Source organism: Cellulomonas phragmiteti, from assembly GCF_016862775.1.
In the GTDB taxonomy this organism is placed as follows: Bacteria; Actinomycetota; Actinomycetes; order Actinomycetales; family Cellulomonadaceae; genus Cellulomonas; species Cellulomonas phragmiteti.
The window spans coordinates 1-115,343 of the sequence record NZ_BONP01000006.1; the positions used below are offsets into that span (position 1 = coordinate 1).

The 115,343-nt window shown below is 74.7% G+C and carries 92 protein-coding genes (1 of these 92 running past the window's edge); 41 read left to right on the plus strand and 51 right to left on the minus strand.

Annotated features, from left to right (window positions below; genetic code table 11):
* The 3 genes from Cph01nite_RS06605 to Cph01nite_RS06615 all read left to right on the plus strand — a co-directional run.
* The coding region (locus Cph01nite_RS06605) for an RHS repeat-associated core domain-containing protein (protein WP_203672514.1) at nt 1-461 on the plus strand (461 nt) is incomplete at its 5' end.
* A gap of 4 nt (nt 462-465) precedes the next feature.
* Nucleotides 466-705 carry a hypothetical protein gene (locus Cph01nite_RS06610; protein ID WP_203672516.1) on the plus strand — a complete coding sequence of 80 codons (240 nt, stop codon included), beginning with the start codon at nt 466-468 and terminating at the stop codon, nt 703-705.
* A 146-nt stretch (nt 706-851) separates the two neighbouring features.
* The gene (locus Cph01nite_RS06615) at nt 852-2,171 is read left to right on the plus strand and encodes an ISL3 family transposase (RefSeq protein WP_203672518.1); all 1,320 of its coding nucleotides are present in this window, start codon (nt 852-854) and stop codon (nt 2,169-2,171) included.
* 593 nt (nt 2,172-2,764) lie between these two features.
* Here the strand turns inward: Cph01nite_RS06615 and Cph01nite_RS06620 are convergent.
* The 5 genes from Cph01nite_RS06620 to Cph01nite_RS06640 all read right to left on the minus strand — a co-directional run bounded on the left by Cph01nite_RS06620 (nt 2,765) and on the right by Cph01nite_RS06640 (nt 13,311).
* The gene (locus Cph01nite_RS06620) at nt 2,765-3,292 is read right to left on the minus strand and encodes a hypothetical protein (RefSeq protein WP_203672519.1); all 528 of its coding nucleotides are present in this window, start codon (nt 3,290-3,292) and stop codon (nt 2,765-2,767) included.
* A 292-nt stretch (nt 3,293-3,584) separates the two neighbouring features.
* Nucleotides 3,585-5,462, minus strand: coding sequence for an exodeoxyribonuclease V subunit alpha (recD, locus tag Cph01nite_RS06625; protein ID WP_239069089.1), 1,878 nt, complete (start codon nt 5,460-5,462; stop codon nt 3,585-3,587).
* Nucleotides 5,463-5,524: 62 nt separating this feature from the next.
* Nucleotides 5,525-8,971, minus strand: a complete 3,447-nt coding sequence (locus Cph01nite_RS06630) for a UvrD-helicase domain-containing protein (RefSeq protein WP_203672520.1) — start codon at nt 8,969-8,971, stop codon at nt 5,525-5,527.
* Complete coding sequence (gene recC, locus Cph01nite_RS06635; protein ID WP_239069090.1) at nt 8,968-12,426, minus strand: exodeoxyribonuclease V subunit gamma; 3,459 nt, start codon at nt 12,424-12,426, stop codon at nt 8,968-8,970. The genes Cph01nite_RS06630 and recC overlap by 4 nt, the downstream gene beginning before the upstream one ends.
* A 69-nt stretch (nt 12,427-12,495) precedes the next feature.
* Nucleotides 12,496-13,311 carry a glycerophosphodiester phosphodiesterase family protein gene (locus Cph01nite_RS06640; RefSeq protein WP_239069091.1) on the minus strand — a complete coding sequence of 272 codons (816 nt, stop codon included), beginning with the start codon at nt 13,309-13,311 and terminating at the stop codon, nt 12,496-12,498.
* A 178-nt stretch (nt 13,312-13,489) separates the two neighbouring features.
* Here Cph01nite_RS06640 and Cph01nite_RS06645 point away from each other — a divergent pair, with 178 nt between their 5' ends.
* The 4 genes from Cph01nite_RS06645 to Cph01nite_RS06660 all read left to right on the plus strand — a co-directional run bounded on the left by Cph01nite_RS06645 (nt 13,490) and on the right by Cph01nite_RS06660 (nt 16,285).
* Entirely contained in the window at nt 13,490-14,977 is a 1,488-nt protein-coding gene (locus tag Cph01nite_RS06645; RefSeq protein ID WP_203672521.1) for a glutamate synthase subunit beta, read from the plus strand.
* Nucleotides 14,978-15,101: 124 nt separating this feature from the next.
* On the plus strand, nt 15,102-15,488 hold the full coding sequence (locus Cph01nite_RS06650; RefSeq protein WP_203672783.1) for a helix-turn-helix transcriptional regulator: 387 nt from the start codon (nt 15,102-15,104) through the stop codon (nt 15,486-15,488).
* A 10-nt stretch (nt 15,489-15,498) separates the two neighbouring features.
* Nucleotides 15,499-15,909, plus strand: a complete 411-nt coding sequence (locus tag Cph01nite_RS06655) for a VOC family protein (protein ID WP_203672522.1) — start codon at nt 15,499-15,501, stop codon at nt 15,907-15,909.
* A 76-nt stretch (nt 15,910-15,985) separates the two neighbouring features.
* Nucleotides 15,986-16,285 carry a hypothetical protein gene (locus Cph01nite_RS06660; RefSeq protein WP_203672523.1) on the plus strand — a complete coding sequence of 100 codons (300 nt, stop codon included), beginning with the start codon at nt 15,986-15,988 and terminating at the stop codon, nt 16,283-16,285.
* A 3-nt stretch (nt 16,286-16,288) separates the two neighbouring features.
* On the opposite strand, the gene Cph01nite_RS06665 is transcribed toward Cph01nite_RS06660, so the two are convergent.
* From Cph01nite_RS06665 to Cph01nite_RS06680, 4 genes are all read right to left on the minus strand, one after another.
* On the minus strand, nt 16,289-18,982 hold the full coding sequence (locus Cph01nite_RS06665) for a cation-translocating P-type ATPase (RefSeq protein ID WP_203672525.1): 2,694 nt from the start codon (nt 18,980-18,982) through the stop codon (nt 16,289-16,291).
* A gap of 154 nt (nt 18,983-19,136) precedes the next feature.
* The gene (locus tag Cph01nite_RS06670) at nt 19,137-21,047 is read right to left on the minus strand and encodes a DUF4914 family protein (protein ID WP_203672527.1); all 1,911 of its coding nucleotides are present in this window, start codon (nt 21,045-21,047) and stop codon (nt 19,137-19,139) included.
* 192 nt (nt 21,048-21,239) lie between these two features.
* Nucleotides 21,240-22,172: a DUF4349 domain-containing protein gene (locus Cph01nite_RS06675; RefSeq protein ID WP_203672529.1), complete on the minus strand. Its 933-nt coding sequence runs from the start codon at nt 22,170-22,172 to the stop codon at nt 21,240-21,242.
* Between the two features lie 109 nt (nt 22,173-22,281).
* A complete protein-coding gene (locus Cph01nite_RS06680; protein WP_203672531.1) occupies nt 22,282-23,142 on the minus strand; it encodes a DNA-3-methyladenine glycosylase family protein in 861 nt (286 codons plus the stop codon).
* A 413-nt stretch (nt 23,143-23,555) separates the two neighbouring features.
* Between Cph01nite_RS06680 and Cph01nite_RS06685 the strand changes: the two genes are divergently transcribed.
* From Cph01nite_RS06685 to Cph01nite_RS06705, 5 genes are all read left to right on the plus strand, one after another.
* Nucleotides 23,556-24,071 carry a methylated-DNA--[protein]-cysteine S-methyltransferase gene (locus tag Cph01nite_RS06685; RefSeq protein WP_308439422.1) on the plus strand — a complete coding sequence of 172 codons (516 nt, stop codon included), beginning with the start codon at nt 23,556-23,558 and terminating at the stop codon, nt 24,069-24,071.
* A 94-nt stretch (nt 24,072-24,165) separates the two neighbouring features.
* Nucleotides 24,166-25,362 (plus strand): alcohol dehydrogenase catalytic domain-containing protein, encoded by a 1,197-nt coding sequence (locus Cph01nite_RS06690; protein WP_203672533.1) that lies wholly within the window; start codon nt 24,166-24,168, stop codon nt 25,360-25,362.
* A gap of 28 nt (nt 25,363-25,390) precedes the next feature.
* Entirely contained in the window at nt 25,391-26,425 is a 1,035-nt protein-coding gene (locus Cph01nite_RS06695; RefSeq protein WP_203672535.1) for an NAD-dependent epimerase/dehydratase family protein, read from the plus strand.
* A 44-nt stretch (nt 26,426-26,469) separates the two neighbouring features.
* Entirely contained in the window at nt 26,470-26,994 is a 525-nt protein-coding gene (locus tag Cph01nite_RS06700) for a DsbA family protein (protein WP_203672537.1), read from the plus strand.
* A gap of 57 nt (nt 26,995-27,051) precedes the next feature.
* The gene (locus Cph01nite_RS06705; RefSeq protein ID WP_203672539.1) at nt 27,052-27,900 is read left to right on the plus strand and encodes an SDR family NAD(P)-dependent oxidoreductase; all 849 of its coding nucleotides are present in this window, start codon (nt 27,052-27,054) and stop codon (nt 27,898-27,900) included.
* Nucleotides 27,901-27,927: 27 nt separating this feature from the next.
* Here Cph01nite_RS06705 and nhaA read toward each other — a convergent pair whose 3' ends face one another.
* Entirely contained in the window at nt 27,928-29,286 is a 1,359-nt protein-coding gene (gene nhaA / locus Cph01nite_RS06710; protein WP_203672540.1) for a Na+/H+ antiporter NhaA, read from the minus strand.
* A 75-nt stretch (nt 29,287-29,361) separates the two neighbouring features.
* Nucleotides 29,362-29,808: an HIT family protein gene (locus Cph01nite_RS06715; protein WP_203672541.1), complete on the minus strand. Its 447-nt coding sequence runs from the start codon at nt 29,806-29,808 to the stop codon at nt 29,362-29,364.
* A 98-nt stretch (nt 29,809-29,906) separates the two neighbouring features.
* Between Cph01nite_RS06715 and Cph01nite_RS06720 the strand changes: the two genes are divergently transcribed.
* A complete protein-coding gene (locus Cph01nite_RS06720; protein ID WP_203672542.1) occupies nt 29,907-30,731 on the plus strand; it encodes an alpha/beta hydrolase in 825 nt (274 codons plus the stop codon).
* Nucleotides 30,732-30,795: 64 nt separating this feature from the next.
* On the opposite strand, the gene Cph01nite_RS06725 is transcribed toward Cph01nite_RS06720, so the two are convergent.
* On the minus strand, nt 30,796-31,359 hold the full coding sequence (locus tag Cph01nite_RS06725) for an NYN domain-containing protein (protein WP_203672543.1): 564 nt from the start codon (nt 31,357-31,359) through the stop codon (nt 30,796-30,798).
* A gap of 117 nt (nt 31,360-31,476) precedes the next feature.
* Between Cph01nite_RS06725 and Cph01nite_RS06730 the strand changes: the two genes are divergently transcribed.
* On the plus strand, nt 31,477-31,983 hold the full coding sequence (locus Cph01nite_RS06730; protein ID WP_239069094.1) for a MarR family winged helix-turn-helix transcriptional regulator: 507 nt from the start codon (nt 31,477-31,479) through the stop codon (nt 31,981-31,983).
* A 100-nt stretch (nt 31,984-32,083) separates the two neighbouring features.
* On the plus strand, nt 32,084-32,632 hold the full coding sequence (locus Cph01nite_RS06735; RefSeq protein ID WP_203672545.1) for a flavodoxin domain-containing protein: 549 nt from the start codon (nt 32,084-32,086) through the stop codon (nt 32,630-32,632).
* A 20-nt stretch (nt 32,633-32,652) separates the two neighbouring features.
* Here Cph01nite_RS06735 and Cph01nite_RS06740 read toward each other — a convergent pair whose 3' ends face one another.
* Entirely contained in the window at nt 32,653-33,534 is an 882-nt protein-coding gene (locus Cph01nite_RS06740; RefSeq protein ID WP_203672547.1) for a serine/threonine-protein kinase, read from the minus strand.
* Nucleotides 33,535-33,757: 223 nt separating this feature from the next.
* Here Cph01nite_RS06740 and Cph01nite_RS06745 point away from each other — a divergent pair, with 223 nt between their 5' ends.
* From Cph01nite_RS06745 to Cph01nite_RS06755, 3 genes are read left to right on the plus strand one after another with little or no spacing between them, the layout of a single operon-like run.
* Nucleotides 33,758-34,921, plus strand: coding sequence for a ferrochelatase (locus Cph01nite_RS06745; protein ID WP_239069095.1), 1,164 nt, complete (start codon nt 33,758-33,760; stop codon nt 34,919-34,921).
* A gap of 43 nt (nt 34,922-34,964) precedes the next feature.
* Entirely contained in the window at nt 34,965-35,675 is a 711-nt protein-coding gene (gene hemQ / locus Cph01nite_RS06750) for a hydrogen peroxide-dependent heme synthase (protein WP_373307549.1), read from the plus strand.
* Nucleotides 35,676-35,698: 23 nt separating this feature from the next.
* On the plus strand, nt 35,699-36,148 hold the full coding sequence (locus tag Cph01nite_RS06755; protein WP_203672549.1) for an META domain-containing protein: 450 nt from the start codon (nt 35,699-35,701) through the stop codon (nt 36,146-36,148).
* 27 nt (nt 36,149-36,175) lie between these two features.
* Here Cph01nite_RS06755 and Cph01nite_RS06760 read toward each other — a convergent pair whose 3' ends face one another.
* The 7 genes from Cph01nite_RS06760 to Cph01nite_RS06790 all read right to left on the minus strand — a co-directional run bounded on the left by Cph01nite_RS06760 (nt 36,176) and on the right by Cph01nite_RS06790 (nt 43,596).
* On the minus strand, nt 36,176-37,471 hold the full coding sequence (locus Cph01nite_RS06760; protein WP_203672550.1) for a Glu/Leu/Phe/Val family dehydrogenase: 1,296 nt from the start codon (nt 37,469-37,471) through the stop codon (nt 36,176-36,178).
* A gap of 35 nt (nt 37,472-37,506) precedes the next feature.
* Nucleotides 37,507-37,986 (minus strand): hypothetical protein, encoded by a 480-nt coding sequence (locus Cph01nite_RS06765; RefSeq protein WP_203672551.1) that lies wholly within the window; start codon nt 37,984-37,986, stop codon nt 37,507-37,509.
* Nucleotides 37,987-38,129: 143 nt separating this feature from the next.
* Nucleotides 38,130-39,170 carry a LacI family DNA-binding transcriptional regulator gene (locus tag Cph01nite_RS06770; protein WP_203672552.1) on the minus strand — a complete coding sequence of 347 codons (1,041 nt, stop codon included), beginning with the start codon at nt 39,168-39,170 and terminating at the stop codon, nt 38,130-38,132.
* 154 nt (nt 39,171-39,324) lie between these two features.
* Nucleotides 39,325-40,233 carry a carbohydrate ABC transporter permease gene (locus Cph01nite_RS06775; RefSeq protein WP_203672553.1) on the minus strand — a complete coding sequence of 303 codons (909 nt, stop codon included), beginning with the start codon at nt 40,231-40,233 and terminating at the stop codon, nt 39,325-39,327.
* On the minus strand, nt 40,230-41,240 hold the full coding sequence (locus Cph01nite_RS06780; protein ID WP_203672554.1) for a carbohydrate ABC transporter permease: 1,011 nt from the start codon (nt 41,238-41,240) through the stop codon (nt 40,230-40,232). Before Cph01nite_RS06780 ends, Cph01nite_RS06775 begins: the two co-directional genes overlap by 4 nt.
* 93 nt (nt 41,241-41,333) lie before the next feature.
* Nucleotides 41,334-42,635 carry an ABC transporter substrate-binding protein gene (locus Cph01nite_RS06785; RefSeq protein WP_203672556.1) on the minus strand — a complete coding sequence of 434 codons (1,302 nt, stop codon included), beginning with the start codon at nt 42,633-42,635 and terminating at the stop codon, nt 41,334-41,336.
* Nucleotides 42,636-43,065: 430 nt separating this feature from the next.
* Nucleotides 43,066-43,596 carry a DUF2505 domain-containing protein gene (locus tag Cph01nite_RS06790; RefSeq protein WP_203672558.1) on the minus strand — a complete coding sequence of 177 codons (531 nt, stop codon included), beginning with the start codon at nt 43,594-43,596 and terminating at the stop codon, nt 43,066-43,068.
* 120 nt (nt 43,597-43,716) lie between these two features.
* Here Cph01nite_RS06790 and Cph01nite_RS06795 point away from each other — a divergent pair, with 120 nt between their 5' ends.
* Complete coding sequence (locus Cph01nite_RS06795; RefSeq protein WP_203672560.1) at nt 43,717-45,198, plus strand: sensor histidine kinase; 1,482 nt, start codon at nt 43,717-43,719, stop codon at nt 45,196-45,198.
* 138 nt (nt 45,199-45,336) lie between these two features.
* Here the strand turns inward: Cph01nite_RS06795 and Cph01nite_RS06800 are convergent, their stop codons facing one another.
* On the minus strand, nt 45,337-45,585 hold the full coding sequence (locus Cph01nite_RS06800) for a WhiB family transcriptional regulator (RefSeq protein ID WP_013117620.1): 249 nt from the start codon (nt 45,583-45,585) through the stop codon (nt 45,337-45,339).
* 504 nt (nt 45,586-46,089) lie between these two features.
* Here Cph01nite_RS06800 and Cph01nite_RS06805 point away from each other — a divergent pair.
* Nucleotides 46,090-46,542: a hypothetical protein gene (locus Cph01nite_RS06805; protein ID WP_239069096.1), complete on the plus strand. Its 453-nt coding sequence runs from the start codon at nt 46,090-46,092 to the stop codon at nt 46,540-46,542.
* Between the two features lie 22 nt (nt 46,543-46,564).
* Here Cph01nite_RS06805 and Cph01nite_RS06810 read toward each other — a convergent pair whose 3' ends face one another.
* From Cph01nite_RS06810 to Cph01nite_RS06830, 5 genes are all read right to left on the minus strand, one after another.
* A complete protein-coding gene (locus Cph01nite_RS06810; RefSeq protein WP_203672562.1) occupies nt 46,565-50,329 on the minus strand; it encodes an FtsK/SpoIIIE domain-containing protein in 3,765 nt (1,254 codons plus the stop codon).
* 137 nt (nt 50,330-50,466) lie between these two features.
* Nucleotides 50,467-53,052, minus strand: coding sequence for an FtsX-like permease family protein (locus tag Cph01nite_RS06815; RefSeq protein ID WP_203672564.1), 2,586 nt, complete (start codon nt 53,050-53,052; stop codon nt 50,467-50,469).
* Nucleotides 53,052-53,894, minus strand: a complete 843-nt coding sequence (locus tag Cph01nite_RS06820) for an ABC transporter ATP-binding protein (RefSeq protein ID WP_203672566.1) — start codon at nt 53,892-53,894, stop codon at nt 53,052-53,054. The genes Cph01nite_RS06815 and Cph01nite_RS06820 overlap by 1 nt, the downstream gene beginning before the upstream one ends.
* A 141-nt stretch (nt 53,895-54,035) precedes the next feature.
* Entirely contained in the window at nt 54,036-54,773 is a 738-nt protein-coding gene (locus Cph01nite_RS06825) for a response regulator (RefSeq protein WP_203672568.1), read from the minus strand.
* A complete protein-coding gene (locus Cph01nite_RS06830; protein WP_203672570.1) occupies nt 54,770-56,107 on the minus strand; it encodes a sensor histidine kinase in 1,338 nt (445 codons plus the stop codon). Before Cph01nite_RS06830 ends, Cph01nite_RS06825 begins: the two co-directional genes overlap by 4 nt.
* Before the next feature lie 196 nt (nt 56,108-56,303).
* Here Cph01nite_RS06830 and Cph01nite_RS06835 point away from each other — a divergent pair, with 196 nt between their 5' ends.
* The 5 genes from Cph01nite_RS06835 (at nt 56,304) to purE (ending at nt 61,422) form a co-directional block, all read left to right on the plus strand.
* The gene (locus tag Cph01nite_RS06835; RefSeq protein ID WP_203672572.1) at nt 56,304-57,041 is read left to right on the plus strand and encodes a response regulator transcription factor; all 738 of its coding nucleotides are present in this window, start codon (nt 56,304-56,306) and stop codon (nt 57,039-57,041) included.
* Between the two features lie 3 nt (nt 57,042-57,044).
* The gene (locus tag Cph01nite_RS06840; protein WP_203672574.1) at nt 57,045-58,364 is read left to right on the plus strand and encodes a sensor histidine kinase; all 1,320 of its coding nucleotides are present in this window, start codon (nt 57,045-57,047) and stop codon (nt 58,362-58,364) included.
* An 82-nt stretch (nt 58,365-58,446) separates the two neighbouring features.
* Nucleotides 58,447-59,637 (plus strand): mannose-6-phosphate isomerase, class I, encoded by a 1,191-nt coding sequence (gene manA, locus Cph01nite_RS06845; RefSeq protein ID WP_203672575.1) that lies wholly within the window; start codon nt 58,447-58,449, stop codon nt 59,635-59,637.
* A gap of 49 nt (nt 59,638-59,686) precedes the next feature.
* Nucleotides 59,687-60,877 (plus strand): 5-(carboxyamino)imidazole ribonucleotide synthase, encoded by a 1,191-nt coding sequence (locus tag Cph01nite_RS06850; RefSeq protein ID WP_203672577.1) that lies wholly within the window; start codon nt 59,687-59,689, stop codon nt 60,875-60,877.
* A complete protein-coding gene (gene purE, locus Cph01nite_RS06855) occupies nt 60,874-61,422 on the plus strand; it encodes a 5-(carboxyamino)imidazole ribonucleotide mutase (RefSeq protein WP_203672579.1) in 549 nt (182 codons plus the stop codon). Before Cph01nite_RS06850 ends, purE begins: the two co-directional genes overlap by 4 nt.
* Nucleotides 61,423-61,435: 13 nt before the next feature.
* On the opposite strand, the gene Cph01nite_RS06860 is transcribed toward purE, so the two are convergent.
* The 5 genes from Cph01nite_RS06860 to Cph01nite_RS06880 all read right to left on the minus strand — a co-directional run bounded on the left by Cph01nite_RS06860 (nt 61,436) and on the right by Cph01nite_RS06880 (nt 67,544).
* Entirely contained in the window at nt 61,436-62,362 is a 927-nt protein-coding gene (locus tag Cph01nite_RS06860) for an LCP family protein (RefSeq protein ID WP_203672581.1), read from the minus strand.
* Between the two features lie 542 nt (nt 62,363-62,904).
* Nucleotides 62,905-64,161 carry an LCP family protein gene (locus tag Cph01nite_RS06865; protein WP_239069097.1) on the minus strand — a complete coding sequence of 419 codons (1,257 nt, stop codon included), beginning with the start codon at nt 64,159-64,161 and terminating at the stop codon, nt 62,905-62,907.
* Between the two features lie 113 nt (nt 64,162-64,274).
* Complete coding sequence (gene rfbB, locus Cph01nite_RS06870; RefSeq protein WP_203672583.1) at nt 64,275-65,270, minus strand: dTDP-glucose 4,6-dehydratase; 996 nt, start codon at nt 65,268-65,270, stop codon at nt 64,275-64,277.
* A gap of 106 nt (nt 65,271-65,376) precedes the next feature.
* Entirely contained in the window at nt 65,377-66,447 is a 1,071-nt protein-coding gene (locus tag Cph01nite_RS06875; RefSeq protein WP_203672584.1) for a glycosyltransferase family 2 protein, read from the minus strand.
* A complete protein-coding gene (locus Cph01nite_RS06880; protein ID WP_203672586.1) occupies nt 66,444-67,544 on the minus strand; it encodes a glycosyltransferase family 4 protein in 1,101 nt (366 codons plus the stop codon). Before Cph01nite_RS06880 ends, Cph01nite_RS06875 begins: the two co-directional genes overlap by 4 nt.
* 79 nt (nt 67,545-67,623) lie before the next feature.
* On the opposite strand from Cph01nite_RS06880, the gene Cph01nite_RS06885 reads away from it, so the two are divergent.
* The 4 genes from Cph01nite_RS06885 to Cph01nite_RS06900 all read left to right on the plus strand — a co-directional run bounded on the left by Cph01nite_RS06885 (nt 67,624) and on the right by Cph01nite_RS06900 (nt 73,208).
* On the plus strand, nt 67,624-68,556 hold the full coding sequence (locus Cph01nite_RS06885; RefSeq protein WP_203672588.1) for a class I SAM-dependent methyltransferase: 933 nt from the start codon (nt 67,624-67,626) through the stop codon (nt 68,554-68,556).
* Nucleotides 68,557-68,653: 97 nt separating this feature from the next.
* Nucleotides 68,654-69,496, plus strand: coding sequence for an ABC transporter permease (locus tag Cph01nite_RS06890; protein ID WP_239069098.1), 843 nt, complete (start codon nt 68,654-68,656; stop codon nt 69,494-69,496).
* Nucleotides 69,493-70,698, plus strand: coding sequence for an ABC transporter ATP-binding protein (locus Cph01nite_RS06895; protein WP_203672590.1), 1,206 nt, complete (start codon nt 69,493-69,495; stop codon nt 70,696-70,698). The genes Cph01nite_RS06890 and Cph01nite_RS06895 overlap by 4 nt, the downstream gene beginning before the upstream one ends.
* On the plus strand, nt 70,695-73,208 hold the full coding sequence (locus Cph01nite_RS06900) for a glycosyltransferase (RefSeq protein ID WP_239069099.1): 2,514 nt from the start codon (nt 70,695-70,697) through the stop codon (nt 73,206-73,208). Before Cph01nite_RS06895 ends, Cph01nite_RS06900 begins: the two co-directional genes overlap by 4 nt.
* A gap of 102 nt (nt 73,209-73,310) precedes the next feature.
* On the opposite strand, the gene Cph01nite_RS06905 is transcribed toward Cph01nite_RS06900, so the two are convergent.
* The 3 genes from Cph01nite_RS06905 to lhgD all read right to left on the minus strand — a co-directional run bounded on the left by Cph01nite_RS06905 (nt 73,311) and on the right by lhgD (nt 77,249).
* Nucleotides 73,311-75,368, minus strand: coding sequence for a LasA N-terminal domain-containing protein (locus Cph01nite_RS06905; protein WP_203672594.1), 2,058 nt, complete (start codon nt 75,366-75,368; stop codon nt 73,311-73,313).
* A complete protein-coding gene (locus Cph01nite_RS06910; RefSeq protein WP_203672596.1) occupies nt 75,365-75,970 on the minus strand; it encodes a hypothetical protein in 606 nt (201 codons plus the stop codon). Before Cph01nite_RS06910 ends, Cph01nite_RS06905 begins: the two co-directional genes overlap by 4 nt.
* A gap of 91 nt (nt 75,971-76,061) precedes the next feature.
* Entirely contained in the window at nt 76,062-77,249 is a 1,188-nt protein-coding gene (gene lhgD, locus Cph01nite_RS06915) for an L-2-hydroxyglutarate dehydrogenase (protein ID WP_239069100.1), read from the minus strand.
* Between the two features lie 202 nt (nt 77,250-77,451).
* Between lhgD and Cph01nite_RS06920 the strand changes: the two genes are divergently transcribed.
* From Cph01nite_RS06920 to Cph01nite_RS06940, 5 genes are read left to right on the plus strand one after another with little or no spacing between them, the layout of a single operon-like run.
* Nucleotides 77,452-79,512: a DUF7657 domain-containing protein gene (locus Cph01nite_RS06920; RefSeq protein WP_203672600.1), complete on the plus strand. Its 2,061-nt coding sequence runs from the start codon at nt 77,452-77,454 to the stop codon at nt 79,510-79,512.
* 38 nt (nt 79,513-79,550) lie between these two features.
* Nucleotides 79,551-80,690 (plus strand): DegT/DnrJ/EryC1/StrS family aminotransferase, encoded by a 1,140-nt coding sequence (locus Cph01nite_RS06925; protein WP_203672602.1) that lies wholly within the window; start codon nt 79,551-79,553, stop codon nt 80,688-80,690.
* A 23-nt stretch (nt 80,691-80,713) separates the two neighbouring features.
* Nucleotides 80,714-81,643: an NAD-dependent epimerase/dehydratase family protein gene (locus tag Cph01nite_RS06930; RefSeq protein ID WP_203672604.1), complete on the plus strand. Its 930-nt coding sequence runs from the start codon at nt 80,714-80,716 to the stop codon at nt 81,641-81,643.
* Entirely contained in the window at nt 81,643-82,098 is a 456-nt protein-coding gene (locus tag Cph01nite_RS06935) for an acyltransferase (protein ID WP_203672606.1), read from the plus strand. Before Cph01nite_RS06930 ends, Cph01nite_RS06935 begins: the two co-directional genes overlap by 1 nt.
* Nucleotides 82,095-83,285, plus strand: a complete 1,191-nt coding sequence (locus tag Cph01nite_RS06940; RefSeq protein WP_203672607.1) for a glycosyltransferase family 4 protein — start codon at nt 82,095-82,097, stop codon at nt 83,283-83,285. Before Cph01nite_RS06935 ends, Cph01nite_RS06940 begins: the two co-directional genes overlap by 4 nt.
* 96 nt (nt 83,286-83,381) lie before the next feature.
* On the opposite strand, the gene Cph01nite_RS06945 is transcribed toward Cph01nite_RS06940, so the two are convergent.
* Both Cph01nite_RS06945 and Cph01nite_RS06950 read right to left on the minus strand, forming a co-directional pair.
* Nucleotides 83,382-84,356 carry a Gfo/Idh/MocA family protein gene (locus Cph01nite_RS06945; protein WP_203672609.1) on the minus strand — a complete coding sequence of 325 codons (975 nt, stop codon included), beginning with the start codon at nt 84,354-84,356 and terminating at the stop codon, nt 83,382-83,384.
* Nucleotides 84,353-85,453 carry a DegT/DnrJ/EryC1/StrS family aminotransferase gene (locus Cph01nite_RS06950; protein WP_203672611.1) on the minus strand — a complete coding sequence of 367 codons (1,101 nt, stop codon included), beginning with the start codon at nt 85,451-85,453 and terminating at the stop codon, nt 84,353-84,355. Before Cph01nite_RS06950 ends, Cph01nite_RS06945 begins: the two co-directional genes overlap by 4 nt.
* Before the next feature lie 110 nt (nt 85,454-85,563).
* On the opposite strand from Cph01nite_RS06950, the gene Cph01nite_RS06955 reads away from it, so the two are divergent.
* Nucleotides 85,564-86,283: an LbetaH domain-containing protein gene (locus Cph01nite_RS06955; protein ID WP_203672613.1), complete on the plus strand. Its 720-nt coding sequence runs from the start codon at nt 85,564-85,566 to the stop codon at nt 86,281-86,283.
* Nucleotides 86,284-86,415: 132 nt separating this feature from the next.
* Entirely contained in the window at nt 86,416-87,462 is a 1,047-nt protein-coding gene (locus Cph01nite_RS06960; RefSeq protein ID WP_203672615.1) for a lysylphosphatidylglycerol synthase domain-containing protein, read from the plus strand.
* Between the two features lie 4 nt (nt 87,463-87,466).
* Here Cph01nite_RS06960 and Cph01nite_RS06965 read toward each other — a convergent pair whose 3' ends face one another.
* Nucleotides 87,467-88,612 (minus strand): glycosyltransferase family 4 protein, encoded by a 1,146-nt coding sequence (locus Cph01nite_RS06965; protein ID WP_239069101.1) that lies wholly within the window; start codon nt 88,610-88,612, stop codon nt 87,467-87,469.
* A gap of 140 nt (nt 88,613-88,752) precedes the next feature.
* On the opposite strand from Cph01nite_RS06965, the gene Cph01nite_RS06970 reads away from it, so the two are divergent.
* A complete protein-coding gene (locus Cph01nite_RS06970) occupies nt 88,753-89,862 on the plus strand; it encodes a glycosyltransferase family 4 protein (RefSeq protein WP_239069102.1) in 1,110 nt (369 codons plus the stop codon).
* A 7-nt stretch (nt 89,863-89,869) separates the two neighbouring features.
* Here Cph01nite_RS06970 and Cph01nite_RS06975 read toward each other — a convergent pair whose 3' ends face one another.
* Both Cph01nite_RS06975 and rfbC read right to left on the minus strand, forming a co-directional pair.
* The gene (locus Cph01nite_RS06975) at nt 89,870-92,656 is read right to left on the minus strand and encodes an N-acetylmuramoyl-L-alanine amidase (protein ID WP_203672618.1); all 2,787 of its coding nucleotides are present in this window, start codon (nt 92,654-92,656) and stop codon (nt 89,870-89,872) included.
* A gap of 127 nt (nt 92,657-92,783) precedes the next feature.
* Nucleotides 92,784-93,401 carry a dTDP-4-dehydrorhamnose 3,5-epimerase gene (gene rfbC / locus Cph01nite_RS06980; protein WP_203672620.1) on the minus strand — a complete coding sequence of 206 codons (618 nt, stop codon included), beginning with the start codon at nt 93,399-93,401 and terminating at the stop codon, nt 92,784-92,786.
* Nucleotides 93,402-93,508: 107 nt separating this feature from the next.
* Between rfbC and rfbD the strand changes: the two genes are divergently transcribed.
* Nucleotides 93,509-94,363: a dTDP-4-dehydrorhamnose reductase gene (rfbD, locus tag Cph01nite_RS06985; protein WP_203672622.1), complete on the plus strand. Its 855-nt coding sequence runs from the start codon at nt 93,509-93,511 to the stop codon at nt 94,361-94,363.
* Between the two features lie 79 nt (nt 94,364-94,442).
* Here rfbD and Cph01nite_RS06990 read toward each other — a convergent pair whose 3' ends face one another.
* From Cph01nite_RS06990 to Cph01nite_RS07020, 7 genes are all read right to left on the minus strand, one after another.
* On the minus strand, nt 94,443-95,486 hold the full coding sequence (locus Cph01nite_RS06990) for a hypothetical protein (RefSeq protein WP_203672624.1): 1,044 nt from the start codon (nt 95,484-95,486) through the stop codon (nt 94,443-94,445).
* A gap of 147 nt (nt 95,487-95,633) precedes the next feature.
* Nucleotides 95,634-100,280, minus strand: coding sequence for a rhamnan synthesis F family protein (locus tag Cph01nite_RS06995; RefSeq protein ID WP_203672625.1), 4,647 nt, complete (start codon nt 100,278-100,280; stop codon nt 95,634-95,636).
* Complete coding sequence (locus Cph01nite_RS07000; RefSeq protein ID WP_203672626.1) at nt 100,277-101,269, minus strand: NAD-dependent epimerase/dehydratase family protein; 993 nt, start codon at nt 101,267-101,269, stop codon at nt 100,277-100,279. Before Cph01nite_RS07000 ends, Cph01nite_RS06995 begins: the two co-directional genes overlap by 4 nt.
* A 40-nt stretch (nt 101,270-101,309) precedes the next feature.
* Complete coding sequence (locus Cph01nite_RS07005) at nt 101,310-104,099, minus strand: YfhO family protein (RefSeq protein ID WP_203672627.1); 2,790 nt, start codon at nt 104,097-104,099, stop codon at nt 101,310-101,312.
* Nucleotides 104,100-104,239: 140 nt separating this feature from the next.
* Nucleotides 104,240-105,241 carry a lysylphosphatidylglycerol synthase domain-containing protein gene (locus Cph01nite_RS07010; RefSeq protein ID WP_203672628.1) on the minus strand — a complete coding sequence of 334 codons (1,002 nt, stop codon included), beginning with the start codon at nt 105,239-105,241 and terminating at the stop codon, nt 104,240-104,242.
* Nucleotides 105,238-106,533, minus strand: coding sequence for a glycosyltransferase (locus Cph01nite_RS07015; protein WP_203672629.1), 1,296 nt, complete (start codon nt 106,531-106,533; stop codon nt 105,238-105,240). Before Cph01nite_RS07015 ends, Cph01nite_RS07010 begins: the two co-directional genes overlap by 4 nt.
* Nucleotides 106,520-107,557 (minus strand): hypothetical protein, encoded by a 1,038-nt coding sequence (locus Cph01nite_RS07020; protein ID WP_203672631.1) that lies wholly within the window; start codon nt 107,555-107,557, stop codon nt 106,520-106,522. The genes Cph01nite_RS07015 and Cph01nite_RS07020 overlap by 14 nt, the downstream gene beginning before the upstream one ends.
* A 187-nt stretch (nt 107,558-107,744) precedes the next feature.
* On the opposite strand from Cph01nite_RS07020, the gene Cph01nite_RS07025 reads away from it, so the two are divergent.
* The gene (locus Cph01nite_RS07025) at nt 107,745-108,764 is read left to right on the plus strand and encodes a glycosyltransferase family 2 protein (protein ID WP_203672633.1); all 1,020 of its coding nucleotides are present in this window, start codon (nt 107,745-107,747) and stop codon (nt 108,762-108,764) included.
* Between the two features lie 60 nt (nt 108,765-108,824).
* Here Cph01nite_RS07025 and rfbA read toward each other — a convergent pair whose 3' ends face one another.
* From rfbA to Cph01nite_RS07040, 3 genes are read right to left on the minus strand one after another with little or no spacing between them, the layout of a single operon-like run.
* Nucleotides 108,825-109,694 carry a glucose-1-phosphate thymidylyltransferase RfbA gene (rfbA, locus tag Cph01nite_RS07030; RefSeq protein WP_203672635.1) on the minus strand — a complete coding sequence of 290 codons (870 nt, stop codon included), beginning with the start codon at nt 109,692-109,694 and terminating at the stop codon, nt 108,825-108,827.
* Between the two features lie 6 nt (nt 109,695-109,700).
* A complete protein-coding gene (locus Cph01nite_RS07035) occupies nt 109,701-111,710 on the minus strand; it encodes a DUF7657 domain-containing protein (RefSeq protein WP_203672637.1) in 2,010 nt (669 codons plus the stop codon).
* Nucleotides 111,691-112,638 (minus strand): glycosyltransferase, encoded by a 948-nt coding sequence (locus Cph01nite_RS07040; RefSeq protein WP_203672639.1) that lies wholly within the window; start codon nt 112,636-112,638, stop codon nt 111,691-111,693. Before Cph01nite_RS07040 ends, Cph01nite_RS07035 begins: the two co-directional genes overlap by 20 nt.
* A 91-nt stretch (nt 112,639-112,729) precedes the next feature.
* Between Cph01nite_RS07040 and Cph01nite_RS07045 the strand changes: the two genes are divergently transcribed.
* Both Cph01nite_RS07045 and Cph01nite_RS07050 read left to right on the plus strand, forming a co-directional pair.
* Nucleotides 112,730-113,977 carry a hypothetical protein gene (locus Cph01nite_RS07045; RefSeq protein WP_203672641.1) on the plus strand — a complete coding sequence of 416 codons (1,248 nt, stop codon included), beginning with the start codon at nt 112,730-112,732 and terminating at the stop codon, nt 113,975-113,977.
* Nucleotides 113,974-114,747, plus strand: coding sequence for a glycosyltransferase (locus Cph01nite_RS07050; RefSeq protein WP_239069104.1), 774 nt, complete (start codon nt 113,974-113,976; stop codon nt 114,745-114,747). The genes Cph01nite_RS07045 and Cph01nite_RS07050 overlap by 4 nt, the downstream gene beginning before the upstream one ends.
* On the opposite strand, the gene Cph01nite_RS07055 is transcribed toward Cph01nite_RS07050, so the two are convergent.
* A complete protein-coding gene (locus Cph01nite_RS07055; protein ID WP_203672642.1) occupies nt 114,676-115,143 on the minus strand; it encodes a DUF2304 domain-containing protein in 468 nt (155 codons plus the stop codon). The genes Cph01nite_RS07050 and Cph01nite_RS07055 overlap by 72 nt on opposite strands.
* Nucleotides 115,140-115,343: the end of a glycosyltransferase family 2 protein gene (locus tag Cph01nite_RS07060; protein ID WP_203672644.1), read on the minus strand. Its footprint extends 552 nt past the window's final position; the window shows 204 of its 756 coding nt (coding positions 553-756); its start codon lies beyond the right edge, outside the window; it ends in the stop codon at nt 115,140-115,142. Before Cph01nite_RS07060 ends, Cph01nite_RS07055 begins: the two co-directional genes overlap by 4 nt.

The following is a 115,343-nucleotide window of genomic DNA, read 5'->3' on the forward strand; positions in this document are numbered from 1 at the left end:
AACACGCCGGAACCCTGGCCGCGATCGAGATGGGCGCACGCGTCTACCTCGCAGGCCTGGGCAGGTTCCTGTCCGTGGACCCGGTCGAGGGCGGGGTCGACAACGCGTACGTCTACCCCACCGACCCGATCAACAGCTACGACCTCGACGGAAATGCCGCGATCCCCGTACCGATCATCGTGGGCGGTGCGATCATCACCGCGATGTTGCTCGTGGCTTACATGCAACGGGCATGTCGGTACGTTGGTTGTGGCATTTCGATGCCGCGACTCCCGCGCATTCGTGAGCCTTTGGGGGCCGAAGGGTTGCGCCGCCTTTTTTCCAAGGAGGCCGAGAACGAGCATACAAAGAACGCCAGGCCGTCCACTACGGGCAAGCATGAGCGAGGGCAAGCTCGAAAAAATACTGACAAGAAAGGTGGAGAAAAGGGTGACGCGCGAAGGCCGTATCGGAGGAAGTGATAATATGGAGCGATCAGAGGCGCGAGTGCCGGTTGGCGAGGCCATGCCTGGACTCCAGATTCACCCTTTGGAGGACGGCGAGGCCTGGAAGTTCGCCTTTGTCCTCATAAAGGTCGACCTCGGCGATGGGGAAACGACATGGAGCTATCGGACATCCGCTCCCCCCAACCGCGAGGAGCTGCTTGGCGCACTCACGGTTCACACCGACCTTCTTCGGCGTGAACTCCTCGATGAGTGGGAGTGACAAACGCCAAATATCGGGACCGGAAGACCGGCTCTTCGCCGATCCGGTGGGGGTGAGGGGTCCGGCGTGGTGAGCGCCGGGTAGGGGTCGAGGTCCCCGAGGATCAGAAGCGACCAAGCTGTCTGATTGATCTCGAGGACCTCGACGTGTCTCACGCTACGGGGTGCGCCAACGCGCCCGCCATCACTGACCCCTGCTCGCGGTGCGACGTGCTGCTGGGCCTGGATGCGGTCCAGGTCGAGGCCGTCGAACGCGACGGACGGGTCATGCAGGTGACGGTCTCGACGCCCTGGCAGTTGATGGGCTGCCCCGACTGCGGGGTCGTGGCCCCCAGCCGCGGTCGGCGCCGTCGGGTGCTGCACGATGTCCCGCACGGGGACACTTCCGTGCAGATCGTGTGGCGTCAGCGCCGCTGGCGCTGCCCGGAGGCGGGCTGCGCGCGGGGCACGTTCGTCGAGCAGGTCCCGGCTCTGGTGCCCGCGCGCGGGTCGCTGACCTGCCGGGCGGTGACCTGGGCGCTCGGGCAGCTACGTACCCAGCACGCCACGATCGCCGGCCTGGCCCGCCAGCTCGGCGTCGGGTGGTGGACGCTGTGGCGGGCGGTCAAGCCCGAGCTTCAGCGACTGGCAGGCGACCCGGGCCGGTTCACCGGGGTGACCTGCCTGGGCGTCGATGAGCACATCTGGCACCACGCCGACACCCGCCAACGCGGCCCGAAGGAGCTGACCGGGATGGTCGACCTGACTCGCGACCGCGACGGACGGGTACGCGCCCGGCTGCTGGACCTGGTCGCGGGCCGCTCGAAGAAGGCCTACGCCGACTGGCTGGTCGAACGCGGCGCGGACTTCCGCGCCGGGGTCGAGGTCGCCGCGCTGGACCCTTACGGCGGCTACAAGTCCGCGATCGACGACGAGCTCGCCGAGGCCACCGCCGTGCTGGACGCGTTCCACGTCATCAAGCTCGGCACCCAGGTGGTCGACGAGGTCCGCCGACGCGTCCAGCAGGACACGACCGGGCACCGCGGTCGCAAGGGCGACCCGCTGTTCGGCATCCAGCGGCTCCTGCGCGCGGGGGCCGAGAACCTCACCGACCGTCAGCTCGAACGCCTGGCCACGGCGATCGAGGCCGACCAGGCCCACGAGGAGGTCTACGTCGCCTGGCGCTGCGCCCAGGACCTGCGTGCGGCCTACCGATCCAAGGACACCGCCCGCGGCCGGGACCGGGCCGAGAAGATCCTGGAGTCCTTCCACACCTGCCCGATCCCCGAGGTCGCGCGCCTGGGCCGGACGCTGCGCCGCTGGCGTCAGGCGTTCCTGGCCTACTTCACCACCGACCGAGCGAACAACGGCGGCACCGAGGCCATCAACGGCATCATCGAACTGCACCGGCGCCTGGCACGCGGCTACCACAACTTCGAGAACTACCGCCTACGCATGCTCCTGGCCGCCGGCGGCCTGACCCACTGATCCCCACCGGATCGGCGAAGAGCCGCTTTGCGGTGAGTTTCGTCCGTGCTGAGGTCCTCGGACCCGGACGTCAGGACTGGGTCGACGTCACGGGCCTGGCGCTAGCTTGGACCGCCGCGTTGGGCATCGCGACGTCGGTTTCACGCATGGCTGTGGAACGCACGCTTCGACGGCAGGTGAGTTTTCTGATGCGAACGCGGCTGGCCGAACCCCGGAACGGAGACATCGTGTGGCAGGCTGCCGTCGCGACGGCCGCGGCCGTGTGGTGGCACCTGCAGTAGTGTGACTTCTCGCAGATGAGGGTGATCCGCCGGTGGGCCTCTCCGGTGTCGCGGACGGTCGCCGGGTCGTCGATCAGCTATGACGCGGGTGGGAACACCACCGCCTTGGCGGGTGAGTCCTTCGCTGACGACCAGGCGAACCGGCACGTGTCCTCCCAGCACGGCGACTGGACGCGGGTGCTCTACGGGCGTGACGCCGCCGATCGGCGAGGCGGCTGATGACGCGGTGCCGGACAACCTGCCCGGCGCCCTTCCGCTCACGTCCGCCAGCTGTGTGCGGCAGGCGTCCGAACCTGTCGTGCGGTCGGCCGCTCAGTCGGTCGGGACGTTCCCCAGGCCGAGGATCGTCCGCAGCTCCTGCGCGGCTCCACTACCCGCCGGACGGGCGTCGAGCTCCGCCCACATCTGCTCGTCCGTCTCCGCCTCAGCGGCGTCGGTGAAGGTGATGACCTGCACCGCGAGGTCCGCCACGAGCCTGTCGACGGCTCCCTGGGCCTCCGGCGGCCACCGAGCAGCCTGGAGCCCGTCGGCGAGGGCGCGGTAGGCCGCGGCGGTCTCCCGCGACAGGTCCCGGACCCGTGCGGTGTCCTTCGCGTCCGCCGCGGCCCGGAAGGGCGCGCCGAGGGCGTTCGACGGTGCGACCAGGTCGAGGTAGTGGGCGCCCGCGTCCTGCGTCGACATCGCCGTCGCGGAGGGTTCCGGGAGCGGTGCGGGTGTCCGCACCGTCGCTGACGTCTCGACGGTCCCGGTCGTTGCCGCGGGCGCAGCTTCACCGCTACAGGCGGACAGCGCGACGGCGACCGTCGTGGCCAGCAGCAGGGCGGGCACGTGGCGGTTCATCGTGGCCTCCGGGCTCGTGCGTCGCTGCGACGGGATGCGCGCCTCGCTCGAAGTGGCGACCCCCAACGGGACTCGAACCTGCAACCTGGCGAACCGGCATGTGTCGAGCTCGGATCGTACCGGGGCGCAGGCTGTCGACGGGCGGGAGCTGTTGCGCGAGGCCGGTGAGGTCGCGCAGGACGGATGCGACCTCGGCGAGGTCGTCGGGGTCGGCAGCGGCTGCGCGAGCGTCGATCTCGGCCTGTCGTCGCCACTGCTCGCGGCGCAGAAGCGCGATGCCCGGACAGCGACCTCAGCGCGCGAACCGCAGCCCGCTCGCTCGGCGGACGGGCCGCTCGACCGCGGCTCGCACGGCGTCCGCGGAGCCCACGACCCGCACGTGCTCGCGTGCCCGGGTGATCGCCGTGTACAGCAGCTCGCGTGTCAGCAGCGGGGACGACGCGGGCGGGAGCACGACCGTCACCAGGGCGAACTGGCTGCCCTGGGCGCGGTGCACGGTCATCGCGTGGACGGTCTCGACTGCGGGCAGGCGGTGCGGGCGGACCAACCGGGGCGCGCGCGGGTCGCCGAACGCCGTGACCACGCCCCCGGCGCCGTCGGACACCACGACCCCGGTGTCGCCGTTCGACAGGCCCGTCGTACGGTCGTTGGTCGTGACGAGCAGCGGCCGGCCCACCGGCCAGGTGCCACCCGCACGGTCGCCCGTCGCGTCCTCGACCCACCGCTGCGCCAGCGCCGCCCACCGGGCCACACCCGCCGGCCCGCGACGGTGCGCGAGCAGCAACCGGTGCGCCCCCAGCGCCTCGAGCGCACCCGCGGCGTCGCCGGCACTCGCGGCCGCGACGATCCGCGTCCCCGTGGTGCCCACGTCCCGACGCAGGTCCGGGACCTCGTCGTCGGTCGGTACCGCGCCGGCCGGCTGCACGAGGGCCATGTGGTCGCCGCCCGCGAGCAGCAGCTCCAGGGCCGTCCCGGCGTCACCGCGCCGCACCGCGTCCGCCAGCGCACCGAGGTCGTGACCGAACCGGTGCGGCACGACGAGCCGCACGACCCCACCGTGCAGGGCGGCCGCATCCTGGGCCTCGTCCCCGCCGGCCCGCTGCGCACGCGGCACGTCGTCCGGCAGGACACCCGCCAGCCGCTCCGGCAGCGGCCCCGGCGGGACCGGGCGGGCGACGAGGTCACCCAGGACCGCGCCCACCTCCACCGACGCGAGCTGGTCCGGGTCGCCGACGAGCAGGAGGCGCGCGGCGGGCCGCAGCGCGTCGAGCACCCGTGCGAGCAGCGGCAGCGACACCATCGACGCCTCGTCGAGGACGACGACGTCGTGCGGGAGCCGGTGCGCGTGGTCGTGCGCGAACCGGGTGCTCGACGGCCGCCAGCCCAGCAGCCGGTGCACGGTCGACGCGGTCAACGGCGCAGCCACCTCGCCCGGCGCATCGGCCATCCGGCTCAGCTCGGCGTTGACCGCCTCCTGCAGGCGGGCGGCCGCCTTGCCCGTGGGCGCGGCCAGTGCGACCCGCAGCCCGGGACCGGCGACGTCCCGCAGCACCGCCACCAGCCGCGCGACCGTCGTCGTCTTGCCCGTGCCGGGGCCACCGGTGAGCACCGTCAGCCGCGACAGCGCTGCGGTCGCCGCCGCCAGCCGCTGTCGCGCGTCCTGCGGCTGAGCGAACCGTGCGTGCACCGCGGCACGCAGGGTGGCGTCGTCGACGCCCAGCAGCGAGGCGAGGCGCGCGTCGACGTCACGGCGGACCACCTGCTCGTCCCGCCAGTACCGGTCGAGGTACACGCGGCCGTCCACCCAGCGCACCGGCCGGTCGGCAGGCCCGTCGACGCCGTCCGCCACGAGCGCGCTGCGTCGCACCGCCGCCGTCCACGCGTCCGCGTCCGGCCAGGGCAGCGCGGCGTCCGGCGGGGCGGCGTCCGGGTCGTCGGGGGAGCCCTCGGCGGCGAGCGCCGGGGCGTCCGCCAGGTCCACGCACACCGAGCCCGACCGCACGGCGCGCACCGCCAGCGCGGCGGCCAGGTGCACCTCCGGGTCGTCCTCACCGGTCAGCTCGCCCAGCCGCTCGGCGACGCGCACGTCGGCCGACGTCAGGACGCCCGCGGCGGCGAACGTCGCGAGCAGCGGGCCCGCGCGCCACGGACGACGCGGGTCACCGGGCACGTCGTCAGCCCCGGACGGCACATCCGGTCCGGCCGTGCCCGGGGGAGTGCCGGTACCGGCGCTCACGGCCCCGACCCCCCGCCGTCGAGCAGCGCCGACAGCGCCACGACCAGCGCCGCGGGCGGCCGCCACGAGACGACCCCGCACGGCGACGGCGACCCGTCGACCACGGGCGTCGCCGGCCCGCACATGCCACGGACGAACAGGTACGCCCCGCCGCCCAGGTGCCGCTGCGGGTCGTACCCCGCCAGCCGCCACCGCAGGAAGCGGTGCAGCGCCACCGTGTACAGCAGCAGCTGCAGCGGGTAGTGCGCGTCCAGCATCGCCGCACGCATCGCCGCCGGCCGGTAGTGCCAGGCGGTCAGCGGCTCGTCGGGCGGGCCCAGCCGGTTGGTCTTGTAGTCCACGACGACGTACCGGGTGTCCCCGTCGACCTCGGCGCGCAGCACCGCGTCGATGCTGCCCGTGAGGTACCCGCGCAGGGCGGCAGGACGGGTCGCGGGGTCGGCGTGCAGGTGGTCGAGGCGGGCCGCGTACGCGGCGAACGGGTCGTCGGGCGGCAGGTGGGTGCGCAGCAGGTCCGCGACGTCACCGAGCGTCGCCGGCCGCCGGCCTGCCCCGTCGAGGTCCCCACCCGCGAGCGGCAGCTCCAGGTCGAGCTCGGCGAGCCGGTCGCGCGGCGGGACCTGCGCGAGCGTGCGGCCGCCCAGCAGCGGGCCGGCGGGCGTGTGCAGGGACGGCAGCAGCGCCGCGGCCAGCACGTCCGGGTCGACGCCGAGCCCCGCCCCAGCGGCCTGCGCGCAGCGCGCCCGCAGCTCCGCGGCGAGGTCCTGCGCGGAGGTGTCCACGTGCTCGAGCACCTCGTGCACGAGTGTGCCGAACGCGGTGCCCCCGGGCAGGTCCGCGAGCGGGGACGCCACGGCCCGCAGCGCGGCGGTGAGACCGGCGTCGAGACGCTCGGCCCCCGGGGGGGTGTCCCCGCCGGTGGACGAGGCCGGTCCCGCGACGGGGCCGTCGGCCTCGTCCTGGATCCCGGGTTCCTCCGGCTCGTCGGCGACACCCGCGCGGTCCGGCGACCCCGGCCCCACGGGTCCTGCGTCGTGCGCCGCCGCGGTGAGCCCCGAGTACGAGGTCCGGCGCCACGTCGTGTCGACCGCTCGGCGCAGGTGCGCCACCTCCAGCGGCACGGTGTCGCCGCGCACCGGCTCCCATCGCTCCACCGGCGGCGGGGCGTCCACGGTCTCGTGGACCACCGTCCCGCCGGACCGCGCGGCCAGCGCGTCGAACCCGGCCGCGGCCTGGTCGTCGCGAGGTACCGGCACGGTGTCCGGCGGCAGGCCCTGCGCGTCGCGCGCACCCAGCGCGAGCCGCCCCACGGCCCCCGACGCCGACACCGTGCTCGGTGCCCACCACACCACGACCTGGCTGCTCGCACGCGTGAGGGCCACGTACGCCAGGCGCAGGTCCTCCCCGGCCTCCTCCGCGTGGTGCCGGGCGCGCGCGTCGTCGTACCCGGGGCTGCCGGGACCGCCGACGTGCAGCCGGCGCGTGCCGTCCGCGTCGTGGTAGCGCAGCACGGACGGCGTGCGGGGCACGAACCGGTCCCACGCGAACGGCACCATGACGACCGGGAACTCCAGGCCCTTCGCGGCGTGCACGGTCACCACCTGCACCGCCGCCGCGTCCGTCTCGAGCCGCCGGCTGCGCTCCTCGGCGTAGTCGCCCGCGGCCTCGTCGATGCGGGCGCGCAGCCACTCGGTCAGCGCGGCGGCGCCCAGCCCCGCGTCGCGCGCCGCGGCGTGCAGCACCTCGCCCACGTGCCGCACGTCCGTGAGCGTCCGCTCACCGTCCAGCCGTGCGGCCAGCCGCTCGTGCAGCCCCGCTGCGGCCGCCGCCTGCAGCAGCGCCGCCACGCCCTGACCTGCCAGGACGTGCGACCAGCCCCGCAGCAGGTCCGCCAGGTCCTCCCGCTCCGCGTCCTGCGCACCGGCCAGCCGCGCGGCGTCCCACCCGACGAACGGGGTGAGAGCGGCGGCCGCGACGCGCGCCGGGTCACCCGTCGACGCGAGCGCGGTGAGCAGCACCAGCCAGTCGCGTGCCGCCGACGTGGAGAACACGCTCGACAGCCCCGACACCACCGCCGGCACGCCCGCCGCGGCCAGCGCCTCGCGCACGGCCAGCGCGTCGGCGTTGCGCCGCGCGAGGACGGCGACGTCACCGGGCAGCGCAGGGCGCCAGCCGTCGCCGTCGCGCAGGCGGGTCCCGCGCAGCGTGCGCACCACCTGCGCCGCCACGTCGCGGTGCACCAGCGCCCGTACGACGTCGACGCGCGGGGCCGCGGAACCCGCGCCGAGCGCGCGACGCGTCACACGCCGCACCACCACGGGCGCGCCGCCCTGCAGCCGGCGCCCGGTCCGCGCCGCCGCCACGGGGTGCACGACGATGCGCGGGTCGCCCAGCGCCGCACCGCCCACGAGGTGGGCGAGCCCGTCCAGCACCGGTGCGTCCGCACGCCAGCTGCGGCCCAGCGTCGACGTGGACGCGACGTCGCGCGCCTCGAGGTAGGTGTGCACGTCCGCGCCGCGGAACGCGTAGATCGCCTGCTTCGGGTCGCCGATGAGCACCAGCGTGCGGTGCCCGTGGAACGCCGTGCGCAGGATCTGCCACTGCACCTGGTCGGTGTCCTGGAACTCGTCGACCATGACGACCCGGTACGGCGCGCGGACCCGCTCGGCGGCGGCCGGCCCGGTGCCGGGGTCGGTCAGCGCGGTGTGCAGCAGGGTCAGCAGGTCGTCGTAGTCGACGACGTGCGCGGCCCGCCGGCGGCGCACCACCTCGCGCCGCACCGCCCGCGCCAGGCGGTACCGGTGGTCCGGCGGTGTCCCCGCCGGGGCATCGTCGGGGGCGAGCACGGCGGCGTGGTCGCTGACGGCGGCGCGCGCGACCTCCCGCGCCTCGGGCACCGTCAGCAGGGGACGCTCCGCGCCCGCGTACGCGGCCAGGTACAGGTCGTCGACCACCTCCGCCTCGAGGTCCGCGACGTCCGGCAGCAGCGTCGCCCCGGGCTCGACGACGCCACCGCCGGTGGTCGTGCCCAGCGCCCGCAGCATCTGCTGGCAGAAGCCGTGCGTCGTCGTGATCGTCGCGGCGTCCACCTGCGACAGCGCGACCGTCAGCCGGTCACGGCGACGCGCGAGCTCGGCCTCGTCGACGTCCGCGAGGTGCGCCACGAGCACGTCGTCGCTGCTGCGGGCCGCAGGGTCGCGCAGCGCGCGCTCGGTCGCGACGAGCCGTGCGCGCACCCGGTCCCGCAGCTCGCTGGTCGCCATCCTGCCGAAGGTCACGAGCAGCAGCTCGGGCAGCAGGGCGTGCCCCTCGGCGACGTACCGCGTCGCGAGGGCCGCGATCGTGAACGTCTTGCCCGTGCCGGCGCTGGCCTCCAGCACGGTGGTCCCCGTGGGCAGCGCGCCGCAGACGTCGAACACCGCGGGGGGCGTCGGTGCGGTCACGCCGGACCCCGTCCCTCGTGCGTCAGCAGCGCGTCCCACACGGTGCGGGCGAGCGCGCCCAGCAGCGTGGGCTCGTCGGGCCACGCGGCGCGGTCGGCGGGCGTCGGGTCGCCCGCGACCTCCGTCAGCGTGAACCCGTCCCCCCACGCGAGGACGTGGTACTCGTCGGTGTGCTCGAAGCGGTCGCGCAGCGCCTGCTGGGCGTCGGCCAGCGCCCCTGCCGGGTCGTCGTGCCCGTGCCGGCGCTGGGCGTACGTGCCGGCCGCCGCGATGGGCAGGGGGAGCGGGGCGCGCAGCGCGCGGTCGCGCACCGCCACGAGGTCGGCGAGCAGCCGCCGCGCGTCCTCGGCCGGGGGCGGCGCGAGCCACGACGTCGCCGCGGACGGCCGGGACGACGCGCCCCGCCCGACCGTGGCGGCGCCGCGGACCGCGGGTGCGCCCGGGCTCGCGACCAGCGCGAGCAGCCGCACCCACGCGCGCAGGCGGTGCTTGGCACTCAGCCGCGCGTACACCGCGCGGACCAGGACGTCGCCGTGCACGCCCGGCACGGTGCCCGTCAGCGTGCGCCCGCCGGGCAGGGGCACCGTGACGTCGACCGTGGTCGCCGGGGCGCCGAGCACCGGCAGGGCGGCGTCCGCCACCGCGGCCACCCGGGTCGCGACGTCGGCGAGCGCGGCGCCGCCCAGGTTCCCGGGCGGCACCTTGCCCCGGCGTCGCTCGGCCGCAGCCGCCCGCTGCAGGTCGACGCCGTCCAGCGCCGCCGCGAGCAGCCGGTCGCCCGTGGCCCAGCCGTCCAGCGGCGCGAGGGTCAGCGGCAGCCGGTCGTCGAGGTCCTCCACCTCACCGGGCACCAGCACGCCCAGGCGGCGGCGCACGAACGCCTTGACCGGGTGCTCGAGCGCGGCCACCAGGTCGTCGAGGTCGACGACCGGCTCGTCGAGCGGTGGCAGCGGCACCGTCAGCAACGGGGGACGAGGACGACGGGGCTCACGGGCGACCGCTGCCGCCCGACGGTCCACCTCGTCGAAGCTGAACGGCCCCGCCCGGCCCAGCACGCCGGGCGTGAAGTTGCGCTCGTCGACCGTCTGCAGCGGGTGGTGCACGACGAGCGCGTCGCGCACCGCACGCCCCGCGGGCAGCTCGACCGCCTCGTCGACCGCGTCGAGCAGCTCGCCGACCGGCACCGCCGGCGGCCGCGGCGCACCCGTCCGCTCGTCGGCCCCGCTGTGGACGACCACCAGGTGGTCGCCCGCGGCCAGGACGGCGTCGAGGAACAGCTGCCGGTCCTCCGCGCGCCGGTCGCGCTCGCCCACCAGCGGGTCACGGGCGAGGACGTCGTCGCCGTCGGGCGCGCCCGTGCGGGGGAACACGCCGTCGTCCATCCCCAGCAGGCAGACCACGCGGTGCGGCACCGCGCGCATCGGCTCCAGCGAGCACACGGTCAGCGAGCCGGTCCGGAACCCGGCGCGCGTCGGACGGCCGGCCAGGCGCGGCTCGAGCAGCGCGACGACGTCCGCGAGCCGCAGCGGCACGTCCGCCACCGCAGCCGCCGCCCGCGCGTCGGCGAGCACCGCCCGTGCCCCGACCTCCTGCCACGCGTCCGCCGGGTCCGCGGCCGTGAGCAGCACGAGCGCACGCTCCAGGGTGTCGAACCACGCGCTCGCGGGCCGCACCCCGTCCAGCTCGCCCAGCACGGACGTCAGCCGGTCGACGAGCTCGGCGACGCGCCCCGCGAGGTCGACGTCCGTGCTGTCCACGTCGTCCAGCGGCAGCGCCGACCCGACGAACCGGTGGTCCTCCTCGGCCATCGCCACACCCAGCAGCAGGCGGTCGGTGGCCGTGCGCCACGTGCCCTGCGCCACCGCACCCAGCCCGTAGCGCGCGCGCCGGTCCGGGCCCTCGCCCCAGCGCACCCCCGACTCCAGCGCCCAGGCGCGCAGCCGCTCGCTCGCCGCGTCGTCGAACCCGAAGCGCCGCCGCACGGCGGGCAGTCCCGCGAGGTCCACCACGCCCGACGCGGTCACGCGCGACCCCGCGAGCCCCAGCAGCTCGGACAGCGCCCGCAGCAGCGGGTTGGTGCGGGCGGGCGCCCGGTCGGCGACGCGGACCCGCAGCGTGCGACCCGGGTGCACCGCCGTCCCGCGCCCGCCGCCGCCCTGCGGGGCGGTGGCGTCCCGCGCGTCGGTGGCCGCGGCGGACCCGAACGCGGCCACCACCAGCGGCGCGAACGCCTCGACGTCCGGGCACAGCACCACGACGTCCCGGGGCTGCAGCGTCGGGTCGTCCGCCAGCAGACCCAGCACGACCTCCCGCAGCACCTCGACCTGGCGGCCGCGGCCGTGGCACGCGTGCACCTGCACCGTGCGGTCGCCCTCGGCCGCCGCGGCACGGCCCGCGGGCCGCTCGTCCGCGCGCAGCGCCGCCTGCAGGGCGCCGAGGACGGTCGCCGGCGGTCGGGGTGCCCCGTGGTGGGTCACCTGCGCGCCCGTCGCCGCCAGGCGCATCCCCAGCTCGGTCGCGTCGCGCGCGGCCGACGCCAGCAGGGGGTGCACCGCGACCGTCGGCACCGTCCGGCGCCGCGGTGCCGGACCCGCGTCGGCCGCCCCCGCCGCACGGTCCCACAGCGCGCGTGAGGGGTGCGGCAGCCACACGTGCACGTCCCGGTGCACGGCCAGCGCCGCGAGCACCTCGACGTGCGCCTGCGGCAGCCGCGTGGCGCCCAGCACGGACAGGCGCGCGGGCAGGTCGGCGCGTCCCGGGTCGTCGCGCAGCACGCGGGCGGCCTCGGTGAGCCGCTCCGCCGGGCTCGGGACCCCCACCGCGGACCGCACGGCCCGCCACAGCGGCGCCTGCCACGCCAGGTCGGCGGGCAGGGGCGCCCCCGCGCCGTCGTCGTCGCGTCCCGCCGCCCAGCCCACGACGAGCGCGGGACGCTGCGCCGCGTACGCCGCGAACGCGCCCGCCAGCCGCTGCGCGAGCCGCAGCCGGCGGCCCGCGCGCACGTCCGGGGCCGCCCCGGGCTCGTCGACCACGTGGCGGGCCAGCGGTGCGGACCACGGCGCCCCCGCGGCGACCGCGGCGTCGACCGCGCGCAGCACGTGCCACACGAGGCGCTCGGGCTCCCAGGGGTCGTCGTGCCGTGGCGTCCCCGTCGCGGCCGCGACGGCGTCGCGCACCAGGCGCGTCGGCGGGTCGAAGTCGATGCGGGCGCTCACACCGCCCTCGCCGTCGGGCCCGGCGCCCAGCCGGTGCGAGAGCCGCTGCGCGACCCACCGCTCCACCCCGCGCGTCGGGACGGCGACGACCTCGCGCGCGAAGGGGTCGGTCCTGGGCGGGACGTCGGCCAGCAGCCCGGCCAGGGCGTCGACCAGCACGTCCGTGCGCTCGGACGTGTGCACGCGCAGCGGGCCGGTCACCGCCGGCCCACCGGGCCGCCCCTGCGTCGTCGTCCGCACCCCGCCACCGTCACCCGACGCACGCTAGCGAACGCCACCGACGCCCGGTGCCCCGTCCACAGCGCGGCGTCAGGACCAGGTGCCGCGCGCACGCAGGACGTCGCGCAGCAGGTCCGCGCGGTCGGTGACGAGCCCGTCGACCCCCAGGTCGAGCAGGCGGTGCATCTCGGCGGGGTCGTCGACGGTCCAGACGTGCACGTGCCGCCCCACGGCGTGCGCCGTCGCGACCGTCCCCGCGTCGACGACCCGCACCCGCCCCTGGGCGACCGGCACCTGCAGGGCGTCCACGTCCCGCAGGGCCCGGCCCGCCAGCCGCCGCACCCCCGCGCGGTGCGCCGCGAGGAACCGCACGACCTCACCCGTCGCGGCCGACGTCGCCACCGGGCGGCTCAGCCGGGCCAGGGTCTCGCGGCGACGCACCCGCGAGAACGACGTCACGCAGACGCGGTCGTGCGACGCGGTGCGCTCGATCGCGTCCGCCACCGGGACGATGGCGTGCTCGCTCTTGACGTCGACGTTCACGCGCAGGTCTGGCCACGTGCCCAGCACGTCCTCCAGGCGCGGCACGGGGTCGACCCCGCCGATGAGCGCACGCCCGACCACCGACCACGGCAGCTCGGACACCAGGCCCTCGGCGTCCGTCGTGCGGTCCAGCGTCTCGTCGTGCAGCGCGACCGCGACGTGGTCCGCCGTCGCGTGGGCGTCCGTCTCGACGTACCGGAAGCCGAGCGCGACGGCGGCCCCGAAGGCCGTCAGCGAGTTCTCGCGCCCGTCGAGCGCGAACCCGCGGTGCGCGAGCGCGACCACGCCGGCCGGGTCGTCGAAGTACGGGTGCCGTGCGGGCGCGCGGCGGGGCCCGCCCTCCACGTCGCGCGCCGCGTGCACCCCACCACTGTCACCCGCGCGCGGCCCCACCACGACCGCGGGCGCACCGTTTCACCCGACCGGGACCTCGGGCCCGCCGCGCCTCCCGGATCGCGCCGTAGCGTTCGACGCCAGCCCCGCGTGGCGCGCACCGTCGCGGCCCCGTCCGGGGGAGACCCCACGCACCCCGGGAGCGACCGTGGCCGACCCTCGTGGCTTCCTCACCACCCGGCACCGTGAGCTGCCGGCCGACCGCCCCGTCGACGTGCGGCTGACCGACTGGGCCGAGGTGCACGCGCACCGCGCCGGTCACGCGGACGACGTCGGGCTGGTGCGGCGCCAGGCGGGCCGCTGCATGGACTGCGGCATCCCGTTCTGCCACTCGGGCTGCCCCCTGGGCAACGAGATGCCCGCGTGGAACGACCTGGCGTGGCGCGGGCAGTGGGCCGCGGCCAGCGACCGCCTGCACGCGACCAACAACTTCCCCGAGGTCACGGGGCGGGTCTGCCCCGCGCCGTGCGAGGCCGCCTGCGTGCTCGGGATCAACGACGAGCCGGTGACGATCCGGCACGTCGAGGTGTCGGTCGCGGAGGAGGCGTTCGACCGGGGGCTGCTCCGGCCGCACGTGCCCGGCCGGCTCTCGGGCCACACCGTCGCGGTCGTGGGGTCCGGGCCCGCCGGCCTGGCGTGCGCGCAGCAGCTGACCCGGGCCGGTCACACCGTGGTCGTCTACGAGCGCGCGGACCGCGCCGGCGGCCTGCTGCGGTACGGCATCCCGGAGTTCAAGCTGGAGAAGCGGGTCGTCGACCGGCGCCTGGAGCAGATGCACGCCGAGGGCACGCGGTTCCGCACCGGTGTCGACGTCGGCAGGGACGTCACGGGCGAGCAGCTGCGGGCGCGCTACGACGCGGTCGTACTCGCGACCGGCTCGACCGTGCCGCGCGACCTGTCCGTGCCCGGCCGTGGGCTGCGCGGCATCGAGCAGGCCATGACGTACCTGCCGCAGGGCAACCGCGCGGCCGTCGGTGACGAGGTGCCCGGGCAGCTGCTGGCGACCGGGCTCGACGTGGTCGTGGTGGGCGGCGGCGACACCGGCGCCGACTGCCTGGGCACCGCGCTGCGGCAGGGCGCCCGCTCCGTCACGCAGCTGGAGATCCTGCCGAGCCCGCCCACGGACCGTCCCGCGGACCAGCCCTGGCCGACCTACCCGCGGGTGCTGCGCACGTCGAGCGCGCACGCCGAGGGCGGCGAGCGCGTCTGGGCGACGAGCAGCGTCCGGTTCCTCGACGACGGCGCCGGAGCCGTGCGCGCCGTCGAGGTCGAGGACGTCGAGGCCGTCGGCGGTCGGTTCGAGCCGGTCCCCGGGACGCGCCGCGAGCTGGCGGCGGGGCTCGTCCTGCTCGCGCTCGGGTTCACGGGTGCCGAGCCGGGTGCGCTGCTCGACACGCTCGGCGTCACGCGCACCGCGCGGGGGACGGTGGCCCGGGCCGACGACTTCTCGACCGACGTGCCCGGCGTGTTCGTCGCGGGCGACGCGGGCCGTGGCCAGTCGCTGGTGGTGTGGGCCATCGCCGAGGGACGCGCCGCCGCCGCGAGCGTCGACGCCTACCTCATGGGCGCGAGCGCGCTGCCGTCGCCGGTGCGCGCGAGCAGCGCGCCGCTCGGCGTGCGGGTGGGCGTCCGGTAGCGCACCTGCGTCCTCCCGCCGCGCACGCGTGCTGGTCAGCGAGGGCCCCGCGCGGCAGGCTGTCCCTGTGACGTCGGACCCGCGCCTGGCCGAGCTGCGGCTGCTGCGCGCCGTGCGCGACCGCATGGACCGCGACCACGCGCAGCCGCTGGACGTCGAGTCGCTGGCGCGCGGTGCGCACATGTCGGCCGGGCACCTGAGCCGTCGCTTCCGCGCCGTGTTCGGCGAGTCGCCGTACGCCTACCTCATGACGCGGCGCATCGAGCGGGCCATGACGCTGCTGCGGCGTGGCGACCTGACGGTCACCGAGGTCTGCTTCGCGGTCGGCTGCTCCTCGCTCGGGACGTTCAGCACGCGGTTCACCGAGCTCGTGGGCATCCCACCGTCGCAGTACCGCCGGCTCGCGGCCGACGAGGGCGCGGGCATCCCGAGCTGTGTCGCCAAGCAGGTCATGCGGCCCCGGCGTGATCGGTCAGGATCCGAGAAGCGGCAGGCGGCCGGGTCCTCCTAGCGTGGACGTCATGGACCTCCTCATCCACTACACGTTCCTCCCCGCCGACGACCCGGAGGCCTCGCTCGCGTTCTACCGCGACGTGCTCGGGTTCGAGGTGCGCAACGACGTCGGCTACGGCGACATGCGCTGGATCACGGTCGGCACGCCCGCCCAGCCGCAGACGTCGATCGTCCTGCACCCGCCGGCGGCGGACCCCGGCATCACCGACGACGAGCGGCGCACCATCGCCGAGCTCATGGCCAAGGGCTCGTACGCCTCGGTCGTGCTGGCCACGACGGACGTGGACGCGGCGTTCGCGCAGGTGCAGGCCGGCGGCGCCGAGGTCGTCCAGGAGCCCATGGACCAGCCGTACGGCACCCGCGACTGCGCGTTCCGCGACCCCGCGGGCAACATGGTCCGCATCAACCAGCTCACCTGAGCCGAGGCGCGCCCCGGGCGGGTGATTCTCGGCCGCGGACCGCAGGATCGAACAGGTGTTCGACTACGCTCGCACCATGCCCGACCGCTCGCTCCCGCCCCGGCCGCCGGCGCGCGACGTCGCCAACAGCGAGGTCCCCGACGGCATCCCGACCCGTCCCCAGGGGGACGTCGCCGTGGTCGTCCGGCTCGTCTGGTCCGACGGCGGCGAGGAGTGGCGGGCCGCACGCGCCATCCGGTGGACGCGCACGCACGTCATGGTCGCGTGGCGCGAGCACGACACCGACCCGCGCTCCGAGCGCCACACGTGGCTGCGGGCGGGGGACGTGGCGCGCTCGATCAGCTGGTTCGTCCCCCCGGAGCGCACCCCCGCGTGAGCCTCAGGCCGGCAGGCGCCGCGCCACGGCCTTGCCGGCCTCGCTCAGCAGGAACACCCCGACGGCGACGAGCAGGGACAGCCCCCAGTCGCGCCAGCCGATCGGTGCCGAGTCGAACCACGACTGCATGAACGGCGTGTAGGTGAACACCAGCTGCAGCACGAGCAGCGTGCCCACCGCGATCCACACCACCCGGTTGCCGACGAGCACACGCCACGTGAGGCTCGAGCCGCCGAGGAACCGGCAGGAGAACAGGAACGCCATCTGGCCCAGCACGAGCATGGTGACGGCCGCAGTCTGCGCCACCCCGTCGGCCGCTCCGAGCTGCTTCTCCAGCAGGTACACCGCCAGGGTGGCCCCGCCGATGAGCAGCGACGCCCACACCACGACCACGAGCGACGGGCGCGACAGGACCGGCTCGCGGGGGGAGCGGGGCGGGCGGTCCATGATCCCGGGCTCGCCGGGCTCGTACGCCAGCGCCAGGGACAGGGTGACGGCGGTGACCAGGTTGACCCACAGGATCTGGACGGGGCTCAGCGGCAGCGCCATGCCGAACAGCACGGCCACGAGGATCACCAGCGACTGCGCGCCGTTGGTCGGCAGCAGGAAGACCACGGACTTGCGGATGTTGACGTAGATCCGCCGGCCCTCCTCCACGGCCCGCTCGATCGTCGCGAAGTTGTCGTCGGCCAGGACGATCTCCGCCGCCTCCTTGGTGGCCTCCGTCCCCTTGATGCCCATGGCGATGCCGATGTCCGCGCGCGTCAGCGCAGGGGCGTCGTTGACGCCGTCGCCGGTCATGGCGACCACCTCGCGGTGCGACTGCAGGGCGCGCACGATCCGGATCTTGTGCTCGGGGCTCGTGCGGGCGTACACGTCGACGTCGCGGACCCGGGTGCGCAGCTCCTCGGCGCTCATCGCCTCGAGCTCGGGGCCGGTGAGCGCCTCGACCTCCTCGCCCGCAGGCACGATGCCCAGCTCGCGGGCGATCGCCACGGCGGTGCCGGCGTGGTCACCGGTGATCATCTTCACCGCGATGCCGGCGCGGTGGCAGTCGGCGATGGCCGCGATCGCCTCCGGCCGCGGCGGGTCGACGATCCCGACGACCCCCAGGAACGTCAGCCCTGCGTCGACGTCGTCGAGCGCGAGGTCCGACGTCCCCGGCTGCGCGGCCCGCTCGGCGGCGGCGAGCACGCGCAGCCCCTGCGCCCCGAGGTCCTCGACCGCCCGCTCCCAGTGCCCGCGGTCGAGGGGCGCGGCGCCGCCCGACGCCCCGCGCTGCGTCGCCGACCTGTCCAGCAGCCGGTCCGGTGCCCCGAGGACGTGCACGCGCAGGTCGCCCGACGGCAGGCGGTCGAGCGTCGCGGAGAGCTTGTTGGCGGACTCGAAGGGCACGGCCGCGACGCGCTCCACGCCGGACGTGTCGAGGTCCGCCTTGAGCGCGAGCGTCGCCAGCGCGCCCTCGGTGGGCTGCCCGACGACACCCCAGCGGCCCGACTCGTCCGCGACCACGCGCGCGTCGTTGCACAGCGCGCCCGCGCGCACCAGGTCGTGCAGGTCGCCGTGCGCGGTGAGCGGGGCGGGGGAGCCGTCGAGCGTCACGGCCCCGGTCGGCTCGTAGCCCAGGCCGTCGACGCCGTACCTGCCCTGCGCCGTGACGACCGTGCGCGCCGTCATCTCGTTCTTCGTCAGCGTGCCGGTCTTGTCCGAGCAGATCGTCGTGACCGAGCCGAGCGCCTCGACCGCGGGCAGCTTGCGGGTGATCGCGTGCTGCCGCGCCATCTGCTGCACGCCGAGCGCGAGCGTGATCGTCACGAGCGCAGGCAGGCCCTCGGGCACCGCCGCCACGGCGAACCCGATCGCCGCGGACACCAGCTCCGGCAGCTCGAAGTCGTGCAGGACCCGCCCGATGACGAGCATCGCGAACGCCATGACGAGGATGCCGCGGGACAGCAGCGACCCCAGGCGCCCCAGCTGCCGCTTGAGCGGGGTCTCGAGGTGGTCGACGTCGGCGATGAGGGACTGGATGCGGCCGATCTCCGTGCCGGCGCCCGTCGTGGTCACGACGCCCAGGCCCGTGCCGGCGGCGACGATCGTGCCGGAGAACAGCATGCTCGTGCGGTCCCCGACGCCCGCGTCGGCCCCGACGGGTGCCACGTCCTTCACGGCGGGCACGGACTCGCCGGTCAGCGCCGACTCGTCCACCTGCAGGTTGGTCGCCTCGACGAGCCGCACGTCCGCAGGGACCTTGTCGCCGGACCGCACGCGGACCACGTCGCCCGGCACGAGCGTCTGCGAGTCGACGTCCGTCCACTGGCCGTCGCGACGGGTGGTGGCCGTCAGCGAGAGCATCGTGCGGATCCCGTCGAGCGCGCGCTCGGCCTGCCCCTCCTGCAGGAACCCGACGAGGGCGTTGACGAGCGCGACGACGAGGATGACCGTGAAGTCGACCCAGTCGCCGAGGAACGCCTTGAGCACGGCCGCCGCGAGCAGGATGTAGATGAGCACGTCGTCGAAGTGCGCGAGGAAGCGCAGGACGACGGGCCGGGTCGGTGCCGTCGGCAGCCGGTTCGGCCCCACGTCCGCCAGCCGCGCGGCGGCCTGCTCCCCGGTCAGCCCGTCGCTGCTGGTGCCGAGGCGCTGCAGGACCTGCGCGGCGTCCTGGGCGTAGGGCCGGTCGTCGTGGGTGCTCGTCATGCCTCACCTCGGGGCGGGTGGCAGGGCCGGGCGTCCTCCGCATGGTCGCACGCAGGCACGCCGGGCGACACACGGAGATGTGCCGCGGCCCGCGACACCGGACGGGGCCGCACCCTGCGCAGGGTGCGGCCCCGGTGCCGCGAGCGGGTGGGCGTCAGACGTACAGGGGCGTGAGCTCCGCGTACTCCTCGACGTCGCCGCCGCGCAGGACGACCTCGATGATCTTGCGACCCAGCGGGTCCAGGTCGTCCGTCATGAACTGCTCGAGCTCGGAGCAGAAGAAGTCCGCGAGGATCTTCGCCCCCGCGTCGTACGCCTCGAGCCCGACCTGCGACTGGTACTCCGGCTGCAGGAGCGTCGGGCGGATCTGCTGGCCGTCGAGCTTGACGTCCTTGGGCCGGTAGCCGAACAGCGAGCACCGCGCGGGCGTCAGGTGGTCGGGCTGGATGCGTCCGCCACCCCGCCGGGCCAGGTACTCGCGCGTGAGCCACTCGGCGGAGAACCCGACCTTGTACGCACCGATGTGCTGGTTCGGGGTCAGCACGTAGCGCGTGCGGTCGTTCTCGACGATCTGGCGCAGCAGCAGGTTCGCGGCGGCCACCTTGGTGCCCGTGGAGAACGGCCAGTACGAGCCGACGCCCTCGGCGACCATGCCACCGTGCTTGAGGGCCTTCTTGACGTCCTTGCTCTCCCCGATCGACGGGTTCTTGTCCCCGCGCGGGGCGATCAGGCGCCACACCCACGCCAGCGACGGCGGGATGATGTGCATCATCCCCATGATCCCGTAGGTGGGGTTCTCCCGCGTGCACAGCGGCATGCGGACGCCGAACGTGCGGACGTCGACCTCCTTGGGCTCGCAGATGACGTTCTTGACGAACGACCGCGGGATGACGACGCGCGGGTTGGGGCACCGCTTGCCGTTCGAGTCGAGCGTGTGCTCCCACGGCAGGGCCGTCGCGTCGGCGACCCCGTCGATCGACAGGAACAGCACCGGCTCCTCCGGCTGGATGACGGCGCGCTCGAACGCCGGGTCCTCGCCGTAGCTCGTCATGTTGTCGACGCGCACGAACCACCCGGCCTCGGCGTCGGCGACGACCAGGCGGCCGTTGCCCTTCTGCACCGACGGGTGGCACAGGGTCATGTCGTCCGTCACCGGCGCGAGCGTCGACGTCTCGCCGAGGGTGATGTGGTACGGCTCGTCCCGGACCACGTTGGTGCCGACGAGGATGCGGCCGTCGTCCTCACGGCGGATCTCCTGGCACATCTCGGACTTGCCGCCGCCCGACGCGCCCTCGTGCATGATGACCGTCTCGTTCTCGTACGGGGTGGTCACCCGCACGCTCGACGCGTGCGCCGTGAGCCAGCCCTCCTGCTCGCCGATGTCGAGCAGGACGGAGAAGACGCCCTTCTTGGCGCTCGGGCCCGGGTAGAGGTTGTAGGCCCAGATCTCGTGCAGCTCGTGGGAGCGGTTGTGGACGACGACCTGCTTGCCGCCGAAGTGCGTGTGGCGGAACGGCGGCGCGACGTACAGCATCGACCGCGGGGTGAAGGGCCCGATCTCGTCGAACGTCACCCAGCCCTGCAGGTCGACCAGGGTCAGCGCGAAGAACGCGCTGTTCAGCGGGACGATCGCCAGGGAGGGGTAGCCGAACCGGGGGCCGCCGGCCTTGAAGGGCACGACGACGAGCTCCTGCGTGGCGAGCCACTCGAGCGTCTCGGTGCGCGTCGGGTCGAACTCCGCGTCGAACACGTCGCGGTAGCGCGGCTTGTCCGTCGGCAGGTCGTCGGCGATGCGCATGCAGTCCGGGTCGCGCCGGCGCATGTAGTCCTCGGGGTAGTTCACGGCGACGCCGTTGCGACAGCGCGTGACCGTCGCCTCCGGCACCATCGCACCGTCGACGTCGTACTCCACGGTGAACGTGGGGCCGCCCTCAGGGCCCAGCGCGAGCTGGTAGAGCTCGGCGCGTGTCGCGGGGATCACCAGCCGGGGGCAGGCCTCCAGGACGGCGCGCACCTCGGGTGCAAGGGACACGTCCGCCAGGGGACCGGTCACGGTGACGCTCATGGCAGCTCCTTCGCCTCGGGGACCGGGCGCGGTCAACCGTCGAGGCGCCACCCGGCGAGCAGTCCGGGCGACCGGACGGCCGCGGTCTGCTCTTTGCCAGGAGATTACGACCGGTGTGCGCGCTTGTGACGGGACCTTCGGGCCTGCCCACGGCCCCGGCCCCGGACGCCGGGCGGGCGATCCGGCCCGACGTCAGGCGCGGGGGGCGGGGTCCTGCGGCGGGTCGACGGGCGCCGTCCCGACGGCAGCCGGCGCCGCCCGCGGCCCGCGCCGCCGCCGGACAAGCAGGACGACGGCCGCGACCAGCGCACCGGCGACCAGCCAGGGCAGCAGCACCCCGACGACGACCAGGGCGCCGCGCACCGTCCCGAGGAACGCCGTCCACCCGGTCTCGAGGCCGTCGAGGAACGTGGCGGGCCCGGTCGCGACGGGCTCCGGCACCTGGTCGGGGGCGTGGATCTCGACGTGCACGGTGGACAGCGCGACCCGGTCCGCCAGGCGCGCCCGTTCCGAGCGCAGCCGCTCGAGGTCGGCCTGCCGCTCGGTCAGCGCCGCCTCGGCCTCGATGATGTCGCTGCTGGTCGCGGCGCGTGCCAGCAGGTCGGACATGCGCGCGACCGACAGCTCGGTCGCCGCGATCCGGGCGTCGAGGTCCTGGGCGGCGCCCGTCACGTTCTCGGTCTCGACCAGGAACTCCCGCACCTCGCCGATCCCGCCGAGGTCGTCCGTCAGGGTCGTCATCGCGCGGGCCGGGACGCGCAGCGTGAGGGTCGCGCTGCCGGGGTCGTCCGGATCGGTGCCCGAGCGCTCGTAGCGGGCGTCGACGTGCCCGTCGAGGCGCGTCACCAGCGCGACCACGTCGTGCGCCGCGGCGACCGGGTCGGGCGCGACCATCGTCGCGCGGGCCGTCTGGACGACCTGCTGCGCGTCACTGCCGGACGCCTCGTCGGCGACGTCGCTGCCGCGCGGTGCGCCGCCCTCGAGCCCGCCGCTCTCGAACCCGCCGCCGACGGCCTGGTCGCCGGCCTCCTGCACGGTGCTGCCGGCGTCGCCGGCGGCGCTGCAGCCGGCGAGGGCGGCGAGCACGGCGAGGGTGGCGACCAGGGTGCGGGTGCGTGTCGTCATGGCCGCACGCTAGGGGCGTGCGGTCGACGGCGGGCGGGAACGACGTGATCGTGACCGCCTCGACACCGGATCGCGCCCGCAGCGATGCCGGCGACCCCGGGCGGACGGGTCACACGACCGGCGCGGCCCCGGGCGGGAGGGGTCCCGGCGCGGTAACCGACACCCACAGGTGCGTGGCCGCGAACGCGCGCCACGGCCTCCACGCGAGGCCGGCCGCCGCCACGTCCCGGGGGTGCGGCACGCCCAGGGCGCAGCGCAGCACCAGGTCCCCCGACGGGAACGCGTCCCGGTCGCCGAGCGCCCGCAGCGCGACGACGTCCGCCGTCCACGGGCCGATCCCGGGGACCGCCAGGAGCCTGCGGCGCACGTCGTCTCGGGGTGCGTCCGGGGTGAGCTCGAGCCCCGTGGTGCACGCGACGGCCAGCGCGTGCACGGCGCGGGCCCGGGCGTGCGGCACGCGCAGCACCTGCTGCAGCTCGACGGGGTCGACCTCCGCGACGTCGGCGGGCCGCGGGAAGGCGAGCAGGCCGGAGACGTGCCGGCGGCCGAACGCCGCGGCGAGCCGGCCGCCGGTCGTGCGCCCCGCGTGCAGCGACACCTGCTGGGTGAGGACGGCCTGCACGGCGGCCTCGAAGCCGTCGGGGTGGCCCAGGACGCGCAGGTCGGGACGCGCGGCCAGCAGCGGGCCCAGGACGGGGTCGGCCCGCCCGGCGTCGTGCACGGCCGCGAGGTCGTCCGCGAGCCCGAACCACCGCGCCGCGAGGCGCTCGAGGGCCGCCGCCGGGGCAGGGGCGTCCGGGAGCACGTCGACCCCGGTGGGGGTGACCACCGCCGTCACCGCGACCGTCCCGGTGCCGAGGTCGACGAGCCGGCGCACGGTGCCGGCCGTGACGTCGACGACCTCCACGCCGGGCACCGCCCGCGCCGCCAGCGAGGCGAGCGCCGGCACGGGATCGAGGGGTGCGCGCACGGCGTCACGCTAGCCGCGGCGGCGGTGTGTGTCGCCCGTCACACGAGGCAAAGGGCGGGTAGCGAACTGGTCGCATGTTCGAGATGCGGTGGTCACACGACGGTGCGATGCTCGTCCCGCACTCAGCCGATCGCGTCACCCGCGACCGGCCACCCGCGGGTCGCGAGCCACCGCACGCGCACCGCAGCACCACAGGGTCCGGCGAGAGCCGGACCGGCCCCTCGGGGCCAGGGAGCCTGCCACGCCTCGTGCCGGCGAGACGGCTCTCCCACCGGGTCCCGCCCCCCACGTCCGGGGGGCGGGACCGGTCATGTCGGGGCCGTGGGTGGCTCTGGTCGGCCCTGGTGGGCCCTGGACGGCCGGGCGTGCCGTGGGCGACGCGTGTCGGTGGCCGGCGGCAGGATGGTGCCGTGGTGACGACGTACGCGGTGGTGCAGGCCCCGTTCGGGGCGGTGACGGTCGGGGTGGTCGACGGTGCCGTGACGGACGTCCGGTTCCCGCACGCCGACGGGTCGCCCGCCGCCCCGCCGGACGGGACGCGGGCCGCGCCGGGCGACGACCCGGTGCTCCACGAGGCGGTGCGGCAGCTCGAGGCGTACCTGGCCGGGGAGCGGCGCGACTTCGACCTGCCGCTGCGCTACCGCGGCAGCCCCTTCCGGCAGCGGGTGTGGGAGGGCCTGCGGGCCGTGCCGTACGGCACGACGGCCACGTACGGCGCGTTGGCCACGTCGCTCGGGCTGGACCCGCGCACCACCGCCCGCGCGGTCGGCGCGGCCAACGGCGCCAACCACCTGCCGATCGTCGTGCCCTGCCACCGCGTGATCGGGGCGGACGGCACGCTCACCGGCTTCTCCGGCGGGATCGAGCGCAAGCGCGAGCTGCTGGCCCTCGAGGCCCGCGTCGCGTCCGGCGCGGGCACGCTGTTCTGACGGCCCGACCCGGGCGTCGCGGATGCGGACCGCGCAGGTGGGTGCGACCGTGGCACGGGAACGACGGCACCACGAGCGACGGGACGGTGGAGCGGTGCGGGCACTGACGTGGCAGGGACGTGAGCAGGTACGGGTCGAGGACGTCCCGGACCCGCGCATCGAGGAGCCGACCGACGCGGTGATCCGTGTGACGTCGACCGCCGTCTGCGGCTCGGACCTGCACCTCTACTCGGTGCTCGGGGCCTTCCTCCAGCCGGGGGACGTGCTCGGCCACGAGGCGATGGGCGTCGTCGAGGAGGTGGGGGCCGAGGCGGGCACGCGCCTGCGGGTCGGTGACCGGGTCGTCGTCCCCTTCGGCATCGCCTGCGGCACCTGCCACATGTGCGCGCTCGGGCTGCAGAGCCAGTGCGAGACGACGCAGGTGCGCAGCACCGGCAAGGGCGCCGCGCTGTTCGGGTACACGTCCCTGTACGGCAGCGTCCCCGGCGGCCAGGCGCAGTACCTGCGGGTGCCGCAGGCGCAGTACGGCCCGGTCGTCGTGCCCGACGACGGCCGCCCCGACGAGACGTACCTCTACCTGTCCGACGTGCTGCCCACCGCGTGGCAGGCCGTCGAGTACGCGGACGTGCCGCCCGGCGGCACCGTCGTGGTCGTCGGCCTCGGCCCGGTGGGGCAGATGGCGGCGCGGATCGCGCTGCACCGCGGCGCCGAGCGCGTCATCGGCGTCGACATCGTCGCGGAGCGGCTGCTCATGGCCTCACGGCACGGCGTGGACGTCATCGACGCGGCACGCACCGACGACGTGGTCGCCGCGGTGCGGGACCGCACGCACGGCCGCGGGGCGGACGCCGTCGTCGAGGCCGTCGGGATGGAGGCGCACGGGTCGCCGCTGGCCGCCGCAGGTCAGCGCGCGGCAGCGTTCCTGCCCGACACGCTGGCGCGCCCCCTCATCGAGAAGGCGGCCGTGGACCGCATGGCCGCGCTGCACACCGCGATCGCCGTGGCCCGGCGCGGGGCGACGGTCTCCGTCGTCGGCGTGTACGGCGGTGCGCTCGACCCGATCCCGATGATGGACGTCTTCGACCGTCAGCTCACCCTGCGGTTCGGTCAGGCGAACGTGCGGCGCTGGTACGACGACCTGCTGCCCCTGGTGACCGACCCCGCCGACCCGCTCGCCGTGGCCGACCTGCGCACGCACCGGGTGCCGCTCGAGCAGGCGCCGCAGGCGTACGACGTGTTCCAGCGCAAGGCCGACGGGTGCATCAAGGTCGTCCTGGACCCCGCCGCGTGACCGCCCGCACCGACCCCCGGGGGTCCCGGTGAGGGTCGTCGTCGTCGGGGCCAGCGGCAACGTCGGCACGGCCGTCCTGCGCCGCCTCGCGCAGGACACGACCGTGACGTCGGTCGTGGCGGTGGCGCGGCGCACGCCCCGGCAGCCCCCGCCCCCGCCGTACGACGTCGCGACGTGGGTGTCGTGCGACATCGGCGCCCACGACGCGGACACCGGGGTCGGTGACGCGCTCGCGGCCGCCTTCGCCGGGGCGGACGCGGTCGTGCACCTCGCGTGGGCCATCCAGCCCAGCCACGACCGCCACCGGCTGCGGGCGACCAACGTCGTGGGCTCCCGGCGTGTCGTGCAGGCGGTCGCCCGGGCGGGGGTGCCGCACCTGGTCGTCGCGTCGTCCGTGGGCGCGTACTCGCCGTCCCCGGGGGACACGCCCCGCGACGAGTCCTGGCCGACGGACGGCGTCCGCTCGTCGTCCTACAGCGTGGACAAGGCCACGGTCGAGACCCTGCTGGACCGTGCGGAGGCGTCGACCGGTGCGGTGGTCGCACGGCTGCGCCCCGCGCTGGTGTTCCAGCACGACGCGGGGCACGAGATCACCCGCTACTTCCTCGGCCCGCTGGTCCCCGCACGGCTGCTCGACGGTCGCGTGCCCGTGCTGCCGTGGCCGCGGGGTCTGCGTCTGCAGGCGGTGCACGCCGACGACCTCGCGGACGCGGTCCGCGAGGTGGTCGTGCGGCAGGCGCGCGGTGCGTTCAACCTCGCCGGGCCCGGGATCGTGCGCGGCCCGGACGCCGCCGCGCTGGTGGCCCGGGCGCGCCTGCAGGAGGTCCCTTTCGGAGTCGCACGCGCCGCGGTGGCCGCCGGGTGGCGTGCCCGGGCGGTGCCCGTGGGTCCCGGCTGGCTCGACATGGCGATGGCGGCGCCGGTGCTCGACACCACGCGCGCCGAGCGCGAGCTGGACTGGCGGCCCCGGGTCAGCGGCGTCCAGGCCCTGCACGCGATGGTCAGGGGAGTCGCCGCCGGGGCGGGCACCGCGGGCCCGCCGCTGCGTGCTCGCGGCGGCTGACCCGACCGGGTGCGCGCAGGCCACTCGCACGGCACGCTGGGCCCATGACGTCGCCCGAGACCGCCGAGGTGAGCACCGACCCCGACCGCCACGTCCTGGGCTCCCCGGACGCGCCCGTCACGGTCGTCGAGTACGGCGACCTGGAGTGCCCGTACTGCCGGGACGCCGAGCCGGTGCTGCGCCGGCTCGTCGAGGAGTCCGCCGGGCGCGTGCGCCTGGTCTGGCGGCACCTGCCGCTGTTCCAGGTGCACCCCCACGCGCTGGCCGCGGCGCTCGCGGTCGAGGCCGCGGGCGCCCACGGGCAGTTCTGGGAGATGCAGCGGCTGCTGTTCGCGCACCAGGACGCGTTGACGGACGACGACCTCGCCGGGTACGCCCGGGAGCTGGGGCTGGATCCCGAGGACGTCGTCGGCGAGCCGGCGGACCGCTACGCGCGTGCGGTCCAGGCGGACTACGAGGGCGGCCTGGAGCTCGACGTCCCCGGCACGCCGACGCTGCTCGTCGACGGCGTGCGCTACCGGGGGCCGATCGAGCTCGGCGCCCTGCGCGCGGTCGTCGACGCGGTGTGACGACCGTCGCGCAGCCCGGTCGCGGCGGCGCCCCGCGCGGTGCGCGACGATGAGGGGATGAGCCCCGTGACGTCCGCCGACCCCGCCCACCCGCCGGTCCCGCGCACGGCCCTGGTCACGGGCGCCGGGAGGGGCATCGGCCGTGAGCTCGCCCTGGCGCTCGCGCGCGACGGCTACGCGCTGGGCCTGGTCGGGCGGACGCGCGACCCCCTCGAGGAGGTCGCCGACGAGGTCCGCGCGCTGGGCGCCACGGCGACCGTCGCGGTGGCCGACCTGGTGCAGGCCGCGCAGGTGGCCACCGCGGTGGAGCACGTGCAGGCCGCCCTGGCCGACCACGGCGGGATCGGGCTGCTGGTCAACAACGCCGGCGTCATCGAGCACGCCGAGCTGCCCTTCGCCGCCGACGACGTCGAGGACGTGTGGCGTGTCGTCGAGGTCAACGTCCGCGGCCCGCTGCTCGTCACGCACGCCGTCCTGCCGGGGATGCTCGCGCGCGGCGGCGGACGGGTCCTCAACGTGAACTCGGGGTCGGGGCACCGGGCCCTGACCTCCTACACCGGGTACGCCGTCAGCAAGGGCGCGCTGGCGCGGTTCACCGCGCAGCTGCACCGGCAGTACGCGGACGCCGGCCTGCGGGTGCTGGACCTGGCCCCGGGCGTGGTGGCGACGGGGATGACCGCCGCGATGCCGGTGCACGCGGGACGGACGCGGTGGACGCCCCCGCAGGAGGTGGCCGAGCTGGTGCTCGCGTTCGCGTCCGGTGAGCTGGACGCGTTGTCCGGGCGGTTCGTCCGCGCGGGTGCCGACACGGTCGCCTCGCTGCGGGAGCACGCGGACGACATCGTGGCGGCGGACGCCCGCACGCTGCGCCTGGCGACGTGGGGGCCGGACGACCCGGTGGCGTGACCTGGGCCGCCGCGGGCCCGGGGCGCGTCAGGCCGCCGAGCGCCAGGGCAGGGGCGGCAGCGCGGGGGGCAGCCGCGGGGGCGTGCACAGGGGCAGCCGCTCGCCGAGCCAGCGCAGCAGCGTCGACCCCGCGACGGCCGCGACCAGCGAGCCCGCGAGCACCCCGATCTTCGCGCGCTCGAGCAGCACCGGGTCGTCGAACGCGAGCTGGGCGATGAACAGCGAGATCGTGAACCCGATGCCGGCCAGGACGGCGCCGCCCAGCAGGTGACCCCAGCGCACCAGCCCGGGCAGGTCACCCAGGCCCAGGCGCAGCGCCAGCGTCGCGGCGCCCGTGATGCCCACGGCGTTGCCCAGGACGAGCGCGACGGCCACGCCCACGGTCAGGCGGGACCCGAACGCGTCGGCGAGCGTGGCGGGGTCGAGGCGCACACCGGCGTTGGCGAGCCCGAAGAGCGGGACGACGAGGTACGCGCTCCAGGGGTGCAGGACCCGCTGCAGCCGGTCGCCGGTGGGCACGGCCGCGCGCCCGGCGACCTCTGCGGCATGCTCGCGGTGCGCGCCGCCCTCGGACAGGAAGCGCCGCGCCTGCACCGCGACCTCGTGGCGGCGGCGCTCGTGCGGCACCGACGTCGGCACGAGCAGCCCGACCAGGACGCCCGCGATCGTGGCGTGCACCCCGGACGCGAGGACCGCGACCCACAGCGCCAGGCCCACGACGACGTGCGGCGTGAGGCGCCACACGCCGCGGCGCCGCAGCACCAGCAGCACGACGACCAGGGCGCCGGCGGCGGCGAGCGCGCGCGCGTCGACGTCGTCCGTGTAGAACACGGCCATCGCCGCGATCGCGCCGATGTCGTCGACGATCGCGAGGGTGAGCAGGAAGAGCCGCAGCCGGTCGGGGCAGCGGGGACCGAACAGGGCGAGGACGCCCACGAGGAACGCGGTGTCGGTCGACATGACCACGCCCCACCCGCGGGCGGCCTCCGTGCCGGCGTTGAACGCGAGGAAGACGAGCACGGGGACGAGCAGCCCGCCGAGCGCCCCGAGCGCCGGCACGGCGACGGCGCGCGGGTCCCGCAGCTCGCCGCGGGTCGCCTCCCGGTTGATCTCGAGGCCGACGACGGCGAAGAAGACGGCCATCGCGAGGTCGTTGACCCAGTGCTGCAGGTCGAGCTCGATGCCGACGTCGCCGACGAACACGCCGGCCGGCGTGTGCCACAGCGCCGTGTACGCCTCGCGCCAGGGGGAGTTGGCCCACACGAGGGCGGCGACGGTGGCGACGAGCAGCACGACGGCGCTGCCCGCCTCGGTGGCGAGGAACGCGCGCAGCGCGGGGCCGTGGGCCGCGGTGCGCGTGCCGGTGCGGTGCAGCACGCGCGACATCCGACCGGTGCGCGCGGCGGGGGCGCTCAGCGGGGCCCTCCGGGGGCGGCGGGCGACGTCACGCGGCCCCCGTGCTCACAGAGCGGGGGAGGCCGCATCGGCGGGGACGTGAGCGCCGTGCCCGGCCGCGCGCAGCGCGGTGCGCAGCCGCTCGGCCGCCGCGTCGAGGTCGGCCGCGGGCACGTCGTGGCGGGCGTGGGCGAACGAGAGGCTCGACTCGTCCCAGGCGGGCAGCACGTGCAGGTGCAGGTGCGGCACCTCGAAGCCCGCGACGAGCAGCGCCGCGCGCGGGGCGTCCCACGCCGCCCGCTGCGCGAGCCCGACGGTCTTGGCGACGCCGACGAGGTGGGCGAGCAGGTCGTCGGGGGCGTCGGTGAGCTGCTCGACCTCGGCGCGGGGCACGACGAGCGCGTGGCCGTCGGTGATCGGGGCGATCGTGAGCAGGACGACCGCGCGGTCGTCGGCCCACACGAAGCGTCCGGGGATCTCGCCGTCGATGATGCGGGTGAACAGCGTCGGCATGGACACACGCTAGCGCGTCGCCGCCCGTGGGAGGTCTGAAACGTTTACGCCGACGCCTGCGCCTTGTCCCGGGGCTGTCGACCGCCTAGGAATCGCATGTGCGTCTGCTACCCGTCCCCCTGCCCCCCCGTCCGACGACCACCCACCTGCGGTCCGCCGCCGTCGCCGCGCTCGCGCTGGGACTGCTGACCGCGTGCTCCACCGGCACCGAGCCGCAGACCGGCGTGGCCGCCCCGACCGCCACCGCCGCCGACCCGGCGCCCGACCCGACGATGCTCGAGGACGCCCCCGTCGACATGGTGCCCGCCCCGGCACCCGAGTGCCTGTCCGAGGGTGTCGCCTACGCCACCGTCGGCGAGGGTGACACCGCAGCGTCCATCGCGTGGGCGGGCGCCGGCGAGCGCGGCGTGCTGTTCGCCCCGCCGGTCGACGGCGACGTGTGCCAGTGGTCCGGCGAGCTGGTCCGCCTCGCGGCCGAGGGCTACCTCGTGGCCACGTACGACTGGGGCGCGTCCGGCGAGGCGGGCTTCCGGGCCGCGCTCGACGTGCTGCGTGCCACGGGGGCGGAGCGCGTCGCGTTCGTCGGCGCGTCCGCCGGCGGCACGCTCGCCGCCGGCCTCGCCGACGACCTCGAGGCGGTCGCGGTCGTCGCACTGAGCCCCCCCGCCACGTACGGCGAGGTCGACGCGCGCGCCGAGGTCAGCCAGTTCGCCGGGCCGCTGCAGGTGTTCTCCTCGACCGACGACCCCCAGGTCCCGGCCGCGGACAGCGCCCTGGTCGTCCGCAACGACAGGACGTCGATCGTCACGGAGGTCTCCGGGACGGCCCACGGGATCGAGTTCATGGCCCCGGACGCCGACCACGCCGACCACATCCGCTCGATCATCGACGACGCCCTCACGGAGGGCTTCGGCGAGGGCTGACCCCGCCCGCCCGCGCCGCGACCGTGACGGCCGCCCCGCTCCCGCGGGGCGGCCGTCACGTGTCTCACAGGTAGCGCAGCGGGTCGAACTCCTCGAGCGGGATGATCCGCAGGCGCGGGAGCTGCACGTTGAACGCCGAGACGTCCGACTCCAGGTCGAAGGTCTGCAGACCGCGGGCCGTCAGGCTCGCCAGGGCCTGGCTCGTGAACTCCCGGAACGCCAGCAGGCCGACGCGGCGTCCGGCGTCGACCAGCTGCGCGACCTCGGGGGCGAAGTCGCCGTCGTGGCTGGCGAGCAGGACGTCCCCCTCGCGCGCCGAGATCGCGTCGAGCGTCCGCTTGATGCCGATGTCGACGACCTTCTCGTACGACTCTCCCGACAGCGGGATCGGCACGAACCCGATGGCGGTCAGCGCCTGCACGAAGGACATCGGCAGCGTGCCGTTGGACGCGTTGAGGAAGAACAGCGCCTTGACCGGCTGGTCCCACGTCTGCTGCGCGAAGCTGAGCACACGCTCCCAGCGCGGCCGCTGCTCGGGTGTCGGACGGCCACCGAGGATCGAGGAGCCGAGCGTCGCGTCGATGTTCTCGCCGTCGACCAGCAGGTACGTGGTGCCCGTCTCGCTCATCGCCCCAGCGTAGACGGGGCCGGCCCCGGCGGAGCGACGCGTGGTGACATGATTCCTGCTCGTCGAGGTGCGACGGGGACGACGACGGCGACGCTCGCCGGGGCGAGGGGTGGTCCGATGGTGGTGGAGGGCGGCGCCGGGTCGGACGTCCGGGCGTCCGTGGCCGCGTGGGAGGCGCTCTTCCGTGCCCAGGTGACGCTCGTGCGCCGCTTCGCGCGGCACGACGTCTGGGGCGGGATGAGCATGCGCGAGTACGACGTGCTGTTCACGCTGTCGCAGGCCGAGGGTCGGGCCCTGCGGCTGCGCGAGCTCGCGCAGTCGAGCCTGCTGACCCAGCCCAGCCTGTCGCGGCTCGTCGACAGGCTCGAGGCCGACGGGTGGGTGCGGCGCGGCCCCGTGCCGGGCGACCGTCGCGGCAAGGCGGTCCACCTCACAGCCGCGGGGCTGCGTCGGCAGCGGGAGATCGGGCGTCGCCACGCCCGGTCCATCGACGCGCTCGTCGGTGGCGCGCTCGACGCGGACGAGCTCGCGACGCTCGAACGGCTGTGCACCCGGCTGCGTCTGGCGCAGCGCGACCTGCCCGATCCCGTGCCGCTGACCGCCGACGACCCGTCCGACGGCTGACGTCCGCGCCCGCCCGGGGACCTCCGGCCCACGAGATGCCCGAGCCCCGCGACCACGATGGGACCCGGAGGGCACCGGGCCCGACGGCGAGGGAGGGACGATGCGCATCCTGCTGGCGGTGGCGTCGCGCCACCACGGGACGTGGGAGATCGGCGAGGTGATCGCGCGGCGTTTGCGCGAGCGCGGGCACGACGTCGACCAGCGGGCACCGGAGGACGTGCCGACGGTCGCGGGTCATGACGCGGTCGTGATCGGCTCCGCCGTCTACACCGCGCACTGGCTGCCCGCCGCGCGCGAGCTCGCCGACCGGTGCGCCGAGGAGCTGCGCACCCGGCCGGTGTGGACGTTCTCGTCCGGCCTGGCCACGCAGCCCGCCAACTCCGCGAACTCCCCGCTGGAGGTCGCCGCACTGCGCGAGCGCATCGGGGCGCGTGCCCACCGCAGCTTCCGCGGCCGGCTCGACCGCTCCGTCCTGTCGTTCACCGAGCGGGCGATCATCGCCGGTGGCCGGGCACGCGAGGGCGATCACCGGGACATGGCGGCCGTCACGGCCTGGGCCGACGAGATCGCCGACGCCCTCGCCGCCGTGCCGCCGGAGCACCGGTCCGCGGCTGCGTCGCGGCCCGCCGTCGGGACGCGGCTGCGCTGAGCGCCCGACGCCGGGGGAGCTCAGGAGACCCGCAGCGTCCGTTCACGCTGCCGGCGCAGCGCCCGCAGCTCGGCGGCCGCGGCCACCATCGTCGGGCGCTGGGCCGGCTCGGACCGCGTCATCGCACGCAGCAGCGCGGCGAAGTCGCGATCGACGTCGTCGGCGATCTGCGGGCCGTGCAGCAGCCTGGCCAGGGACGCCGTCAGGGGGTCGCCCGGGTACGCACGGCGCCCGGTCAGGCACTCCAGGAGCACCAGACCGAGCGAGTAGACGTCGCTGGCCGGCCCGGCGGGCTCGCCGAGCGCCTGCTCGGGGCTCTGGTAGCTCGCCGTCGCGCGGTCGTCGGCGCGGCTCGCGGGCGGGGCGGCGCCGGACGCCGCGATCCCGAAGTCCGCGAGCACCACCGGCAGGATCGGGGCGTCGCGCCGGCCCGAGGCAGGCGTCGTGTCCGCCACCAGCACGTTGGAGGGCTTCACGTCACGGTGGATGACGCCCGCGCGGTGCGCGTGGGCCAGTCCCTGGGCGAGCTGGTGCCCGACGTCGGCGGTCGTGCCGGCGTCGAGCGGACCGTCCGCGACGAGCTCGCGCAGGTTGCGGCCCTCGACGAGCTCCATGACGAGGAAGGCCACGGGGCCGGTCCCGGGCGCCACGTCCGCCCCGACGTCCAGCAGCGCGACGAGCGAGGGGTGGGAGAGGTCGGCCAGGACGCGCGCCTCCTGGGCGTAGCGGCGCACCTGCGCGGGATCGGCGCCGGAGAGCCGGAACAGCTTGATGGCGACGGGCCTGTCGAGCCGTGTGTCGATGGCCCGGTGGACCTGCGCCGAGCCGCCCTCGCCCAGCCGGTCGCCGAGCACGTAGCGGCGCGCCAGCTCGGGCGCCGCATGCCGTCCGGCACGCGTCACGGCTTCCTCATCGGTCGGGCTCCGGTCCTCTCGTGTCCCGGCGCGCAGGAGATCGCGCCAGATCGACGGTAGGGCCGGGAACGTGCCCCCGCACCCCGAGCCACCCGACCGGGTGACCACCGCCGTGCGGAGGTGACACCGTGTCGCGACAACGTCACGTCGCCGACACCCGTCGTGGCCGGGCGGTACGCGGGTCCAGTGGGATGATCGGACCGTGCCTCCCGTGACGCCCCCCACCACCGACCAGCCCGTGGACCCGTCGGCCGGCCTGGCGCCCTACGACGCCGTCCTGCTGTTCTCGTTCGGCGGTCCCAACGGACCCGACGACGTGATGCCGTTCCTGCGCAACGTCACCGCCGGCAAGAACATCCCGGACGAGCGCCTGGCCGAGGTCGCCGAGCACTACCACCACTTCGGCGGACGCAGCCCCATCAACGAGCAGAACCTCGCCCTGCGGGCCGCGCTCGAGGCCGAGCTGCGCCGCCGCGGCCTCGACCTGCCGGTGGTGTGGGGCAACCGGAACTGGGAGCCGTACACGCGCGACGCGCTGGCCGAGGCGCGCGCCCTCGGTGCCCAGCGGGTCGTGGCCCTCGTCACGTCGGCGTACTCGTCGTACTCCGGCTGCCGGCAGTACCGCGAGAACCTGTGGACGGCCCTGGAGGAGATCTCCCCGACCGGCGACGGCGAGCCGCTCGTCGTGGACAAGGTGCGGTCCTACTTCAACCACCCGGGGTTCGTCCGGGCCAACGTCGACGCGGTGGTCGAGGCGTACGCGGGGGTGCCCGCGGACGCCGCGTGGCCCCGCCTGGTGTTCGTCACCCACTCGATCCCCGACACGATGGAGGCCGCGTCCGTGGTCGCCGGCGCGTCCTACCGCGAGCAGCACCTGGACGTCGCCGAGACGGTCGCGACCGCTGCCGGGCAGCGGCTCGGCCGCCCCGTCGAGTGGGACCTGGCGTACTGCTCACGCTCCGGCCCGCCCAGCCAGCCGTGGCTGGAGCCCGACGTCAACGACCACCTGACGGCGCTCGCCGCGGCCGGCACCACGTCCGTGGTGCTGTCGCCGATCGGGTTCGTCTCCGACCACATGGAGGTCGCGTTCGACCTCGACACCGAGGCGCTCGCGACCGCCCAGGAGCTGGACATGACCGCGGTGCGGGCCGACTCCGTCGGGGTGCGCGAGCCGTTCGTGCGCGGCCTGGCCGACCTGCTGCTCGAGCGCGCGGCCATCGCGCGCGCCGACGACGCGGGCGTGCCGCGCCCGGCCCAGGCGACCGAGGGCGGCCTGCCGCCGTTCCGGTCGGTCTGCTTCCCGGGCTGCTGCCGCATGCGCGACGGCGTCGACTCCGGCCGGCCGGCCGCCTGCTCGACCGACCCCTGGTCCTGACGCACCCCCGCACCGCCCCGACCCACCTGCCGACGGAGCCCCCGTGACCACGCCCGCCACCACGCCCGACGCCGACGCCCTCAACTCGACGATCCGCTACACCATGTGGTCCGTCTTCGCCGTCGACGGTCCGCTGCCCGCCGACGACGACGCCCGCGCCGAGGTGGTCGCCGACGCCCTGCGTGCCGTCGCCGCCGACGACGGGCTCGTCGTGCGGGGCTGGTACGACGTCGCCGGCCTGCGTGCCGACGCCGACCTCATGGTCTGGTGGCACGCGGAGACCGTCGAGCAGGTGCAGGGCGCCTACCACCGTCTGCGGGCCAGCGCGCTCGGCGCGGTCCTGACCCCGGTGTGGTCGGTCGTCGGGCTGCACCGCCCGGCGGAGTTCAACCGCGCCCACGTCCCGGCGTTCCTCGCGGGGGAGCCGGCGGGCGACTACATGTGCGTCTACCCGTTCGTCCGCTCCTACGAGTGGTACGTGCTGCCCGACGACGAGCGGCGCCACATGCTCCACGAGCACGGCGCCGCCGCACGCGACTACGCCGACGTGCGCGCCAACACGGTGGCGTCGTTCGCCCTGGGGGACTACGAGTGGCTGCTGGCCTTCGAGGCCACCGAGCTGCACCGCATCGTCGACCTCATGCGCGACCTGCGTGCGACGCAGGCCCGCCTGCACGTGCGCGAGGAGGTGCCCTTCTACACGGGCCCGCGCGTGGAGCTCGCGGACTGGGTGCAGCGTCTGCCGCGCGCCTGAGCCTGCAGGTGTCATGATCGAGCATGCGCGACGACGGGCACGACCAGCCGACCTCCGTTGATCCCTCGGGTGCTGTCCCCGACGTGCCGTGGTTGCACGGCACGTGGCGCGTGCTGCGCGTCGACGGTGCCGACCTCGCCGACGGTCTGCAGGAGCCCCCGTGGCTCACGTTCGACGGTGACGGCGTCGTCTTCGGGTACGCCGGCGTGAACCGCGTGCGCGGGACGTGGCAGCTCACGGACGGGACGCTGGCCTTCGGTCCGGTGGTGGCCACGCTCATGGCCGGTCCGCCCGCCGCCACGGCCACCGAGCGCGCCGTGCTCGGCCTGCTGCAGGAGGGCGGCGTGGTCACGCCCGGGGACGACGCCTTCGCGGTGCGCGGTCCCGGCGGGCGCACCGCCGAGCTCGTGCGCGCGCCCGCCGACACCGGTGACCCGGTCCACGTGGACGGGGAGCCGCACGTGCTGCTCTGAGGCGCGGGCCGTGGCGGGCCGCCGCCCTCAGGGGTACAGGCCGCGGATGAGGTGGGCCTCCGCGACGCGTCGGACCCCGATCGTCATCGCGGCCTCCCGCAGGGTGACGGACTCCGCGCGCGCGAGGTCGGCGACGGCCTCGTGGCTCGCGAGCATGCGGTGCTCGAGCCGGTCGGCGATCTCCCGCTCGGTCCACCAGTACGCCTGGTTGGCCTGCACCCACTCGAAGTAGCTGACGACGACGCCCCCGGCGTTGGCGAGGATGTCGGGCACCACGACGACCCCGCGCTCGGCCAGCACACGGTCACCCTCGCTCGTGGTGGGGCCGTTGGCGCCCTCGACGACCCAGCGCGCCTTGACGTGACCGGCCGTCTCGCCGTCCAGCACCCCCTCCACGGCGGCCGGCACGAGCACGTCCACGTCGAGGGCCAGCAGGTCGTCGTTGCTGACCGCGTCGGCGTCCGCGAACCCGGTGACCGAGCCGGTCCTCGTCACGTGCTCGATCAGGGCCGTGACGTCGAGCCCGTCGGCGCGGCGCACCCCCCCGTGCTCGTCGCTGACGGCCACGACGCGGGTGCCGGCCTCGTGCAGCAGGCGGGCAGCGTGCGACCCGACCTTGCCGAAGCCCTGCACGGCCGCCGTGACCTCGGCCAGCTCCACGCCATCGGCGCGCAGGGCAGCCCGCGCCGTGTGGACCACGCCCTGCGAGGTGGCCGTGGGACGTCCCAGCGACCCGCCGACCGCCAGCGGCTTGCCCGTCGTGACCGCCGGGATCGTGAACCCGCGGTTGACCGAGTACGTGTCCATGACCCAGGCCATCGTCTGCTCGTTGGTCCCGATGTCGGGGGCCATGATGTCCCGCTCGGGCCCGATGATCGGCATGATCTCGCTGGTGTAGCGCCGGGTGACGCGTTCGAGCTCGGCGGCCGAGTGGGCGTGCGGGTCGATCGTGACGCCCCCCTTGGCGCCCCCGTACGGCACGTCGACGACCGCGCACTTCCAGGTCATCCACATCGCGAGGGCACGGACCTCGTCGAGGTCGACGCCCGGGGCGTAGCGCAGGCCGCCCTTGCCGGGGCCGCGCGAGATGTTGTGCTGCACGCGGTACCCGGTGCACACCTGCACCGCGCCGTCGTCCCGGCGCAGCGGGACGGCGACGCGCAGCTCGCGTCGTGGCGTCGCGAGCACCTCGTGGAGGCCGGCGTCGTAGCCGAGGATCTCGACCGCACGCGCGAGCTGGGCCTGCGCGGTGGCCAGGGGCGCGGCCCCGGGGTCGGGGTGGACCGGTGAGCCGGGGGACGGGGAGGAGGTGGCGTGACCCATGCCTCACCCTGGCACGTCGGCCGGGCGGGCACCCGTCAGCAGAGGCGGATGTCCGTGACCCACCGGACGACGTTGCCCCCGAGGTGCCGGCTGTGCCGCGCGGGCACCAGCACGCACATCCCGAGCGTGCCGTCCGAGTACAGCGGCGCGACGAACAGGTTGCCGGGGCGGCAGTTGATCACGCGGGCGGACCAGGGCGACGGGAACGTCAGGTAGTACGAGGAGAGGTAGGCGCACCAGGCGTCCTCGTCCTCGATCGTCGCCAGCGGGCCCTGCGCCGTCCCGCGGGGCAGCGGCGGTGACGGAGCGGGCTGGGCCGCCTGCTCGACCGTGGGTGCCGTTCCTGGCGCGACGCCGGCTGTCGCGGCGGTCGGCAAGGCGATCGCGACGAGCATGACGGCTGCCAGGGCGCTCGCGGCCCGCCGTGTGCGGCGCCGCCGGCGCTCGAGGTCCGCCCGCTCGTGCCGCGTGGTCGGGAGTGTGGGGTGCCGTGAGGTGGTGGGGGTGCGGCGCACGGCGTCTCCTCTCGGCCCGGGGGCCGCCGTCGGGGACGCCGCACCCCGTCGTGCGGCGTCGCGACAACCCTGGCGCGAGGCCGTGCGCCTGTCAAGGCGTGCCCACACTCTGTCAGTGGCCCGTCTTGCTGGACCGGCGACGGTCAGGCGGAGGCGCGCACCACCAGCTCGGGCGCGAAGATCAGCGGCTCCGCGTTGGGGCCCCCGTGCAGCTGGTCGAGCAGCCGGGCGCCCGCGGCGCGGGCCATCGCCACGACGGGCTGGATGACGCTGGTGAGGGGAGGCGTCGTCGACGCGGCGACCCCCAGGTTGTCGTAGCCGACGATCGCCACGTCGCCGGGGACCTCGCGGCCGAGCTCCGCCAGCACGCCGAGCGCTCCGGTGGCCATGAGGTCCGAGGCGATGAAGATGCCGTCCACGTCGGGGAACTGCGTCAGCAGCTCCCGCGCGGCGCGCGCGCCGGACGTGATGGTGAAGTCGCCGTGCACGACGGCCTCCTGGTCCAGGCCCGAGGCCTGCATCGCCTGTCGCCACCCGGCGAGGCGGTCGATCCCCGCGGACATGTCCTGGGGTCCGGCGATCGTGGCGATCCGACGGCAGCCGCGGTCGATGAGGTGCTGCGTCGCGATCCGTCCACCCTCGGTGTTGTCGGTGTCCACGTACTGCACGTCCTCGTCGGACGCGGACAGCGGGCGACCGACGAACACGTTGGGGACGCGCGAGGCGAGCAGCGCCCGGTCGAGCTCGTCGTCCCGGTGGTGCGACACCACGATGGCGCCGTCCACGTGCCCGTTGCGCAGGTAGCGGATCGTCCGCTCGCTCTCACCCGGTCGCGCGATGACCAGGACGACCTGGATGTCGGAGTCGGCGAGCGAGGTGCTCAGGCCGTTGAGGGTGCCGGCGAAGAAGGGGTCCGACAGGACGCGCTCGTCGGGCTCCGGCACGACCAGCGCGATCGAGTCGGTCCGGCGTGTCACGAGCGAGCGTGCGGCACGGTTGGGGGTGTACCCGAGGTCGGCGACGGCGGCCTCGACGGCCGAGAGGGCCTCGGGGGAGACGCGGAGCCCACCGTTGATCGCGCGGGACGCCGTCGAGCGCGAGACGCCTGCCCGCTCCGCGACCTGCTCGAGCGTGGGCGCGGCGGGCCGTGACGGGTCCGTGCGCGTCGAGAAGTTGTCGACCACCGTTGGTCATCCCCTCTGTGGCTGCACTCGGGCAGCGTGATGGTTCTCCTGGCCTTGGTCCGCGCGCCGCACGACGCGAGGGTACCTGCGGAGCCGCTCCGTCCCGGGGTCGGGCGCCCGCGTGGCGGGCGCCCGACCAGGTGCGACGAGCGGATCAGCCCTTGACGGCGCCCGCCATGATGCCGGCGACGAGCTGGCGACCTGCGACCACGAACAGCAGCAGGAGCGGGATCGCGGACAGCACGACACCCGCCATGATCAAGGACATGTCCTTGAAGTAGGACGCCTGCAGCAGCTGCAGCGCGACCGGGAGCGTCGGGTTGCTCGAGCCCAGGACGATGAACGGCCAGAAGAAGTTCGTCCACGACCCGACGAAGGCGAACAGACCGAGCATGATCGCCGCCGGTCGGGCCGCCGGCAGTGCGATGCTCCAGAACGTGCGGATCATCGACGCACCGTCGACCCGGGCCGCCTCGATCAGCTCGTAGGGGAGCGCGGACTCCAGGTACTGCGTCATCCAGAAGACACCGAAGGCCGTGACCAGGCCCGGCACGATGACGGCGACGAGCTTGCTGAGCCAGCCGAGCTCGGCCATGACGATGAACAGCGGGACGATGCCCAGCTGCGTCGGGACCGCCGTGGTGGCGATGACGAACAGCAGCAGGCCGTTGCGCCCACGGAACCGCAGCTTCGCGAACGAGAACCCGGCGAGCGTCGAGAAGAGCACCACGGACGCCGAGGTCGTGACCGCGACGATGATCGAGTTCGTCAGAGCCTTCCAGAAGTTGATGTTCGCAGACAGCACCTCGTTGACGTTCGCGAGGAAGTTGCCGCCCGGGATCAGCGACGGGATCGGGTTCTGCGCGATCGTCGCCGAGTCCGAGCTCGCGAGCAGGAAGGCGTAGTAGATGGGCGAGACGAAGACGACGATCGCGAGGGTGAGGAACAGGTACGTGACCCAGCCGGGGCGTCGCTCCGACCCGTAGCCCCGCGAGCGGTTGGCCGCACGGGCCGCGCTGGCGCCGGCGGTCTGCCGGATGAAGGGGACCGAGGGCGCGCTCATCGCTTGACCTTCTTCCGTCGTGGTTCCTTCGGAGTCGACTCGGACGCGATGCGGCGGGTGAGCCAGAAGTTGAGCATGCCGACGGCGAGGATGATGAGGAACAGCACCCACGCCACGGCGGCCGCTCGGCCGAAGCTCTTGGAGTTCCCGAAGCCGAGCTCGTAGATGTACATCGTCACGGTCATCCACTGCCGACCGGGGCCGCCCTGACCGAGCTGGTCGAACATGCGCGGCTCGTCGAAGATCTGCAGTCCACCGATCGTCGAGGTGATGACGACGAAGATCAGGGTGGGGCGGATCTGCGGGATGGTGATCGAGAAGAACTGCCGCACGCGCGTCGCACCGTCGATGACCGCGGCCTCGTAGAGCTCGCGGGGGACGGCCTGCATGGCGGCGAGCAGGATGAGGGTGTTGTAGCCGGTCCACCGGAAGTTGACCATGGTGGCGACCGCGAAGTGGGACGGGAGCACCGCTCCGTGCCACTTGATGGGGTCGACGCCGAAGAACCCGAGGACGGCGTTCGCCAGACCGGACTGGTCGGCGAAGACCTTGCCGAAGATCAGCGAGACGGCGACGGGGGCGACGACGTAGGGCACGAGCACGCCCATCCGCCAGAACGTCCGGGCCCGCAGGTTCGCGTCGAGCAGGGCCGCGAGGACGATCGCGATCATGAGCTGGGGGATCGTCGACAGCAGGAAGATGCTGAAGGTGTTGCGCAGGCCCTTCCAGAAGTTCGGCTCCTGGAACACGAAGGCGAAGTTGTCGAAGCCGACGAAGTCGCCCTGCCCGCCGAGCAGGTGCCAGTCGTACACCGAGACGTACGCGGTGTATGCCAGGGGGAACAGGCCGGTGAGCGCGAACAGGATGAAGAAGGGCGAGATGTACAGGTAGGGCGAGACCTTGACGTCCCAGCGGCCCAGCGTCTGGCTGAAGCCGACACGGCGCGGGTCGCGCGGGGAGTCAGGCAGCCGGCGCCCGGCGCGCGGCTGCGTGGTCGAGGTGGCCATGGGGGTCCTCCGGAGACTCAGGGGAGACGCGCTCGGGGCCGGGCCGGTGGCGGTCGCCACCGACCCGGCCCCGAGTGTTCAGGTCAGGTCAGGTCAGCCGAGACCCTCGACCACCCCGACGAAGGTCTGCCACTGAGCGGCCGGGTCGGCGCCGTTGACGTCGACCTCGACGATCGCGTTGGAGATCGCGTCCTGGATCGTGAAGTACTGCGGGCCCTTGAAGGGCACGACGACGTCCAGCGCGCGGTTGGCGAGGATCTCGCCGACCGGGGCGTTGTTGAAGAACTCGTTGGTCGCCGACTTGATCTCGTCGGACTCGAGCGCCTCGACCTGGCTCGGGAACGTGCCCTTGTTCTGGAACGCCTCGATCTGCTGCTCGGGCGCGGTCAGCCACGCGGCGAGGTCCTTGGCGGCCTCGACGTTCGCGCCCTGCGTCGGGACGGTCAGGAACGAGCCACCCCAGTTGCCGGAGCCGCCGGGGAAGACGTCGGCCAGGTCCCAGCCGGTGACGCCGGCCGCGTTGCCCTCGATGACGCCGAGCATCCAGCCCGGGGCGAGCATGACGGCGAAGCCGTCCGTCTGGAACGAGTTCGTCCAGTCGTCGCTCCACTGGCTGAAGTGCGCGGACAGGTTGTCCGTGACCGCAGCGGTCGTGACCTGGGTGTACATCTCCTCGATGCGCGGGTTGTCCAGCGCGATGACGTCACCGGTGTCGGGGTCCTCGTAGGCCGCCTCCTCCTGGTTGACCATGCCCTGGTAGATGGCGCTGGCCGAGTCGAAGAACGGCTTGCCCGTGGTGGAGGTGTACTGCTTGCCGACCTCGAAGAAGCCCTCCCACGTGGCGGAGTCGCCACCGAAGAGCTCGGCGACGGCCTCACGGTCGGACGGCAGACCGGCGGCCTCGAACAGGTCGGCGCGGTAGGCGATGCCCTCCGGGCCGATGTCCGTGCCGTAGCCGATGAGCTTGCCGTCGGGCGTCGTCGCCTGCGCGACCTTCCAGTCGAGCCAGCGGCCCTCGACGTCGGGGGAGGACAGGTCCTCGAAGTAGTCCGGGTACTGCAGCAGCTCGGGCAGCCAGTCGACCTCGATGGCCTCGATGTCCGAGGTGCCCGAGCCGGCGGCGAGCCGCGTGTTGAGGTTCTCGCGCGCCTCGTTCGACGTCGCGGCGACCTTCTGCTCGATCGTGATGCCCGGGTTCTCCGCCTCGTAGCGGTCGAACATCTCGTCGGTGTAGCCGAACTCGTTGAAGGTGGCGACCGTGAGGGTGATGTTCCCGCCGTCCGCGGTCTCGTCACCCTCGCCTGCGTCGTCGCTCGAGGAGCAGGCGGTGGCGACGAGGGCGATGCTCGTCACACCTGCTGCGAGCGCCCACGCCTTGCGTGTGGTCTTGCGCACAATGACTCCCTTGTCAGTCGGACGGCTACGTCGCCGTACATCTTGTCCGCGTCCTGCCCGGCAGCCGTTCCCGGCTGGATCGGGTGTCGCGCGGTGGGGCTGTCGGGCCCCGGCGCGGGTGCACTCCTCGGACCGTGTCGCGGGAGCGTTCCCATGCACTGCGGGACACCTTCGTCCCGGAGATGGTCGGGTGTCAAGGAGGGGGAGGCGCGGTCGGGTGGTGGTAGCGGTTCCACACCGACGTCGCTGCAGGTCAGCGCGATTTCCCACGCCTCCCACGTTATCCAATCGTTACTGCTCGGAGACCTCCCCGTGCCCCCATACGGGCGAAGGTGTCGGCGGTACGGTGCGGGGTCGCCGGGGGGACGTCCCACCCGGGACGAAAGGTGAGGAAGTGGACGTGGGGGGGCCGCGACCCCGCGGCGACCGGTCAACCGCGCGCGGTGCCGGCCCCGTCGGCCCGGTCGCCGGCCAGCCAGCGCGCGGCGACCGCCTGCTCCTCGAGCAGGGCGGCCCGGACGGCCGAGCCCGCCGCCTCCTCCACCGCGCCCCCGAACAGCGGCACGGCGGCACGGACCTCCCCGTCGTAGACGACCTGCGACGCGTCCGGTCCCACGACGCTCAGCGTCGTCCGGCCGGTGAGCCGCACCGGGGCCCCGGCGATCTCCACCACGACGGTCCCGGCACGGGAGCCGTCGGGGGCGGGCGCCTCCCACGCCTCGACCTGACGGACGTCGATCCGGTCGCCGACGAACGCGCGCAGGTGGGCCGGGATCTGCTCGGTGGGCAGGGCGCGCCGCGTCGTCACCGTGAAGGCGGCGGTGGCGTCGCCCGTGACGTCCACCTGCTGCTCGACGGCGCCGGTGGCACGGACCTTGGCGTGGACGTACGCCGGGTCGGCCAGCAGGAGGGCGGCACCGTGCACGTCGGTGGGCAGGTCGATCGTCACGTGCAGCTGCACCGCAGGACCCCCGGGGATGTGTGCTCCCGGGTCCGCGCGGCCGCGCGGACCCGTGACGGGGCCGCGCCCGCGAGGACCTCGTCGTCGTCGAGCGTAGCCGTCGCTGCGTACCCTGGGCGGGTGTCCACGCTGAGCGACCTCGTCACGCGTCACGGTGCGCTCGACGCCGCCGACCTGGAGTGGCTCCACCTCCTGGTGGGCGACTGGCAGGTCGTGTCCGACCTGGCGTTCGCCGACCTCGTGCTGTGGCTCCCCACCGCCGACGGCGACTTCATCGCGGTGGCGCAGTGCCGTCCGTCGACGGGGGCGACCGTGCACTACGACGACGTCGTGGGCTCGCGTCCGCCCGAGGGGCAGGTGTCCCAGCTGCGCCGGGCGCTCGAGGAGCAGGCGCCGCAGCGGTCGCGCGAGCCCCGCTGGTTCGGGTCCTACGCCGTGCGCGAGGAGGCCGTGCCGGTCGTCCGCGGCGGCAGGTCGATCGCCGTGCTGGCCCGCCAGACCAACCTCGGAGGGGCGCGCACGCCCTCGCGCCTCGAGCTGAACTACGTCGAGGCGGCCGACGACCTCGTCGGCATGGTCGCGCGCGGCGAGTTCCCCGCCCCCGACGCGCCCACCGGGCCGCGGCGCGGTGCACCGCGTGTGGGCGACGGCCTGGTGCGGCTCAACGGGGAGGGCGAGGTGCTCTACGCCAGCCCCAACGCCCTGTCGTGCTTCCACCGCCTGGGGGCGCTCGGCGACCTCGTCGGCAGGTCGCTCATCGAGGTCACCTCCGACCTCATCGAGCAGAACGCGACCGTGGACGAGTCGATGCCGCTGGTGCTCATGGGCCGGGCGCCGTGGCGCGTGGACGTGGAGGCGCGCGGCGTGGCCCTCTCGCTGCGCGCCGTCCCGCTGACCGAGCGGGGTCAGCGCACGGGTGCGGTGCTGCTGTGCCGTGACGTCTCGGAGCTCCGGCGCCGCGAGCGCGAGCTCATCACCAAGGACGCCACCATCCGGGAGATCCACCACCGGGTGAAGAACAACCTGCAGACCGTGGCGGCCCTGCTGCGGCTGCAGTCGCGGCGCATGAGCTCGCCCGAGGCGCGCGACGCCCTCGGTGAGGCCATGCGGCGCGTCGCGACGATCGCCCTGGTCCACGAGACCCTCTCGCAGACGCTCGACGAGAGCGTGCCGTTCGACGACCTGGTGGGACGGAGCCTGCGCCTCGCGGCGGACGTCGCGACCGCCGGCGCGCACGTGCGGACCACGGTCCGCGGGTCGTTCGGTGCCGTCCCGGCCGAGGACGCGACCGCGCTCGCGCTGATCCTCACCGAGCTGGTGACGAACGCGGTCGAGCACGGGCTGGCCGGCCGTGAGCACGGGACGGTCGAGATCGTCGTCGAGCGGGACGGCAACCAGCTGCGCGTCGAGGTCGTCGACGACGGCGCCGGCGTCCCGGACGGCAAGGGCGCGGGGACGGGCCTGGGGACGCAGATCGTCTCGACCCTCGTGCGCAACGAGCTCGGCGGCTCGATCGCGTGGCGAGGGCGCGAGGGCGGCGGCACGTCCGTGGTCATCGAGGCCCAGCTGCGCCAGGGCAGGGACGCGGCGACCGTCGCGTGACGTGCGGGTGACGGCGGCCACGGCGGGCTGACGGTCGGCGCGCCCGGGCCGGGACGACGAGAGGGCCGCCCGGACGGGCGGCCCTCTCGTGGGTGGTCGACGGTCGTCGGCGGTGCTGCGTGCCGGACGGGCCGCTGCTCAGCCGGCGCGGCGCTGGCGCGCGGTGCGGCGCTTGAGCGCCCGGCGCTCGTCCTCGGACAGCCCGCCCCACACGCCGGCGTCCTGGCCGGTCTCGATGGCCCACTTGAGGCAGGTGTCGACGACGTCGCAGCGACGGCAGACGGCCTTCGCCTCCTCGATCTGCTGCAGCGCGGGGCCCGTGTTGCCGATCGGGAAGAACAGCTCGGGGTCCTCGTCGAGGCAGGCTGCGCGGTGACGCCAATCCATGGGGCTCTCCTTGGCACACGCATGCCGGCGCGCCGGGAGGCGCGCACGCGGCAGTGCATGGGATCAGTGGTGGGGGGGAACGTGCTGCACCAAGCGTCACACCGGACAGGTCGGCGCACAAGGGTTACGGCAACGTTTCATGTCAGTAACGACTGAGGCGTTGATCACATCGCAGGCTCCTCCGTCCGACTCGTGCCGTCTTGCGTCCCGGGTCCGGTTCGCGGGCCTGGGCCGAACGTCCAGGTCAGGACGTCCTCGTGCAGGCTAGGCCGCTGACCTGGGAGATCACTGTGCGTCGCGTCGTCGCGCGCGGCACGGCGCGCCGGTCGGCACCTGTGCGCGCCGGCGGCGTGACGGGGCTCACGCGGCAGCGGCGGCGCCGTGCGAGCCTGCCGGCGTGCCACGACGTGGTCAGGGACGGGTGCCATCTCTGGTATGGGTCCAGCGGCGCGGCGTGTCGCGGCCGCGCGGGCCGTCGCCGTGCCGCCCGCCTAGGGTCGTGCCATGACCCGTCCGCCTGTCGCACCCGAGCCGGAGGGCGGCTCGACCGCCGCCCGGCCCCCTGCCGGTGACACCGGTCGGCCGCCGCTGCTCGACGTGGCGTGCGCGCTGGTGCTCCTCGAGTCCGTCGCCCTGCTGGCCGTGGCGGTCGCCGGCGTGCGCGACCTCGTCCGTGGCGCCGAGGTCGGGCCCGTCCTCTTCCTCGTCGTCCTCGCGCTCGGTGCCGCGCTGCTCCTCGCCGGGGCGGTTCGCGCCCTGTGGTCCGGGCGCCGGTGGGGCCGCGGACCGGTGCTCACGGCCCAGATCATGCTCGTGGTGACCGCCGTGACGTGGTGGGGCGCCGGTGGCGGACCCGTGGCGCTGGTCCCCGTCGTCGCGGCGCTGGTGGTCGTCGTGGCACTCCTGAGCCCGCGCGTCGTGGCCGTCACCTCCGGACGCTCCGACGCCGTGTCCTGACCCGCAGCACCCGCTGCCGCCGTCAGCCGGCACCCCGGACGTCGGGGTGGTGCACCTGCACGCGCACGAGCGTGCGGTCCCGGCGCAGGACGCCACGTCCCGGCGGCCGGGCGCGAGGGTCCGCGTGCAGGGCGGCCCCCGGGCCCAGCAGGTCAGCCGCCGCGGGCCCGTGGGCGTCGAGCACCAGCACGTGACGGGCGCGCAACGCCGCGGCGACCGGTCCGCGGTAGCCGGCGGCCGCGTGCTCGCCGGTGGTGGCCAGCGCGACGACCCGTACCGCCGGGCCCGGCGTCGCGAGCATCCGCTCGAGCCGCTCGGCCAGCCGGGGGTCCGTCCGCTCCAGCAGGTCGACGTCGTCCACCAGGACCACGTGGCCGCCGTCGGCCCCCGCGGCCCGGGCGGCCTCGGCGGCCTCGGCGGCGCGGTCGAGCCGGTCGAGGGCGTCGTGGCCGTCCGCCGTCGGGACGACCTCGGGACCGTTCGGTGACCGGGTGGGGGGCGGCCGGTCGACCGACGGGGTCAGGACCAGCACGGCGCGCCCGGTGGCCGACCAGGCGGCCGCCAGGGTCAGCAGGGCCGTCGTCCGACCGGACCCCGGCGGGCCTGCCACGACGAGCGGCCGCGCGGGGTCGACGTCCACCGGTCCCGGCGCGTCGCCCCCGGTGCCGATCTCGATCCGACCGGCCGGGGACGCGGCGTCCGGCGCGCCGGACCGCGGGGCGACCCGCCCGGAGCTCTCCGGGAGGACACCGATCCGCAGGAGTGCCGGTAGAGCACCGTCGGCCGTGGTCGGCGCCGGGCCACGGGCGACCGAGGCAGGCAGCACCACCTGGCACAGCACGCCCCCGTCGGACGTGCAGGCGACCGCGCGGCCCGGCACGGAGCGCGTCCCCGTCAGCGCCGCGGGGACGCCCGCCTGCAGGTCGAGGGAGGCGTCCGGCACGGGCAGCACGAGGCGCAGCCCGAAGGCGCCGACCAGTCGTGACAACGCCGGCACCACCGGACCCGCCGCGGCCAGCCGCACGCCGGGGGGCGGGTGCCGGACCAGCGCCGTGAGCAGGTCCACCCCCGCGCCGCGCGCGTGCGTGGCCAGCGCGTCGAGCAGCGCGTCGAGACCGTCGACGACGAGCACCGTCGGTCGCGGCTCCGCGTCACGACGCCCCACGAGGCGGTCCAGCAGCAGCAGCGCACGGTGGACGTCGTCCGACGCGAGGACGGTACCCACGCGAGGTCCCCCCGCGACCCGCAACCGGTCCAGGGCCCCGTCGGGCAAACCGACGGCGTGCACGTCGGCCCCGGCGAGCAGCGCGTGCACGGCCACGGTGAGCATCGTGGTGGAGCGGCCCGAGCGGGGCCCGCCGAGCACCAGCAGCGGCCCGTGCTCCGGGCCCCACCGCACGGGGACGCGTCGCTGCTCAGCCGGGACGTCGGCGAGGGCGACCAGGAGCCCGCCCGGGTCCGCAGGGGGCCCTGCGGCGTCGGCGGTCAGCCGGTCGGGCAGCGCCGGCAGCCACGGGACGGACGTGCCCGGCAGGCCCTGCGCCGCCTCGCGGCACACCGCGACCCACCGGCCGACGTCGTCGTCCGGGGGCCGGACGGCGCACCACGCGGTCGCACCGTGGAGCGTGACCGGAGCGAGCCGGACCTCGGGCGTGGGACGGTGCTGCCGTGCGCGTGCCACCCGCAGGCGCGTCACGGGCCGTGCGCCGACGCGGACGAGCGCCGCGCCCGGCGTCCCGACGTCCAGGTGCGCGGCGTCGGGGCACCCGACGACGTCGCGCGAGTCCTCCTCGTCGGCCACGCGCAGCGCGATCCGCAGACCGACGTTGGCACGCAGGTCGGCGGGGACCGCGCCCGCCGGGCGCTGCGTCGCCAGCAGCAGGTGCACCCCGAGCGCCCGGCCCTGGGCGGCGAGCCGCGCGAGGGTCGCCGCGGCGTCGGGCAGGTCGTCGACGAGGGCGCGCAGCTCGTCGACCACGACGAGCAGGCGTGCCGGGGTCGAGGGGTCCGCGGGATCGAGGTCGGCGACGTCCGTGCCACCGGCCGCGGCGAGCAGGTGCTCGCGTCGGCGCAGCTCGGCGCGCAGCCCGACCAGGGTGCGCCGCGCGGTGGTGACGTCGAGGTCGTGGACGTGGTCGACGACGTGCGGCAGCCCGGCGAGCGGGCCGAGGCCCGTGCCGCCCTTGAAGTCCACGAGCAGCACGGCGAGCTGCCGGGGCGGGTGCGTCAGCGCGAGCCCGAGCACGAGGGTGGTCAGCAGCTCGGACTTGCCGGCCCCCGTCGTGCCCGCGACCAGCGCGTGCGGGCCGTCGCGGACGAGGTCGAGCACGACCGGCCGGCCGTCCGACCCCGTCCCCACCGGTGCAAGGAGCCCGCGCCGACCCCGCGGACGGCGCCAGGCCGCCGCGACGTCCGTGACGTCGGCAGCAGGGACAGCGGGCAGCTCGCCGAGGGCTCGCGCCGCGGGCGGCGCCGGCAGCCCGGAGGTGCCGTGCACCGCGAGCGACCATGCGAGGGCCGCGGCCGCGCGGCCCTGGGCGTCGGCGACGTCCGGGCCCACCGCCTCGTGCGGGTCGCCGGTCCCGGTGCGCAGGACGGTGGTCGCCCACGCGGGGGCGTCCTCGTCCGGTGCCAGGACGATCAGGAGGTGAGCCCGCGGCGACGCCAGACGCCAGGCGCCCAGGTCGTCGTCCGTGCCGTCGACGACCACCAGGGCGTGGTCGTCCGCTCCCGGCAGGTCCTGCGACGGGGCCCACCAGCGGGTCCACCCCCAGTCACGCGGCGCACGCGTGCGCACGACCAGCCCGGCGGCGGCACCCGCGCCGAGCGTGCGCAGCACCAGCGCCCGGGCGACGCCCAGGGTGACGACCCGTGGTCCGACGAGGGCGAGCGTGCGGTCCGCGGGCCACGGTGCGTCGTCGCCCGCGACGGCGGCGGCGCGGTCCCGCAGACGCAGGCCCGTGGACAGGCGCAGGGCGGCCACGTCGCCCGCCGGGGCGTCGAGCCCGGGCGTGCCGGGCGGGGTGTCGGTGGGCGGCGTGCTGCCTGTCGGGCGGGACCCTCGCAGCCCGAGGAGCCCGACGAGGCCCGTCACCGCCGTCAGCAGCAGCAGGGGCTGGCGCAGCACGGCGGCGAGCGTGACGCCCCCCGCGGCCGACGCGAGGGCTGTCCACGCCCACGGCGGCACGCGCCGCGCGCCGCTCCCGCGCCCGGCAGCGACCGTCGCCGTGCCCCGCAGCCGGAGCGTGGTCCCGTCCACCCGGAGGTCGGTGAGCGCCGGCCACGTCCGCTGCCACGCGCCGACGGTCCGTGCACGCGACGCCCGGGGCCGGCCCGTGCGCCGGCGCCGGGGGCGGCCGGGCATGGTCCCGCGCGCACCGGACACCCGCACCCGCACCCGCGCGCCGCGTCGACGCACCTCGACCCGCCCGCCCGTGGTGAGCGGGAGGCCCACGCGCGCACCGTCCGGGAGCGGGACCAGGCGCCCGGCTCGCGGTCCTCGCAGCACGGCGAGGTGGGCACCGGACGACACGGCGTCCGCGACGTCGTCACCGGGCGCGGGCCCGGGTGCGAGGTGCGCGCCGGGGAGCAGCGGGGGAGCGCCTGCCGGGTGGTGGTCGTCGAGCACCCGCCCCGCGACCTCCAGGAGCGCGCCCCGGGCGGCCCACCGGGCGTCGCCGGTGAGCAGCGCCAGCCGCCGGCGCAGGGTCCCCGCCGGGAGGGCGGGCTCGACCTCGACGTCGAGGCACCCGTCCGGCCGGACGGGGGAGGGGATCGTGACACGCACCCCGGGAGCATCCGCCCGGTGCGGTGGTCCAGGACGTCCCGGGGCCGGGAGGTGTGGATGACACCTCCCGGCCCCGGGCCTGGGGTCGGCTCGACGCTGCGGCGGGCCCTCCTCCGCACCGCACCGCGGCCGTGGTCTCAGTCGACGCCGAGCGCGGCGACCGGGGGGGTGCGGGCGGCGGCCCGGGCGGGCAGGGCGGACGCCGCCAGCCCGGCGAGCAGCGCCACCAGCAGGACGATCCCCACGTGCGCCCACGGCACCGACAGGCGGACGTCACCGATCGTGCCGAAGACCGTGGCGGCGCCGGCCCACCCGTACAGCAGCCCCAGCGCGGTGCCGATCAGCGCGCCGACGCCCGCGATGAGCATGCCCTCGGTCGCGAGCATCCACCGCAGCCCGCGGCGGGACAGACCCACCGCGCGCAGCGTCGCGGACTCGCGCCGCCGCTCGATCACCGAGAGCGACAGGGTGTTGGCCACACCGATCAGCGCGATCACCACGGCGACGCCCAGCAGGCCGATGACGATCGCCAGCATCACGTCGATGACGCGCTGGTCACCCTGCCGCTCCGCTGCCGCGCTCTCGACACGGACCGTGTCGTCGGCCACCACGTCGCGCACGTCCTGCAGCACGCCCATCGCGTCGGCACCGGGCTCGATCCGCACCAGCAGCACCGACGGGACGTCGTCCACCGCCAGCGCGTCGGCCGCCTGCGTGGTCAGCAGCGCGCGGTCGGTCGCGCTGGGTCGCACCTCGAGGAGTGCGGTGTCCCGCACGCTCACCTCGACCGAGGTCACGTCCCCTGCCCACGACCGCGGCACGACGCTGCGTCCCTCGGCCAGTGCCCGGGCGGCGACCTCGTCGCGCAGGATCCCCGCGTCGGCAGGATCGAGGACGACGGCCTCGGTCTCGATCCCGTCGGGTCGCGCCACGAGCGCGTACCGCGCCGGGACCACCGTGTCGACGCCGTCGACGGCCGCGATGCCCTCCGCGAGGCCGTCACCGACAGCCTCGCCCGGCATGCCGAACACCGTCATGTCCACAGGGCCGCGCTCGTCCATCTCGCGGGCGAGCGAGGCCTGGGCCGAGACCGCGCCGGTGCTCATCATCACGACGAGCGTGACCCCGATGACCAGCGCCGTGCTGGTCGCCGACGTCCGCCGCGGGTTGCGCAGGGTGTTGGCGGCCGCGAGGCGTGCGCTGGTGCTGATCGCCGCGACCGGCCGGCCGACGGCCGAGACGATGCGCGGGACCCACAGCGGCGCGCCCACGAGCAGCCCCACGAACGACGTGCCGCCACCGAGGACCCCGATCGCCAGGGGCAGCATGACGTCGACGCCGAACCCCTGGCGTGCCAGCACGATGCCGCCCGCGAGGGCCACCAGCCCGCCCACCGTCAGCAGGAGGGAGGACGCCAGGCGGACCCGGCCGGGCCGGGCCTGGACCGTCGGCGCCTCGGCGGGCCGCAGCGCGGCGACGGGGGAGACCCGGGTCGCGGCGCGGGCCGGGACCAGCGCCGCGCCGACGGTCACGGCCGTCGCGACGAGGACCGGGATCAGCATGTTGCCGAGCGTGGGCTGCACGGTCGTCGGCAGCGGCACACCGTTCTGCGTGCGCGACAGGACGCTGAGCGCGGCCTGCGCGAGCGCGAGGCCCACGACGACGCCGGCGACGCCGGAGACCACCCCCAGGATCCCCGCCTCGAGCAGCACCGACCCGCGCAGCTGGCGGCGCCGCGCACCCACGCAGCGCAGGAGCGCCAGCATGCGGGTGCGCTGCGCGACGATCACCTGGAACGTGTTGGCGATGACCAGGGCCGCGACCAGCATCGCCACGGCGGCGAACCCGAGCACGACCATGACGATGACGTTGCCGCCGCCGTACGACTCGACCGCGCGGGCCGCGGCCTCGTCGCGGGTCAGGACCTCGGCGTCGTCGAGCACCTGCGCGAGCGCGCTGCGCACGGCTGCGCTGTCGCCGTCGACCGCGACGAGCACGGCCGCGCTGCCGACGTCGTCGATGTCGGTGCCACCGCTCCACCGCACGACCGAGTCGAGCACGGCCAGCCCGGCGCCGCCGTACCGCGCCCAGGCGGCGTGCGGGTCGTCGACGAGCCCGACCACGGTGACGTCCGCGGTCATCTCCTGGGGGGCGAGCTCGTCGTCGGACCGCACGGGCCCCGCGGCCGCCGGCTCCTCGGCGGGCTCCTCGGTCGGCTCCTCGGCCGGCTCCGGCGTCGCCGTGGTCGCGGGCTCCTCCGACCAGACGGTCCAGGTGCTGCGGACGGTGTCGCCGACGCCGACCCCGAGCCGCTCGGCGGACGCCGCCGGCAGCGCGACCTCGTCCTGCGCCGCCGGGGCGCGGCCCTCGACGACGTCGAGCGAGGCGAGCGACGGGTCGGCGGGCACCGGGATCACGGTCTCGCCGACCGTGCGCCGGCCGCTGGCGAACGACACCCACCCGACGACGAGTGGCTCGGCGGCGGTGACGCCCGGGGTGCCCCGCGTCGCGTCGAGCAGGGTCGACAGCCGGCCGTCGGTGGGCAGCACGACGAGGTCCGCGTCCCCGTACGTGGCGGTCATCGCGTCGTAGCCGCCGCGGGTGATCACGTCACCCGCGGTGAGCGTCGCGGTGACGAACGCGGAGCCCAGGAGGATCGCGACACCGGCCGCGACGAGGCGTCCCAGGCTGCGGCGCATCTGGGCGAGGGTGAGCCGCAGCATCAGCGCAGACCTCCCGCGGTGGCGTCGACGACGGGTGTCGCACCCGTCGGTGTCCCGGCAGGGGCCTCAAGGACCCGCAGCCCCTCGAGGCCGGCGAGGACCGACTCGGGCGTCGGGTCGGCGATGTCGCCGGCGATCCGGCCGTCGGCGAGCAGGAGGACGCGGTCGGCGTACGCGGCGGCGGTCGGGTCGTGCGTCACCATGATGATCGTGCGGCCCAGCTCGCGGACGGAGCGGCGCAGGAAGCTCAGGACCTCGGCCCCTGAACGGGAGTCCAGGTTGCCGGTGGGCTCGTCGGCGAAGACGACCTCGGGCTGGGCGACGAGGGCGCGGGCGATCGCCACGCGCTGCTGCTGGCCACCGGACAGCTCGCTCGGGCGGTGCGTGAGGCGGGCCTGCAGACCGAGGGTGGTCACCAGGGTGTCGAACCAGGCGCGGTCCGGACGGCGGCCGGCGAGATCGAGCGGCAGCACGATGTTCTGCTCGGCGGTGAGCATCGGCAGCAGGTTGAAGGACTGGAAGACGAAGCCCACCCGGTCGCGCCGGAGCCGCGTCAGGGCGTCGTCGTCGAGCGTCGTGATCTCGGTGCTGCCCAGGTGCGCCGTGCCCGACGTCGCGTCGTCGAGCCCCGCGAGCAGGTGCATCAGCGTGGACTTGCCGGACCCGGACGGGCCCATGATCGCGGTGAAGGCACCCGAGGCGAAGTCGACGTCGACGGCGTCGAGCGCCCGGACCGCGGCGGCCCCGGACCCGTACACCTTCGTCAGTGCGCGGGCGCGGGACGCGGTGGCGACGCCGTCGGTCGCGGACCGGTCGTGGGGGCGGGTGTCGGTGGTGGGCAACGGTGGCTCCTGTCTCGAGGTGTGCCGCCAGCCTCGCCCGCCGCCCGGGTGCCCCGCGTCCCGCCCCGGGTGGGTCCGGCCGGCGGACGTGTCATCCTCCGGCCGCACACGGTCCGTCGGGACGTCCCCCCGGCGGTCCCCTCAGGACCCGGCGCGCACGAGCCCGGCCTCGTACGCCACGACGACCGCCTGCACGCGGTCGCGGGCCCCGACCTTCGCCAGGATGCGCCCGACGTGCGTCTTGACGGTCGCCTCGGCGACGAACAGGTCCTGCCCGATCTCCGTGTTCGACCGGCCGCGCGCCATGAGGACCAGGACCTCGCGCTCACGCTCGGTGAGCTGGGCCACGGCGTGCTGCGCCGGGTGGTCCGCGCTCGGAGCGGCGTCGTCGGGCAGCGCGGTGACGAGGTGCTCGAGGAGCCGTCGCGTGCTCGACGGCGCGATGACCGCGTCGCCGCGGTGGACGGTGCGGATCGCCGCGAGCATCTCCTCCGGCGGGGCGTCCTTGAGCAGGAACCCGCTCGCGCCCGCGCGGATCGCGGCGAGCACGTACTCGTCGAGGTCGAAGGTCGTCAGGACGATCACCTTCGGTGCCGGTGCCGCCGCGGTCGCACGCGACACGATCCGCTCGGTCGCCTCGAGCCCGTCCATCGTCGGCATCCGCACGTCCATGAGCACGACGTCGACGTGTCCCGTCGCGACCCGGGCGGCGGGGTCCAGCGCCCGCACGGCCTGCGCGCCGTCCCCGGCCTCGAGCACGACCTCGAGATCGGGCTGGGAGTCGATGACCATGCGGAAGCCGGCGCGCACGAGCTGCTGGTCGTCGACCAGGGCGACGCGGACGAGCGGCTGCTGGGGGTCGGTCGGAGTGGTGGTCACGAGGGGGATCCTCCCGCAGGGTGGGGGTGCTCGGCCGGGACGGCCGCGCGGTCGGTGGTGCCGGGGTCCCTCGCCGCACCCGGCGTGGGCAGGGTCGCGCGGACGCGGAACCCCCCGCCTGGGCGGGGACCGGCAGTCACCGTGCCGCCGAACATCGTGGCGCGCTCCCGCATGCCCAGCAGCCCCTGGCCCAGACCGTCGGCATCGGCGGCGGCCCCGCGGCCGTCGTCGCTCACCTCCAGGGTGACCGCTGCCGGCAGCCACTGGAGCATGACGGTGACCCCGGGGTCCGGTCCGGCGTGCTTGAGGACGTTCGTGAGAGACTCCTGCGCGATGCGGTAGACCGTCAGCCCGGCGCCCGGCGGCAGGTGACGGGGGGTGCCCAGCCGCACGTAGGACACGCGCAGTCCGCTGGCGCGCACCTGCGCGACGAGCTGCTCCACGTCCTCGACGGCCGGCTGGGGGGTCGTGGCGGCGGTCGGCGTCGTGTCCGCGACCCCCTGCTCGTCGGGCGACGTCGTCAGCACGCCCGGTGCCGCGCGCCCCGGCGCGCCGGCGTGCGGCGCCTCGCGCAGCACACCCAGCAGGCGACGCATGTCGGTCAGCGCCGCACGCCCGGTCTCGGCGATCGTGCCGAGCGAGCGGGAGGCCGCCGCGGGGTCGTGGGCCGCGGCGTACCGGCCGCCGTCCGCCTGCGCGATGATGACCGACAGGCTGTGCGCGACGATGTCGTGCATCTCGCGGGCGATGCGCGCGCGCTCCGCCGCGGTCGCGATGATGGCCTGCTGGTCGCGCTCGACCTCGAGCCGCTCGGCACGGTCCACGAGGGCCTCCAGGTGCTCGCGGCGGCTGCGACGCACCAGGCCGAACGCCCAGGCCACGAGGAAGATGCTGGCGACCAGCACGGTGACCATGGCGGCCGCGACCCGGTCGTACGGCAGGGCGATCGCGGCCCCGACGACGAACGCCCCCACCATCGCGCCGAGGATGCCCGTGCGGTGCGCCCAGCGCGGGCCGTGCAGGGCGACGGAGTAGAGCGCGAACGGCACCACGACGTCGACCGGCAGCAGCGGGAACCCGCCGACCACGTGCAGCAGCGCGCACGAGTAGACCACCGCGACCGAGACGGCCGGTCGCGTGCGTCGCCACGCGAGGGGCACGACGACGCCCAGGGCGCACAGCGAGAGCAGCAGCGCGGCGCCGCCCGACGCGTCCGTGCCGAGCGCGGCGATCGAGACCGGGACCAGCACGATCGCCAGCAGGACGGTGACGCCGGTGTCCACACCCTGGCGGTGCGTGTCCTCCCACTGCCACAACCGGTCCCACCACGACATCCCCCGAGCCTAGGCGTGGCCCGTCGCCGGGGCGTGCGTCCACGGGTGGACCGTGACCGGTGCGCGGACAGGTCGTCGTCCACCCGTGGGCGCACGCGCCCGTCCGACCGCGCCCGGCACGCGGGCCCGGGGTCTTCCCGGCGCGTCCGGGACCGAGGGCTGCGTTCCGCAGGAGTTCGTGACCTAACATGGCCGAATGACCCAGGTGCTGCTGGCGGAGGACGACCCCGCGATTGCCGAGCCTTTGGCGCGGGCGCTGGGGCGTGAAGGTTACGACGTGCGTGTGCAAGGCACAGGTCAAGGCGCGATCGACGGCGCGGCGAGCGCCGACCTCGTCGTCCTCGACCTCGGCCTGCCCGACATGGACGGCCTCGACGTCGCCCGCGCCATCCGCAGCCAGGGCCTGACGACGCCGGTGCTGGTGCTGACCGCGCGGGCCGACGAGGTCGACCTCGTCGTCGGGCTGGACGCGGGCGCCGACGACTACGTGACCAAGCCGTTCCGTCTGGCGGAGCTGCTCGCCCGCGTGCGGGCGCTCCTGCGCCGCACCGTCGGCGACCCGGCCGACGAGGACGAGCTGCACGCGCAGAACGTGCGCGTCGACGTCGCCGCCCACCGCGCCTTCCAGGGCGAGCGCGAGCTGCACCTGACGGCCAAGGAGTTCGACCTGCTGCGCGTCCTGGTGGCCGCCGCGGGCACGGTCGTCTCGCGCGAGACCCTCATGCGCGAGGTCTGGGGCTCGGACCCGAGCGGGTCGACCAAGACCCTCGACATGCACGTGTCCTGGCTGCGCCGCAAGCTCGGGGACGACGCCAACGCCCCGCGGTACATCTCCACGGTGCGCGGCATGGGCTTCCGCTTCGAGACGGGCGGCACGGCCGACCCCGCCGCAGCGGCACCCGGCACGGCCGCGGGTCCGCTCGACCGGGTCTGACGCGTGCGCCGTCGCGTCCTGCAGGCGACGATCGCCGCCGTCACGGTCGCGGTCGTCCTCCTCGGGTTCCCGCTCGCGTTCCTGGGGGCGCAGCTGGTGCGGGAGAACGAGCTGCGCGGGCTGGAGATCCGGGCCCAGTCGGTCGCCCGCACGGTCGACTTCCGGGTCGAGCAGGAGATCGCGCTCTCGGACCGCATGCTCGAGCCCTACACCGGCAGCGACGGCGAGCTCGGGGCGACCGTCGTGGTCCGTACCCCCGACGGGCAGACGTACCGCGCCGGGCCGACGGTCGACGACCGCCGGGTGACGGTGCAGACGACGTCCGACACCGCCGCGACCGTGCTGCTGTACGTGTCGTGGTGGGACGTCTTCTGGATGTCCACGCAGGTCATCGCCCTGGTCGTCGTCGCCGCCGTCGTCGCGTTCGCCGCGGGGATCGCGATGGCGATCTGGCAGGCCAACCGGCTCGCCGCGCCGCTGGTGTACCTCGCGGCCTCGGCCGAGCAGCTCGGGTCGGGTCAGGTCCGTCCCCAGCTCGAGCCGTCCGGCGTCGAGGAGATCGACCTGGTGGCCGCCGAGCTCGCGCGCAGCGCCGACCGCATGGCCGGGCGACTGGCGGCGGAGCGGCAGTTCGCGTCCGACGCCTCCCACCAGCTGCGGACGCCGCTGACGGCCCTCTCCATGCGGCTCGAGGAGATCATGCTCACCGCGGGGGAGGAGGAGGTGCGGGAGGAGGCGCGGATCTCGCTCGAGCAGGTCGAGCGCCTCGTCCGCGTCGTGGACGACCTGCTCGCCAGCTCGCGGCGCGCCCAGGGCGGCACGACCGAGGCGATCTCCCTGTGGGAGGTCGTCCACCAGCAGCAGGAGGAGTGGTCCCCGACGTTCGCGGCGGCCGCCCGTCGCCTCGTCGTCGACGTCGACCCCGCCACGCAGGTGCTCGCCACCCCCGGTGCGCTCGCGCAGGTGCTCGCCACGCTCATCGAGAACTCCCTCAAGCACGGCGCCGGCACGACCACCGTGCGCGCCCGCGCCGGCGGGCCGTCGCGTGCCGTCGTCGTCGAGGTCGGCGACGAGGGCGACGGCGTCCCCGACGACCTCGCTCCGCGCATCTTCGAGCGGGACGTCACCTCCGGCGCCGGGACGGGACTGGGGCTGGCGCTCGCGCGGGACCTCGCCAGCGCGGACGGGGGTCGTCTCGAGCTCGCGCAGCGCCGGCCCGCGGTGTTCGCGCTCTTCCTGTCCGGGGTCCCGGCCTCGCTGCGGCCCGACGTCGTCCTGCCGCGCGGCGCCGTGATCTCGGTGCGGCGCGACCGCCGCTGGTGAGCCCGGCACGGACCTGCCCGACGTGACCGCGATGTCCCGTTAGGCTGGCGGCCCAGTCGCCGTGCCACCGGGGGAGGGGCAAGTGCAGGGTCTCGAGCCAGTGTTCCAGGGGTACGCCTGGGGATCGCCCACCGCCATCCCGGAGCTGCTGGGCCTGCCCGCCGGCGACGCCCCGGTCGCGGAGGCGTGGTTCGGGGGGCACCCGTCCTCGTCGTCGATCCTGGCGACCGACGGTCGGACGCTCCACGCGGCGATCGCCGGGAGTCCCGCGCCGCTGCTCGGCACCGACGTGGCCGCGCAGTTCGGGAACCACCTGCCGTTCCTGCTCAAGATCATCGCCGCCGCACGCCCGCTCTCGCTGCAGGTGCACCCGAGCATCGAGCTCGCGCAGGACGGGTACGCACGGGAGGACGCCGCCGGCGTCCCGCTCGACCACCCGCAGCGCTCCTACCGCGACCGCAACCACAAGCCCGAGCTCGTCTTCGCCCTGACGACCTTCGAGGCGCTCGTGGGGTTCCGCGCCCCGCGGCGGACGGCCGAGATCCTCCGCGGCCTCGAGCACCCCGTCGCGCGCCAGCTGCACAAGACCGTCACCGCGGACCCGAGCCCCAGCGGGGTCCGCGAGGCGTTCTCCCGGCTCGTCGGTGAGGGCACCCGGCCCTCCCCCGCCGAGGTCGCCGAGCTCGCCGAGGAGTTCCGCGCCCGGCTGGCGAGCGGGTCGCCGTCGCCGCGCACGGACCGGGCCGTGGACCTGCTCGAGCGGGCGTACCCCGGGGACCCCGGCGCGGTGACGGCCGTGCTGCTCAACCCGGTGACGCTGCGCCCCGGCGAGGCCCTGTTCGTCCCCGCGGGTGCGGTGCACGCGTACCTCGACGGCGTCGCCGTGGAGATCATGGCGAACTCGGACAACGTCCTGCGGGCCGGGCTCACGTCCAAGCACGTCGACATCCCCGAGCTGCTGCGTGCGGTCGACTGCGTCGCGGCGCCGCCCATCCGCATCGCCCCCGAGCACGTGTACGACGCGACCGACGTGTACTACGTCCCCGTGGACGACTTCGAGCTGTCCGTCACGCGCGTGACCACCGCGGGCCCCTGCCGGCTGCCGAGCACCGGGCCGCGCGTCGTCCTGTGCCTCGAGGGTGCCGTGCGGCTGCGCGCCGCCTCGGGTGAGGAGCTCGAGCTGGCGGCCGGACGCGCCGCGTTCGTCCCGGCGGCGGACGGCAAGCTCACGGTCCACGGCGAGGGTCGCCTCGTGCAGGCCTCGGTCCCGTGAGGCGGGACGGGCGCGAGCGGGCGCTCGTCAGCGGCTACCCTCGACGCCCGTGACACCTCCGATCGTCGCCGTCGTCGGCGGCGGGCAGCTCGCCCGCATGATGGCCGGGCCTGCGACCGCCCTGGGCCTGCACCTGCGCGTCCTCGCGGAGGCCGCCGACGGCTCGGCCGCGCAGGCCGTGGCCGACGCGCCCGTGGGCGTCGCGTCCGACGAGTCCGCCGTGCTCGCGCTCGTCGACGGCGCCGCCGTGCTGACGTTCGAGCACGAGCACGTCCCGCCGGGCGTGCTCGACGCGGTCGCCGCGCACGGTGTCGCGGTGCACCCGACGCCCGACGCCCTCGTGCACGCCCAGGACAAGGCCGTGATGCGGCGCCGGCTCACGGACCTCGGCGTGCCCTGCCCGCGCTGGGCGCCCGTCGGGGACCTCGCGGACCTCGAGCGCTTCCGCGCCGACGCCGGCGGTGCCGCGGTCGTCAAGACGACACGTGGCGGCTACGACGGCAAGGGGGTGCGGGTCGTGAGCCGGGGGCCGGTGCCCGACGACGTCGTCGCGTGGTGCGCGGCGGTCGCCGACGGCACCGGTCCCGCGCTGCTGGCCGAGGACCTCGTCCCGTTCACGCGGGAGCTCGCGGTGCTCGTCGCCCGCACGCCGTCCGGGCGCAGCGTCGTCTGGCCCGTCGTCGAGTCCGTCCAGCGGGACGGCGTGTGCGCGGAGGTCGTCGCCCCGGCGCCCGACCTGCACCCCGCGACCGCCGCGCAGGCCGAGCAGGTGGCGCGCACCGTCGCCGACGGCCTGGGCGTCACCGGCGTGCTGGCCGTGGAGCTCTTCGAGGTGCCGGACCCCGACGGGGGAGCGCCGCGCGTGCTCGTCAACGAGCTCGCCATGCGGCCGCACAACTCCGGGCACTGGACGATCGACGGCGCCGTCACCAGCCAGTTCGAGCAGCACCTGCGGGCGGTGCTCGACCTGCCGCTGGGCGACGTCACCCCCGTCGCCCGGTGGACCGTCATGGCCAACGTGCTCGGCAGCGCGCTCGACGACCCGACCGACGCCCTGCACGACGTCCTCGGCGCCGACCCGGGCGCCAAGGTGCACCTGTACGGCAAGGCGGTGCGGCCCGGTCGCAAGCTCGGCCACGTCAACGTGTCGGGCGACGACCTGGACGACGTCCGTGCGCGTGCGCGCGCGGCGGCCGCGCGGCTGCGCGGCGAGACGACCGAGGACCGAGGGACGACATGAGCCACACCACGCCGGGCGGCACCCAGGTCGGCATCGTCATGGGGTCGGACTCCGACTGGCCCGTGATGCAGGCGGCGGCGGACGCTCTCGCCGAGTTCGACGTGGCCGTCGAGGTCGACGTCGTGTCCGCCCACCGGCAGCCGGACAAGATGGTCGCGTACGGGCGGGAGGCCGCCGGCCGCGGCCTGCGCGTGATCGTGGCCGGAGCCGGGGGCGCCGCGCACCTGCCCGGCATGCTGGCGGCCGTCACCCCGCTGCCCGTCGTGGGGGTGCCCGTGCCGCTCGCGCACCTCGACGGCCTGGACTCGCTGCTGTCGATCGTGCAGATGCCCGCAGGCGTGCCCGTCGCGACCGTGTCCGTGGGTGGGGCCCGGAACGCGGGCCTGCTGGCCGTGCGGATCCTCGCGTCCGGGTCCGGCCCGGAGGCGGAGCGGCTCCGGGCGGCGATGCTGACGTTCCAGGACGGTCTGCGCGCGCAGGCCGACGCGAAGGGCGAGCGGCTGCGCAGCCGCGCGACGCGACCCGCGACCGGGTTCTCGGCCTGACGGCCGAGTCCACCTAGCCGCCCGGTATCCCGCCCACCTCGCCCGGCGGCAGCGAGCCGTCACGGATCGCCGCGAAGAACCCGGGTGTCAGCTCGGGGTCGAGCAGCACGGTCGACCCGATGTTGCCCCCGGGCCGGTGGTCCATGCTGGCGATCGGCGGCGTGCCCGTGATGCCGCCCTCGCCGTTCGCCGCGCGGAACGCCAGGGCCAGGCGCGCCACGTCGATGACGCCGGCGTCCTCGTCGAACGTCAGCGCGCCCGTGCCCGCGTCGACGAGGGCGACCTGCGCGCCGGGGTCGAGCGCCAGCGAGCCCGGGCTCACCTTGCCCATGACGGCGCCGATGAGCTGCCGCTGACGCAGGGCGCGCCCGACGTCGCCCTGGGGGTCCGCCTTGCGCATGCGGGCGAACGGCAGGGCCGCCGCACCGTCGACGTCGTGGCAGCCGGCCGTCCAGACCATGCCGGAGTCCGGGTCGTCGACGTCGCCGTCGTAGCAGAGGTGGACACCGCCGACCGCGTCGACCAGCCGGGCCACGCCGCCCATGCCGATCTCGGCGTAGTGGTCGACGGTCAGCCCGGTCAGGCCCTCGACGGTCTGGACCAGCAGCGGTGCGCCCCCCCACGCGAACGCGTGGTTGAGCTTGGTACCGCCGTGGCCCGGCACCTCCACGAACGAGTCGCGGGGGAGCGAGATCATCGCGGTCGGGCCGTCGGCGGGCACGTGCAGCAGCAGGATCGTGTCCGTGCGCTGCCCCTCGGTGCCGTCCTCCGCGATACCGCCCTCGTCGCCGCGCGCGTCGGACCCTGCGAGCAGGTACGTGGTGCCCGGTGTCCCGGGCGCCCCGGACAGTGCGGGGGTCTTCTGCAGCAGACCGTTCGCCCAGATCAGCAACCCGACGGGCCAGGCGACGAGCGCCGCGAGGACGAGGAGCGCGACCACGCCGGCGATGCGCCGACGGCGTCCGCCTCCCGCACCCTCGGAGGGTGCGACCGGCGGTCGGGGAGCCCGTGGCGTGGCCGCGGCCGGTCGCCCCGGGCTCCCGGGCGCGCCGGGTCCGGCGGCACGTGCCGTCGCGGGCGACGACGAGCGGGGCGGGGTGGACCGCGCCGTGGCACCCGCCGGGGGGATGCGCGGGGCGTCGCCCGGGCGGGCCCGCCCCGCGGGTGCGAACGAGGCCGGCGCGCCGGTGCCGGGTGCAGCAGGCCCGGGTGCGTCAGGTCGGGACGCGGCAGGTGCGGGAGCGGGCCGGGTGGCGCCGTCGCGGCGCACACCGGTGCCGCGGGGCGCGGGCGCCGGTGGCGGCGTCCGGCCGCGGCTCGGTGTGCCGCCCTCGCGGGGCGCAGGTCGGGAGACCCGGGTCGGCGCCGCGGGGCGTCCGGCCGACCTGCCGACCACGCGGGCGCCGTCCGCTACCGGCCGGTCGCGCCCGCCGTCCGGCGCGAAGCTGGGGGGCGGGGTCGCGTCGTCGTCACGGCGGCCGGTCACGGGACTGCTGAACAGCTCGTCGTCGTGGCGTCGGCGGCCGTGAAGGCGTCGACGCCGGGCGTCTTCGTCTCCGTGGGGGCCGGCTCCGCCTCGGGCGGTGCGGGGGGTGCCTCGGGCTCCCCGGCCGCGGGCGGCGCGGCGGGTGGCTCCGGCGCGGCCGGCGGCTCGGGCTCGCCGAGCATCGGCACGTCCGCCGCGATGTTCGCCCACAGGGTGTCGGCCTCCGCGGTCCACTCCACGCGGTTCTTGTCGCTGCTGGCGGGTGCCCACGGCACGGTCATGAGGGTGATGTTCGCACGGTCGATGCCCCGCAGGCTGAAGGCGAGGCCGGTGAGGTCGCCGACGCCGAGGTCGGTCGTCACGGACTTCGTGGCGGCGCTGAGGAACTGCATGAGCTGTGCGCCGTCCGTCAGCAGGTTCTTCGACAGGACCTCGTTGGCGACGTTGGCGATGAGCTGCTGCTGGCGTCCGGCACGCATCGTGTCGGAGCCGTCGAACGTGGTGCCGTGGCGTGCGCGGGCGAACTGCAGCGCGGTGGTGCCGTCGAGCACCTGCTGACCGGCCTTGAGGTCCAGGCCCGTGTACCGGTCCGACACGTCCTCCACGATGCACATCGGCACACCGCCGATCGCGTTGATCATGTTCTGGAACCCGGCGAAGTCCACGACGACGACGTTGGTCACCGGCACGCCGGTGTTGGCCTGGAACGTGCTGACCGTGCACGCGGCCGCGGACTCCAGGTCGCCGCCGTAGTCCCACCCGATCGCGAACGCGGAGTTGAACATCGCGTTGCGCTGGGCCCGGGTGGTGTTGCCGTTGGTGAGCGTGCACGACGGCACCTCGACCAGCGAGTCGCGCGGGATCGACACCATCTCCACGCGCGTGCGGTCCGCCGACACGTGCACGAGGATCGTGGTGTCGGAGCGCATGCCCTCCTCGTCGCCACCGATCTCGGCGTTGACGCCGTCACGCTGGTCGGACCCGAGGACGAGGACGTTGACCGGCTGACCCGCGTGCAGGTCGGTCGGGTCGGGTGCCCCCTCCGCCGTCGGCGCCGCCTCGACCAGACCGCCGAGGTCCAGCCCGTTGACGTTGTTGGTGAGCCGGGCCGCGAAGGCCGCCCCGCCCGCGGCACCGAACACCACGACGCTCGTCACCGCGAGCGCGACCGCTCGCAGCAGGCGGTGGGGGTGCAGGTTGCGGGCGTGACGCGGCGCGCGGAGGCGCCGCGGTGCGGCGTGGCGGGTGGTCACGCCCCGATCGTAGGAGAGCGACCCGCGCCGCGCGGGGGAGTGGCGCACGGGCGTCGTGGAGGATCTGTGCAGATGCCCCCACCTGGGGCGTCACTCCCCGCGGCGGGCCTCGGTCAGCGGCCGAGGACGGCGTACTTCGCCTCGGTCGCGTCCTTCTGCGGGCGCCACCACGCCTCGTTCGCGCGGTACCAGTCGATGGTCGCGGCCAGGCCGTCGGGGAACGTCGTGTACCGCGGCTCCCAGCCGAGCTCGGTGCGCAGCTTGGTGGCGTCGATCGCGTAGCGCAGGTCGTGGCCCGGGCGGTCGTTCACGTGGTCGTACGCGTCGGGCGACTGCCCCATCAGCTCGAGAATGAGCTCGATGACGGTCTTGTTGTCCTTCTCGCCGTCGGCACCGATGAGGTAGGTCTCCCCGAGGCGGCCCTTCTCGATGATCGACCACACCGCCGAGTTGTGGTCCTCGACGTGGATCCAGTCCCGCACGTTCTCGCCCGTGCCGTACAGCTTGGGGCGCACCCCGTCGATCACGTTGGTGATCTGCCGCGGGATGAACTTCTCGACGTGCTGGAACGGCCCGTAGTTGTTCGAGCAGTTGGAGATCGTCGCGCGCACGCCGAAGCTCCGCGCCCAGGCGCGGACCAGCAGGTCGGACGCGGCCTTGGTCGACGAGTACGGGCTCGAGGGGTTGTACGGCGTGTCCGGCGTGAACTTGGCCGGGTCGTCGAGCTCGAGGTCGCCGTAGACCTCGTCGGTGGAGACGTGGTGGTAGCGCACGTCGTACCGCCGGACGGCCTCGAGGAGCTGGTAGGTGCCGATGACGTTCGTCCGCACGAACGGCCACGGGTCGTGCAGCGAGTTGTCGTTGTGCGACTCCGCCGCGAAGTGCACGACGAGGTCCGCGTCCTTCACGAGCCGGTCGACGATGTCCGGGTCGGAGATGTCGCCCTTGGCGAACGTGACCTTGCCGTCGACCGGGTCCAGGCTCCGCTCGTCGCCCGCGTACGTGAGGGCGTCCAGGACCGTGACGTGCACGTCCGGCCGCTCCCGCACCGTCTGGTGCACGAAGTTCGAGCCGATGAAGCCGGCTCCGCCGGTGACGAGCATGCGCATGGACAGGTTCCTTCGCGGGAGTCGAGGGGAGGCGTGGGCGGCGCCACACACTACCGCGGACCGTCGCGCGGGTGCGAGGTCGTCGGCCCGGCAGGGGCGGCGGCGGTCAGGACCGGTACGTGTACCCGCGGGTCGCGGGCACCAGCAGGTCCTCGACGCGGGCGCGGGGCACGCGGGCCGCCCGTCCGACGCGCCGCCGCTCCCGCAGCAGCCCGGGCAGCATGCACCCGTACGACGCCAGCGCGCGGACGCGCGTGCGCACCAGGTCCCACCGGCGCCGACGGACCGCCAGCGACGCCGTCGTGACGACGTAGCGCGCCAGCGCGCGCAGGGCCGTGCGCGCCGTGGCGTCCTTCGTCAGCAGCGCCAGCCGGTTGCGGGCGTCGTGGAAGCGGAAGAAGTCGCTGCCCTCGCCCGCGGACGCGGCGTGCACGTGCTCGACGACCGCACCCGGGCAGTGCTCCACGCGGTACCCGGCCAGGCGCAGCCGCCACGAGAGGTCGGTGTCCTCGTAGTACATGAAGAAGGACTCGTCGAACAGGCCGACGTCCCGCAGCGCCGAGGTGCGCAGCACGGCGGCGGCACCGCTGAACCCGAACACGTCAGGCCCGGGTGCGTGACGCGCGTGGTCGGCGAGCCACCCGCGGTCCTGCCCGAACCCGTCGGTGCGCACCTCGTTGCCGGTCGAGTTGACGAGGCGCACGGCGCCCTCGGGGTCGGGCACCCACCGGCCGTCCGGGCCGTGCACCACGCCTGCCGCGTCCTGCTCGTCGGGTCCCGCCGCGCGGAACCGGGCGGCGAGGAGCACGGTCGCCGCCATCGCCGCGACGTCGTCGGGGGCGTCGTCCAGCGCGCGGACCAGGGCGCGGACGGCGTCGGGCGCGACCACGGCGTCGTTGTTGACCAGGACGACGTACCGCGAGCGGACGTCGCGCAGCGCGAGGTTGTTGCCCGCGGCGAACCCGAGGTTCCGCGGTGCGCGGACGAGGCGCACCTCCGGGTACTCGTCCGCCACCACCCGGGCCGTCGCGTCGCGGGACGCGTTGTCGACGACGACGACCTGCATCCGCAGCCCGTCCAGGCGCTGGGCGCCCAGGCTGTCGAGGCACGTGCGGACCAGGCCCTCCGCGTCGTACGTGACGGTCACGACCGTGACGTCGGGGTCGGGTGCCGTCACGCCAGCACCCGCCGGTACGCGGCCAGCGTGGCGTCGGCCGTGGCGTCCCACGTGAACCGCGCGGCCCAGGCGGCCCGCGCCGCCCGCGCGGTGTCCCCGTCGTCGGCGTCCAGGACGTCCTGCAGCGCGCCGGCGAGCGCCGTGACGTCGTACGGGTCGGCGTAGGTCGCGTGCGGGCCGCCGACCTCGCGCAGCGCCGGCACGTCGCCCGCGAGCACGGGGCGGCCGGCGGCGAACGCCTCGAGCACGGGCAGGCCGAAGCCCTCGTCGAGCGACGGCAGGAGCACCGCCCGTGCCCCGGCGACCAGGGCGCGCAGCTCGGCGTCCTCGAGCCACCCGGTCCGCACGACGTCGGCGCCGGCCCCGGCCGCGGCGTCGCTGCCCGCCTGCCCGGCGAGGACGAGGGTCGGGGTGCCGGGGACGTCCGCCCGCAGCGCACGGTGCGCCGCGAGCAGCCGCGCGAGGTTCTTGCGCGGCTCGAGCGTGCCGACGAACAGCACGTACTCCTCGGGCAGCCCGTGGTCCCGGCGCCAGGCCTCACCCGGGGGTCGCGCGTCCGACCACCCGGGGTCGACGCCCAGCGGCGTCACGCTCACGCGCTCCGGGTCGAGGGCGTAGTGCTCGCGCACGGCCGCCGCGGTGGCACCCGACGGCACGAGCACGTGCGCACCGCGCGCCAGCGCCCGCGGCACGAGGGTCCGGTACCGCGCCGCGTCCGCGCTGACGGTCTGCGGGAGGTGCACGTACGCGAGGTCGTGCACGGTCACCACCTCGCGCGCGTGCCGGGTGGGCGGGGAGACGAAGTTGGTGCCGTGCACGAGGGAGGTGCGCCCCACGAGTGCCTCGACCGGCGGCACGTCCCAGCGCGCCCACGCCTCCCGCAGGACGCGGGCCGGCACGGGGGGCCCGACCTGGCGCACACCGTCCGGCAGGCCGCGCACCCGGCCGCCGCGCAGGCTCCACGTCATGACCTCGAGCCGGGCGTCCACGTCGGCCCGGCGCACCGCCGCCGGCAGCGCGTCCAGCACGCGGGCCACGTAGGTCCCGATGCCGGTGCGACGGCCGAGCAGAGGGGTCCCGTCGAGCGTGATGCGCACGCGGCGATGCTCTCACGGGTGACCGTGCGCGGTGCCCCGCTTCGGTAGCATCGGCACCCCGGACCGAGGAAGGCAGCCGATGCCCACGTATGACACCGTCGTCGACGAGGCTCTCGAGGACAACTCGCACGCCTACCTCGTGCGGCTCGTGGGCCCCGGCAAGCGCGTCCTGGACGTCGGGTGCGCCACGGGGTACCTGGGCGAGGTGCTGAAGCGACGCGGCTGCGAGGTCGTGGGTGTCGAGATCGACCCGGCGGCCGCGGCCCAGGCCGCCGAGGTCCTCGACGAGGTGCTCGTCGCCGACCTCGAGCAGGTGGACCTGCTGGACTCGTTCGAGCGGGGCAGCTTCGACGTCGTCGTCTTCGGGGACGTGCTGGAGCACCTGCGCGACCCGCTGCGGCTGCTGCGGACGTGCGTGGGCCTGCTGCGCCCCGGCGGGAGCGTCGTCGTCTCCGTCCCGAACGTCGCCCACGGCGCGGTGCGGCTCGCGCTGCTGCAGGGCCGGTGGACGTACCAGGACCGGGGGCTGCTCGACCGCACCCACGTGACCTTCTTCACACGCGTGTCCCTGCTGCGTCTGATGAGCGACGCGGGCCTCGCGGTGGTCGACCTGTGGCCGACCCACGCCGACGCCCTGGCCACCGAGGTGGCCGTCGACACGTCGGCGCTCCCGGAGGGGTCGCTGGAGTGGGTGCGCCGGCAGCCCGACGCGGACGTCTACCAGTTCGTGCTGCGGGCGGTCCTCGACGACCGCGACGGTGCGGTGGCGCGGCTGCACGCGCAGGTCGAGGCGCTGGTCCTCGAGCGCGACTCGGCCCGCGCCGAGGCCGGGACGGTGCGTGCGCACCTCGACGACGTCGAGCGCTCCGGCGCGGAGGCGAAGGTCCGTGCGGAGCGGGCCGAGGCCGAGGTCGAGGCCCTGTACGCCACCCGCGCGATGCGCGCGCTGCGGGCGCCCCGTCAGGTCTACGCACGTCTGCGACGGCCGTCGCGGGACCGTCCTGGGCGATAGGCCCCGCTGCGTCGCCTAGGATCGGGCCCATGCTTCGACCCCTCACCCCGGGGCCACGTCCCGGGAACGTCGGCATGTGCGCGCAGGTGACGGCGGCGTGAGAGATCCCGTCCGGACGCGTCGCATGCGCGAGCTGCTCATCAACCTCACGATGCGTGAGGTCAAGGGGCGCTACAAGCGCACCGCCCTGGGGAACCTGTGGTCGCTGATCAACCCGATCGCCACGATGGTCGTGTACACGGTCGTCTTCGGCGTGTTCATGCGGGTCGAGATCGAGCCGAGCCGCACGGGCCTGCACGTCTTCGCGCTCTGGCTGATGTGCGCCCTGATCCCCTGGACGTTCTTCTCGGCCGCGCTCATGACAGGCCTGAACTCGATCGTCGCCAACGCCAACCTCGTGAAGAAGGTCTTCTTCCCGCGGGAGGTGCTCGTCGCCTCGAGCGTCTTCGCCCTCGACGTGACCACGGCGATCGAGCTCGGCGTGCTGGTCGTCGCGCTGACGCTGTTCGGCCAGATGCTCCTGCCGTGGCTGCCCATGGTCGTGGTGCTGCTCATCCTGCTGACCGCCATGGCGCTGGGGTTCGCGCTCATGCTCTCGGTCGCCAACGTGTACTTCCGTGACACCGAGCACTTCGTGGCGATCCTGCTGCAGATCTGGCTCTACGCGACGCCGATCATCTACCCGCTGTCGCTGGTGCGCCGAGCCGAGGGCGACCTCAACGGCTGGCTCGCCCAGCACGGCCTGTCCTTCCCCCTCGTGGCCTTCTGGGAGCTCAACCCGATGCTGCACTTCACGCAGGCGTTCCGGGCCGTGCTCTACGAGGAGACGTGGCCGTCCCAGACCGACATGATCTGGTGCGTGTCGTCCGCCGCCATCGTCCTGTTCATCGGCTGGCGGGTCTTCCGCCGCTTCGAGCCGAGGATGGCGGAGGAGCTGTGAGCGAGATCATCGAGGTCGACGGGGTCTCCAAGCGCTTCCGGATGTACCGCGAGCGCAACCAGTCGCTCAAGGCCTCGCTCATGCGTGGCCGCCGCGCCAAGTACGACGAGTTCTGGGCGCTGCGCGACGTCGGGTTCTCCATCCCGCAGGGCTCCACCTTCGGGCTCATCGGCGAGAACGGGTCCGGCAAGTCGACGCTGCTCAAGTGCCTCGCACGCATCCTCGTCCCCGACGAGGGCTCGATCACCGTCGGTGGCTCCGTGGCGGCGCTCCTCGAGCTCGGGTCCGGGTTCCACCCCGAGCTCACGGGCCGCGAGAACGTCTACCTCAACGGCTCCATCCTGGGCCTGGGCAAGCGCGAGATCGACCGCAAGTTCGACGAGATCGTCGACTTCGCCGGCATCGAGACCTTCATCGACCAGCCCGTGAAGAACTACTCGTCCGGCATGTACGTGCGCCTCGGCTTCTCCGTCGCGATCAACGTCGACCCGGACATCCTGCTCGTCGACGAGGTGCTGGCCGTCGGTGACGCCGCGTTCCAGGCCAAGTGCATGGAGAAGTTCGCGGAGTTCCGGGCCGCGGGCAAGACCGTCGTCATCGTCAGCCACGCCATGGGCTCGATGCGCACCATGTGCGACCACGTCGCGTGGCTCGACCACGGCCGCCTCGTGCAGTCGGGTCCGGCGACGTCGCTGGTCGACGAGTACGTGGACGCGACCCACGTCGAGCGCGCCGTGCAGGGCGACCAGCCCGAGCACGAGACCGGCCGGCACGGGTCGGGCGAGGTGACGGTCGAGCGCGTCGAGCTCATCGACGGCGACGGCCAGCCGGTCACGACCCTGCGCACCGGCGACCCGATGCGGATCCGCGTGCACTACGACGCCCACGAGCGGGTCGACAAGCCGGTGTTCGGCCTGGCCGTCGAGACCCTCGAGGGCGTCTACGTGTGGGCGTACCACACCCGTGACGGTGGCCTGGAGATCGACGCGGTCTCCGGCAAGGGCTCGGTCGACTGCGTCGTGCCGGCCGTGCCGCTGCAGCCGGGGACGTTCGACGTGATCGCGTCGGTCGTGGACTGGACGACGCAGCACACCTACGACCTGCGGCGCAAGGTCGTGCGGTTCGACGTGGAGGCCGGGTCACCGCGCGAGTCGGGCGGGATCGTGGCCATGGGGGCGACATGGACGAGGGAGAGCACGTGAGCAGCACGAAGGGCCGGACGGGGGAGATCCGCCGCGGCGTGGTCACCGTCGTCCTCGTGAACTACAAGGGCGCCCAGGACACGATCACGGCGCTGCGTGCCTTCGACGACGTCGACTGGCCGCGTGAGCAGCTCGAGCTCGTGGTCGTCGACAACGACTCGCAGGACGGCAGCGTCCAGGAGATCCGGGCGGCGGTGCCGGAGGCCCTCGTGGTCCCCGCCGGCAGCAACACCGGGTTCGCCGGCGGCTGCAACCTCGGCGTGCGCCACGCGACCGGTGAGTACGTCGCCTTCCTCAACAACGACGCGCGGCCGGGCCGCGAGTGGATCCGTGCCGCGGTCGAGGTGCTGGCCGCCGACCGCACCGTCGGTGCCGTCGCCAGCAAGGTCCTCGACTGGGAGGGCGAGCGGATCGACTACGTCGACGGGTCGCTCACCTGGTTCGGCATGGGCTACAAGCGTGAGGTCGAGAGCCTCGACACCGGCGAGTGGGACACCGCCAAGGACGTGCTGTTCGGCACGGGCGCGGCGATGTTCATGCGGACGGAGCTGTACCGCGACGTCGGCGGGTTCGACGAGCGGTTCTTCATGTTCTACGAGGACGTGGACCTCGGCTGGCGGCTGAACCTGCTCGGGTACCGCGTGCGGTACGTGCCCGGCTCGGTGGCGTACCACAAGCACCACGTCACGATGAAGAAGTTCGGCAACTTCCGCGAGACGTACCTGCTCGAGCGCAACGCGCTGATGTCGATGTACAAGAACCTCGACGACGAGTCGCTGGCCCGGGCGCTGCCCGCCGCGATGGCGCTCGCGGTGCGCCGGTCGTTCGCCCGCGTCGACGTCGACACCTCCACGCTCGACCTGCAGCGGTCGCCGGGCAACGACGACGTCGGGACGCTCGAGCTGCCGAAGATGGCGCTGACCGGCCCCTACGCGATCGACTACTTCGTCGACCAGCTCGAGTCCCTCGCCCAGACGCGCAAGGACCTGCAGGTGCGCCGCCGCCGGCCGGACACCGACCTGTTCCCCCTGTTCCGGCAGGCGATGGAGCCCGCGTACGCCATCGACAGCTACCTCGAGGCTCACCGCGTGCTCGTCGAGGCGTTCGACGTGGCGTCCCGGTTCGAGACCCGTCGCCGCGTGCTCGTGGTCACCGGGGAGCCGCTGAAGTCCACGATGGCCGGCCCGGCGATCCGGGCCTGGGAGATCGCACGGACGCTGAGCACCGAGCACGAGGTCCGTCTCGCGTCGACCAGCGGCAACGCGATCGAGCCCGAGGGCTTCACGGCGGAGTACATCTACGGCAAGAAGCTCGTGGACGCCACGGAGTGGGCCGACGTCATCATCTTCCAGGGGTTCCTGCTCGAGGCCGCGCCCTGGCTCAAGGACAGCGACAAGATCGTCGTCGCCGACATCTACGACCCGATGCACCTCGAGCAGCTCGAGCAGGCCAAGGACCAGGGTCCCGGCGGCCGCGAGATGGCGGTGCGGGAGACGACCCGGGCGCTCAACGAGCAGATCGCCCGTGCCGACCTCATGCTGTGCGCGTCGGACAAGCAGCGCGACTTCTGGCTCGGGCAGCTCGCCGGGCAGGGGCGCGTCAACCCGGCCGTGTACGACGAGGACGAGTCGCTGCGGTCGCTGCTGTCGGTGGTGCCGTTCGGCATCGCCGACACGGACCCGGTGCAGCGGCGCCACGCGATCAAGGGCGCGACCGAGGGCATCTCGGTCGACGACAAGGTCATCCTGTGGGGCGGTGGGATCTACAACTGGTTCGACCCCCTGACGCTCATCCGCGCCGTCGACGTGCTGCGCCGCGAGCACCCCGAGGTGCGCCTCTACTTCATGGGCCTCAAGCACCCGAACCCGGGCGTCCCGGAGATGAAGATCGCCTGGCGCACGCGCGAGCTGGCGGCCGAGCTCGGCCTGGTCGACAAGCACGTGTTCTTCAACGAGGGCTGGGTGCCCTACGACGAGCGGGCGGACTACCTGCTCGACGCGGACGTCGGCGTGTCGACGCACTTCGAGCACATCGAGACCGCGTTCAGCTTCCGCACCCGCATCCTCGACTACCTGTGGACCACGCTGCCGATCGTCGCGACCAGCGGCGACACCTTCGGTGAGCTCATCCGCACGCACGACCTGGGCCGTGTGGTGCCGCCGCAGGACGTCGACGCCCTCGTCGAGGCGCTCGAGCAGATGCTGTACGACCAGCCGGCGATCGACGAGGTGCGCACCAACGTGCGCGCGTTCGCGGAGTCGTACCGCTGGGAGCGGGTGCTGCAGCCGCTCGTGGAGTTCTGCCGCGCACCCCGGCGTGCGGCCGACCTCACGAGCAGGCTCGGCCCCGTGACGACGGCGATGTACGTGTCGCCCCCGCCGCCGATCTCCGTGCGCGGTGACCTCCACCTGCTGCGTGAGTACATGGCGCAGGGCGGGGTGCGCGAGGTGGCGCGCCGGGCGGCCGGTCGGGTCCGGCGGCTCACGGGCTCGGGGCCGGGCTCGCGCTGACGGAGTCCGCGCCGGCGCTCGCCGCGCCGGCACCACGAGGGCGGGGCCCGGGCACCAGGTGCCCGGGCCCCGCCCTCGTCGTCGTCCGTCAGGTGCCGTCCGTCAGGACGTCGTGAACGTCCGGCAGCCGACGTCCGTGTGGGGCCCCCCGGCGGTGTCGATCGAGTAGACGCACACGGTGTGCCGACCCGGTGCGAGATCTCGGCTGTGCGTGTACCCACGCTGCGGCGAGGTCTGGTGCGCGGCAGCGACGTCCGGCCGTGGCAGGTTCGCCGACAGCGCGACGCCGACCCCGTCGACGTAGATGTGGACCTCGTTGGGGCTCGCCGTGTCCGGGTCCCACGTCCAGCCGCTGACGGTCATGCGCGACCCGTCCACCTGGAGCACGTCGATGAAGCCCATCGGCCGGGCGTTGGTGATCGCGAAGCTGCGGCACCCGAGCAGCGTGTTCGCCCCACCCGCGGTGTCGATCGCGTACACGCACGCCTGGTGCTGACCGGGGGCGAGCGTGCGGGTGTCGCTGAACCCGCGAGCGGGGGACACGCCGAAGGCGGCAGCGACGTCCGGCCGGTTCTGGTCGGCCCACACGGACACCCCGACACCGTCGACGTACACGTGCGCCTCGGTGCGGGCGTCCGTGTCGGGGTCGAGCGTCCAGCCCCACACCGTGGCACGCGAGCCGCTGACGCTGACCCCGTCGAACGAGCCGATGGGCGGCCTCGAGGCTCCGACGACGACCGTCCGGCAGTCGAGGAGGGTGTTCGCCCCGGCTGCCGTGTTGATCCCGAACACGCAGACGCTCCGCGCGCCGGGCTTGGCCTTGACGGTGTGGGTGAACCCGTGGTTGTCGCCCCGGCCGTGCGCGGCGTTCAGTCCGGCGACCGGGCGGTCGGCGCGCACGGCGACCCCGACGCCGTCGACGTAGATGTGCGCCTCGGTGGGTGCGCTGGTGTCGGGGTCGAGCGTCCAGCCGACGACGGTGAGCGAGTCGGGACCGGCGGTCACAGAGGTCACGGCCCCGATGGGGACGGCGTCGGGCACGACGACGGTCCGGCAGTCCAGGAGCGTGTTGTTCCCCGGTCCCGAGGAGATGCCGAAGGTGCAGACGGAACGGGGCCCCGGGGCCGCCGGGACGGTGACGAGGAAGCCGTGCCGGTCACCCTTCCCGTATGCCGCCGCGACGTCGGGCCGGGAGCGATCGGCCATCGCCGAGGTCCCTACCCCGTCGACGTAGACGTGCACCTCCGTCGACGCGGAGGTGTCGGGGTCGAGCGTCCACCCGGACACCGTGAGCGTGGTGTTGGTGGCGGTCACCGCCTCGACGACGCCGATGGGGTCGGCGCCGTCCGGGCGGCCGAACCAGTCCGTGAAGTAGTTCCAGAAGTTGCGGTTGCCGTACGAGGAGCACGCGTCGCCCGTGCCGTACCCGGCAGCGAGCGCCGCCGCGTTGGGCTGGTACGGCGTGTAGTTGTACAGGCTGGCGGTCGCCTGGTTCTGGATGAGCACCGGGGAGCTGCCGCACGCCGCGTTGGGGTGGAACCGGACGTTGTTGACCATGCCGGCGCGGTGCGCGTACCGGGTCGGGTTCAACGCGTAGTTGTTGAGCTGCCACGCCGCCTGGTACAGCTGGTTGTAGAAGCCGTAGTAGCGCGTGTCGCAGGGTGCGGTGTCCGGGCAGCCGAACCCCATCGCCTTCTGGTAGCGCGAGGCCGTCAGCGAGCTGCCGGAGGCCGTGATGAGCCCCTGCTCCTTCTGCAGCATCACCAGCAGCACCCGGGGGTTGATGCCGCACGCCTGTGCGACCTTCGTGATCACGGCCGCCGCCGATTCGTTGCCGGCACCGACGTACGTCCCGCGGCACCGGTCGTCCGCGGGGCGGGTCCAGGTGTCGAAGCGCGCCGTCCGCAGGCAGGGGGTGCCGTCGTTGCCCGGACGGCAGCTCGGGGCACGGGCGTCGAGGAACGCCTGGACGTCGGCCGCGCTCATCGCGCCGCTGGCGACGAAGGTGGCGTCCGAGATGATGTACCCGGGCCGGAACTGCGTCAGGTCGGCCGCTGCGGCGCCGCTCGCCGTCGTGACGCCGACCAGTCCGGAGACGAGCAGCACCAGCGCGAGGAGCGACCTCGTGGCGCGACGGGGCGAGGTGCGACGTTCTGTCATGGGATGTCCATCGGCGGGACATCGCCCCGACCTGAGGCATTCGACCCGACGTACTCGACGGTCCCCGACCACGTGCCGCTGGAGAGCCGTGCGCGCGGGACGCTCAGACCGTCGCAGCTGACGGTGCTCGCGTCCGCCACGGTGGGGACGCTCACCTCGGCGGACGCGCCGCGGGGGCCGGTCAGCCGCAGCGTGCACGTGCCCGGCGTGAGGGTGGCGGCGTAGGCGCCGACCTCGGCTGCCGAGGTGGTCGTGTTCCAGCCCGAGAAGGTCACCACGACGTCCACCGTGGTGGCCGGCTGTCCCGGTGCCCCGTCCGCGGGCGCCGGCGCGGCACCGCCCGACGCCTCCGGGGTGGGGCTCGTCGCAGGGGCGGGCGTCGCGGTGGTCGTGCTCGTGGGCGTCGTGCCCGCGGCCGTGGGGCTCGCCGTGGCAGGGCTCGCCGAGCGCGTGGGGTCGTCCGTCGCCTGCGGCGTCCCCGTGGTGCAGGCGCCGAGCAGGAGGCCCGCGGTGACCACGAGCACGGGGGGCACGAGGCCGTGGCGGCGCGCACGCACGGGACGGGACGTCGGACGGGGGGTGCGGGGAAGCGGCGCGGTCATGGTCTCTCGGTCCGGGCGGTGGGGTGTCGCGCCCACGCTAGCGCCGAGCAGGGACCGCCCCCGGGGGTGCGCCCCGGTGTGTCGCCGACCGTCAGCCGATCGCCGCGTCGAGCTCCCGCTCCAGGTGGGCCGCGATCTCGAGCGCTGCCGTCGCCGCGGGGGACGGTGCGTTGAGCACGTGCACCTGGCGGGGCGCGCTCTCGACGAGGAAGTCGTCGACGAGGCTGCCGTCGCGGTGCAGGGCCTGCGCGCGCACGCCGGCCGGGGCCGGCGCGAGGTCCTCCGCGCGGATGCCGGGCACCAGCTGCGCCAGGCTGGCCGCGAACAGCCGCCGCGACGCCGACCGTGCCATCTCCTTGGCCCCGGGCACCACGTTCCGGGCGGCCAGGCGCCACAGCCCGGGCCAGGCGAGCGACTGCGCGAGCTCCGCGGGCACGACGTCGCGCCACCGGTAGCCCTCACGGGCGAGCGCCAGCACCGCGTTGGGCCCGGCGTGGACGCCGCCGTGCACCGAGCGGGTCAGGTGCACGCCGAGGAACGGGAACCGGGGGTCGGGCACCGGGTACACCAGGCCGCGCACGAGGTGCTCCTGCGCCGGGACGAGCTCGAAGTACTCGCCGCGGAACGGCACGATGCGGGCGTCGGGCTCCAGCCCGGACCGGCGCGCGAGGAGGTCGCTGTGCAGCCCGGCGCACGAGACGAGGGCGTCGACGCGCTCCTCGCCGCGGGACGTGGTCAGCCGCACCGTGTCCCCGACGGTGGTCGCCCGCTCCACGGCCGTGCCGACGCGGACCTCGCCGCCGTGCTCGCGGACCTCGTCGGCCAGCGACCGGCAGACGGCGGGGTAGTCGATGATCCCGGTGGCGGTGACGCGCAGCGCCTCGACGGCGCGCACGTAGGGCTCGTGCTCGCGGGCCTCGGCCGGCGAGAGCAGGTGCGCGTCGATGCCGTTCTCCTCGGCGCGTCGGGCGAGCCGACGCAGGCCCGGGACCTGCTCGGCCGTCGTGGCGACCACGAGCTTGCCGGTCCGCTCGTGCGCGATGCCCCGCTCGCGGGCGTACGCCAGCATCGACTCCGCCCCGGCGCGGCTCATGCGCGCCTTGTGGCTGCCCGGTGCGTAGTACAGGCCCGAGTGGACCACGCCGGAGTTGCGTCCGGTCTGGTGGCCGGCGAGCTGCTCGTCCTTCTCCAGCACCAGCACCTCGTCGCCGCGCCGTGCGAGGCGGGCCGCCGTCGCCAGTCCCACGATGCCGCTGCCGACCACCGCGATACGCGCCACGTCGTCCGTCCCGTCCTCGTCGTCGGCCCGAGCGGCCGGCGCCATCCTAGTCGCGCCGTCGCGGCCGTCGACGGCCCGTCGGTCCCACGGCGGGACGGGGCGTGCGCGGTGCCCCCCGGGCGGCCGACGGTGGACGTGGACGTCGCCACGGGCCCCGCCGTCTATGATCGGTTGCCGTTCCGTCTGTCAGCCGAAGGACGCCGTGACCGAGAAGACCGAGGTTCCGACATCGTCGTCGGCGACCGATCCGACCGTGCCCCGCGCACCGGTCCCCGGGGCGACGGCCCGCGACCGCTGGGACGCGTGGACCGGGCCCCGCCCGGACGGCCTGCCCCGCGTGCGGGTGCTCCTCGCGTACCCCGCCCTCCTGCTCGTCGTGCTCGTCGGCCTCGTCGCCGCCGGACTGTCGGGCACGTCGACGGGCGTCGTCCACGGCTGGTTCGAGGAGGGGGCGGACGGCAACCTCGTGGCGTTCGAGCCGCAGGCGATCCGCAGCGACGAGTGGTCCGTGCAGACGACCTACACCGTGTCCCAGGTGCAGGAGGGGCTGCCGCTGCACAACGACACGCTCCCCGGCGGCGTCGACATGTCCCTCAACTGGGAGGCGCCGTACGCGGAGTGGTCCGCCGCGTTCCGCCCCCACAACCTGGGGTTCTTCGTCCTGCCGTTCGACCAGGCGTTCGCGCTGAAGTGGTGGCTGCCGGGACTCGCCCTGGCCGCGGCGGCCTACATGCTCCTGGTGTCGGTGCTGCCGCGACGGCCGCTCGCCTCCGCCGCGCTCGCCACCGCGTTCCTGTTCTCCCCGTTCTTCCAGTGGTGGTACATCCCGCAGACGCTGTGGCCCGTCGCGTGGGCGCTGCTGACGATGACGGCGATCGTGTGGACGACCGCGCTCGCGCCGGCACGTGCGCGCTGGCTCTGGGCGCTGCCGGTCGGCTACGTGACCGTGACCGCGGCGCTCGGCATCTACGCGCCCTTCCTCATCCCCGTCGCGTACGTCACCGCCGCCTTCGGCGTCGGCTGGGTGCTGCGTCGCGACGGCACCGGGACCGTCCGCGACCGGCTGCGACGCGTGCTGCCGGTCCTGGCCGGCGGTGCGGCCGGTGGGGTGGTCGTCGTCGTCTTCCTGCTCACGCGGTGGTCGACCATCGAGGGGTTCCTCGGGACCGTGTACCCCGGGCAGCGGCTCACGCCGCCCGGTGAGGCGCTCGCGGACCCCGACCGGCTCGCCGGCTTCCTCGGGGTGTTCTCCCTCGCGCTGCACGGCGGGGGGTCGCACGGGATCCGCCCGAACAGCTCGGAGGCGTCGACGTTCGTCTTCCTGGGGGCGTTCGTCGCACTCGGAGGCGTGTGGCTCCTGCTGCACCTGTGGCGCACCCGTTGCGTCGTCGACGCGCCCCTGGTCGCCGCCCTCGCGTGCGGGGTGCTGTTCGCCGCGTTCCTCTACGTGCCCGGCTGGGCCCCGATCGCGCACCTGCTGCTGCTGGACCGCGCCACACCGGGACGCATGCTCATCGGGCTGGGTCTGCTGTCGCTCCTGCTCGTGGCGCTCGTCGTGCGCGCGCTGGACGTGCACGACCTGCGCGCACCGTGGTGGGTGGCCGTCGCCGGCGGGGTCGTCGTGCTCGGCTCGCACGCGGTGCTCGCCGACCGTCTGTCGCACCGGCCCGGGGCGCTCGAGGCCTCCGGTCCCTGGTGGCTGTTCGCCCTCGTCCTGGCGGCCGCGGTCGTGCTCGTCCTGCGCCGGCGCCTGCTGCCCGGGGCCGTCGCCTACCTCGCGCTGAGCCTCGTGTTCGGTGCGTGGGTCAACCCGCTGTACCGCGGCGTGTTCGACCTGCGCGAGACCGACGTCGCCCAGGCGGTCAGCACGCTCGACGAGCAGGTGCCGGGCAGGTGGGTCGGCGTCGGCGACGCGATGGTCGGGCCCATCCTCACCGCCACGGGCGTCGGCGCGTTCAACGCGTTCCAGGGTGCCCCCGACGTCGACACCTGGCAGCGGCTCGACCCGTCCGGCCGGTACGAGGTGCACTGGAACCGCTTCGGCAACGTCGGCTGGATCGTCGACGACGAGGCGCCCCGCATCTCCAACCCCGCGCCCGACCAGGTCCGCGTCAACTTCGACTCCTGCGCCCGCTACGAGCAGTCCGAGATCACGCACGTGCTCTCGGACCGGCCGATCGAGCAGCCCTGCCTGCGCCTCGTCGACGAGGTCGACGAGCCCGTCACCACGTTCCACATCTACCAGGTCGTCGCACGTCCCTGACGGGCTCGACGCCCGCGGTGCACCACGAGAGGAGAACCATGTCCGAAGTCGTGTCCTTGGGGCAGCCCACGGTCGGCGAGGAGGAGCTCGAGGCGGTGTCGCGGGTGTTCGCATCGGGCTGGCTGTCCGGCGCCGGACCGGCGTGCCGGGCCTTCGAGGAGCAGCTCGCCGCGACGGTCGGGACGCAGCACGCCCTCGCGACGTCGAACTGCGGGGCCGCGCTGCACCTCGGCCTCGACGTCCTCGGCGCAGGACCGGGGGACGAGGTGATCGTCGGGGACTACACCTTCCCCGCGACCGGCCACTCCGTGATGTGGACCGGTGCGACCCCAGTGTTCGCCGACGTGCGCCCCGACATCTGGAGCGCCGACCCGGCCTCCGTCGAGTCCCTCGTCACCGAGCGGACCGTCGGCATCCTGGCGGTCGACGTGTTCGGGCAGCCGGCCGACTACGACGAGCTGCGGGCGATCGCCGACCGCCACGGCCTGTGGCTCATGGAGGACGCCGCGTGCTCCGCGGGCGCCACGTACAAGGGCCGGCCGGCGGGGTCGCTCGCCGACGTCGCGACCTTCAGCTTCCACGGCCGCAAGGGCATCACCGCGGGGGAGGGCGGCGCGCTGACGACCGACGACCCCGAGCTCGCGGCCCGTGCCCGCAAGCTCCACACCTACGGCATCGAGCCCGCCCTGACGCGGGAGGGCGCACGCGAGCTCCCGGTCCCGAGCTTCGACGAGGCGGGGTACAACTACCGGCTGTCCGACGTCGCGGCGGCCATCATGTCGGTCCAGCTGCGCCGCCTGCCGGACCTGCTCGCCGCCCGCCGCCGGGTCGCCGGCCTGTACGGCGAGCTCCTCGGCGACCTCGAGCTCGTCACGCTGCCCGTCGCGCTGCCGGACCGCGAGCACCCCTGGCAGTCCTACGTGGTGGCGCTCGACGGCTCGCTCGACCGGGGTGCGGTGGCCACCGCGCTGCGGGAGCAGGGCGTCCAGTGCAACTTCGGCACGTACGCGTCCCACGTGCAGCCCGTCTACGGCAGCACGCGCCACCTCCCCGTCTCGGCGGACCTGTTCGCCCGCCACCTGGCCATCCCCATGCACGCCAACCTGCGTGACGACGAGGTGGAGCGCGTGGCCGACACGCTGCGACGCGTCGTGACGTCGTCCGCCGCCACCCGCTGAACCCCACCCCCCAGGAGTCACCCATGGCAGACAAGACCGTCTTCTTCACCGGCGGCGCCGGCTTCATCGGCATGCACGTCGTGCCCATGCTGCTCGAGCGCGGCTACAAGGTCCGCATCTTCGACAACATGTTCCGCGGCGACCGCGACGCCGTCGGCCGCCTCGTCGAGAGCGGCGACGTCGAGCTCATCGACCAGGACGTCCGCTACGGCGGCGCGGTCCAGCAGGCCATGAAGGGCTGCTCCCACGTCATCCACTTCGCCGCGGTGTCGATCAACAAGAGCCAGGCCGACCCGTACGAGTCCATGGACATCAACATGGTCGGCAACCACAACGTCTTCGCGGCCGCCGCGGACCAGGGCGTCGAGCGCCTGGTGTTCGCCTCGAGCGCCTCGGTGTACGGGGACCCCGAGAAGCTGCCGATGCACGAGGACGACCGCCTGTCCCCGCTGACGCCGTACTGCATCTCCAAGCGCGCCGGCGAGGACCTGCTCGGCTTCTACCAGCGGCGCGCGGGCCTGTCGTGGGTCGCGCTGCGGTTCTTCAACGTCTACGGCCCCGGCCAGAAGACGACCGCGTACTACACGTCCGTCATCAACCACTTCGTCAACCGGCTGCGCAACGGCGAGCCGCCCGTCATCGACGGCAAGGGCGAGCAGTCGATGGACTTCATCCACGTGCACGACATCGCGCGGTCCGCGGTGCTCGCGCTGGAGTCGGAGCGGGCCAACGTGCCCGTCAACATCGGCACCGGCATCGACACGTCGATCGCCGACCTCGCGCGCATCCTCATCGACGCCGTGGGCGCCGACGTCGAGCCCGTCTTCAACCCGCGCGACGTCCTGGTGAGCCGGCGCGCCGCCGACGTGCAGCGGGCCAAGGAGGTCCTCGGCTTCGAGCACACCATCAGCGTGCGCGACGGCATGACCGACCTCATCCGGAACGGCGGCTGATGGCGGTCCGCCCCCCGGGGACGCTGCCGCCCAACCCGTACCACGAGCACGCGTGGATCGTGGGGGAGCCGACGATCGGTGAGGGCACCTGGATCGGCGCCTTCACGGTCATCGACGGCTCGGGCGGGCTGACCATCGGGGCCGGGTGCGACATCAGCGCCGGCGTGCAGGTGTACACGCACTCCAGCGCCCGCCGCTGCGTGTCCGGCCGCGCGTGGGACACGGTCGAGCGCGCCCCCGTGGTCATCGGCGACCGGGTCTTCCTCGGTGCCAACGCCGTCGTGATGATGGGCGTCACCATCGGTGACGAGGCGGTCGTGGGCGCAGGTGCCGTGGTCACGCGGGACGTGCCCGCGCGCACCGTGGTCACCGGCGTGCCCGCACGCGTCGTGGGCCGGGTCGAGCTCGGCGAGCCCGGCTCGCGGCCCGAGCTCGTCCGGGAGGTCGACGCGTGAGGATCGTCGTCGTCAACAACTTCTACCCACCGCGCGTGGGCGGCAGCTCGCACCTCTCGGACGCCCTGGCCCGGGCGTACGCCGCGCGGGGCCACGACGTGCTCGTGGTCACCGCGGCGTACGGCGACGCACCGCCCGTCGAGCACCGTGACGGCCTGACGATCGTGCGGCTCCCGGCGTTCGCGCTGCCGGAGTCGCGGTTCGCCGTGAGCTTCGACATCTCGTTCGCCACCCGTCCGAGCCTGGTCCGCCGGCTGTGGCGCCTGCTCGACGGGTTCGCCCCGGACGTGGTGCACCAGCACGGGCAGTTCTTCGACCTCACGTGGGCCACCGGTGCCTGGGCGCGCCACCGTGGCGTGCCGACGCTGCTCAGCATCCACACCCGGCTGGAGAACCCCCAGGCCCACTACCACGGCGTCTTCCGCGGGCTGGACGCGCTCATGGTCTACCCGACGATGCGGGTGCACCGGCCGCACCTCGTCGTCATGGACGCGCTGATGGACGACTACGTCAAGGCGCGGTACCGGGGGGCCACCTCCGGTCTCGAGTACATCCCGGTCGGTGTGGACGCCGGGTGGACCGTCGGCGGCGACCGTGCCACGGGCCGTGCCCGTCTCGGCGTCGACGACGCCACCCCGCTCGTGCTGTCGCTGGGCCACGTCATCCCGCTGCGCGACCGGGTCGCCCTCGTGGAGGCGCTGCCGGCCGTCCTGGAGCAGGTGCCGGACGTCCGTCTCGCCGTCGTCGGACGGGTCTACTACGACGCGTTCGAGCGACGCGCGGACGAGCTCGGGGTGCGCGACCACGTGCTCAGCGTCGGTGCGGTGCCCAAGAGCGAGGTCCCCGACCTGCTGGCCGCCGCCGACGTCGAGTCCCACGAGCAGGGCATCGGGCTGGGGACCGCGACGCTCGAGGCGATGGCTGCCGGCGTCCCGGTGGTCGCCCCCGGGCGGGTCGACAACTTCCCGACCGTCCCGCTCGGCCACCGTGAGCACCTGTGGGTGACGGAGCCCGGTGACGTGCCGGCACTCGCCGCGGCGCTGGTCGACGCGCTGACCGACCGCGAGCACGCGAGGCGCGTCGGTCTGGCGGCGCAGCAGGTGGTGCACGAGAGCTTCGCGCTGGAACGCGTCGTCGACCAGCACCTCGAGGTGCTCGAGCGGCTCGCGGCGTCCCGCCGACGCTGACGCAGCCGCGGCCCCGACCCGTGAGGGTCGGGGCCGCGGTCGCTCAGGACGGCCGGCCGGGCCGGGACGTCGACGCTGCGGGACGACGCGTCCGGCTCATGCGGGAACGGCGGCCGCCGCGTCCTTGACCCGGGCGACGACCGCGTGCGAGGGCAGGATCGAGTCGCGCTCGGCGGTCGCGTCGACCTCTCCGCGCACGAGCGCGACGAACCGGTCGAGCTGCGCCGCGAGAGGCTCGCGCGACGTCGCCATCTCGGGGATCTCGATGACGGTCTGCTGGCGGTAGCCGCGGCCGTCGTCGGAGGCCTCGGCGGCCACGTGGTGGTACACCGTCACGCCACGGCGCAGCAGGTCGATCTCGACCATGCGGTCCAGCTCGTGGATGACGAGCTCGCGGACCTTCTTCTGGCCCACGCGGCTGGCCGACACCGAGGCCACCCCGCCCTGCGAGAAGCGCAACGACGCCTGGACGACGTCCTCCGCGCCCGGCAGCGAGGACGGGTGGAACTGACCGACGACCGCCTCGACCTGCTCGACGTCGCCGGGGAGGAACTGCATGGCGAGGTCGACGTCGTGCACCAGCAGGTCCCACGCGACGCCGGTGCGGATGCGGGGGGCGTACGGGGAGTGCCGCGTGGCCGTCACGTGCACGGGGGCCTCCACGATGGAGCGTGCCGTGACCACCGCGGGGTTGTACCGCTCGAGCAGGCCGCACATCACCGGGACGTCGCGGACCCGCGCGAGGTCGAGCACCTGGCGGGTCTCCTCGAGGGTCGGCGTCACCGGCTTCTCGACGAGCAGGGGCACTCCGGCCTCGAGCACCTGGCGGGCCAGCGGGCCGTGCACCTCCGTCGCCGCGGCGACGATCACGGCGTCGATGCCGTCCAGGGAGCCGATCTCGGGGCGCCACGACGCGCCGAAGCGCTCGGCGACGGCGCCCCCGACGTCGGCCCGGGGGTCGACGACGACCGCCAGCCGGGTGCCGTCGTTCTGGGACGTGACGCGCGCGTGCAGCGAGCCCATGGACCCGGCGCCCACCAGCAGGACGTTCAGCGGTGCGGTCACGGTCATGCCCCCAGGATGCTGCGCACGGCCGACACGATGGTGTCGACGTCCGCGTCGGACACCTTGGGGTGCACGGGCAGGGAGACGACCTCGCGGACGATGCGCTCCGCGACGGGGACGTCGCCGACCCGCACGCGCGGGTGGTCGCGGTAGCAGTCGTAGTCGAACACCAGGCGCGGGTAGTAGATGCCGTTGCCGATGCCCGCCTCCGTGAGGCGTGCGACGAACTCGTCGCGGTCGACGCGCGCGTCGGGCGTCAGGCGCACGGTGAACTGGTGCCACACGTGCGAGCGGCCGGGCAGCTCGCGCGGCACCACGAGCCCCGGGACGCCGTCGAGGCCCTCGGTGAGGCGCGCGGCGTTCGCCTTGCGGCGCGCGACGGTCGCCGCGTAGCGGTCGAGCTGGGGGAGCACGACCGCGGCCTGCAGGTCGGTCAGGCGGTAGTTGTGACCCGCCACCTCGTACTGGTAGCGGGCGCGCATGCCCTGGTTCCGCAGCACGCGGAGGCGGTCGGCGAGGGTGTCGTCGTCGGTGGTGATGACACCGCCCTCACCCGTCGTGAGGTTCTTGGTGCCGTAGAACGAGAAGCAGCCCAGGCCGAAGCTGCCCGCGGCCCGGCCCTCGAAGGTCGCGCCGTGCGACTGGGCCGAGTCCTCCACGAGCGCGAGGTCGTGGGAGTCGGCCAGCTCGCGGAACGCGCCGGCGTCGACGGTCTGCCCGTACAGGTGGACCGGCATGAGCACCGCGGTGCGGTCGGTGACGGCGGCCGCGGCGGCCGCGGCGTCGAGGTTGAAGTCCGACTCGGCGATGTCCGCGAACGTGGCGGTCGCGCCGGCCTCGAGGATCGCGTTGAGGGTGGCGACGAACGTGAACGGCGTCGTCAGCACCTCGTCGCCCTCCTGCAGGTCGAGCACCTGCAACGCGGCGACCAGGGCCGTCGTGCCGTTGTTGACCGCGACGGCGTGGCGCACCCCCGTCAGCTCGGCGAAGCGGCGTTCGAACTCGGCGACCACGGGTCCCTGGGCGACCATGCCCGAGCGCAGGACCTTGAGGACCTCGGCCTCGACCTCGGGGCCGAGGTCGACGGAGGAGATGGGGATCACGGCTGCCCTTGCTGTGAGTACCGGATGGATTGCCGCCGACCGTACCAGGCGGCCGGCGGCCGTCCGGGGGACCGGTGCGCCTCGTCCACGCGGTCGGTAGCATCGAGCCTGTGACACGGACGACACACGACGGAAACACGATCCACCCCTCGGCGGTCATCGGTGACGAGGTGGAGCTGGGGACCGGCAACGTCATCGGGCCCCACGTCGTCATCCTCGGGCCTGTGCGCATCGGGGACGAGAACTGGTTCGGGTCGGGCGCCACGATCGGTGCGCCGCCGGAGGTGCGCGGCGCCGCGCACCCCGCGCAGTGGCTGACCGGCGGTGGCGGTGAGGGCGTCGTGATCGGTGACCGCAACGTCGTCCGCGAGCAGGCGGTCGTCCACCAGGGCTGGCAGGCGGTCACGACGCTCGGCGACGACTGCTTCGTCATGAACCGGGCCTACGTGGCTCACGACTGCCGGCTCGGTGACGGGGTGACGCTCGCGTCGGGTGTCGCCCTCGGCGGGCACGTCGTCGTCGGCGAGCGCGCCACGCTGGGCATGGGCGCGCTCGTGCACCAGCGGCGGCTCGTGGCCCCGGGCGCGATGGTCGGCATGGGCGCGGTTGTCAGCCGGGACGTCGCCCCGTTCGCCAAGGTGTACGGCAACCCGGCGCGGGTCCGGGGCGCCAACGTCGTGGGCATGCAGCGCCAGGGGGTCCTCGAGGACGCCGTCGCCGAGGTCGAGCGCGCGTACGCCCTGGGCCGACGCCCGGACCCGGAGCTGCTCGACGACGAGCTGCGCGAGGTCTTCGCCCGGTGGGACGAGGCCCACGCGGTCGCACGCTGAGCCGCGTTACCCTGGTCGCGGCCCGGGTGCCGCCGATCAGTGCCGACCGGCGGGCGCGGGGCGGTGCCGTGTCCGCCCGAGGGTCGTCGAGCGCCCGACCGGGCGAGATCGCAGGACGGGGAGCAGCATCCGATGAGCACCACCGCGCGCCCGGAGCCGGCGCACGTCCCGCCGACCGGCGACCCCTCGGTCGCGCCCGCCTCACGGCGTGCGGTGCTCATGGCGACGGTCCGCTGGGGCCTCATCGTCGTCGTCCTGGTGGCCGCCGGCTGGCAGGTCGCACGTCAGTGGGGTGAGGTCCGCGAGGCGCTCGTCGCGGTGCACCCGCTCGCCGCGGCGCTGTCGTTCGTGTGCGTCGTGCTGGGGCTGGGCGCCGGGACGATGAGCTGGCAGACCCTCCTGGACGACCTGGGGCCGCGCGTCGGCGTCGCGCGCGGTGCGCAGATCTGCCTGGTGGGCCAGCTCGGCAAGTACGTGCCGGGCTCGGTGTGGGCGTACCTGCTGCAGATGGAGCTGGGGCGCCGGCACGGCGTGGCGCGCGCCCGCGTCTTCGCCGCGAGCCTGTTCGCCGCCGGTGTCGGCGTCGTGGCCTCGTTGATCCTGGGGCTTGCGGCGCTGCCGGTGCTCGCCGGCCAGCAGCGCGGGCTGCTCTGGCTGTTCGCGCTGCTGCCCGTCGGGCTGGTGTGCCTGCACCCGCGCGTGCTCACGTGGATGGCGTCCACGATCTTCCGCCTGCTGCGCAAGCCGCCGCTGGACCACACGCTGCGCGTCTCGGTCGTCGCCCGGTCGCTGGGGTGGGCGCTGGTGTCGTACCTGCTCTTCGGTGTGCACCTGTGGCTGCTCGCCAACTCCCTGGTGGACCCGGGCCCGGCGGCGCTGCTGCTGTGCGCCGGGGCGATCGCCCTCGGCTTCACGGCCGGGCTGTTCGCGGTGTTCCTGCCCTCGGGCGTCGGCGTGCGGGAGGCCGTCATCGTGGCCGCCCTGGCGACCATGCTGAGCGTGGGCACCGCCACCGGCATCGCGGTCGCCTCACGGCTCGTCTTCACGGTGGGCGACCTCGTCGTCGCGGGCATCGCGGCGCTCACCGCCGTCGTGGCGCGGCGCCGGGCTGCTGCCGCGGGTCTGCCCACGGACGTCCCGGACGAGCTGCGTCAGGGCAGCGCGGCACCGGTCGCCTGACGGGTCACCCGCGAGCGCGCGGCCCGGCGGCGCGACGGGGCCCGGCGGCGGCCGCGTCGCGGTACACGCTCGTGTGGGCGTCCGCGGACGCGGCCCAGCTGAACCCGGACGCGTGGGCGCCGCCGCGTGCCCCCAGGTCCGCGCCCGCGGCCAGCACCTCCTGCAGCCCGGCACGGAGCGCGTCGACGTCGAGCGGGTCCACGAGCACGGCCGCGTCGCCCGCGACCTCGGCGCACGCCGTGCCGGCCGACGTGAGCACCGGGCAGCCGTGCGCCATCGCCTCCAGCACCGGCATCCCGAAGCCCTCGCGCAGCGACGGGAACGCGAACGCGGTCGCACCCGCGTAGAGCGCGTGCAGGTCGGCTGCGTCGACGCGCCCGACCAGGTGGACGCGCGCATCCGGCGCCGCACCCTCCGGCACGGTGACGTCCCCCCAGCCGGCAGGTCCCACCAGGACGAGGTCGGGGGCCGGGGCGGCGAGCCCGGCCCACGCCGCGACCAGCCGCCGCACGTTCTTGCGGGGCTCCAGCGTCCCCGCCCACAGCAGGTAGTCGCGGTCCAGGCCGAGCCGTGCGCGGACCTGCTCGACCTGTGCCGGTGCGACGTCCGGGACGCGCACCCCGTGCGGGATCACGTGCACCCGGTCGGCGCCGACGCCCTGGGCGAGCAGCGCGTCGGCGCTCGACCGCGACGGGACGACGACGGCGGCCGCGTGGTCGCGGGTGCGGGTGAGCGCACGCCGGAAGTAGGCGTTGCCCCGCGGGGTGAAGTGGGTCGGGTCGTCGAGGAAGGCGAGGTCGTGGACGGTGACGACCAGGGGGCGCGCGGTGCCGGGGACGGCCCACGTCGGGGCGTGCACCACCTGCGCGCCGGGCACGGCCCACTCCGCGCGCGGCAGGGTCGTGCGCTGCCACGCCTCGTACAGCGCGACGCGCGGCAGCGGCAGGGCGCGGGTCCGGACCGCGGGGGTCACGTCGGGGGCGGGCAGACCGCGGTGGGAGGCCGACACGCCGGTGACCCGGACGTCGTCCCGCGGGTCGAGCGCCCGCGTCAGCTCGACGACATACGTCGCCGAGCCGCCCGGCACGGGCTGCCAGCACTGCTCGACGACCATGGCCACGTCGAGGACGTCCGCGCTGCTCACCGACACGGTCGCCGAGCCTACGTCACGAGCGGACGCCGGGTCGGCGCGGGTGTGCCCGTAGGCTGGCTCGTCGGCGACGGGCGCCCGCCCGCACGCGAGCGTGATCTCGGAGGTTGTCGGTGGCGGACGGTCGGGTACGGGTCCTCGTGGACGCGACGGCGGTGCCGCCGGACCGGGGCGGTGTGGGGCGCTACCTCGACGACCTCCTGCCGGAGCTGCCCGGAGGGGACATCGACCTCGTGGTGGTCGCCCAGCAGCGCGACGTGGTGCAGCTGCGGGCGCGTCTCGTCGGCGCGCGCGTGGTCGCGGCCCCGTCGGCGGTCGCCTCCCGGCCCGTGCGGCTGGCGTGGGAGCAGCTGGCGCTGCCGGTGCTGGCGCGACGCGTGCGTGCCGACGTCCTGCACAGCCCGCACTACACGATGCCGCTGCTGACGCGGCGGCCGGTCGTGGTGACGCTGCACGACGCGACGTTCTTCAGCCACCCCGAGCTGCACTCGCCGCTCAAGGCCCGCTTCTTCCGCACCTGGATCCGGGTCGCCGCCCGTCGCGCCGCCGTGCTGGTCGTCCCGTCGCAGGCCACCCGGGACGAGGTGGTGCGGTTCACGGCCACCGACGGCGACGCGATCGTCGTCGCGCCCCACGGCGTCGACGGCGCGGCGTTCCGGCAGGTCGACGCGCAGGAGCAGACGCGGGTCGCTCGGAGCCTCGGCCTGGAGGGGCGCCGCTGGGTGGCGTTCCTCGGCACCCTCGAGCCGCGCAAGAACGTCCCGGCGCTGGTCCGCGCCTGGGTGCGTGCGTGCGCCGGGACCGAGGACCCTCCGGCACTGGTGCTGGCCGGGGGCCGCGGGTGGGACACGGAGGTCGACCCTGCCGTGGCGGAGGTCCCGGCGGGGCTGACGGTGCTGCGACCGGGCTACCTGCCGTTCGAGGACCTCGCGGGCTACCTGTCCGGCGCTGCCGTCGTGGCGTACCCGAGCAAGGGGGAGGGCTTCGGCCTGCCGGTGCTCGAGGCGATGGCCTGCGGCGCGGCGGTCCTGACGACCCGGGAGCTGTCCCTGACCGAGGTCGGCGGCGACGCGGTCGCGTACTGCGACGTGGACGTCGACTCGATCGCCGCGGCGCTCGAGGCCCTGCTGGCCGACGACGCCGAGCGCCACCGGCTGTCGGCCGCGGCCCGCGCGCGGGCGGCGACCTTCACCTGGGCGGCGTCGGCCGCGCGGCACGCCGAGTCCTACCGGCGCGCCGCGCGGCACTGACCCGCGGTCAGGGCACCTGGACCCAGCGGCAGTCGAGCAGGGTGTTGTCGCCGGCGGCGGTGTTGATCGCGAACGTGCAGACCTGACGGCGGCCGCTCGACGCGGGGAGGGTCGCCACCAGGCCGTGACGGTCCCCGACGCCGTGGACGGCGTCCACGTCGGGTCGAAGGCGGTCCGCGACGACGGCGGTCCCGACGCCGTCGACGTAGACGTGCACCGCCACGGCCGAACGAGGCGTGTCAGGGTCGAACGCCCACCCACGGACGGTCACGGAACCGGGTGCAGCCGTCACGGCATCGACGACACCCATGGGGGGACGGTCGGGGACGACGACGGTGCGGCACTGCAGGAGCGTGTGAGGTCCTGCCGCCGTGTTGATGGCGTACACGCAGAGCGTGTGCGGTCCGGGTCGGGTGTCGACCCGGTGGGTGAACCCCCGGGCCGCACCCGAGCCGTACGCGGCTGCGACGTCGGGCCGGGAGCGGTCGGCGCGCAGGCCGGTGACGGCCCCGTCCACGTACACGTGGACCTGCGTCGGCTGGTTCGGGGTGTCGGGGTCCAGGGTCCAGCCGCTGACCGTGAAGCCGGAGTTGTCGGCGACCACCCTGTCGACCACGCCGATGGGCGGCACGTCCGGCACGACCACCGTGCGGCACCCGAGCAGCGTGTTGTCGCCCGGACCGGTGTTGATCCCGTACACGCAGACGGTGTGGCTGCCCGGGGTGGCGGCGGCCGTGTGGCTGTACCCCGTCCGGCTGTCCCGGCGGAAGGCGGCGCCCACGTCGGGGCGGGACCGGTCGGCCATCAGGGCGACCCCCACCCCGTCGATGTAGATGTGGGCCTGCGTCGGTCCCGGGGTGTCCGGGTCGAAGGTCCACCCGGCGACGGTGATGCTCGAGTTGGTGGCGCTCAGCACGTCGATCGACCCGACCGGTGCCGTGCGGGGCACGACGGGGCCGACGACGACGCGGCGGCAGTCGAGCAGGGTCGCGGGACCGCTGCCCGCGTCCGTCCCGAAGGTGCACACCTCGTGCTCACCGGGAGGCAGCGTGCGCTCGTGCCGGAAGCCGTGGCGCTCACCCTTGCCGTAGGCGGCCGCGATGTCCGGCCGGGGCAGGTCGGCGGCGACGGCCACCCCGACGCCGTTGACGTAGATGTGGGCCTGGGTCGAGACGGAGGTGTCGGGGTCCAGCGTCCAGCCGACGACCACGATCCCGGTCGCGGTGACCGAGACGGAGTCCACGACACCGATGGGCGCGGCGTTCCGCACGGTCACCGTGCGACACCCCAGGGACACGTTCGTCCCGTCCGCGACGTTCACCGCCGCGAGGCACACCGGCCAGGTGCCGGAGGCGATGGGGACCTCGAGGGTGAATCCGTGCCGGTCGCCGAGCCCGGGGTAGGCCGCCGCGACGTCGGGGCGCGGCTGGTTCGCCAGGACGGTGCTCAGCCCGCCGGCGGCCCTGACCTCGACGACGATCGGGTCGGGGGTCTGCGGGTCGAGCGCCCAGCCGGTGACCGTGAAGGATCCCGACCCCGTGGTCACCCTGTCCCAGGCTCCCCGCGGGGAGACGTCCACGGCAGCGTTGGCCAGCTCGGCGACGCGCGTCCGCATGTACGGCAGGAGGTTGTAGAGGTTCTGACCCGGGCACGAGGTGGACTGCGCGTCCCGGTGCCCGAAGATCGTCGACATGGAGACCACGGTCCCCGCCGGGAAGCGCGACGCCCCACCTCCCGAGACCATCGAGACGTCGACGCCCGCGCGGATGCCGTGGATCGAGAACTTCCAGGCGATCAGCGCGGTCAGGGACTGCACGAGCGCGTCGGGCACGGCAGCCGCCCCGTACTCCCCGATGGCCGCGACGCCGAACGTCTGGCTGTTGAAGCCGCCGGTGTGGACGCCCACGACGGTGGCCGTCACACCGCCGGCCCGGCCCTCGAACACCCTCCCGAACTTGTCGACGAGGAAGTTGTAGCCGAGGTCGCACCACCCGCGCCCGCCGGAGGCCTCGGGACGCGTGTGGTAGGCGTAGAAGCCCCTGATGAGGGCCGGGACGTCCGCCGTCCCGTAGGAGTTGCTCGAGGCGGTGTGGTGCACCGCGGCCGCGCGGACGGTGGTCGACAGGTCCGGCGAGCACGTGCGCAACGACTCGTCGGCACCCCACCCCGCGCGGTCGATGATCGGCGGCGCTCCCGGCACCGGGACCGAGGCGAGGGTCGTGGCGTCGGCCGCCTGGACACCGGGGTCGATGAGCAGGGCCTTCAGGCCGGTGACCGTGCCCTCCTCGGCGTCGGCGCGCAGCTGCAGCCCGTCCGCGCCCATCGCCACGATGGGGTCCGTCCCGTCGCGTGCGTCGTCGAGGCCGGACTCCGCCCGGTCGTCGTCCGCCGCGACGTCCCCGCCCTCGGTCTGCTGCCACTCGGTCCACTGCCCGTCGACGCGCACGCGGTAGTCGACGGTGACCCCGGTCGGGCCCGCGTCCCAGGTGACTCCGAGCACCGAGAAGTCGTCCGTGTCGAGCTCCTGCGTGACGACGTCCGCCTCGACGGGTGCCGCGAACGCGCGGGCCTGTGACCCCTCGGCCTCGGGCTCGGTGCCGGCCTCGGGCTCGGTGCCGGCCCCGGGCTCGGCCTCGGGCTCGGCCGCGACGGCCGCGTCGCTGAGGTCGAGCTCCTGGACGGACAGCGGCCGCGGCGCCTCGGCGGCGACGTGGGCCACCGCTGCGTCCGCCGCGGCGGGCACGCCGACGGGTATCAGCGCGCCCGACAGGAGAGCGGCGGTCGCACGCAGCACGACCCTTCGGGACGATCCGCGCATGACGCCTCATTCCGGTCGGCGATCGGCCGCGCTGGTGCGCGGCATCACCCCATCGTGGCAGGCAGGACCGCCCGCCGGACGGAGAACGACGCCGAGCGGCGTGTCAGCGCTGCAGACCGCGCACGTACTCCCGCACGACGTCGTCCGCGGGCAGGAGACCCGAGTCGCGCGCCTCGGCCAGCGTGGGAGCGGCGGCGTCCTTGTCGGACAGCAGCGGCGCCAGGGCGCGGCCCGCGCGGTCGGTGGTCGGCCAGTCGATCCCGATCTCGGGGTCGAGCGGGTGGATGCCGTGCTCGCGGCCGGGGGCGTATCCCGTCGAGCACAGGTACATCACGGTCGACCCGTCCTCGAGGCTCATGAACGCGTGCCCGAGCCCTTCGGACAGGTAGATCGCACGTCGGTCGACGTCGTCGAGCAGAACCGCGTCCCACCGGCCGAACGTCGGGGAGCCGACCCGGATGTCGACGACGACGTCGAGGACCGCACCGGTGGCGCAGGTCACGTACTTGGCCTGCCCGGGCGGGACGTCCGCGAAGTGGATGCCGCGCAGCACCCCGGCGGCCGACACCGAGCAGTTCGCCTGCTGCAGGTCGAGGCGGTGCCCCACGGCGTCCGTGAAGGCCTCGTCCTTGAACCACTCGAGGAAGACCCCTCGCGGGTCCGGGAACTGCTTCGGGGTGATCTCCCAGGCGCCCGGCACCTGGAGCTCGCGGAACTGCACGGGGATCCTCCTGCGGATAGGTCGGTCTCGCGCCCACCCTAGCCGCGAGCGGTAGGGTGACGCCTCGGCGGGGACGGTCGGGAGTGAAGGTCGAGAGTGGGAGAGTCGTGCGCTGGTTGGTCGTAGGTTCGTCAGGGATGCTCGCGCAGGACGTGGTCGACCTCCTGACGTCACGGGGCGAGGACGTCACCGCGGTCGACCGTGCCGAGGTGGACATCACGGACCCGGTCGCGGTGGAGTCCGCGGTGGTGGGGCACGCCGTCGTGGTGAACTGCGCGGCCTGGACGGCCGTCGACCCCGCCGAGGCGCAGGAGCCAGCGGCCTTCGCGGTCAACGCGGTCGGCCCGCAGCACCTCGCGCGTGCCGCGCACCGGGCGCAGGCACGCATGGTCCAGATCTCGACCGACTACGTGTTCGACGGTCACGCGCAGGTGCCCTACGGCGAGGACGACGCGGCGGCGCCGCGGTCCGCGTACGGGCGGACCAAGCTCGCGGGGGAGTGGGCCGTCCGGGCGGAGGCTCCCGACCACCTGATCGTGCGCACGGCCTGGCTCTACGGCGCAGGCGGACCGTGCTTCCCCCGGACCATCGCCCGGGCGGCCGCCGAGCGCGGAGCGCTGCAGGTCGTCGACGACCAGCGCGGGCAGCCGACGTGGACGCGGGACCTCGCCGACCTGGTCGTCCGGCTGGTCGACGCCGAGGCCCCGGCCGGCACGTACCACGGCACGTCGTCGGGCGAGACGACCTGGTACGGGTTCGCGCGCGCGGTGGTCGAGGCCGCCGGCATGGACCCCGCGATCGTGGCCCCGACGACCAGTGAGGGCGCTGCGCGCCCCGCTCCGCGGCCCGCCTACTCGGTGCTGGGCCACGACGCGCTGGTGCGGGCGGGCGTGGCACCCGTGGGCGACTGGGCCGAGCGCTGGCACGCCGCCGCGGCCGAGGTGCTCGCCGGTCGCCCCTGACCCCAGGCGTGGCAGACCGCTCGACGCGACGTCGGGCGCGTCCGCGTGGTGCGGACGCGCCCGACGGGTGGGCTGTGGGTCAGCCGGCGACGCGCAGGTAGTACGCGACGCCCTCGTACGTGTAGCCCGGGATCCCCTTGACCGTCTCCACCTCGCCGGCGTTGGCGGTGTAGAAGTGCGTCCCGGACTTCGGCACGAAGAACCGGTGCATCGCCGTCAGGCCCGAACCGGGGACCGCCGACACGCGGCCGGCGACGCCGTCCAGGGAGTACTGCGGGTACGTGAGGACCGCGGCGTACTCGTCAGGAGACGACGTGTAGAAGTGCGTGCCCGCCGAGGGCAGGTAGAACCTATTGAGGTTGCGCAGCGTCGTCGAGCCCGGTGCCTCCTGGGGGCCCCTGATGTAGGCGATCAGGCCCTCGTAGCGGTACTCGGCCATCCCGATGACGTTGTTCCGCTCGGCAGCCGAGGTCGAGTAGAAGTGCGTCCCCGCGCTCGGCTTGTAGAACCGGTAGAGGGGCAGCTCGCCGGCGCCCGCCGTGCTGTGGGGGTACTCCAGCACGACGATGTAGGCGAAGATGCCGTAGGACGACTGCGCGATGGAGATCCCGGAGTCGGTCAGGAACGGGTCCACCCCGTCGTACTCCAGCTCCTCGGCGAGCAGCTCGAGGAAGACGTTCATGTCCGTGCCCGCCCACCAGTACATGAGCTGGACGCCGCCGTAGGAGCCGGCGGGGACCTTCCACTCCAGGTCGCCGTCGAGCTGCGGGTCGTAGGTGGAGGTCTGGCCGCTCAGCCAGCTGGTGGCCACGGCGTTCAGCCCGCCGTTGCGGATCACCGGGGCGTAACCCTGGCCCAGGCGGGCCAGGTTGAGGCTGCGGAACGCGGTCCACTCGGCATCGCCGTAGCCCAGGTCGCCGGCCATGGCCGCCTTCGGTTCGGCGGCCGCCGCCAGCGGTGCCTCCGTCGCCGACTTGGCCGTGGCGCCCGAGGCCCCGACCTCCGTCGTGATCTTCTGGAGCGTGGGTGCCTCGGCAGCCACGGCGGTGCCACCGAGGGCGCCACCGAGGCCGAGTGCGAGAGCGAGGACCAGGGCGGGCCTGGTCAGGGTGCGAGAGCGCACGAAGGTCCTCCTACGGAGACGATGCCGCGGTACGGCGTGCACGCGGCGGTTCACGATAGGACCTGGGGACGCCGCGGGGGGCCCGTTCCGGTGAAAGCCGTGACACGAGCCACAGCATTCACCGGAACGGACGCACGCCCGCCGGTGTCAGCGGCTGACGCCAGGGACGGAGGTCTTGGCGAACCGGTAGCCCGCCTGCTCGACGGCGAAGGGGATGATCCGCTCCAGCGCGTGCAGCATGGTCCCGTCGATCGGGAGCGGCTCGGCGGGGTACTCGTCCCACGTCAGTCGCGCGTCGAGCAGCGGCCGCAGGGCGTCGGTGCGGGCCCAGAACATGCCCCCCATGGGGAAGTCCAGGTGCGTGGTCAGGGGCGTGGTCAGCCCGATGCGCTTGGCCAGCCGCTCGCCCTCGTCGCGGTTGAGGTCCCAGTCGTTGAGGTGGGGGTCCTCCGGTGCCACGAGCCCGAGCGTGTCGTCCGCGGCGAACGCCGCGCAGACCGTGTCCATCATGCTGGCCCGACCGCCGACCAGGTTCTCCCACAGGAAGGTCCGCCACCTGTCGGCGACGTCCCCGGCGACGTGCGGGCTCCGCTTGCCGTGGACGTGGAGGACGACGTCGTAGTCGTCGAGCACCTCGTGGCCCAGCCCGGTGAAGAGGGGTGCGAGGTCACGGCCGCGGTTCTCGACGAGGTCGACCTGCCACCGTTCGATGCCGGCTCGCTCGAGCCTGCTGCGCAGGTCCATCTCCTTGTGCTCGGAGGTGGTGCTCAGGCGCAGGTCGACCGCCTGGGCGTTGGTGCCCATGCGCTCGATGAGCTCGTCGACGAGCTCGGGGTAGTGGAAGTGCCCGTGGACGAGGACCCGCAGGTCGGTCGGCGTGGGCTCCGGTGAGGGCCGCAGGACGGGTAGCGCCCACGGACCCGCGGGTCGGCCCCGGCGCAGGTAGTCGACGAACGGGTCGCCGTCCCGTTCCTCGACGTAGTCCGGCGACTGCTCGGCGTACACGAGCGGGTGGAATCCCTCGGCGGGGCGCCGGACGAGCAGACCCGTGCGCGGACGCGCGCGTGGCGCGGTCAGCCGGGAGCGGTGGACGTACTCCTGCACGAGCGCCAGGTGATCGCCGTCGTTGCCGGAGCCTGCGTACAGGTCGGCGTCGAAGGCCCCCGACTCGAGCAGCGCCTGCACGTCCCGCTGCTCCTGCTCGCGCGCCGCGCGAGCGCGACGACCCAGCTCGCCGAGACGGTCCGTGTAGGCCGCCATGTCGAACGCCGGGACCGCTGCGGCTCGCAGCCGGTCCCCGTAGGTGAGCCGGCTCGTCGCGTCGTCGGCGAGGCGGCGGATGGTGGCCGCTGCTGCCGCCGTGTCCAGGTGGGGGACGACGAGGTCGCGGAGCAGCTCGTCCTTGCCCAGCCACTCGGCGAACCCGCTCGCGCCGTCGAAGGCGACGATCGGTGTGCCGGACAGCGCCGCGTCGATCGTCACGTTGGGCAGCGGGTCGAGGCGCGACGAGAGGAAGAAGAGGTCGGCACGCTCGTACAACGGCGTGAGGTCGGAGGTGGGGGCGAGGAACGTCACGACCTCGTCCGCGCCGCTGCGCCGGACCTGCTCGTGCAGCTCGTCGACGTACCAGCCCAGGGAGGGGATGCGGTCACCGATCCAGGCGAAGCGCACGTCCTTCTCGCCGGCCGAGCGACGGACCTGGTCGGCGGTCTGGAGGAAGAACTCGACGCCCTTGCGTGGCGAGATCGTGCCCGCCCCCACGACGAGCACCGTCGAGGCGTCCAGGTCGGCGAGCAGGTCCGCCAGCGCGTGCTCCGGCAGGTCCGTCTCGACGCCGTCCGACCCGAGGCGCATGGCGCGGGGTGCTCGTTCCGTGTCGGTACCGGCCGGCAGCCGCGACTGGCCCTGGGGGATGACGTGGTGAGGACGTGCGATGAGGTCGGCGTACTCGCGACGCATCGAGTCCGCCACGATCGGCGCCGAGAAGACCACCTCGGAGACGGAGGCGAACAGCGCACCGAGGACACCCTCGGGACGCATGCTCGACGGGAACTCGTGCACGAGTGCCACCACCGGGACGCCGGTCGCCTCCAGTGCAGGAGCCATGGGGTGGGTCGCGGCCGAGTTCGCCAGGGCCCACATCGGCCCGAAGCGCTCCACCAGCTCCTCCGCGAGGATCTGGGCCTCGACCGGGTGCCACGGGTCGGCCTCGACGAGCGTCACCGTCGCGGCGGCCGCCCGCTCGATCTCGTGCGAGAGGTCACCGCCCTGGAGCAGCACGACGATGACGTCACGCTGCTCGGAGAACGAGTTGAGCAGGTTCCATCCCAGCACGGGTGCGCCGGTGCGCGTCGCCTCGTGCAGCAGCAGGAGCATGCGCTCACGGCCGGGCGTGAAGCCGTTCTCCAGGACCGTGGCGGTGTCGAGGAGCGAGCGTCCACGCCGTCCCTCCGCACGCCCGAACGCGGTGAAGTGGCGGCGGAGCTCGGTGTCGTCCAGGTGGCGGAGGTCGTCGTTCCGGCGACGGTAGTAGGCGAGATCCGGCTCGACCGCGGTTTCCTGCAGGACCTCGCCCGGGCCGTCCACGACGACCTGACCGGTCGGCGGTGCGACCGCTGCGACCGTGCGGTCGGCGTACGTCGCGGTTCCGGGGGTGCTCGCGTCCAGGGGACCCGGCCCGGCGGGGCTCGGGCGGAGCCTGAGACGGTTCACCGCGCGGCGCGCGCGCGCGGCGCGGATGCGTGCGGCGCGCAACGGCGACGTCACGCGCCAGGACAGGGTGTGGGCGTAGGCGTCGAGCTCGGCCCTCAGGGTCGCGGAGTCGTGCTCGGCGGCCTGGAGCCGACGGGCGCGGTCCGCGAGCTCGCGGCGCAGGTCCTCGGCCTCCCGCCTGGCGGTCGCCAACCGCTGCGAGCCTTCGACGACCTCCTGCCGGAGGTCCTCGGTGTCGCGCTCGAGCCGGCCGAGAGCGGTCGCGATCCGCTCGCGCGCCTCGCCCGCACGAGCGGTCTCGACCTCGGCGTTCTCGGCGACCCCTCGGAGCCGGTCGAGCTCGCGGCCGCGGACCTCGATCTCGTTGCGGAGCTCGGCCTCGAGCTCAGGTGCGACCCCTGCCACCGGCTCGGGGGCGGTGTCGGGGTCGGCCCCCAGCACGACGTCCAGGGCCTCGTCGACGGTGACACGCACCGCGGTGCCCTGGACGGTGGACTGGAACGCCACCTCGAGCTCCCAGGAGGACGCCAGGCGGTCGTCGTCGAGCACGACACCGTGCGCCGCGGCGACGTCGCGGACGAGGTCCCGGATGGTCGGCGCAGGTCCGCCGGGGGGCGCGACGGGCCCGACCGCGGCGAGGCTGTCGTAGAGGGCCCGGAACAGCACCCAGCCGAAGGTCGGGGGTTCGAGCATGCGCCACTCGAGGTCGATGAACCTGCCGGTCCCGCTCAGGAGGTTGCGCGGGAGCGCGTCGACGAGGTCACCCGGCACCTCGATGTCGAGGTCCGTCGTGCCCTCCGGCAGGCCGGCCCGGGCACGGATCGCCTCGAGCCAGGGGCCGAACCAGTCCACGACGTCGTCGACCGTCCAGCCGGGACGCGCGAGGCGGTCGGCGAGGTCGGCGGTCCACGGCGCCACGGGGGCGTAGGGCTCGTCCTCGCACACGATCTGCACGCCGCCGACCGTGTCCGGCAGGTCGGGGTGGGCGCGTCGCCGCACCACGTCGACGCGCCCGTCGCCGGTGACGAACTCCGTGACCTTGCGGAACTCGGGTCGTCGCGCACCGGACCCGTAGTACCACGCGAGCTGCTCCGGACCGCGCAGCGCCGATGCCGAGGCGCGGACGAGGAACGAGTTGGACAGGTCGGGGACCAGGTCGTTGCGGTGCACGGGCAGCCACGCGCGGCGGAGGTCGAACGACGTCGACTCGGGTTGCTGGTGGTCCCCGCCTCCGGTCGCGACGAGCAGAGGCGTGGCGTCGAGTCCCGAGGTCGGGTCGAGAGCCTGCTCGGTGAGCACCGTGGTCGGCAGCTTGTAGTCCGGGAAGGGGAAGAGCCAGCGCTGCTCGACGAGCCCTGCCGCGCTCAGCCGCGCCCCGAGCTCCTGGCGGCCGAACGTCACGGCCGTGGACGGTCCGTACCTGTCCTCGATCCCGGTCATCGCCACGCCGAGGTGGTCCTCGGGGAACCCGGCGAAGTACTTGAGGCCGAGCTGGTTCTCGATGGCGACGACCAGTTCGCCGTCGGGGAGCAGGAGGCGCGCGACGTGCTCGAGCATGACCTCCACGGGATCCGCGTCCGTCGTCTCGAAGCCGAACATGCGGGAGTACTCCAGCACGCCGACCATGACGACGGTCGCGAACCGCGCCGGGTGACCGAATCCCTGCACGGTGTCGGCGACGACCTGGACGTTCGGCAGGTCGCGGCACCGGTCCGCCGCGATCGCGGCGCGACGGGGTGAGCCCTCGACCGCGACGACGTCCAGTCCGTGCTCGCCGAGGACCCGAGTGATCGCGCCGGTCCCCGCGCCGAGCTCGAGCACGGGCCCGCGCATCGACGCCAGCAGCGGGCGGACGAGGTTCCCGCGCTGATGGCTGAGGTGGTAGAGCGACGGCCAGTCGCGGATCCCGGCTTCGAGCTCCCGGGAGCTGCTGCCGGTGTCCGTCGCGGAGCGCACGACGTCGGCGACCCACGTCTCGTGCTGGTCCCCGTCGTTGTAGCCGAACTCCGGAGCGCCCTGCGGGGACCAGGGGCCGGTGGGTGTCGTCCGGCGGTAGCCGAGGTCGGCGAGGTCCGGCGTCACTGCGCGGACCCCACGGTCGGGGCGGGACGGACACGCGCGGCAGCAGCGTCGCCGCCACCGGCCGCGCGGGCGGCGACCACGGAGGCCCACGTCCCGCGGATGCCCTCGTCCAGCGAGGTGCCGGCGACCCAGCCGAGCGTCCGGGTGGCGAGCGAGCAGTCCAGCCAGGTGGTGCGGCCGTCGAAGTCGCGGACGGGGTGGTGCACGACGTCGACGACGTCGGCACCGACGACATCTCTGATCACGTCGAGGAGGGTACCGAGGCTGGTGGGCCGTCCCGAGCCGACGTTGAGGACGTGGGAGTCCGGTGCGGTGACCTCGACCGCCCGCACGGCCGCCTCCGCGATGTCGTCCACGTGGACGTAGTCGCGGGCCGCACGTGGGTCGCCGAAGACGTGGAGCTCCTGACCCGCGGCGGCGGCGTGCAGCCAGTGGCTGATGACGCCCTGGCCGGGTGCGACGGGCTGACCCGGTCCGTACGCGTTCGCGACGCGCAGGACGATCGAGCCCGGGGCCTTGCGCTCCAGTTCCTGCTCCAGGAGCAGCTTCGCGCGGCCGTACGCGCACTCGGGGCCGACCGGGGAGGTCTCCGCGTACGGGGGCTCCACGCTCTGGTCGTACACCGTTCCGCCGGAGCTGAGCAGGACCGTGCGGGGGCGCGTGGAGGCCTGTGCCAGCAGGTCGAGGAAGCTGGTGAACGCCTCGATGTCGAGCGCGACGCGCCCGGGGTCGTGCTCGGCGATCATCGGGTTGATGCTGGAGGCCGCCCACACCACGCGGTCCGAGGCGAGGAGGTGCTCGTCGACACCGTCCGGGCCGGTGGGGGGACGCGAGCGGTCGAAGGCGTGGACGACGTGCCCGCGACGCACGAGCGCGTGGCAGATGCGCGAGCCGATGAAGCCGCGCGCCCCGACGACGCTGACCTCCAGGGGGCGCGAGCGTCGGGCGGCGGCCGCGAGCGAAGACAGGTACACCGTTGATGGCCTCATCGCAGGATCGTCGTGGGTCGTCGCATCTGCACGGCAGTCATCATGCCGCATCCCCGGACGCCTGTGGGGAGGACCTCGCGGGTCGCGGACCTGCGGTGTCGGCTCGGGACACGTGCTCCGGCCTGCGGCTGCGCGCCGACCGGTGCGCCAGCACCGCCACCGCGGCGAGCAGAGCGGCAGCCGACAGGGTGCTCGTGACGACCCCGGCGCGCAGTCCGGGAGGTGCGTACACGAGCTCCACCCGGTGGGCCCCCGCGGGCAGCGGCACCGCCCACATCGCGTGGTCCGCCCGCACGGGCTCGACCTCGCGGCCGTCGACCACGGCGACCCAACCCGTGCGCCACGAGTCGGCGACGACCGCGTAGCCCGCTCCGGTCGACGTCACCCGCAGCTCGACGGCGTCGCCGTCGTCGCGGACGACGCGGACGCTCGCGCGCGCACCCGGGTCGGTGGGTCGCACGTCCGCCCGGTCACCCAGGAGGACGGTGTCGGGGGCGAGTCGTCCGCCGGCGAGCAGGTCGACCCGCCGCCCGGGGTCCGTGACGACCTGTGCGCGGGACGCCCAGCGGAACCGCGGCAGCACCGTGGGCCGCTCGTAGACCGTCGCGTCGCCCGTGTGCACGACCACCATGTCGTCGTCCGGGAGCACCGCCGTGACGACCCAACGGCCCTCCCCGTCGACGGGCACCACGAGCTCGTCCCCCGCGAGCGACTCCAGGCCCAGGTGCATCGGCCCGTCGGCGGCAGGAGTCGGCAGCGCGATCCACACGCTGGTCGGCTCGCCCGTCGCCGCGACCCGGGCCACCGTCGCGGACAGGACGCCCCCGGAAGGGTCGAGGAGCGACAGGCGCAACCGCGCGGTCGCGGACCCGTCCTCGGGGGCGACGCCCACCGGCAGGTCGACGCGTGCCCCCCGGACCGGGGACGGCACCGGAGCCGTCACCGCACGCGCACCGGCGGGCGTCGCCCGGTACGTGCGGAGGACGCCGGTGGCGACCTGCTCCCCGGGGATCGGACCGTCGGGCTCGACGACCGCGAAGCGCGTGGCCGTGCGGTCGAGCGCGGGGGAGCCGAGCGCCGGCACGCTCATCGTCGAGAACGTGTACGTCAGCATGGCGCCCGGGTCCGCCGCCTCGAGCAGGGCCCGCCACTCCTCGGTGTGGAAGGCGTGCCCCGTCGTCGACCGCAGCCGGTAGGCGCTGTTGCTCCCCGGGAGCATGGTGAACCCGGTGCTCGTGAAGCGGTACTGGCCGAGGTTCTCGGCGAGGTAGTCGTGGGTGGCGGTCGCGGGGTAGAACGACTCGACGGGGGCCCGGGGCCACCACGCGGAGGCGACGGAGGCCGCTTGTCCGGCCATGAGGACGGGCAGGACGAGCACGGCGACGGCGGCGCTCCGGCGGCGGGAGCGGGTGGACGCCAGGACGACGGCGACCAGGCTGACCGCGACGAGCAGGATGCCCAGGACGAGCTCGTCGCGTGCGTGCTGGGCGTGCTCGCTCGGTGCCGCCCCGAGACCGCGGTGGACCGCGACCGCCAGCGCGACGACCACGGTCAGCCCGACGACGCAGCGGGCGACGACGGTCCTGGTCGGTCGGCGCCACCTGACCGTCCACCGCGCCGCCTCGCCCGCCGCGGGCGGTCGTCCCGCCCCGGTCGACCGGGTGAGCCGGTCGAACCCGTAGGCCGCGGCGATGGCGAACAGCAGCCCGAGGATCACGCGCAGGCGGCCGACGAAGCTCGTGTCGAACCCGGGCAGGGCCTGGACCGGTCCCAGCAGCACGCCCGCGTAGACCAGCGCGGTGCCGGCGGCGGCGCCGACCCCCGCGAACAGCAGCGGGTGCGCCGCGTGACCGTCGGGCCGCCTCCGCAGGAAGGCGGCGACGACCAGGACGAGGGTCGTGGCGCCGATGAACGAGAACCGTTCCACCGGGTTGCGGGAGCCTCCCCAGAACTCGGCGTCGATGGCACCGAGCATGCCCGGTGCGAACGCCGTCGCGAGAGCCGACCAGTCCAGGTGCATGTCCGGGGTCTGGGAGCGACGCTCGAAGCTGATCGCCGTGGCGGCGTTGAACGCGAAGGGCACGAGCTGCCACGCGGCGAGACCCACCCCGAGCACGGCACCGGAGGCGCCGATCGCGAGGGACCCGAGCCACTGCCGTGCGGTGGCGCGCGCGCGCCACAGCCGGACCGCGCCGTAGGCGATCGAGGTGTACGCCGCGTAGACGACGATCGCCGGGAACCCCCCGAGCAGCATCGAGGCGAGGATGACGGCGATGAGCAGGACGTCGCGCCGGCGTCGCTCGCACACCACCCGGTCGACCGCCCACAGGAGCAGGGGGACGAGCGCGGCGACCCGGGTCTGCGGCCACCCCGTCCAGGCGATCATGAAGCCGCTGGACACGAACGCGAGCGCGCCGACGGCCCGTGCCGCGGGGCTCAGCCCCAGGCGGCGCAGCAGCAGCGCCATCCCGGCGCTGGCGACCGCGACCTCCACCAGCTTGACCCCGCCGGGCGCGTAGGTGTCCGGCAGCAGGAGCCAGGGCCAGGTCATGGGCGAGAAGAGGGAGGAGTCCGGCAGGGAACCCAGGGGGCTGCCACCGGCCACGTACGGGTTCCACCACAGGATGCGCCCGCTCAGCAGGGTGTCCTTGAGGAGCAGCAGACGTGGCGTCACGGAGTCGATCGTGTCCCCGGGCCACGGGTTGCCGACGGTCCCGTCCCCGTAGCCGTACGTGCTCCACGGGGCCAGCCCGTTGAGGAGGTCGGTCGCGGCGAAGACCGCACGACCGACCAGCGCGGGCCCGATGCCCACGAGGGTGAAACCGACCACGGCCGCCCAGGCCACGACGCTCGCCGGCGACCAGGCGCGGGCCGTCGTGACGGCGGCTCGGCCGCGCCGACGAGCGGACCGCACCGCGCGGTGCCCCGCCTCGCGCACGCGGCGTCCCGCGGGACGCGCCGACCCGGCGGTCACCTCGCCGTCCCCGGACGCGTCGCGGGCTGCGCCGTGCCCGTCCGACCGACGTGGCGCACGAGGCGTCGACGCAGCAGCAGGCTCGCGACCGCGAGGAACAGGACGTCCACCACGATGCTCCACAGCCGCGTCAGCACCGTGACCACCACGGCCGCCTCGACCGGCATGAGAGCCGTGAGGAAGAGCACCTGGACCCCCTCGCGCACCCCGATCCCGCCGGGGGCGAAGAACGCGAGCATGCTCACCGCCGAGGCGATGCTCGCGGCCCCGACGACGTACCCGAGGTCGGACCAGGGCAGGTCGTGGTACACGGCGCGCGCGACCAGGTAGTACGACGCGCCGGTCAGCAGGGTCCCGAGCACGAACAGACCGCCACCGCCGAGGACCATCGACCACGTCGGCCTGTCCTCGACGGGCATCGGCCCCCGACGCGTGAGGCGGCGCGCGAGGTCGAGCAGGCGGCGGAGCACGGGGGGCACCAGGGCGAGGAGGCACAGGACCGCCGCGACGACGGACAGCTGCGTGGCGCGAGGGCCCGCGGCGTCGAGCCGCGGGTCGAGCGCCAGCAGGGCGAGCCCGACGAGCAGCGTCGAGATCAGCTGCAGGGCGCCCTCCAGCACACCCGACACGGCCAGCTTGGAACGGCTCACGCCGTGCTGCGCGGCGAACCAGACCTTCCCGAGGATCCAGGTGCCCGCTCCCAGCACGTACCGCCCGAGCCAGGCCTTGGCGTACACGTGGCACAGCTCGCGCCAGTCGCGGCGCAGGTGCTGCGCGCCCAGGCGGCGCAGCAGGAACAGCCACACCCCCGCCCCCCAGTAGCGGAAGGCGAGGGCGAGGGCCGTGGCGCCCAGCATCGGCAGGGCGGCGAACCGCAGGCCCTCGAGGGTCGCCCAGTCGATCGTCGCCAGGTACCCGGCCATCGCGAGCACGACGGCGACGGTGAAGCCGGTCTGCACCCAGCGGCGGGTGCGGCTCCCGGGGCCGGCAGGGCTCATGCCGGTGCCTGCGCGGGGGTGACGAAGGGCGCGAGCAGGACGTCGTGGTGCCGGCGGGCCAGCCGCTGCCAGGAGAACTCGTGCGAGAGCTCGACCGCCGCGCGGGCGAGGGTCTCGCGCTCGTCGTCCGCCATGCGGGCCACGCGCACGAGGGCGGCGGCGAGCCCGGCCGCGTCACGCTCCTCGACGAGGATCCCGGTGCGCCCGTTGTCCAGGACGTCGTCCGCTCCGCTCTGGCGGGTGGCGACGCAGGGCAGGCCGTACGACAGTCCCTCCAGCAGCGTGACGGGCAGCCCTTCCACGTCGCCGTCGGACGCGACGACGGAGGGGACGACCAGCGCGTCGGCCGCGCGGAACCAGCTGTCCTTGAGCTCACCGGTCACGTACCCGGTGAACTGCACCCGGTCGGCCAGGCCGAGGCGCTCGGCCCGTGCCGCGAGGTCGTCGCGCAGCGGGCCGTCCCCGGCGACGACGAGGCGCCACGCCCCGAGGTCGTCGGAGGCGAGGTGCAGCGCCTGCAGCAGGTGCTGCACGCCCTTCTTCTCGACGAGCCTGCCGACGACGAGCAGGACGAGCCGGTCGCCGACGCCGTGCGCGTCACGGGCCGCCGCCCGCGCGGTGACGTCGCGCGGGCGCGACGGCAGGTCCGTCCCCATCGGGATGACGTGGACCGGCGGGCCGACCTCGCCGTCGGGGTCGAAGTGCCGCAGACGCTGCAGGGTGCGGCTGCTCACCGCCGACGCGGCGCGGGCGAGGCGCAGCGTCGGGCGGACGACCAGAGCCCCGGCGAACGGCACGCGCCGCCACACGTCGACGTCGGAGGCGTGGGTGGTGAAGACGAACGGCACGCCGGTCAGCCGGCAGGCCCAGGCCGCCACGACGGCCTGCGGTGTGAACCAGTGGGCGTAGACGACGGCGGGACGCCGGCGCCGGGTCTCGCGCAGGGTGGCCACGAGCTCGCCGAGGAACAGCAGCGGCACCACCGGGTAGAGCCAGGGGTTGCTGCGCAGCGCGGGCATGATGCCGCGGCCGGCGAGCACCTCGGCGCGCCGGGGGAGCGCGTAGTGGAACCGCACCTCGTCGAACGTGGGGTGGTGCGTCAGCGACCGGGTCCGCGAGCGGCGGTCGTGCGGCGCGACCACGCACACGTCCAGCTCGGGGTACGCCGCCGTCAGCGCTCGGACCTGGTCGCGCACGAACGCCGGGACGGGGTCGTCGTCCGACGAGGGGAACGTCGAGGCGAGGACGAGGACGCTGGGCCGCGCGGTGCGGCCGGGGTCACGCGGAGCCACGGGTCAGCTCGGCGAACCGCGCGCGGTCCGTGTCGGTCAGGGCACGGGAGTTCACGTGCGTGAGGCGCCCCGTGCCGCGCAGCAGCGTCTCGATCACGTCCAGCTCGAGCTCGGTGAACGCCGTGAGGAACGCGGTGTCGCCGGCGAGGAGGTCACGGAGGCTGTCGTTGAGGTCGGCCGACTCGGCGATCGCCGCCGCCAGCTCGCGGGCGTTGCCGTCCGTCACGTCGACCGTGGTGAAGGGGGCGCCGTCCTTGCGCAGGAACGCGATGCCGCCCACGGGCGCCGTCTGCCCGAAGACGTCGTCGGCGAAGAGCTCGTCCGCGTGGATCCGGGTCGAGATGAGGAACTCCGTGCGCAGCACGCGTTCGAGCACGAACCGCAGCACGTTCTTCGTGTACACCGCGACGCGGTGGCGCAGGGGGATCCGGGCGCCGGCGAGCGAGCGGACGTTGTACGTGAAGATGTGCAGCGGACGCGGGTAGGGGTGCACGGTGAGGTCGGAGGTGTCGACGAGCAGGAGGTCGTCACCCAGGAAGCGGTAGCCCTGCGCGAGCAGCGCGATGCTGAGCGTCGTCTTGCCCGTCCCGCCGTACGCGGGCAGCAGGACCGCCTCGCCGTCCTTCGTCACGCCGGCGGCGTGCATGAGGAGCACGCGCTGCTGGAGCAGCTTGTAGTACATGACCGGCTCGAGGACCTGTGCCTGCAGGTACACGCCGATCGCGTTCATGTACACGCGGTCGACCCAGTGCCGGGCGAAGAACACGGTGACCCGGTCGGTGTCGAGACCGCGCACGAGGGTCCGGTAGGTGAAGAGGCGCTTGAACCGGGTGACGTGGACGACGTCCCCCGCCTGCTGCAGGGGGAGCCGGTCCACCAGCTCGACCCGGACCGTGGCGGAGCGCGGCGACGACGTCGTGGCTCGCGCGATCCGCAGGTACTCGTTGTCGAAGTAGCGTCGCCAGCCGCGGTGGGTCGTGACCAGCTCCACGGTCAGGAAGCCGTAGAAGTTGTACGAGGTCACGACGATCTCCCCACCCGTCCCACGATGTCCGGAGCCCGCCGTCCACCCGTGGCTGCGACCAGGCCGCCTCCCGGCGATGCGCAGGCGACTTTATCAGCGTGCCTCGGCGCCCCCTCGGGGGTCGTCGTGTCCCGGCGGCGGGCCGCCTCGTAGACTCGTCCGATCCCCTCTGCCACCAGGACGTGACGTGAAGGTCTTCATCCAGATCCCCTGTCTCAACGAGGAGACGACGCTGCCCGCGGTCCTGCGCTCGGTGCCGCGCACGATCGAGGGCGTGGAGACGGAGATCCTCGTCATCGACGACGGCTCGACGGACCGCACGGTGGAGGTGGCGCGCGCCCACGGTGTCCGGCACTTCGTGCGGCACACCCGGAACATGGGGCTGGCGAGGTCGTTCCGGGACGGTGTGCACTACGCGCTGACCCACGGCGCGGACATCGTCGTCAACACGGACGGGGACAACCAGTACCCGCAGGAGCGCATCCCGGACCTGGTCGCGCCGATCCTGGCCGGTGAGGCGGACATCGTCATCGCCGACCGCCAGACGGCGACGATCGCCGAGTTCTCGGCGTTCAAGAAGCTCATGCAGCGCGTGGGCAGCGCCGTGGTCAACGGCGCCGCCGACACGGACCTGCCCGACGCCGCGAGCGGGTTCCGCGCGTACTCGCGGTCGGCCCTGATCCGGTTGAACGTGGTGACCGAGTTCTCCTACTGCATGGAGACGATCATCCAGGCGGGGCACAAGCGGCTGAAGATCGCCAGCATCCCGGTCACCACGAACGCCAAGACCCGCGAGTCCCGGCTGTTCACGAGCATCACGCAGCACATGAGCAGGTCGGCTGCGGCGATCATCCGCAGCTACCTGATGTTCAAGCCCCAGGCCGTCTTCGCGACGCTGACGGCCCTGTTCGGCACCCTGGCGCTGGTGCCGATGGTCCGGTTCCTCGTCCTGTGGGCGGTGGAGGGCAACGGCGACGGCAACGTGCAGTCCCTGATCTTCGGCGCGATCATGGCGGTCGCCGCCCTGCTGTCGCTGGCGCTGGGCGTGCTCTCCGAGCTGCAGCGGACCAACCGCATCCTGCTCGAGGAGCAGCTCGAGCGGATCAAGGAGATGCAGTACCGCGGTGCCCTGCGGGTGACGCCCTCGTGGGAGAGCTGGTCGACCGAGGTCGCCCGCGCCACCGAGCAGCCCACCGACCGCGCCTGACGGCCACCGGGCAGCGGCGCCCAGGACGCGGCGACCGGCCCGCAGGCCGGTCGCCGTGCGTCAGTGCCCCTCGTCCAGCAGGCCCAGCAGGTAGCTGCCGTAGCCCGACTTCACCAGCTTCTCCGCGCGCACGCGCAGCTCGTCGTCGGAGAGGAACCCGCGCCGCCAGGCGACCTCCTCGGGGGAGCCGACCTTGAGTCCCTGCCGGGCCTCGACCGTCCGGACGAACTCCGAGGCCTCGAGCAGGGAGTCGAACGTCCCGGTGTCGAGCCACGCGGTGCCGCGGGGCAGGACCTCGACCTGCAGGCGACCCTGCTCGAGGTACGCGCGGTTGACGTCGGTGATCTCGTACTCGCCGCGCGCGGACGGCTCCAGGTCGCGTGCGATCGCGATGACGTCGTTGTCGTAGAAGTACAGGCCGGGCACCGCGTAGTTGCTCTTGGGGTGGGCGGGCTTCTCCTCCAGCGACAGCGCACGGCCGTTCGCGTCGAACTCGACGACGCCGTACGACGTCGCGTCGGCCACGCGGTAGGCGAACACCGCGCCGCCGTCGATGTTCTCGAAGCGCTCCAGGCGGGACCCGAGCCCGGCGCCGTAGAAGATGTTGTCGCCGAGGACGAGCGCGGCGGCGTCGTTCCCGACGAAGTCCGCTCCCAGGACGAACGCCTGCGCGAGCCCGTTCGGCTCGGCCTGCACGGTGTACTCGATCGAGACGCCGAACTGCGACCCGTCGCCGAGGAGCCGGCGGAACTGGTCCGCGTCGTGCGGCGTCGTGATGATCAGCACGTCGCGGATGCCCGCGAGGATCAGGGTCGACAGCGGGTAGTAGATCATCGGCTTGTCGTACACCGGGACGAGCTGCTTGCTGACGCCGAGCGTGATGGGGTGCAGCCGGGTGCCCGAGCCGCCGGCCAGGATGATTCCGCGCATGTCGACCTAGTGTGCCGTATCCGGGAGGTCCACCGTGTACCTCCAGTGGGTCCGGCCCGACCAGACGAACGAGTCGTGCTCGACGAGACAGGGTTCGTCGAGCCGGTGGCTCGACACGACCGAGGTCATCTCCCGCATGCGCGTCGCGACCTCGCACGCCGGGCCCCGCACCTCTATGCGGTCGGCGGCGGGGTTGCTCACCGTCAGCGGCACCGTGTCGTCCCAGACGAACAGGACGAACGACCCGCCGCGGTTCCACACGTTCTCGTCCGAGCCCGGGAGCATCCGCTGCCAGGCGGCCCGGTCGGGACCGGCGAGCTGGCGCCCGGACAGCGCGGGCACACCGGTGGCGAGCATGAGGGCGTCCACGGTCACGTCGTCGGACGCCCACGCCTGCCCGTGCTCCCGCAGCCAGGCGCCGTCGCGCATCATCTGCTGCGCCGTCGAGCTGGCGCGCAGGTCCCCGAGGCCCACGAGGACGGGGTTGACGCGCCACACGAGCGTGACGGCCAGGGCGACGGTCACCACGTACGGGACCACGGCCCGGGGCCGCCACGTCACCAGCGCGACGCACAGGCCCGTGAGCACCGAGGCCAGCAGGATGCGCGGGCTGGACAGCCCGAGCAGGTTGTCGCGCTGCAGGAACAGGCCGGCGACGCCCACGACGGCGGTCACCGCACCGCCGGCGACCACGGCACGCACGACCCCGGGGCGCTCGACCAGCCCGGGGAGCAGGAGGCAGAGAAGGGCGACGGCCAGGTAGCCCAGGACGTCGGCCGCCCGCCCGGGCGGGACGAGGTTCGCCAGCGGCACGTGGGTCCCCACCACCCCCCAGTCGACGAGCACCCAGGACGACCAGAACACCGTGGCGGCACCGAGCACCGCGATCGCGGGGCGGTTGACGCGCCGCCACGCGACGGCGCGCGAGGCGACCAGCACGAGCACCCAGATCGCGGCGACCGCGAACGACGACGAGATCTCCGAGTTGTTGGTGCCCGTGATCGGCAGGTACTCCTGCCAGCCCAGCAGCGTGGCGCCGAACACCTCCTGCAGCGGCTGCGACTCGCCCGTGACGACCCGGGCGCCCGGGTAGAGGGTGCTGGTGATCGCCTGGAACGAGGCCCAGTTCTCGGCCAGCACGGCACCGGCGAGTGCGAGCGCGCCGCCCCCGACGGCGGCCGTGACGACCAGGCCGGTGCGACGGGTCTCCCGGTCGCGCAGGACGGTCAGCACCGCCGCGACGAGCAGCGGCAGGACGACCACGATCGTCCACGGCTGGTAGTGGAAGGGCGTGCGGGCGAGCAGCACCGCGGCGGTGAGGCCGTACGCGACCGCGACCGCCCTGCGGTCCTGCGTCCAGCGGCGTGCGCACAGCAGCAGGGCCGCCGCACCCGCGAGCGTGTACCCGAGCATCGTCACCGGCCCGAGCGACCACCAGGCCGTCGCCGGGGACGCGAGCATCAGGCCGGCGGCGAACCAGCCGACCCAGCGGTTGCCGGTGACCTCGCGGAAGAACGCCGGGGCGCCGAGCAGCAGCAGCAGGACGGGCAGCCACCAGCGGGCGGCGAGCAGGGACGCGTCGGGCAGCCACGGCCCGAGCCGCAGCAGCGTCGCGTCGTGCAGCACGACCGACGACACCGGGCCGGAGGACAGCAGCGACGTGAACCCGTGGGGTGCCGCGAGCGGGTTGAGGTCGTCGGTCGAGCCGGTCGCGGTGACGCCGAGGTTGAGCGGGGTCGAGGTGAGGAACTCGTCGCTGCGCAGCGCGAGCGGCTCCCCGATCTGGTGGCCGTACGGCTGCGCGGGGTCCTGCCGCAGCTCCCAGGTGCCGATGGAGGACAGGGTGACGCCCAGGACGACGAGCAGGAGGTACACGGCCACCGGGCCGACGACGTGCCAGTGCCGCCGCAGCACGTCGCGCCACGTGCGCCCGCCGGCGGCAGCCGGCCCCGGCGTCGCGCCGGGTGCGGCGGGACCGGCAGGGGGGAGGGTCGGGTCAGCGCTCTCGAGGTGCATCGTGCTCCGGTCGTGACGGGGGTGACTGCCGCGTGCCGGGGCCCTGCGGATCGGGACCGACGATCCCGCGCAGGCCGTCGGCGGCACCACGTAGGGTCGCACGCCAGCGTGCCCGCCGACCCGGGACCAGCAGGGTCGTCACCGCGAGGTGGCGGACGTCACGCAGCACGGCGCCCACCGCCCAGCCGGGTGCCCGCCGCCCGTACCGGCGCACGAGGTGCACGCGGTTGCGGGCGATGTAGTAGTAGCGGAACGGCGCGGCGTGGACGAGCCGGGGTCCGCGGCCGCCCCCGGCCACGGTGCCGAGGCGGTGCCCGAGCTTGGCACCCGCGGCGGCGACCACCGCACGGCCCGTCGTGCGGGCGCGCAGGTAGAGGTCGGTGTCCACGCCGTCGATGAAGAGGTCGGCGTCCAGGAGCGATCCGCCGGGAGCGGGGGACAGGTCCGCCGCCACGAGCAGCCCGGACTGCAGCGGCTCCCTGCTCAGCAGCACGTCGCCCCGGCGGCCGGCGACCCGCGAGCCGACGTCCTCGACGTGCTCGGGCCCGACCAGCGCGACGTCGAGCCCGGCGGCCCGCGCGCCGTCCGCCGCCGCGAGCAGGGCGTCGACGTAGCCGCCCGGCAGCGCGGAGTCCTGGTCCACCGTGAGGTACCAGGCGGGAGCGACGGCGGCGTCGGCGTGCGCGACGCCGGTGCCCAGGGCGGCGCCGATGCCGCGGTTGCGCGGGTGGCGCACGACGACGGCGCCGGCGGCGGCGCAGTCGGCGAGCACCGCGTCGGCCTCGTCCCCCGTGCCGTCGTCGACGACGACGACGAGGTCGACCTGCCCGGCCAGTGCCGTGCAGAGGTCCGTGAGGCGCGCGTCGGGGTGGTAGGAGCTGACCACTGCGGCGACCCCGCGGAGCGGACCGGGAGCGTCCGAGGACATGGCGCACAACGTACACTCCGACCGGCGCGGCAGATCGCACGCGCCGGGACGGCGCGCTGCGCGCTGCCGGCGGGCGCCGGGAGGGGCCAGGATGGGCGACACCGCGGTGCCCGCGGTCGTGGGTCGACGCGACGCGGTGGGGATCGCCGTCGCGACAGGTGTCTCGGCCCTGAGCGGCTACGCCGCCCTCGCCGTGGCCACCAACACCCTCGACGACGACGCCGGCACGGTCTTCGTCACCTGGTGGTCCCTGCTGTTCGTGCTGTTCGGCCTGCTGAGCGGGTTCTCGGTCGAGACGACGCGTGCCGTGGCCGCCGCGCGGCGCGACGGTGCCCCGGCGGGCGCCCCGACCGTGCGTCGGGTCGCGGTCGGTGTGGCGGTCGCCACGCTCGCGCTCTGCGCGGCGGCGACCCCGCTGTGGACGCACGTCGTGCTCCCGGCGGGGCACGCCGGTCTCGTCGTGCCCGTCGTCGTCGGGGCCCTGGCGTTCGCGGTCCACTCGGCGCTCGTCGGCGCGCTCGCGGGGACGCGGCGGTGGGCCGCGTACGCGCGCCTCGTCGGTGCCGAGGCGGTGTGGCGGCTGGTCCTGGTCGGCGCGGCGGCCCTGCTCGGCCTCGGTCTCGGTGGTCTGGCATGGGGCGCGGCGCTGGCCGCGACGGCCTGGGTCCTGGTCGTCCTGCTGTCGTCGGCCACGCGGGAGGTCGCCGGCCAGCGCCTGGACGCGGCCGCCGGTCCGGTCGCGCGGCGCGTCGCCGCGGCCACCGTCGCCGCGGGCGCGAGCGCGGTCCTCGTCGTGGGCTACCCGGCGCTGCTGGCCGCGACCACGGCGCCGGCCGACTTCCGCGGGTCCGCGCCGCTGCTGATCGCCATCACGGTGACCCGCGCGCCGCTGCTCGTGCCGCTCAACGCCTTCCAGGGCGTGGCCGTCGCGCACTTCGTCGCGCACCAGCACCGTGGACTGCGGGCGCTGGCCCCCCTGGCGGGCGCGGTCGTGGCCGCCGGCATCGTGGCCGCGGGGCTGGCGACCCTCGTCGGACCTGCGCTGATGTCCGTCTTCGGTCCCGGGTACCGCGTCGACGGCGCCCTGCTCGGTGTGCTGACGCTCGCGGCCGTCGGCCTGGCGCTCCTGACCCTGACCGGGGCGCTGTGCCAGTCGTTCACCCGCCACCGGGCCTTCGTCGCCGGCTGGCTCGCGGCGACCGGCGCGGCGGTCCTGGTGCTGCAGCTGCCCGGCGGGCTCGAGCAGCGCGCGGTGCTGGGGCTCGTCGTGGGGCCTGCCGTGGGCCTGGTCGTGCACCTGGTCGCGCTGGCACGCGGCACCCGGGAGGCGGCACGATGACGGGCGTCGACCGCGGCGCGGCCCGCGTCAGCGTCTGCATGGCGACGTTCCGCGGCGCCCGCTGGGTCGAGGAGCAGATCGCGTCGGTGCTGGCCGAGCTGGGGCCCGACGACGAGCTCGTCGTCGTCGACGACGCCTCCGACGACGCGACCCCGCAGGTGCTGGAGGCGCTCCGCGACCCGCGGGTCCGTGTGCTCCCGCAGTCCGTGAACCGCGGCTACGTGCGGACCTTCGAGGCCGCGCTGCAGGCGGCGCGGGGGGACGTCCTGCTGCTGGCCGACCAGGACGACGTCTGGGTGCCCGGCCGGCTCGCCCGCATGGTGGACGACCTCGCGGCGGGCGACGTCGTCGCGACCAACCTCGCCACGCTGGGGGGCCCCGACGCGATCCCCGGGCCGTACGGGCAGCGTGCGTGGCGGCTGCGCGGCAAGGTCGGGGGACGCGGGGCGCGCGACGTGCTGGGCGTGCTCGCGGGCAACCGCCCCTACTTCGGGTGCGCGATGGGGGTGCGCCGCGAGGCGCTCGACGTGCTGCTGCCGTTCCCCGACTTCCTCGTGGAGTCCCACGACCTGTGGATCGCCCTGTACGGCAACCTCACCGGCTCGATGGTGCACGACGAGACCGTGAGCGTCCTGCGGCGGTACCACGAGGACAACACCAGCCCGGCCCGGCCGCGCGGGGTGCGCGCGGCCGTGGGGTCACGGCTCCTGCTGCTGAGGTGCCTCGTCGAGCTGGGCCGCCGGGTCCGGCGCCGTCGGGCCGGGCGCTGACGACGGGGCTCCTGACGACGGGGCTGCTGACGACTGGGCTGCTGAGGCCTGGGGGCCGATGGCGCCGCGCTCGACGTCGAGGCGCAGCAGCGCGACCTCCTCCGCGAGCGTGCGCGTCTCCTCCTCCAGCGCGGTGATCTCGGCGCTGAGCTGGATGCACACGAGCAGCAGGACGAGCAGCGACGCGGCGAACAGCAGGTTGACGGGCGTCTGCACGCCCGCCCACCGGGCCAGCGGGCCCACCACGCCGGGGAACAGGCTGAGGACGCTCACGCCGAGCGCGAGCACGAACCACATGACCGCGTACTTCTCGCGCAGCTTGCGGGTGCGCAGCAGGACGAGCAGGAACGCGACGAGCGCAAGGCACGACCCGACGGCGAACGCGTACCCGGTCATGCGGCGGCTCCTGCCGGTCGGGGCACCGGTGGCGGTGCCATGGGGCGGGTCAGGGCGACGACGAGGGCGAGCACGGCGCGGCCCAGGAACACCGCGGCCTTCAGCGGGCTGTGCGACGGGGTGCCGCCCGCCCGGACGCGCATCGTCACCGGGACCTGGCGGATGCGCAGGCCGGCGCGGCAGGCGATGACGAGCGACTC

Coding starts and splice junctions, on each gene's coding strand:
- Cph01nite_RS06650 (WP_203672783.1), top strand. CDS start 15,102: ATGGACCGCGACCACGCGCAGCCGCTGGACGTCGAGTCGCTGGCGCGC.
- Cph01nite_RS06815 (WP_203672564.1), bottom strand. CDS start 53,052: ATGCTGCGGCTCACCCTCGCCCAGATGCGCCGCAGCCTGGGACGCCTC.
- Cph01nite_RS06620 (WP_203672519.1), bottom strand. CDS start 3,292: ATGAACCGCCACGTGCCCGCCCTGCTGCTGGCCACGACGGTCGCCGTC.
- purE (WP_203672579.1), top strand. CDS start 60,874: ATGAGCCACACCACGCCGGGCGGCACCCAGGTCGGCATCGTCATGGGG.
- Cph01nite_RS06705 (WP_203672539.1), top strand. CDS start 27,052: ATGAGCCCCGTGACGTCCGCCGACCCCGCCCACCCGCCGGTCCCGCGC.
- Cph01nite_RS07010 (WP_203672628.1), bottom strand. CDS start 105,241: ATGAGCCCTGCCGGCCCCGGGAGCCGCACCCGCCGCTGGGTGCAGACC.
- Cph01nite_RS06665 (WP_203672525.1), bottom strand. CDS start 18,982: ATGACGAGCACCCACGACGACCGGCCCTACGCCCAGGACGCCGCGCAG.
- Cph01nite_RS06735 (WP_203672545.1), top strand. CDS start 32,084: ATGCGCATCCTGCTGGCGGTGGCGTCGCGCCACCACGGGACGTGGGAG.
- Cph01nite_RS06800 (WP_013117620.1), bottom strand. CDS start 45,585: ATGGATTGGCGTCACCGCGCAGCCTGCCTCGACGAGGACCCCGAGCTG.
- Cph01nite_RS06675 (WP_203672529.1), bottom strand. CDS start 22,172: ATGACGACACGCACCCGCACCCTGGTCGCCACCCTCGCCGTGCTCGCC.
- Cph01nite_RS06910 (WP_203672596.1), bottom strand. CDS start 75,970: ATGACCGCGCCGCTTCCCCGCACCCCCCGTCCGACGTCCCGTCCCGTG.
- rfbB (WP_203672583.1), bottom strand. CDS start 65,270: ATGCGCATGCTCGTCACCGGCGGAGCCGGCTTCATCGGCTCGAACTTC.
- Cph01nite_RS06655 (WP_203672522.1), top strand. CDS start 15,499: ATGGACCTCCTCATCCACTACACGTTCCTCCCCGCCGACGACCCGGAG.
- Cph01nite_RS06930 (WP_203672604.1), top strand. CDS start 80,714: ATGGCAGACAAGACCGTCTTCTTCACCGGCGGCGCCGGCTTCATCGGC.
- Cph01nite_RS06760 (WP_203672550.1), bottom strand. CDS start 37,471: ATGGGTCACGCCACCTCCTCCCCGTCCCCCGGCTCACCGGTCCACCCC.
- Cph01nite_RS06730 (WP_239069094.1), top strand. CDS start 31,477: ATGGTGGTGGAGGGCGGCGCCGGGTCGGACGTCCGGGCGTCCGTGGCC.
- Cph01nite_RS06775 (WP_203672553.1), bottom strand. CDS start 40,233: ATGAGCGCGCCCTCGGTCCCCTTCATCCGGCAGACCGCCGGCGCCAGC.
- Cph01nite_RS06905 (WP_203672594.1), bottom strand. CDS start 75,368: ATGACAGAACGTCGCACCTCGCCCCGTCGCGCCACGAGGTCGCTCCTC.
- Cph01nite_RS07050 (WP_239069104.1), top strand. CDS start 113,974: ATGACGGGCGTCGACCGCGGCGCGGCCCGCGTCAGCGTCTGCATGGCG.
- Cph01nite_RS06945 (WP_203672609.1), bottom strand. CDS start 84,356: ATGACCGTGACCGCACCGCTGAACGTCCTGCTGGTGGGCGCCGGGTCC.
- Cph01nite_RS07000 (WP_203672626.1), bottom strand. CDS start 101,269: ATGAGGCCATCAACGGTGTACCTGTCTTCGCTCGCGGCCGCCGCCCGA.
- Cph01nite_RS06830 (WP_203672570.1), bottom strand. CDS start 56,107: ATGTCGTGGTGGGACCGGTTGTGGCAGTGGGAGGACACGCACCGCCAG.
- Cph01nite_RS07045 (WP_203672641.1), top strand. CDS start 112,730: ATGGGCGACACCGCGGTGCCCGCGGTCGTGGGTCGACGCGACGCGGTG.
- Cph01nite_RS06925 (WP_203672602.1), top strand. CDS start 79,551: ATGTCCGAAGTCGTGTCCTTGGGGCAGCCCACGGTCGGCGAGGAGGAG.
- Cph01nite_RS07055 (WP_203672642.1), bottom strand. CDS start 115,143: ATGACCGGGTACGCGTTCGCCGTCGGGTCGTGCCTTGCGCTCGTCGCG.
- nhaA (WP_203672540.1), bottom strand. CDS start 29,286: ATGTCGCGCGTGCTGCACCGCACCGGCACGCGCACCGCGGCCCACGGC.
- Cph01nite_RS06670 (WP_203672527.1), bottom strand. CDS start 21,047: ATGAGCGTCACCGTGACCGGTCCCCTGGCGGACGTGTCCCTTGCACCC.
- Cph01nite_RS06780 (WP_203672554.1), bottom strand. CDS start 41,240: ATGGCCACCTCGACCACGCAGCCGCGCGCCGGGCGCCGGCTGCCTGAC.
- Cph01nite_RS06715 (WP_203672541.1), bottom strand. CDS start 29,808: ATGCCGACGCTGTTCACCCGCATCATCGACGGCGAGATCCCCGGACGC.
- Cph01nite_RS06935 (WP_203672606.1), top strand. CDS start 81,643: ATGGCGGTCCGCCCCCCGGGGACGCTGCCGCCCAACCCGTACCACGAG.
- Cph01nite_RS06610 (WP_203672516.1), top strand. CDS start 466: ATGGAGCGATCAGAGGCGCGAGTGCCGGTTGGCGAGGCCATGCCTGGA.
- Cph01nite_RS06700 (WP_203672537.1), top strand. CDS start 26,470: ATGACGTCGCCCGAGACCGCCGAGGTGAGCACCGACCCCGACCGCCAC.
- Cph01nite_RS07035 (WP_203672637.1), bottom strand. CDS start 111,710: ATGCACCTCGAGAGCGCTGACCCGACCCTCCCCCCTGCCGGTCCCGCC.
- rfbA (WP_203672635.1), bottom strand. CDS start 109,694: ATGCGCGGAATCATCCTGGCCGGCGGCTCGGGCACCCGGCTGCACCCC.
- Cph01nite_RS06805 (WP_239069096.1), top strand. CDS start 46,090: ATGACCCGTCCGCCTGTCGCACCCGAGCCGGAGGGCGGCTCGACCGCC.
- Cph01nite_RS06660 (WP_203672523.1), top strand. CDS start 15,986: ATGCCCGACCGCTCGCTCCCGCCCCGGCCGCCGGCGCGCGACGTCGCC.
- Cph01nite_RS06960 (WP_203672615.1), top strand. CDS start 86,416: ATGAGCACCACCGCGCGCCCGGAGCCGGCGCACGTCCCGCCGACCGGC.
- Cph01nite_RS07040 (WP_203672639.1), bottom strand. CDS start 112,638: ATGTCCTCGGACGCTCCCGGTCCGCTCCGCGGGGTCGCCGCAGTGGTC.
- Cph01nite_RS06755 (WP_203672549.1), top strand. CDS start 35,699: ATGCGCGACGACGGGCACGACCAGCCGACCTCCGTTGATCCCTCGGGT.
- Cph01nite_RS06725 (WP_203672543.1), bottom strand. CDS start 31,359: ATGAGCGAGACGGGCACCACGTACCTGCTGGTCGACGGCGAGAACATC.
- Cph01nite_RS06885 (WP_203672588.1), top strand. CDS start 67,624: ATGCCCACGTATGACACCGTCGTCGACGAGGCTCTCGAGGACAACTCG.
- Cph01nite_RS06835 (WP_203672572.1), top strand. CDS start 56,304: ATGACCCAGGTGCTGCTGGCGGAGGACGACCCCGCGATTGCCGAGCCT.